General features: G+C 50.0%; 101 protein-coding genes, 1 tRNA gene, 1 rRNA gene and 4 riboswitches (1 of these 107 running past the window's edge). Of the genes, 31 read left to right on the forward strand and 72 right to left on the reverse strand.

Going from position 1 to position 100,008, the window contains the following annotated elements; genetic code table 11:
* Window positions 1-138, forward strand: partial view of an SNIPE associated domain-containing protein gene (locus DP119_RS10975; protein WP_205853874.1) — the 3' portion only. Its footprint begins 1,356 nt before the window's first position; 138 of the gene's 1,494 nt are visible here — the last part of the coding sequence; the start codon falls outside the window, past its left edge; the stop codon is at window positions 136-138.
* Between the two features lie 124 nt (window positions 139-262).
* Here the strand turns inward: DP119_RS10975 and DP119_RS15860 are convergent, their stop codons facing one another.
* The gene (locus tag DP119_RS15860) at window positions 263-415 is read right to left on the reverse strand and encodes a hypothetical protein (protein ID WP_167399221.1); all 153 of its coding nucleotides are present in this window, start codon (window positions 413-415) and stop codon (window positions 263-265) included.
* 214 nt (window positions 416-629) lie between these two features.
* Between DP119_RS15860 and DP119_RS10980 the strand changes: the two genes are divergently transcribed.
* A complete protein-coding gene (locus tag DP119_RS10980; protein WP_112233215.1) occupies window positions 630-896 on the forward strand; it encodes a hypothetical protein in 267 nt (88 codons plus the stop codon).
* A gap of 21 nt (window positions 897-917) precedes the next feature.
* On the opposite strand, the gene DP119_RS10985 is transcribed toward DP119_RS10980, so the two are convergent.
* The 3 genes from DP119_RS10985 to DP119_RS10995 are packed head-to-tail and all read right to left on the reverse strand — an operon-like array spanning window position 918 to window position 1,578.
* Window positions 918-1,145, reverse strand: a complete 228-nt coding sequence (locus DP119_RS10985) for a SoxR reducing system RseC family protein (protein WP_146747871.1) — start codon at window positions 1,143-1,145, stop codon at window positions 918-920.
* 11 nt (window positions 1,146-1,156) lie between these two features.
* Window positions 1,157-1,363 (reverse strand): hypothetical protein, encoded by a 207-nt coding sequence (locus DP119_RS10990; protein ID WP_112233217.1) that lies wholly within the window; start codon window positions 1,361-1,363, stop codon window positions 1,157-1,159.
* A gap of 5 nt (window positions 1,364-1,368) precedes the next feature.
* Entirely contained in the window at window positions 1,369-1,578 is a 210-nt protein-coding gene (locus DP119_RS10995; RefSeq protein ID WP_146747872.1) for a hypothetical protein, read from the reverse strand.
* A 177-nt stretch (window positions 1,579-1,755) separates the two neighbouring features.
* Between DP119_RS10995 and DP119_RS11000 the strand changes: the two genes are divergently transcribed.
* The gene (locus DP119_RS11000) at window positions 1,756-2,046 is read left to right on the forward strand and encodes a hypothetical protein (RefSeq protein ID WP_112233219.1); all 291 of its coding nucleotides are present in this window, start codon (window positions 1,756-1,758) and stop codon (window positions 2,044-2,046) included.
* A gap of 75 nt (window positions 2,047-2,121) precedes the next feature.
* Here DP119_RS11000 and DP119_RS11005 read toward each other — a convergent pair whose 3' ends face one another.
* From DP119_RS11005 to DP119_RS11045, 9 genes are all read right to left on the reverse strand, one after another.
* Window positions 2,122-2,301: a hypothetical protein gene (locus DP119_RS11005; RefSeq protein WP_146747873.1), complete on the reverse strand. Its 180-nt coding sequence runs from the start codon at window positions 2,299-2,301 to the stop codon at window positions 2,122-2,124.
* Window positions 2,302-2,323: 22 nt separating this feature from the next.
* Window positions 2,324-3,037, reverse strand: coding sequence for a flavodoxin family protein (locus DP119_RS11010; protein WP_112233221.1), 714 nt, complete (start codon window positions 3,035-3,037; stop codon window positions 2,324-2,326).
* A 15-nt stretch (window positions 3,038-3,052) separates the two neighbouring features.
* Entirely contained in the window at window positions 3,053-3,772 is a 720-nt protein-coding gene (locus DP119_RS11015) for a hypothetical protein (RefSeq protein WP_112233222.1), read from the reverse strand.
* The gene (locus tag DP119_RS11020) at window positions 3,769-4,596 is read right to left on the reverse strand and encodes an ABC transporter ATP-binding protein (RefSeq protein WP_167399222.1); all 828 of its coding nucleotides are present in this window, start codon (window positions 4,594-4,596) and stop codon (window positions 3,769-3,771) included. Before DP119_RS11020 ends, DP119_RS11015 begins: the two co-directional genes overlap by 4 nt.
* Window positions 4,597-4,625: 29 nt before the next feature.
* Window positions 4,626-7,436, reverse strand: a complete 2,811-nt coding sequence (lanM, locus tag DP119_RS11025) for a type 2 lanthipeptide synthetase LanM (protein WP_167399223.1) — start codon at window positions 7,434-7,436, stop codon at window positions 4,626-4,628.
* Window positions 7,437-7,513: 77 nt separating this feature from the next.
* Window positions 7,514-7,693, reverse strand: coding sequence for a class II lanthipeptide, LchA2/BrtA2 family (locus DP119_RS11030; protein WP_112233225.1), 180 nt, complete (start codon window positions 7,691-7,693; stop codon window positions 7,514-7,516).
* Window positions 7,694-7,715: 22 nt separating this feature from the next.
* Window positions 7,716-10,682, reverse strand: a complete 2,967-nt coding sequence (gene lanM, locus DP119_RS11035) for a type 2 lanthipeptide synthetase LanM (RefSeq protein WP_167399224.1) — start codon at window positions 10,680-10,682, stop codon at window positions 7,716-7,718.
* Between the two features lie 4 nt (window positions 10,683-10,686).
* Window positions 10,687-12,819, reverse strand: coding sequence for a peptidase domain-containing ABC transporter (locus tag DP119_RS11040; RefSeq protein ID WP_112233227.1), 2,133 nt, complete (start codon window positions 12,817-12,819; stop codon window positions 10,687-10,689).
* Window positions 12,820-12,911: 92 nt separating this feature from the next.
* Entirely contained in the window at window positions 12,912-13,088 is a 177-nt protein-coding gene (locus tag DP119_RS11045) for a plantaricin C family lantibiotic (protein WP_112233228.1), read from the reverse strand.
* A gap of 393 nt (window positions 13,089-13,481) precedes the next feature.
* Between DP119_RS11045 and DP119_RS11050 the strand changes: the two genes are divergently transcribed.
* The 4 genes from DP119_RS11050 to DP119_RS11065 are packed head-to-tail and all read left to right on the forward strand — an operon-like array spanning window position 13,482 to window position 16,280.
* Entirely contained in the window at window positions 13,482-14,045 is a 564-nt protein-coding gene (locus DP119_RS11050; RefSeq protein ID WP_112233229.1) for an accessory gene regulator ArgB-like protein, read from the forward strand.
* Window positions 14,042-14,206, forward strand: a complete 165-nt coding sequence (locus DP119_RS11055; RefSeq protein ID WP_112233230.1) for a cyclic lactone autoinducer peptide — start codon at window positions 14,042-14,044, stop codon at window positions 14,204-14,206. The genes DP119_RS11050 and DP119_RS11055 overlap by 4 nt, the downstream gene beginning before the upstream one ends.
* Window positions 14,203-15,525, forward strand: coding sequence for a sensor histidine kinase (locus tag DP119_RS11060; RefSeq protein ID WP_112233231.1), 1,323 nt, complete (start codon window positions 14,203-14,205; stop codon window positions 15,523-15,525). The genes DP119_RS11055 and DP119_RS11060 overlap by 4 nt, the downstream gene beginning before the upstream one ends.
* A complete protein-coding gene (locus DP119_RS11065) occupies window positions 15,522-16,280 on the forward strand; it encodes a LytR/AlgR family response regulator transcription factor (RefSeq protein WP_112233232.1) in 759 nt (252 codons plus the stop codon). Before DP119_RS11060 ends, DP119_RS11065 begins: the two co-directional genes overlap by 4 nt.
* Window positions 16,281-16,326: 46 nt before the next feature.
* On the opposite strand, the gene DP119_RS11070 is transcribed toward DP119_RS11065, so the two are convergent.
* Both DP119_RS11070 and DP119_RS11075 read right to left on the reverse strand, forming a co-directional pair.
* The gene (locus DP119_RS11070; RefSeq protein ID WP_112233233.1) at window positions 16,327-18,912 is read right to left on the reverse strand and encodes an ABC transporter permease; all 2,586 of its coding nucleotides are present in this window, start codon (window positions 18,910-18,912) and stop codon (window positions 16,327-16,329) included.
* Entirely contained in the window at window positions 18,909-19,592 is a 684-nt protein-coding gene (locus DP119_RS11075; protein WP_112233234.1) for an ABC transporter ATP-binding protein, read from the reverse strand. The genes DP119_RS11070 and DP119_RS11075 overlap by 4 nt, the downstream gene beginning before the upstream one ends.
* 686 nt (window positions 19,593-20,278) lie before the next feature.
* Here DP119_RS11075 and DP119_RS11080 point away from each other — a divergent pair.
* Window positions 20,279-20,509 (forward strand): hypothetical protein, encoded by a 231-nt coding sequence (locus tag DP119_RS11080; RefSeq protein WP_112233235.1) that lies wholly within the window; start codon window positions 20,279-20,281, stop codon window positions 20,507-20,509.
* Between the two features lie 83 nt (window positions 20,510-20,592).
* Here the strand turns inward: DP119_RS11080 and DP119_RS11085 are convergent, their stop codons facing one another.
* The 3 genes from DP119_RS11085 to DP119_RS15865 form a co-directional block, all read right to left on the reverse strand.
* Window positions 20,593-21,597, reverse strand: coding sequence for a sensor histidine kinase (locus tag DP119_RS11085; protein WP_112233236.1), 1,005 nt, complete (start codon window positions 21,595-21,597; stop codon window positions 20,593-20,595).
* 2 nt (window positions 21,598-21,599) lie between these two features.
* Complete coding sequence (locus DP119_RS11090) at window positions 21,600-22,283, reverse strand: response regulator transcription factor (RefSeq protein ID WP_112233237.1); 684 nt, start codon at window positions 22,281-22,283, stop codon at window positions 21,600-21,602.
* Between the two features lie 117 nt (window positions 22,284-22,400).
* A complete protein-coding gene (locus tag DP119_RS15865) occupies window positions 22,401-22,568 on the reverse strand; it encodes a hypothetical protein (protein WP_157101615.1) in 168 nt (55 codons plus the stop codon).
* A 148-nt stretch (window positions 22,569-22,716) separates the two neighbouring features.
* Window positions 22,717-22,816: riboswitch (purine riboswitch) on the forward strand.
* 288 nt (window positions 22,817-23,104) lie between these two features.
* Between DP119_RS15865 and DP119_RS11095 the strand changes: the two genes are divergently transcribed.
* Window positions 23,105-24,289: an MFS transporter gene (locus DP119_RS11095; protein ID WP_112233238.1), complete on the forward strand. Its 1,185-nt coding sequence runs from the start codon at window positions 23,105-23,107 to the stop codon at window positions 24,287-24,289.
* A 240-nt stretch (window positions 24,290-24,529) separates the two neighbouring features.
* Here the strand turns inward: DP119_RS11095 and DP119_RS11100 are convergent, their stop codons facing one another.
* Both DP119_RS11100 and DP119_RS11105 read right to left on the reverse strand, forming a co-directional pair.
* Window positions 24,530-25,474, reverse strand: a complete 945-nt coding sequence (locus tag DP119_RS11100) for an Abi family protein (RefSeq protein WP_112233239.1) — start codon at window positions 25,472-25,474, stop codon at window positions 24,530-24,532.
* A gap of 16 nt (window positions 25,475-25,490) precedes the next feature.
* On the reverse strand, window positions 25,491-27,479 hold the full coding sequence (locus DP119_RS11105) for a penicillin-binding transpeptidase domain-containing protein (protein WP_112233240.1): 1,989 nt from the start codon (window positions 27,477-27,479) through the stop codon (window positions 25,491-25,493).
* Window positions 27,480-27,725: 246 nt separating this feature from the next.
* On the opposite strand from DP119_RS11105, the gene DP119_RS11110 reads away from it, so the two are divergent.
* The 4 genes from DP119_RS11110 (at window position 27,726) to DP119_RS11125 (ending at window position 30,496) form a co-directional block, all read left to right on the forward strand.
* Entirely contained in the window at window positions 27,726-28,580 is an 855-nt protein-coding gene (locus DP119_RS11110; protein ID WP_112233241.1) for a CPBP family intramembrane glutamic endopeptidase, read from the forward strand.
* A 138-nt stretch (window positions 28,581-28,718) separates the two neighbouring features.
* Complete coding sequence (locus tag DP119_RS11115) at window positions 28,719-29,141, forward strand: hypothetical protein (RefSeq protein WP_112233242.1); 423 nt, start codon at window positions 28,719-28,721, stop codon at window positions 29,139-29,141.
* A 98-nt stretch (window positions 29,142-29,239) separates the two neighbouring features.
* Complete coding sequence (locus DP119_RS11120) at window positions 29,240-29,797, forward strand: hypothetical protein (RefSeq protein ID WP_112233243.1); 558 nt, start codon at window positions 29,240-29,242, stop codon at window positions 29,795-29,797.
* Between the two features lie 144 nt (window positions 29,798-29,941).
* Window positions 29,942-30,496: a DUF6609 family protein gene (locus DP119_RS11125; RefSeq protein ID WP_101805318.1), complete on the forward strand. Its 555-nt coding sequence runs from the start codon at window positions 29,942-29,944 to the stop codon at window positions 30,494-30,496.
* Between the two features lie 33 nt (window positions 30,497-30,529).
* Here the strand turns inward: DP119_RS11125 and DP119_RS11130 are convergent, their stop codons facing one another.
* Both DP119_RS11130 and DP119_RS11135 read right to left on the reverse strand, forming a co-directional pair.
* The gene (locus DP119_RS11130; protein WP_112233244.1) at window positions 30,530-31,270 is read right to left on the reverse strand and encodes a nucleotidyltransferase domain-containing protein; all 741 of its coding nucleotides are present in this window, start codon (window positions 31,268-31,270) and stop codon (window positions 30,530-30,532) included.
* Window positions 31,271-31,366: 96 nt separating this feature from the next.
* Window positions 31,367-32,251, reverse strand: a complete 885-nt coding sequence (locus DP119_RS11135) for a TIGR01777 family oxidoreductase (RefSeq protein WP_112233245.1) — start codon at window positions 32,249-32,251, stop codon at window positions 31,367-31,369.
* A 170-nt stretch (window positions 32,252-32,421) separates the two neighbouring features.
* Between DP119_RS11135 and DP119_RS11140 the strand changes: the two genes are divergently transcribed.
* Window positions 32,422-33,690, forward strand: a complete 1,269-nt coding sequence (locus DP119_RS11140; RefSeq protein WP_240616425.1) for a dicarboxylate/amino acid:cation symporter — start codon at window positions 32,422-32,424, stop codon at window positions 33,688-33,690.
* Window positions 33,691-34,603: 913 nt separating this feature from the next.
* On the opposite strand, the gene DP119_RS11150 is transcribed toward DP119_RS11140, so the two are convergent.
* The 8 genes from DP119_RS11150 to DP119_RS11185 all read right to left on the reverse strand — a co-directional run bounded on the left by DP119_RS11150 (window position 34,604) and on the right by DP119_RS11185 (window position 42,314).
* Window positions 34,604-35,368, reverse strand: coding sequence for an SDR family NAD(P)-dependent oxidoreductase (locus tag DP119_RS11150; protein WP_112233246.1), 765 nt, complete (start codon window positions 35,366-35,368; stop codon window positions 34,604-34,606).
* A gap of 1 nt (window position 35,369) precedes the next feature.
* Entirely contained in the window at window positions 35,370-36,308 is a 939-nt protein-coding gene (locus DP119_RS11155; protein WP_112233247.1) for a 3-hydroxyacyl-CoA dehydrogenase family protein, read from the reverse strand.
* 82 nt (window positions 36,309-36,390) lie between these two features.
* Complete coding sequence (locus DP119_RS11160; RefSeq protein WP_112233248.1) at window positions 36,391-37,707, reverse strand: GntP family permease; 1,317 nt, start codon at window positions 37,705-37,707, stop codon at window positions 36,391-36,393.
* 31 nt (window positions 37,708-37,738) lie between these two features.
* On the reverse strand, window positions 37,739-39,019 hold the full coding sequence (hisD, locus tag DP119_RS11165; RefSeq protein ID WP_112233249.1) for a histidinol dehydrogenase: 1,281 nt from the start codon (window positions 39,017-39,019) through the stop codon (window positions 37,739-37,741).
* Between the two features lie 129 nt (window positions 39,020-39,148).
* Window positions 39,149-40,138, reverse strand: coding sequence for a LacI family DNA-binding transcriptional regulator (locus tag DP119_RS11170; RefSeq protein ID WP_112233250.1), 990 nt, complete (start codon window positions 40,136-40,138; stop codon window positions 39,149-39,151).
* 548 nt (window positions 40,139-40,686) lie between these two features.
* Window positions 40,687-41,046 carry a hypothetical protein gene (locus DP119_RS11175; protein WP_112233251.1) on the reverse strand — a complete coding sequence of 120 codons (360 nt, stop codon included), beginning with the start codon at window positions 41,044-41,046 and terminating at the stop codon, window positions 40,687-40,689.
* Window positions 41,047-41,116: 70 nt separating this feature from the next.
* Entirely contained in the window at window positions 41,117-41,563 is a 447-nt protein-coding gene (locus DP119_RS11180; protein ID WP_112233252.1) for a DUF4385 domain-containing protein, read from the reverse strand.
* 85 nt (window positions 41,564-41,648) lie between these two features.
* Complete coding sequence (locus DP119_RS11185; RefSeq protein WP_112233253.1) at window positions 41,649-42,314, reverse strand: alpha/beta family hydrolase; 666 nt, start codon at window positions 42,312-42,314, stop codon at window positions 41,649-41,651.
* 138 nt (window positions 42,315-42,452) lie between these two features.
* Between DP119_RS11185 and DP119_RS11190 the strand changes: the two genes are divergently transcribed.
* The 3 genes from DP119_RS11190 (at window position 42,453) to DP119_RS11205 (ending at window position 44,050) form a co-directional block, all read left to right on the forward strand.
* Window positions 42,453-42,707 (forward strand): hypothetical protein, encoded by a 255-nt coding sequence (locus DP119_RS11190; RefSeq protein WP_112233254.1) that lies wholly within the window; start codon window positions 42,453-42,455, stop codon window positions 42,705-42,707.
* 24 nt (window positions 42,708-42,731) lie between these two features.
* The gene (locus DP119_RS11195) at window positions 42,732-43,286 is read left to right on the forward strand and encodes a maltose acetyltransferase domain-containing protein (RefSeq protein ID WP_112233255.1); all 555 of its coding nucleotides are present in this window, start codon (window positions 42,732-42,734) and stop codon (window positions 43,284-43,286) included.
* Between the two features lie 203 nt (window positions 43,287-43,489).
* Window positions 43,490-44,050: a biotin transporter BioY gene (locus DP119_RS11205; protein ID WP_112233257.1), complete on the forward strand. Its 561-nt coding sequence runs from the start codon at window positions 43,490-43,492 to the stop codon at window positions 44,048-44,050.
* 116 nt (window positions 44,051-44,166) lie between these two features.
* Here the strand turns inward: DP119_RS11205 and DP119_RS11210 are convergent, their stop codons facing one another.
* A complete protein-coding gene (locus tag DP119_RS11210) occupies window positions 44,167-44,400 on the reverse strand; it encodes a hexameric tyrosine-coordinated heme protein (protein ID WP_112233258.1) in 234 nt (77 codons plus the stop codon).
* A gap of 304 nt (window positions 44,401-44,704) precedes the next feature.
* On the opposite strand from DP119_RS11210, the gene DP119_RS11215 reads away from it, so the two are divergent.
* A complete protein-coding gene (locus tag DP119_RS11215) occupies window positions 44,705-45,514 on the forward strand; it encodes an MBL fold metallo-hydrolase (protein ID WP_420812303.1) in 810 nt (269 codons plus the stop codon).
* An 88-nt stretch (window positions 45,515-45,602) separates the two neighbouring features.
* Here the strand turns inward: DP119_RS11215 and DP119_RS11220 are convergent, their stop codons facing one another.
* From DP119_RS11220 to DP119_RS11230, 4 genes are all read right to left on the reverse strand, one after another.
* On the reverse strand, window positions 45,603-46,286 hold the full coding sequence (locus tag DP119_RS11220) for a c-type cytochrome (RefSeq protein WP_240616426.1): 684 nt from the start codon (window positions 46,284-46,286) through the stop codon (window positions 45,603-45,605).
* Window positions 46,287-46,301: 15 nt separating this feature from the next.
* Entirely contained in the window at window positions 46,302-46,586 is a 285-nt protein-coding gene (locus DP119_RS16000) for a hypothetical protein (RefSeq protein ID WP_240616427.1), read from the reverse strand.
* Window positions 46,587-46,732: 146 nt separating this feature from the next.
* A complete protein-coding gene (locus tag DP119_RS11225; protein ID WP_112233260.1) occupies window positions 46,733-47,716 on the reverse strand; it encodes an ornithine cyclodeaminase family protein in 984 nt (327 codons plus the stop codon).
* Between the two features lie 25 nt (window positions 47,717-47,741).
* Window positions 47,742-49,052: an MFS transporter gene (locus tag DP119_RS11230; protein ID WP_112233261.1), complete on the reverse strand. Its 1,311-nt coding sequence runs from the start codon at window positions 49,050-49,052 to the stop codon at window positions 47,742-47,744.
* Window positions 49,053-49,234: 182 nt separating this feature from the next.
* Between DP119_RS11230 and DP119_RS11235 the strand changes: the two genes are divergently transcribed.
* Genes DP119_RS11235 through DP119_RS11245 form a run of 3 tightly spaced genes read left to right on the forward strand, consistent with a single transcriptional unit; the run spans window position 49,235 to window position 50,743 of the window.
* Window positions 49,235-49,750, forward strand: coding sequence for a helix-turn-helix domain-containing protein (locus DP119_RS11235; RefSeq protein ID WP_112233262.1), 516 nt, complete (start codon window positions 49,235-49,237; stop codon window positions 49,748-49,750).
* A gap of 18 nt (window positions 49,751-49,768) precedes the next feature.
* Complete coding sequence (locus DP119_RS11240; RefSeq protein ID WP_112233263.1) at window positions 49,769-50,308, forward strand: DUF4064 domain-containing protein; 540 nt, start codon at window positions 49,769-49,771, stop codon at window positions 50,306-50,308.
* Between the two features lie 15 nt (window positions 50,309-50,323).
* Complete coding sequence (locus DP119_RS11245) at window positions 50,324-50,743, forward strand: hypothetical protein (protein ID WP_112233264.1); 420 nt, start codon at window positions 50,324-50,326, stop codon at window positions 50,741-50,743.
* 81 nt (window positions 50,744-50,824) lie between these two features.
* Here DP119_RS11245 and DP119_RS11250 read toward each other — a convergent pair whose 3' ends face one another.
* From DP119_RS11250 to DP119_RS11270, 5 genes are all read right to left on the reverse strand, one after another.
* Window positions 50,825-51,322, reverse strand: coding sequence for a spore germination protein GerW family protein (locus tag DP119_RS11250; RefSeq protein WP_112233265.1), 498 nt, complete (start codon window positions 51,320-51,322; stop codon window positions 50,825-50,827).
* 486 nt (window positions 51,323-51,808) lie between these two features.
* On the reverse strand, window positions 51,809-52,747 hold the full coding sequence (locus DP119_RS11255) for a magnesium transporter CorA family protein (RefSeq protein WP_112233266.1): 939 nt from the start codon (window positions 52,745-52,747) through the stop codon (window positions 51,809-51,811).
* 255 nt (window positions 52,748-53,002) lie between these two features.
* A complete protein-coding gene (locus DP119_RS11260; protein ID WP_112233267.1) occupies window positions 53,003-53,761 on the reverse strand; it encodes a class I SAM-dependent methyltransferase in 759 nt (252 codons plus the stop codon).
* A gap of 18 nt (window positions 53,762-53,779) precedes the next feature.
* The gene (locus DP119_RS11265; RefSeq protein WP_112233268.1) at window positions 53,780-54,070 is read right to left on the reverse strand and encodes a DUF5316 family protein; all 291 of its coding nucleotides are present in this window, start codon (window positions 54,068-54,070) and stop codon (window positions 53,780-53,782) included.
* Window positions 54,071-54,173: 103 nt separating this feature from the next.
* Window positions 54,174-54,728: a GNAT family N-acetyltransferase gene (locus tag DP119_RS11270; RefSeq protein WP_112233269.1), complete on the reverse strand. Its 555-nt coding sequence runs from the start codon at window positions 54,726-54,728 to the stop codon at window positions 54,174-54,176.
* 142 nt (window positions 54,729-54,870) lie between these two features.
* On the opposite strand from DP119_RS11270, the gene DP119_RS11275 reads away from it, so the two are divergent.
* The 3 genes from DP119_RS11275 (at window position 54,871) to DP119_RS11285 (ending at window position 57,051) form a co-directional block, all read left to right on the forward strand.
* On the forward strand, window positions 54,871-55,092 hold the full coding sequence (locus DP119_RS11275; protein WP_112233270.1) for an SHOCT domain-containing protein: 222 nt from the start codon (window positions 54,871-54,873) through the stop codon (window positions 55,090-55,092).
* 88 nt (window positions 55,093-55,180) lie between these two features.
* A complete protein-coding gene (locus DP119_RS11280; protein WP_112233271.1) occupies window positions 55,181-55,510 on the forward strand; it encodes a four-helix bundle copper-binding protein in 330 nt (109 codons plus the stop codon).
* Between the two features lie 59 nt (window positions 55,511-55,569).
* Window positions 55,570-57,051, forward strand: a complete 1,482-nt coding sequence (locus tag DP119_RS11285) for a phytoene desaturase family protein (RefSeq protein WP_112233272.1) — start codon at window positions 55,570-55,572, stop codon at window positions 57,049-57,051.
* Window positions 57,052-57,137: 86 nt separating this feature from the next.
* Here the strand turns inward: DP119_RS11285 and DP119_RS11290 are convergent, their stop codons facing one another.
* Complete coding sequence (locus tag DP119_RS11290) at window positions 57,138-58,121, reverse strand: F510_1955 family glycosylhydrolase (protein WP_112233273.1); 984 nt, start codon at window positions 58,119-58,121, stop codon at window positions 57,138-57,140.
* A gap of 163 nt (window positions 58,122-58,284) precedes the next feature.
* Here DP119_RS11290 and DP119_RS11295 point away from each other — a divergent pair, with 163 nt between their 5' ends.
* Window positions 58,285-58,911 (forward strand): YdhK family protein, encoded by a 627-nt coding sequence (locus DP119_RS11295; protein ID WP_112233274.1) that lies wholly within the window; start codon window positions 58,285-58,287, stop codon window positions 58,909-58,911.
* 34 nt (window positions 58,912-58,945) lie between these two features.
* On the opposite strand, the gene nagA is transcribed toward DP119_RS11295, so the two are convergent.
* Entirely contained in the window at window positions 58,946-60,088 is a 1,143-nt protein-coding gene (nagA, locus tag DP119_RS11300; RefSeq protein ID WP_112233275.1) for an N-acetylglucosamine-6-phosphate deacetylase, read from the reverse strand.
* A 207-nt stretch (window positions 60,089-60,295) separates the two neighbouring features.
* Here nagA and DP119_RS11305 point away from each other — a divergent pair, with 207 nt between their 5' ends.
* Window positions 60,296-61,261 carry a cation diffusion facilitator family transporter gene (locus tag DP119_RS11305; protein ID WP_112233276.1) on the forward strand — a complete coding sequence of 322 codons (966 nt, stop codon included), beginning with the start codon at window positions 60,296-60,298 and terminating at the stop codon, window positions 61,259-61,261.
* Window positions 61,262-61,348: 87 nt separating this feature from the next.
* Here DP119_RS11305 and DP119_RS11310 read toward each other — a convergent pair whose 3' ends face one another.
* The 12 genes from DP119_RS11310 to DP119_RS11365 all read right to left on the reverse strand — a co-directional run bounded on the left by DP119_RS11310 (window position 61,349) and on the right by DP119_RS11365 (window position 78,774).
* Window positions 61,349-63,403 carry a TRAP transporter permease gene (locus tag DP119_RS11310; RefSeq protein ID WP_420812304.1) on the reverse strand — a complete coding sequence of 685 codons (2,055 nt, stop codon included), beginning with the start codon at window positions 63,401-63,403 and terminating at the stop codon, window positions 61,349-61,351.
* Window positions 63,373-63,798, reverse strand: a complete 426-nt coding sequence (locus DP119_RS11315) for a DUF1850 domain-containing protein (protein ID WP_240616428.1) — start codon at window positions 63,796-63,798, stop codon at window positions 63,373-63,375. Before DP119_RS11315 ends, DP119_RS11310 begins: the two co-directional genes overlap by 31 nt.
* Window positions 63,799-63,829: 31 nt before the next feature.
* A complete protein-coding gene (locus tag DP119_RS11320; RefSeq protein ID WP_112233277.1) occupies window positions 63,830-64,813 on the reverse strand; it encodes a TAXI family TRAP transporter solute-binding subunit in 984 nt (327 codons plus the stop codon).
* 174 nt (window positions 64,814-64,987) lie between these two features.
* Window positions 64,988-65,989 carry an LLM class flavin-dependent oxidoreductase gene (locus tag DP119_RS11325; protein ID WP_112233278.1) on the reverse strand — a complete coding sequence of 334 codons (1,002 nt, stop codon included), beginning with the start codon at window positions 65,987-65,989 and terminating at the stop codon, window positions 64,988-64,990.
* A gap of 327 nt (window positions 65,990-66,316) precedes the next feature.
* Complete coding sequence (metH, locus tag DP119_RS11330) at window positions 66,317-69,754, reverse strand: methionine synthase (protein WP_112233279.1); 3,438 nt, start codon at window positions 69,752-69,754, stop codon at window positions 66,317-66,319.
* On the reverse strand, window positions 69,747-71,591 hold the full coding sequence (locus DP119_RS11335) for a bifunctional homocysteine S-methyltransferase/methylenetetrahydrofolate reductase (protein ID WP_112233280.1): 1,845 nt from the start codon (window positions 71,589-71,591) through the stop codon (window positions 69,747-69,749). Before DP119_RS11335 ends, metH begins: the two co-directional genes overlap by 8 nt.
* 106 nt (window positions 71,592-71,697) lie before the next feature.
* Window positions 71,698-71,800: riboswitch (SAM riboswitch) on the reverse strand.
* A gap of 104 nt (window positions 71,801-71,904) precedes the next feature.
* Complete coding sequence (locus tag DP119_RS11340; RefSeq protein WP_112233281.1) at window positions 71,905-72,738, reverse strand: DUF6920 family protein; 834 nt, start codon at window positions 72,736-72,738, stop codon at window positions 71,905-71,907.
* 264 nt (window positions 72,739-73,002) lie between these two features.
* Entirely contained in the window at window positions 73,003-74,064 is a 1,062-nt protein-coding gene (locus DP119_RS11345; protein WP_112233282.1) for a copper resistance D family protein, read from the reverse strand.
* Window positions 74,061-74,636, reverse strand: coding sequence for a copper resistance CopC family protein (locus DP119_RS11350; protein ID WP_112233283.1), 576 nt, complete (start codon window positions 74,634-74,636; stop codon window positions 74,061-74,063). The genes DP119_RS11345 and DP119_RS11350 overlap by 4 nt, the downstream gene beginning before the upstream one ends.
* Window positions 74,637-75,043: 407 nt before the next feature.
* Window positions 75,044-76,558, reverse strand: coding sequence for a sodium:solute symporter family protein (locus DP119_RS11355; RefSeq protein WP_112233284.1), 1,515 nt, complete (start codon window positions 76,556-76,558; stop codon window positions 75,044-75,046).
* Between the two features lie 116 nt (window positions 76,559-76,674).
* The gene (locus tag DP119_RS11360; protein ID WP_112233285.1) at window positions 76,675-78,066 is read right to left on the reverse strand and encodes an LLM class flavin-dependent oxidoreductase; all 1,392 of its coding nucleotides are present in this window, start codon (window positions 78,064-78,066) and stop codon (window positions 76,675-76,677) included.
* Between the two features lie 113 nt (window positions 78,067-78,179).
* Window positions 78,180-78,288: riboswitch (SAM riboswitch) on the reverse strand.
* A 102-nt stretch (window positions 78,289-78,390) separates the two neighbouring features.
* Window positions 78,391-78,774, reverse strand: a complete 384-nt coding sequence (locus tag DP119_RS11365) for an MFS transporter permease (protein WP_068872125.1) — start codon at window positions 78,772-78,774, stop codon at window positions 78,391-78,393.
* A gap of 127 nt (window positions 78,775-78,901) precedes the next feature.
* On the opposite strand from DP119_RS11365, the gene DP119_RS11370 reads away from it, so the two are divergent.
* Window positions 78,902-79,489: a TetR/AcrR family transcriptional regulator gene (locus DP119_RS11370; protein ID WP_167399225.1), complete on the forward strand. Its 588-nt coding sequence runs from the start codon at window positions 78,902-78,904 to the stop codon at window positions 79,487-79,489.
* Window positions 79,490-79,541: 52 nt separating this feature from the next.
* On the opposite strand, the gene DP119_RS11375 is transcribed toward DP119_RS11370, so the two are convergent.
* On the reverse strand, window positions 79,542-79,763 hold the full coding sequence (locus DP119_RS11375; protein ID WP_058381746.1) for a hypothetical protein: 222 nt from the start codon (window positions 79,761-79,763) through the stop codon (window positions 79,542-79,544).
* A 249-nt stretch (window positions 79,764-80,012) separates the two neighbouring features.
* Here DP119_RS11375 and DP119_RS11380 point away from each other — a divergent pair, with 249 nt between their 5' ends.
* Complete coding sequence (locus DP119_RS11380; protein WP_112233288.1) at window positions 80,013-80,807, forward strand: hypothetical protein; 795 nt, start codon at window positions 80,013-80,015, stop codon at window positions 80,805-80,807.
* A gap of 41 nt (window positions 80,808-80,848) precedes the next feature.
* On the opposite strand, the gene DP119_RS11385 is transcribed toward DP119_RS11380, so the two are convergent.
* The 6 genes from DP119_RS11385 to DP119_RS11410 all read right to left on the reverse strand — a co-directional run bounded on the left by DP119_RS11385 (window position 80,849) and on the right by DP119_RS11410 (window position 87,711).
* Window positions 80,849-81,841, reverse strand: coding sequence for a tRNA dihydrouridine synthase (locus tag DP119_RS11385; protein WP_112233289.1), 993 nt, complete (start codon window positions 81,839-81,841; stop codon window positions 80,849-80,851).
* Window positions 81,842-82,079: 238 nt separating this feature from the next.
* Window positions 82,080-83,180 (reverse strand): threonine aldolase family protein, encoded by a 1,101-nt coding sequence (locus DP119_RS11390; protein WP_112233290.1) that lies wholly within the window; start codon window positions 83,178-83,180, stop codon window positions 82,080-82,082.
* A gap of 12 nt (window positions 83,181-83,192) precedes the next feature.
* Window positions 83,193-84,155: a sensor domain-containing diguanylate cyclase gene (locus DP119_RS11395; protein WP_112233291.1), complete on the reverse strand. Its 963-nt coding sequence runs from the start codon at window positions 84,153-84,155 to the stop codon at window positions 83,193-83,195.
* A gap of 217 nt (window positions 84,156-84,372) precedes the next feature.
* Window positions 84,373-85,218, reverse strand: a complete 846-nt coding sequence (locus DP119_RS11400; protein WP_058381751.1) for a DegV family protein — start codon at window positions 85,216-85,218, stop codon at window positions 84,373-84,375.
* A 468-nt stretch (window positions 85,219-85,686) separates the two neighbouring features.
* Window positions 85,687-86,859, reverse strand: coding sequence for an acyl-CoA dehydrogenase family protein (locus tag DP119_RS11405; protein ID WP_112233316.1), 1,173 nt, complete (start codon window positions 86,857-86,859; stop codon window positions 85,687-85,689).
* A 21-nt stretch (window positions 86,860-86,880) separates the two neighbouring features.
* Entirely contained in the window at window positions 86,881-87,711 is an 831-nt protein-coding gene (locus DP119_RS11410; protein ID WP_112233292.1) for a MetQ/NlpA family ABC transporter substrate-binding protein, read from the reverse strand.
* A gap of 108 nt (window positions 87,712-87,819) precedes the next feature.
* A riboswitch (SAM riboswitch) is annotated at window positions 87,820-87,938 on the reverse strand.
* 623 nt (window positions 87,939-88,561) lie between these two features.
* Between DP119_RS11410 and DP119_RS11415 the strand changes: the two genes are divergently transcribed.
* Window positions 88,562-89,317 (forward strand): SDR family NAD(P)-dependent oxidoreductase, encoded by a 756-nt coding sequence (locus DP119_RS11415; RefSeq protein WP_112233293.1) that lies wholly within the window; start codon window positions 88,562-88,564, stop codon window positions 89,315-89,317.
* A gap of 78 nt (window positions 89,318-89,395) precedes the next feature.
* Here DP119_RS11415 and groL read toward each other — a convergent pair whose 3' ends face one another.
* Both groL and groES read right to left on the reverse strand, forming a co-directional pair.
* Window positions 89,396-91,030 carry a chaperonin GroEL gene (gene groL / locus DP119_RS11420; protein ID WP_112233294.1) on the reverse strand — a complete coding sequence of 545 codons (1,635 nt, stop codon included), beginning with the start codon at window positions 91,028-91,030 and terminating at the stop codon, window positions 89,396-89,398.
* A gap of 37 nt (window positions 91,031-91,067) precedes the next feature.
* On the reverse strand, window positions 91,068-91,352 hold the full coding sequence (gene groES / locus DP119_RS11425; RefSeq protein ID WP_058381756.1) for a co-chaperone GroES: 285 nt from the start codon (window positions 91,350-91,352) through the stop codon (window positions 91,068-91,070).
* Between the two features lie 196 nt (window positions 91,353-91,548).
* Between groES and DP119_RS11430 the strand changes: the two genes are divergently transcribed.
* Window positions 91,549-92,319, forward strand: a complete 771-nt coding sequence (locus tag DP119_RS11430) for a CPBP family intramembrane glutamic endopeptidase (RefSeq protein ID WP_205853876.1) — start codon at window positions 91,549-91,551, stop codon at window positions 92,317-92,319.
* Window positions 92,320-92,799: 480 nt separating this feature from the next.
* Here DP119_RS11430 and tatC read toward each other — a convergent pair whose 3' ends face one another.
* From tatC to DP119_RS11445, 3 genes are all read right to left on the reverse strand, one after another.
* A complete protein-coding gene (gene tatC / locus DP119_RS11435; protein ID WP_112233295.1) occupies window positions 92,800-93,573 on the reverse strand; it encodes a twin-arginine translocase subunit TatC in 774 nt (257 codons plus the stop codon).
* Window positions 93,574-93,593: 20 nt separating this feature from the next.
* Window positions 93,594-93,806, reverse strand: a complete 213-nt coding sequence (locus DP119_RS11440) for a twin-arginine translocase TatA/TatE family subunit (protein ID WP_112233296.1) — start codon at window positions 93,804-93,806, stop codon at window positions 93,594-93,596.
* 90 nt (window positions 93,807-93,896) lie between these two features.
* Window positions 93,897-94,529 (reverse strand): redox-sensing transcriptional repressor Rex, encoded by a 633-nt coding sequence (locus tag DP119_RS11445; protein ID WP_112233297.1) that lies wholly within the window; start codon window positions 94,527-94,529, stop codon window positions 93,897-93,899.
* Window positions 94,530-94,659: 130 nt separating this feature from the next.
* On the opposite strand from DP119_RS11445, the gene DP119_RS11450 reads away from it, so the two are divergent.
* Window positions 94,660-96,603 (forward strand): ABC-F family ATP-binding cassette domain-containing protein, encoded by a 1,944-nt coding sequence (locus DP119_RS11450; RefSeq protein ID WP_112233298.1) that lies wholly within the window; start codon window positions 94,660-94,662, stop codon window positions 96,601-96,603.
* A gap of 363 nt (window positions 96,604-96,966) precedes the next feature.
* Here the strand turns inward: DP119_RS11450 and tsaD are convergent, their stop codons facing one another.
* The 6 genes from tsaD to rrf all read right to left on the reverse strand — a co-directional run bounded on the left by tsaD (window position 96,967) and on the right by rrf (window position 99,889).
* Window positions 96,967-97,986: a tRNA (adenosine(37)-N6)-threonylcarbamoyltransferase complex transferase subunit TsaD gene (tsaD, locus tag DP119_RS11455; RefSeq protein WP_112233299.1), complete on the reverse strand. Its 1,020-nt coding sequence runs from the start codon at window positions 97,984-97,986 to the stop codon at window positions 96,967-96,969.
* Window positions 97,979-98,434 carry a ribosomal protein S18-alanine N-acetyltransferase gene (gene rimI / locus DP119_RS11460; RefSeq protein ID WP_112233300.1) on the reverse strand — a complete coding sequence of 152 codons (456 nt, stop codon included), beginning with the start codon at window positions 98,432-98,434 and terminating at the stop codon, window positions 97,979-97,981. Before rimI ends, tsaD begins: the two co-directional genes overlap by 8 nt.
* Window positions 98,431-99,123, reverse strand: a complete 693-nt coding sequence (gene tsaB, locus DP119_RS11465; protein ID WP_112233301.1) for a tRNA (adenosine(37)-N6)-threonylcarbamoyltransferase complex dimerization subunit type 1 TsaB — start codon at window positions 99,121-99,123, stop codon at window positions 98,431-98,433. Before tsaB ends, rimI begins: the two co-directional genes overlap by 4 nt.
* Window positions 99,120-99,572: a tRNA (adenosine(37)-N6)-threonylcarbamoyltransferase complex ATPase subunit type 1 TsaE gene (gene tsaE, locus DP119_RS11470; RefSeq protein ID WP_112233302.1), complete on the reverse strand. Its 453-nt coding sequence runs from the start codon at window positions 99,570-99,572 to the stop codon at window positions 99,120-99,122. The genes tsaB and tsaE overlap by 4 nt, the downstream gene beginning before the upstream one ends.
* Before the next feature lie 119 nt (window positions 99,573-99,691).
* Window positions 99,692-99,764, reverse strand: a tRNA-Asp gene (locus DP119_RS11475).
* Between the two features lie 9 nt (window positions 99,765-99,773).
* Window positions 99,774-99,889 (reverse strand): 5S ribosomal RNA (rrf, locus tag DP119_RS11480).
* Window positions 99,890-100,008 lie beyond the last annotated feature (119 nt).

The raw sequence follows: 100,008 nt of genomic DNA on the forward strand, positions 1-100,008 counted from the left end.
CGCGTAACTCTCGATGAAATCGCTGACGTAGTGACCAACAATCACAATAAAGTGGTTGAGTTCACGAAACTTGCAGAAGCTGAGCATTACCGGGAGACACTTATGCTTGAAAAGAATTTAGAAAAAGTGGCGAATTGATCTTAACAAGAAAAAGGCCTGCGCAATTGCAGGCCTTTTTCTTATACTTCATCTACTTCATCCAATACATCGGAATATGTGGTCTTACTGGACGATTTTGGATTGAAGATCTAGTTAACACTGATTAATCTTCTTCCTCTTCACCATCATCCGTATCCGTCATCGTATCATCGGCGCCGTCGTTTTCTTCGAGTGGTTCTGTTTCCGGTTCGCTGTCGCCTGAACATGCGGACAATGCCAATCCGCTTGCGAAGATAATTGCTGCGAATTTTTTCATTTCAACCATTCCTCTCTAGTAAGGATTTTGAGGTTTATTCCTCCGTGCTAACTATCCGGGCCATTTGCGGTCATTCACCAAGCTGTTGCTAGTTGCCAAATAAATGGGTGTTACTCCCTGCCTACCCGCCTATCGCAAGCACATAACATATTCAGCCGAAATTCCAGTAACTTTTGTTGGCTCAATTCCGTCTATCTGCCAAAGGGGTGAAGCCATGAAGCGCTTGAGTCTGCTCGTATTGTTCTTAAGCTCTCTATTATTCGGCTGCATGCAAGAACCGCAGATTAGTGAATCCGAAGCCATCGCAATTATTGAAGAGCTTCACACCAATTCATTTGGAACAGCCGAAGTGATTTCCATCGACTATGGCTGGGGGCGCTATGAAGTGGAGTGGGAAAACGAAGGGAATTGCGAATGGGGCATCGATCATGTCGACGGTGAGGACGGCCAGGTGGAAATGAAACAAGCGTCGATCTGTTAGCGATCGGCGCTTGTGGGTGGATCATTCTTTGTCTTTCGCCCTCCGCTTCTTCAGCCAAACAATCAGCAAAAAGTACAAAGCGAAAGCGATGATGGCGACTGGAACCATCCACAGCAAGTATTCAAAATAGGAGATGCCGCTTCTTCGATAGACCGCTGTCCCGATCCAGGTGGCGAGAAAGACTAAAGGGAAAAATATCAGCGGGTCTTTCTCCTTTGAAATGATTGGTTCTGTAAGATGTTTCTTCATCTCCAGCCAACTCATATGCGTTCACCTGCCCGCTGCTGTTTCTTGCGGCGCTTGTTCTGAACGATTGGGCGCAGCACACCAGCTATAATGAATCCGGCAATCAAGGAGCCGAAAAAGAAGACCCATCCCGGTTCGCCACCGAATATGTAACTCGTCAAAAACGCGATGGCCGCGTATGCCACTGCCCATGAAATGGCCTTTACTGCATAGTTAGTCATTTCAGTTATCCTCCAAGCTGTTTTGTGTCTTCTGCTTTTCTAGCCGCTTCTTCTCCATACGCGGTAAAATGAATACAACAAGAAGAAATCCAGCAATGATGGAACTGATGACCAGATTCCAAACAGGTTTTCCTTCTATGATGTAACCCATAATAAAGGCGACTACGCCATAAGTAGGTATCACCAATAAAGCATTTTTTCAATCGGTTATTCATTTTTTCTCCTCCTAGCTCTACTCCCCTGTTACCCTAAGGGAATACCTGGAAACCTTTCTCATAGAGCTAGAGGGATTTCCAATCAAGACTTTAAGAATTGGGAATTTGTGTTAAAATGAGGCCAACTAAACAGAATCTCACCTTAGATTGGCATCCACTAAAAGGAGGCTATCCGACATGGAATTCGCCGCAGCCAGTGGCATTTTGCTCGTCTCGCTGCTTCTCGCTTTTCAGCTCGGTAAAGATTATTCCCGCAAAGGAAAATACATCATTTGGGGCATCACGACGATTTTCGTCATTTGCCCATTGTTTTCCTGGCTCGTCAGCATGGGCTATGCTTGGTATGAACAAAATGGTTGGGCTGCAGTGGCGATGCTCGCAATCCTGTACCCCAGCACGTTTATCATTGGCTTGGTATTATTGCTGATTGGGATTTTCAGCAAGAAAGACGCCGTTCGCAGAATTTGATTCTCTACACAAAAAAACACGCTCAGCCAACCGGCGGAGCGTGTTTTTTCATGTTTTATCCAATCCCCTTATTTGTCATGAGTGATTGGACGACTTTTTTCCTTTCTTCTTCTCGTTGCCCAAAGTCAGAAAAGTGATGCCGATACAGAAAAAGGCAATCGCCAGGGCTGGCGGCTCTTCCAATGTTCCGTTTGAAAAATTATTCATTAAGTAAATGGCTGCGAGTATACTAAAAGCAATTCCGATGATTTTCATAAGCTCATTCCTTTCTTTGCTTTTATAACGCATCGAGCGGCTGCTTTTTCCGGAAATGATCTTCCAATGTGTTGTCCTGGAACATCCCCTGTTCTTTCCAGTACTTGTATTCGTAATGATCGGCCGGGTACTGGCGGATAATTTCTTTCAGGCTTTGAAACAAAGCCTCTTGCACCGAATTTGGCCCGTATAAGAGCGGTTTTTCTAAAACGTAGCTTATTTTCTGATGGAGCTCTTCCATCTTCTCGGCCGCCCGCTCGGGTTCGGTCAATAGAAACACGTCTTCGTGCAGGATGGTTGCGCCCATTGCGGTAAAAACTTTCTCCAGATAACTCATTACGAACGGCGCTCCGTTGCTTTCGGCTGTGACGAGAAGAAAGACAGGCGTTACGGCGAGGGCAAAAAGATGGGTCCAGTTGGATATCCGGTCAATCAGATTTTTCAAATCTCCAGGGATGTTATGGGAATACACAGGACTGACAACCACAATCAATTCGCTCGTCAACAAATGGTGCCGAATCGCTGGCATATCATCTTTTAGGCGTGCGTCTTCTTCCACCATCCCCCTGCTGAAAATATCCTTTTGCCCGGAAGGCGGCGCGACCCGGAAGTTCTCGGGAGTTATGCACACCGTCTCATAACGCTCTAAGTCTTCCCGGTGCAGCATCTCCCTGGTGATATCCATGACCCTGGATTGTTCATTCCGGGATGCCGCTATAATCGTTATTTTTTTCATGCCGTCCCTCCTTAATCAATAATCGACTTTCGGGAACTTAAAAACGATAAACAAGCAAACCGCCAGGACAAAACCGACCGAAATCAGCCCTTGCATTAAGCTCATATCCACTGTCGGCACATACATCGGCACCGAATAAAACGGGATCAGCTCCAATGTTTTGTAAACCCATCCCGGCAAGTTCGGAATTTGCATCATAGCCCCGAACATGCTCGGAACAATCAAGTACAGCACCAAAAAGACAATGGCAAGGTTCATGACGTTCTGATAAAACAAAGTGATCAAAAAGAAAACGCTCGTAAAGAAAACAGCGAAGAGCAGGTATTCCCCAATCAATAGCGCAGCGTCTACTGCACCGAATGCCAAGCCGTTCAACGACCAATTGATGGCGAGCAGCCCCACTCCCCCAAGAGCAAAAAGAATGCCCATCGTTCCATTAATGATCAGCCGTGCCAGGAAATAATCGATTCGCCGGCGCGCTGAAGTGAAATAGAAATAATGCGTTTTATAATGCAGGTCGACCAAAATATTTTTCATGCTGATGACGACCAAAAACAGTAACGACAAGGTCGCATACACGCCGATTAAATTTCCGTTGTCGAACGGGCCGCTGTAAAGCGTGATCGACACGATGATCCCGCTTCCAAATATCATGGCTACAATAAGTGAGAGATAAGTGAAAATGCTTTTGAATGTTTTTCCTAATTCAAGCGATAACAAACTACTAAACGTCATGTGCGAACCTCTCCCATCATATTGAAGTAAATGTCTTCCAGGTCCGTCTCTTCAGAAACCACTTGTGAAGCGGAAATGCCGTATTCTTTCAATAATTGATGCAGACGCTTGGATTCTCCTTTGTGGACAGTGAGCAGATTGCCTTCCAGTGCGGCGCTTGGAACGTGTTCAAGCAAAGCCCGTACTTTTTCCACGTCACCTGTCTGCAGGGACCACTTGGCAAGCGGTTGATATTCTTTCTGAATCTCGCCCGATTTAATCAAATACACCCTATCGCACAAAGTTTCCACGTCAGTCAAAATATGGCTCGAGATCAAGATGCCGATATTGTTTTCGACGGCCAGCGCCTTTAAATACTTCAACACCTCATAAACACCGCTCGGGTCCATCCCGTTGGTCGGTTCATCTAAGATAAGATATGCAGGTTCCCCGGTAAGTGCAAGAGCGATTCCGAGCCTCTGCTTCATCCCCATGGAATACTCTTTCACTTTTTTCTTTTGATAGCTCTCCATATTCAATTGCTTCAGCAATTTCTCAATGTTTTCATGAGAGCCGAAAAGTTCGTTAAAGTATTTTAAATTGTAGCGGCCGGATTTGGCCTCGAAATATTTGGGGCTTTCAATCAAAGCGCCGACCGCTTCGTCCCTGACTAAATTTCCGTCATAGTTGACGATCAGGCCGTTGACGATCTTCATTAACGTCGTCTTGCCGGAGCCATTCGGACCGACAAGCCCAACGATTTCCCCTCTTTTGATGGTTAAATCTACGTTTCGAAGCGCAATCTGATCTCCGAAGTTTTTGCTGATTCCTTGAAGTGCGAGCATGGTCATACTCCTCTCTTGGTGGATGTCGTTTACCATCTTAAATTCAATACAGAAGGAAGATCTGGCTGGTGCATTCGCATCAATACATGGTCGATGCCGTAAGTACCCAGCATAAAGTTGTGAATCGGCAAATGGCTGGCAGCTCCTGAACGGTAATGGCCCGCTGCCAAATCGCTGAGGATTCCTTTAGACTGGCGATGGATAAATTGTTCTATATCTTGACTTTTCAGCACACGATTGATTTCGATGAGGATATCCAAATTTCCGTATCGCCCGTGGCATAAGCTATCTCCAAGTTCGGGATCGAAGCCGTCTTTCATTATTTTCTTTACAGCACCCATTAAATCACTTTCAACTGCTGTTGCAAATTCAGTTTCATCGCTGTTTTTTAACGCTGTTAGAATGGACAACCGTGCCAAGGCGATGCCGGGAGCTCCGTGGCACCAATACACAGTATCCTGCAAATAGTGTTCTGTCCGCAAATCTTTCCAGTTCGATGTCGCTTCAACAAAATGTTGATTTTCTTTTAGAATGCACTTCTTTGCTTGATTCAAATATTGCTCTTGGCCAGTCATTTTGTGTAATGCCATGAAAGCCATGGCCACACCTGACAGGCCATGGGCCAATCCGCATAGCTGAGTGGGGTTCTGTTCTTGTCCGGCTTTTAATTTGGCTCCAAACCGAATGGCTGCTTCCCGGAAAACAGGATACTGGTGCTTTTCATAAAGTTGAGCAAACAAATACACAAGTCCGGATAAGCCACTTGTAAAATCGGCTTCTTCAAGCTGATGTTCTGATTTTTTCAATGCTTTGCTCAGCTCAATTAATCTATCGAAGTACACAGTGTCCCCAGTAGCGTTATAGAAGCATTCGAGCACATATAAATATCCGCCCGCTCCGTTGAACACAGATAAGGTTCCATTATCGATCAATGACTGATATGGATATATAGAAAGAACTCCTTCAAGTCCTTTTTTTGCGTAGTCGAGATACTTTTTTTCTTGTGTCATTCGATGGTACATAAGGAAATTTACAAGGAGGCCGAGACTGTCATACAAAGAATAGGAAATCGGAGAAAGCTTTACTTTATTCTCTCCATCCACTTCATGGCACATCCAGGTGCACGGTTCCGCCTTTTGAATCGTTAATTTGAATTGCGAGTCCAGTCGATTCCGGACTATTTCCTTGGCATCATTCACATAAACAGAAGAAAAAACCTGGGAAGAGGTTTGGCTTCTTCTCGGCAATGTCAGCATGGATAAATCGATATAGGCTAGTTGTTTTGCCAAATCCTGCTCAGAAAGGTTCGCCAAGCGTTCGCTGACAATAGAACGCAGGCTTTTTTGAAAATAATTCGGAATTTCAGTATTAACATCGATCACTAAGGAACGGCTATTCCACGGTTGAGTGAAATAAGGAACATCATGCTGTTGTAGAGCTTCAATTTCGACAGTGATTTTTTTCTTTTCTTCTTTTGAAATCGCATGTTTTGGTATTAGTTTATTAAAGATCCGCTTCACTTCCTGGTTGTCTTTCATGTAATGAGGGTGGGTGACGGCATCCAATAATTTGGCATAAAGGCTTGTGGCACGCAGCACTTGCCGCGATGAAATCCTTTTATATAAAGGATTGTCGAGCAACATTTCCAATTTTTCTTGATGTCGCCAAAGAAATTGATAACAAGTTTGAAATCCTGTTTTTAAGCTTTCAAGATAATCATAAGGATTGACTAGTTCTCCTTGAATCATGGCACTCGTCTGCTTTTTTTCGATATAGGAAGGTTTCCGGACCAATTGCATTGTATCTGACTTCGGGTTTTCTATAATAAATGATTTCCAGTGCACCGATACTTCTGTTTCATTATTGATGGCAGATAAATCAATATCAAATGGCGAAAATTTGTAATTTGCCGGCAAGATAAATACTCCCATTACCGACTCATTGATTTCATTACAAAACTCCAAAAAGAGCGTATCAGCCTCTTCTTGTTCTGCATCTTTTTTATTGGCAACAATTGTTTCCAGATCCAAAATGAACGGGGTTTCCCGGTTCATCATAATATTTTCATAGTGGATATCATCTGTTTTCAATAAATAAAAGATTGCCAGCTGAATCCCTAAATTGCGGTAATACTGTTCCGCTTCTTGCGTATTCCGATAGCTTTCGGGCTTTATCTGTTCCTGCCAGCCATGCGTATCACGGGAAATGGTCTGGATTGTTTTCATGCTGACACCCATTTCGCTGCAGATAAATTCCAATAAATCTTTTAAGAACAAATCGTTGAATAGATGATGCGGCTTATAGACCAGTATGCCTCCATCCGTTTCCACCAGAGCCACATTTTTTCCTTTATTATGAGAATCCCCCAAGCTAAAGTGAATATCCTTGACGAAAGAAATTCTTGGAGTGAATTCATTTGCGATTTCTTCAAGGTCCTCAGCAAAATGCTGTAAAAGTTCCTGTATATTGATCAGATAGAATTGAATGCGCTGATTCAATATTGTTAAGAGATGCGGATATTCTGTTTCCATCTCCACCATAAATAGGGGGGATTTGCACAGCTCTGAAAATTGGGCATAGTAATAATCAGCCGTCTCGGAAATTTGTGGTTTGTCCTGTTTGAAAAGATGGAATTTTGTCAGCAAGGTGCGAAAAGCAATTTTATTTAAATCAGCACAAATGGCCTGCTGCATTTTCAACCGAATTTTCTCCGGATTCTGGAGTACCGCGTGATGTTCTGAAAGAATTTCTTCGAACTTGGATTGATGTTCGTTCAACAAAGCTTCATAGAAGCCATTGAAATTTACTGTTTCGACTTCGGATGTCATCGCTTGAACCAATGATTTCATCTCCCCGCTAAAATTGGAAAGAGGAGGTGTAGATTCTCCCCTCCCCCTTTTTTATAAACAGTTCCGGATTAACAAGATTTCGAGCAAGCTGATGTCGGGCACGGGCTTGTGACCGTTACCGCTGTTACAGCGCTGATTGCAGAAATGATAGCTGGAGTGCCTCCGCCGTTGATGGCTGCCATATCTTGATCCAATTCTTCTTCAGAAATAAGACCAGTTACTTTTTCAAGCTCCTTCATTTTTTCCATTTTTTCACCTCCTTTCAATGTATTAAGTGAACATCAAAACTTCTGTGGGTTTACTGTCGTGAGCAACCCGGTTCAATAGGAACAAGCCGGCTCCCGAAATTCCTGCCATCACTCCTAATACATAAGAATGGGCTAACTTGCTGTTTAGGACGTTGGATAATTGAGTGTCATACAATGTCTGTACAGTGGCGTCCACTTGCCGTTCAAGTGCCTTATCCCCAAAACTTTCAGCGTAGGCATACATGATTTCGAGATTTCCGATATCGCCATGACAATACGTGAGTGTATTGCCGAAGCTATTATTCTTTATATGCTCAACGGACTGTTTGAGCCATTGCTCCGGTACGGGGAAGCCCACTTCTTTGCAGATTGTGTAAGCCATCAATATTCCAGGCGTTCCATGACAGAAGCCGTAACTAACATCTTGCTGCTCAAGCGAGTTGAACCAGGCACCCTTTTCAGTCGATTTGAATTTCTTCATTGTTTCGAAACACTTATAAACAGCTTTTTCATATGCTGGATCTTGGAACTGCTGAGACAGCAACGCGAAACTGGACATAAGACTGGCTAAACCGTGCGCAAATCCTGAAAGCGGCATATCCTCCGGTTCGTTTTTCAGTAGCTGATTACCCAGTAAGTCCAAAACATCCATCAGCGATGAACGCTGTTCTCCTGAAAATTCCCTCGCTAGTTGGAAAAGCATGTGGATCGTGCCAGTCAAACCATAAATATAATCGGGATCGGTTATATCTTCTGCTATCACTTTTTCCTTCAGCCAGCTTAGTTTTTCAAATCCTAAAAGAACCCAGTCATCTTTTTTCAAGTATTCCCCGCACTTGAAAACTCCGTAGAGATACGCGCTAAAACCGACAAAAGCGCCTACGCCAAGAGGCTTCGTATCCACCTCTTCTATTTTTTCCAAATACTCGACAATTACCAGCATGGATTTTTCTGCTGCTTGACGATATTTCTCTTCTCCCGTCACGGAGTAAAGATAGGCAAGGAAAATGCCGATTCCGCTGCTGCCGTTATAGACATCCGTTTCAATAAGTCCCGGAACCCAAGCTTCTTCTTTTTGCTTTAAGTTGATGGTCGGCCCTATCCAATAACCATGCGCATCTTCGGCAACCATTTTTCGAACCAGAAAATCCCCGATTTCTTTTGCCGTTTTTAAATATGCATGATCACTTTGCACAGCCCCTCCCTCGCCTATTGCGAATGTCAGGCCTGTCCGGTCTTGACTGCTTTTCCGTTTATTCATGAACGTGATATCAACGAGTCTTTTCTGTTCCATTAAATCTTCGTCGGATAATTTTATGATTTTGTCGAGGCTCGCTTGTATCGGCGGTGCTTCAAGCACATTGGAAATCATTTGCCCATTTGAATTCATAATATGGACAGATGACGTATTCGCTTGAAAATACGGAACATCCATCCGATGCAGATCCGCATATTCAGAATTCAGAAAAGCTCTATCCTGCGGCGTGTGATGAATGCCCACTCGATGAAACAATAGATCCTTCAAGTATTTGTCGTTCATAAATAGAGGATATGTATGCATAGTTAGTAATTTGGAATAAAACATGGTAGACCTGTGAATATATCGAATGGTCTGGCCAGAAAAGAATTTTTCCACTACCTTGCTTATTTCATCTTTATGTACCATGAAATGTCGGTAGAGAGACTCAAACCCTTCCCAAATCAGCTCTCTATAATTTACGGATTCAACCACTTTTCCGTCCATGAATGGATTATTTTGTTTTTCATCAACTTTTGGATATACAAGCTGATAACTCATTTGGTCTGTAAATGCATCTTTTATTTTGGCCGAACGATATGAAGCAGTCTGGCCATTATTTTTGGCAATGCCTCCGATATCCATCAGCTGCCGGCTGCCGATTTCTGTAGAAAGCAAGGAAATGCCTTGCACCGAAGCTTCCAATTGGCGATACAGTGTTCTCAAACTTGCATCTAAATTGTTGTATTTTCCTGCGAGCTGAGGCGCAAATAGGGATTCAAGGTCAATAAAGACCGGTTCAGCCCCGTTAGCAATCACGTTTTCAAAGTGCATATCGTTCCCATTTAAAAGGTAAAAATTAGCTAAGTGATAGCCCACCTTGCGATAAAAGCCATCCAGTTCTTCTTCTTTCTCACAAGGTTTATGTTCAATAAATTCCATAAATCCGAAGTCCTGAAAAGTAACGATTTCCACTTCCTTGAAATCCAGGCCTACTTCCTTATTCAAATAAGCAAGAAATTCCTGATAGCTGGCATCGATTGCTAGACTTCTTGGTTTATAAACGAGTGTCAGCTCTTCGAAATAAAGTAAACTGACTGTTTTCCCATTCTGGTGAGTATCTCCTTTGCCTACAGAGATTTTCTGCAGCGTTAAAGTTTTTTTCGAAAAGCGGGATTTCAGAATGCCTAAATTCTCATGGCAATGATCCAAAACCAAGCGGATATAAGCGATGCTCCGTTCCATTTCTTTTTGAAGCGACTCTGCAAACACTGGATGATTCATCAAGTACTCATTAACGAACTTTTCATCACTCAATAAAACCTCGTTAAAATAATGGAACCGCTCCTTTTCATCGCGCCCTTGCAACGAAGTGGATTTCATCAATTGGATCAGCGATCTGTAAGATAAACTCCAAAGCTTTTCGATCACTTGACTGAATACTTCTTCGGCAAACTCGACTTTGTTTTCAATAAAGGGATAACGCTCAAGAAGCATATGGAATTCTTTGAATGCTTCTGACACCAGGAAACGATAGAAATTTGCAAAAGGCATGCTTGGATTCAGTCTAATAGAGGCAATGCTGTCTGCAGTAAAATGATAAAAGGCAACTGTTGTCTGCTGTTCTTCTTTGTTTTCTGCCAAAAGCTCTTCTGCCCGCTTGCCCGACACTGCTTTTACAAGTTCTGCGAAACGGGAATCGTCATTCTTCAGTTCAGGAAAAAACATATCTGCCATCTCGTTCGTTTTCATGACCTCATCCTTTCGCATAATAAAGCTCCTGGTACACTCTGTTTTCGGCAATCAACTCATCATGCGTTCCCATTCCAGCTATTTGGCCTTGATTCATTACGATGATTTGATCTGCGTCTATTATCGTCTGTAACCGGTGGGCGACAACGACAGTTGTGCATTTCATTTCTTTTAGATATGCAGAAATGATTCGTTCATTATGGTTATCAAGTGAACTGGTCGCTTCGTCTAGAATCAAAAATTCAGGATTGCGGACTAATGCCCTCGCAAGCATGATCCGCTGGCGCTGGCCGCCTGAGATGTTCAACCCCATATCACTGACAACGGTTTCGTAGCCCATTGGCATGTTTAATATTTCGTCATGAATATTCGCCATCCGAGCGGCTTTTTCTACATCCTTCACCGTAAAATCATCTAAACCCATGGTGATGTTCTGCAAGATGGATTTATTGAAAAGTAAAATATCTTGTGGAACAATTCCGATTTTTTGTTGGATGGACCGATTGTTTATTTTCATATCTGTTCTTCCGTTAATTAGGATTTCTCCCGAGGTGTTTGTATAGAGCCCAGTCAGCAGTTTAGCCAGGGTGCTTTTTCCAGATCCCGATTTTCCCACTACACCAATTTTTTCGCCTTTTTGGATAGTGAAAGAAGCCTTCATGAGACTTGGTTCACTATAGTCTGAATAGCGAAATGCGACATCACGAAACTCAATTGATTCGATTGAATCGATTTGACTTAACCCTTCATCTTCTCTGATTTCAGTTTTTGCAAGTGTGATATCTAGTATCCTTTTCAAATAGGAATCCGCCATAATCAATTGCGTGTAAGAAGAGAAGAGCGAATTGACTTGGGAAAACAATGTTGCAGAAATCGTCTGGATGGCGATTACTTCCCCCAATGTCAGCTCGCCTTCTATAAAAAGATAGAACCCGTAGGCCATGATTATTAACGGTGAGGCCATTTGGAAGGACGATGATATGGAGGTAATGACATTTTGTATAGTGGAGCGTCGATAAAATGAATCTACCGCTTTATCGAATGCGGATTCCCATTGGTTGAAAAAAAGCTTTTCCAAACTGCTCATCTTCACAAAAATCATGGAGTATAAAGTTTCAGTCATAACGGATTGCGTTTTACTTTGCTGAAGAAGTTCATTGTCCACTGCATCGGTTACTTTATTTTTTGTTGCAAACAGGAAAAAGCAATTTAATACAGTCAGGCATACTACCAATAATCCCATTGTCAACGAATTGTAAAACAAGTAAATCGCGATGGATAAAGCGGTTCCTGCAGTGACAATACCTGGAATGATGCTGTTAGAAATCAATTCCCTAACGGCTAAAATACTGTTCAGGCGATAAAGCAAATCGCCGGGCGAACGTACGTCAAAAAATTCATAAGACAAATCCAGCATATGAGAGAAAACACTTTTGGTCATGGATCTGCTCAAAAAAACATTCAATAGATTCAGCAGCATTCCCCTAAACAAATTAATAATAAGAAACCCACTACTGATAGCCAAAGCTGCAATTAAAAATAATAGAATACCGTTTTCCCGACCGCCCAAGGTAAAACTATCGATGAACCGTTGAGTCAAAATCGGTACCATCAATTGAAGAAGCATGGCTAGAAAAGTAAATAGAATAATGCCTATGCACAATGCTGTTTTGTTTTTTAAATTCCCAAGCAATTGAATCCACGGGTTCTTATGAGCACTTTCAACTTCTGTAAAGTCATCAGTTGGTTTAGCATCCAACACATAACCTGAGAAGCTGCCGAAGAATTCATCTTTCTTCAGTTTTTTACGCCCAAGTCCCGGATCCAGCACTTCAAAGGAATTTTTATATACACGGTCAACTACTACAAAATGATTATGGTTCCACAATGCAATAAATGGTGTCGTCAAGTAAGGGATGCCTTCTTGGCTTGCTTTATAGATTTTTGCATCCATCTTTTCCTTTTGAAGAAACTTCTTTAAATTGGATAGGCTTAATCCGTCTCTTCCGATCGTAAATTCATTGCGCAATTCATAAATGGTTTTCTTATGGTTATAGCTGTTCAAGACCATCGCAGCACAACATAAGCCGCATTCTGCTTGTTGCACTTGCATGATCAACGGTGTTTTCGTCTTCATACTATCCCCTCAGCCTTTACTCCCTGTCTTTTAAAATAAATGGAAAGAAGTAAGACAGGCCTATCTTACTTCTTTATAAATAGGACTGTTGATCAACGGCAATTATTGACGCACTCAACTGTGTACGTGCAAAGCTTGCCGTCATTTCCGATAAAATGGCTCACTGCGATGCAAGTGCTTGTAGAGATCGTGTTCCATGTATTGAATCCTGCCATTTCCTGATGTTCTTCAATCTCCACCAAGATATTTTTCATATCGTTGTTCTTCATCTATTCTCACCCCACTTTCTTGTTTTGCAACACACGCCAATTATTTGTTTCGGGGCTGTGTATGCAATTTCAATTTTATTGTAATCGTATTTTTTCTAAAAATTTCATTTTTGTCGTAAGCTCTATCATTTTCGTCATGAACGTATAAAATCAATCTAAATTTCTATTTACTGGAACAAAAGAGGGGAATTTCATCGATTCAATGTTCCATTCTCTCAGTTTCTTAGCATGTTAAGTCCCTACGCTTACTATCACCACCAATGCGTTGAATGAAAATCTACCGAAAAACACTTCAAAAAAATACGTTTATGAAGCATTTGATGACGTTTAAGACAATTAAGGAATAAAGTTACATATAATTGGTAATATGGATGTGAAAGGAGGCGCTTCTAATTGCATTTAATTGAATCCGTATTAATCAAATCCTTAGTCCGTCCGGATCATAGCGAAGTAGATAAAATAAAAATTCGCTTCGGAGTTCAAACGATTTTATCGAATGGAATGAAATTGTTAATGGTGTATGCAACAGCCATCCTGTTAGGATGTTTGATTCCTACTTTGATCACTCATGCCGGATTTTTCATTCTCCGACAAGTTTCATTGGGGTATCATTTCAAAACAGAATGGAGTTGCATTTTATGGAGTATTTTTGCTTTTCCGGTTTTGGCTCTAGTACTTGAAAGAATTTCTCTTCCTTCAGAGTCTATTTGGGCCGCCGCTTTTGCTGCACTTCTTTTTATAGCACTTGCAGGTCCAGCAGGGACAAAAAAGAATCCTATCCAAAACAAGTATCATTACCAGTATCTTCAAAAGAAGTTATTGATTCGTTTATTGATTGTTGTAGGAGCGCTGGTACTTTCTTCCAACGATATAAGGCAGTTTCTTGTACTTGGAATTGTCGTCCAAGGTGTGGCTTTAGGAATACAATTATTGAAAAGAGAGGAAGGATTCAGATGAAATGGATGTTGAATATTAAAGAGGGCTTATTGAACAAAATCGCAAGTTCCGTCATACTTGTTGCTACATACGCTTCCATTGGCAGCTGTTCATTTCTGTTTTATGAAGTGGAAGTTCCTCGTGAACTCCAGGTAAAACAGCCGTTCATGCGTGATGAGTGACGGAAAGAGAGGTTTTTCTGATTGATAATTCACTCCTATTAGCAATCATTGAATTCTGCGCCATTTTCTTTGCTTTGTTTTACACATTGAATATTTCTTTATCTGTCAGGAAAATCTTGGCCAGCTTTCTGCTGGTAGCTTTCCCGACAGTCTTTTTGTATTTCTTTGCCGATGAGTGGGTTGGCCTGGTATCACTGGGAATTTTAACCGCTGCGCTGTTTTACTGGTTTTCCAAAACGCTGCGGGTGGTGCTAGATTTGTGCATTGTGGTACTGGCGGGCATTTTGTCCGATCATATCAGCCAATTAACTGAATCCGTCCTTTATCTCAGGAACCCTTTGGTGCAAGAACTTTTTCATACCGGGATGTTCATCCTCTTGTTCGCTTTGTTTATTCTGGGCTATCAGCGATTGATTATGCGCTTCGCTGAAAGTTTTCATTTTAATGTGCTCAGTCAACTAATCGTCCTGGCTATCACAAGCTTGACGGTACTTGCTTTTTACTTAAATTTGTTTTTCCCTGCCAATTTAGAAGATAATGAATTGGTGAAGATGAACCTTCTGATTCAATCGAGTTACTTTATCCTCATGCTCATGTTGTTTTTGTTTTTGCTTCGGGGCGTACGTAAGGAAAACCGCGTCAAGCGCAGAGTGATTGAACAAGAACAATTCTCGCAGTATATGCAGGCGCTTGAGCAAATCAACAACGATATGCAGAAATTCCGCCATGATTACACTAATATTCTGCTGACGATGCGCGGCTATTTAAACCAGGATGACCTCGATGGTTTGAAAACATATTTTGATAAGCATATCGTAAAAACCGAACGGAACACTCTCGAGAAAACGAGTGTGTTCAACCAGCTCGAAAATATCCAGCTGATCGAACTAAAAGGTTTGCTCGCCACCAAAGTCCTTGTCGCCTATGAGCAGAATATTCCATTGACCGTGGAAGCGCCCGAAAAAATCCACGATATCAAAATGGACATCATTATGCTCACGCGTGTGGTCGGGATCCTGATGGATAATGCTATTGAAGCTTCTCTGTCTGTACAAAATCCGCGCATCAATCTGGCGCTGCTGAAAAAAGACGATGGTTCTATTTTGTTTATCCTGGAAAATCGGATCGAAGCAGAGTACGTGAACATTAAAAGATTATTTGATGCAGATTATTCCACTAAAGGCGAAGGCCGTGGAACGGGTCTTTCCACTGTCCGAACATTGATCAACCGGCATCCGCACATCAAAATGAATACCGTGATTGAAAATCATTTTTTCACCCATCACCTCGAAATCGGTTCACAAGGAGGCCCTTCATGAAAGTCATCATCTGTGAAGACGAACAGAACCAGCGCCATTTTCTCCAGACCACCATTATGAACTATGCGGCTTTTTATGAAACGAGCATCGAAATCGTGCTGTCGGCTTCCCAGCCTGAGGAAGTGGTGACGTATTTGTCGAATCATCGGGCAGACTGCTATTTCCTAGATATTGAATTCGGCACTACGATGAACGGTATAGATTTAGCCAGCCATATCCGCCAGCAGGATCCGCTGGCGACTATCATTTTCATCACGACCCATGCCGACAAACTGAAGCTAACCTTCACCTATAAGCTTGCGGCTTTAGATTTCATTATCAAAGACGTGCCCGGCGAGCTAACAGAGCAAGTCCGAAATGCGTTAAAAGCTGCATTCGCCAAGTACAGGCAATTGGGCCAAACCGATGCGACCAAATACTTTCAGGTCCATATCGGGGAACGCATCAAAAATATCAAGCTTGACGATATTTACTATTTAGAGACTTCTCCGCAGCCCCATAAAATCGAACTACACGAGAAAAATGGCTATTATGAATTTTACGGCAAGATGAAAGACTTCGAAAAACTGGGCGAAGATTTTTTCCGTTGCCATAAAAGCTACATCGTCAATCTTCGTCATGTAAAAGATATCAATAAAAAAGAACGCACACTGACCATCGCAAACGATGCGGTCTGCCCTGTCTCTTTCCGCATGATGCGGGAACTTCAAATCCGCATCGCAAAGCTTGCCCAGCTGAGCCAGGGCTCTTCATGAAATACATAGAAAAACGCGCTCCGCCAAAAGGCAGAGCGCGTTTTCGTTATGCATTTTCCTGTTTCAAGCTTTCAATGATGTTGTCGTTCTTGATTTTCGCGATTGAGTACAGCATCGCTGCACCGACAATCAGGAAAATGACGACGATGACAAAGGCGATACTGCCCCACGGCACGATGAATCCGTAATCGAAGGTCTGGCCGAGTGCGAAATGCATCGCAAACATCGCGGCGAAACTGATCGGCAAGCCGTATGCGAGGGCTTTGACGCCGTAGAACAGGCTTTCGTAGCGAATCATTTTATTGAAGCCTTTCGGGGTCATGCCGACCGAGCGCAGCATGGCGAATTCCCGTTTTCTAAGTTGAACACTCGTCGAGATGGTGTTGAAGATGTTCGCGATGGAAATGAGCGAGATCAAGGTGATGAATCCGTACGTGAACACTTGCATGAGTAAGACGAGTTGTTCTTGCTGCTGGCGCCGCTGGAAGACGTTCGAGATGTCGATGCCCGCTTCGTTGATTTCCAGAATCTCGGCTTCTGTTTTCATCGGGTCGCTCGATGCAAGCGTGATGGACGGATAGGTGTCGCCAGCGATAAAGCCGAGTTCATCAAGAGCATCCATTGGCACGATCAAATCCAAATTACCTAGATAGGAAGCGGACACACCCGCTGGCGTTTCGTCTGTCAGCGCGGCGATTTCGACATTGGCGAGCACTTCCGGTTCGATTTCCTCACCCATTTCATCGATGGAACTGCCAAGAAGTTCTAAACTCTCGCCTTGCTCCACTTTGACAGTCTCCGTTTCTTTCAACGTGCCGGACATGCCGTCTTGGTAGACTACTTTGTCGATAAGGATGGCACGCGGCGTTTCCTGTCCGAAATCGGCTGGATCGACGCCGATTTGTTCTGCGTATTGCTCGAAGTTTTCACTGTCCATGGCATAGACCGACACGTAATATCGGTAGCGGTCGTCGACGAGCTCCGTTTCGCCCCGTTCAATTTCTTCAAGCAAGGCTTCCGGCAATCGGTCTTGCGAGATATGCGCTTCGCCTCCTGCCTGGCGCATCAAGCCGGCCTCCGTGACATCCGGAAGGTTTGCGTATTGTGCGAGGCTGTCTTCGTTCAGTTCACCGCCATACAATTGGATATCGTATCGCAGCTCGCTTTGCGTCATTTCAAGCGATGTTTTCAAGTTATTGGTGAAATACGTCACCGACAAGAACAAGACAATCGAAATGACCAGTGAGAACACCGTAGCCAAATAACGTTTGCGGTTGCGCTTCAAGTTTTTCAAGCCGATTTCCGCTTCCAAGCCAAACAGCTTGCGCACCCATTTCGAGGTCTTCACGGCTTTCCCCGTCAGTTTGATGTCTTGCGTTTGGCGGATGGCGTCGATCGCCGAGATCTTCGACGCTTTTTGCGCCGGAATGTACGTTGAAATCAAAATCGTCAGTGCCGAGACGCCGATTGCGACGACAAGCATCATCGGCGTGACAACGACTTCGAGCTCTTGCTCGACATTGAGCGCGCCTTGCAAGAAGGTGTTTACGAACTGGAAGGTCACCCAAATGCCGCCAAGCCCCGCAAGTATGCCAAACGGAATGCTGATGGCGCCGATGATGGCCCCTTCGAAAAATACCGAGTTGCGTTTCTGGCGTTTCGTCGCCCCGACGCTTGCGAGCATGCCGAGATGGCGTGCGCGTTCGGAGACGCTGATGGCGAACGCGTTGTAGATAAGGGCCACGGAGCCGATGACAACGATGCCCATCATGATGCCGGCGAGCGAGAACAAGGTCGACCGCAAATTATCGTTTTGCGTCGCGCCGTATAAGCGCAGAAGATCCGAGTTGAAGTCAACCGACGGAATGCCTTGTGCTTCGGCAAACGCTTTGGCATCATCGAATAAATCATTGTTGATTTTTGAAGCGACAACGTAACCGTCAAACGTGTCATCCACTGCGGCCGTGTTGGTGTCAGTAAATCCGACGACGCTCACGACCGGCAGCCAAGACACTTCCCAGCCCGGCTGCTCGATGATGCCGACGATGTCGAAGGTTTGCTCTTCTACATTAACCAGTTCTTCATTAAACGTATCGCCTTCACCGAATTGCATGGCATCGAACTCTGACAGCTTGCGGTTTTCCAAGCTGTGCATGCGTTCGCCTATGCCAGCGGTCAAAGTGTCGCCGACTTGGTACGTTTCGTCGGAATTAGTGTTTAAAGTTTCCGAGATAACGACTTCATTGGCGTTTTCAGGCAAGCGCCCTTCTGTGAGCGCAAGCGGGAAATGATCCATGCCTTGTGCTTCGAAGTTGCGAAAATAAAGATAACGTTTGTTTTCCGTTTTGGCGCTGTCGAATGCGGCAAAGCCATCGCTCGTGACAATAAGCTGTTCGGTGTTGTCGTCTTTAGCAACCGCTTCGAGCTGTTCGACATTTGCGTCTTGATACTGCACATGCCATTCGCCGTTTTCTTCGATGTCCCCGCGAATCAACAGATCGAGAAACGACACGCCGAGCGTTGCGACGGCGGTGATCATGGCGACGGAAATGATGGCGCCGATAATGGTTACAAGCGAGCGCCGTTTGTTTTCCTTCAAGTGGCGGACGGTGACTTTATTGACGATGTTCATGAGCGGATGACCTCGTCTTTGGCGATCTTGCCGTCTTCGATCGAAATGACGCGGTCGGCTTGCAAAGCGATGCGCTCATCGTGCGTGATGACAATCAAAGTCTGCTTGAAGGTTTTATTGAACATCTTCAGGAGCTCCATAATTTCTTCGCTGTTTTTGCTATCCAAGTTTCCGGTCGGTTCGTCCGCGAGCATGATCGCCGGGTTGCTGACGAGCGCGCGGCCGATTGACACGCGCTGCTGCTGGCCGCCGGATAATTGGTTCGGTAGATGGTTAAGGCGTTGGTCGAGCCCGAGCGACTCGGAGATCTTGCGGAATTGGTGTTTGTCGACGCGCTGTTCGTCGAGCAGCATCGGCAAGGTGATGTTTTCTTCGACCGTCAAGATTGGGATTAAGTTGTAGAATTGATAGATCAAGCCGATTTGGCGGCGGCGGAAAATCGCGAGCTGCGTTTCGTCGAGTTGATAGATGTCCGTGCCGTCGATTGAGACCTTGCCGCTAGACGGTCGGTCGACGCCGCCGAGCAGGTGAAGCAAAGTCGATTTGCCGGAACCCGATGGCCCGATGATGCAGATGAATTCGCCTTTGTTGACGCTAAACGACACATCGTCGAGTGCGGTGACTGCCATTTCATCCTTGCCGTATACTTTTGATAAGTTTTTTACTTCCATGATTGTCATGAGTGTACCCTCCGTTTGGTTACTGTTTATTAATTAAGTTGGATTTTCACCACATTCGCAAAACTACTCCAAAACCCTGTGCTCTACTCTCCCCATGGTCGAGCATCGCAGAAAACCGCTTGCTCCCACATTTACTGCGTAAATGCGTCGCAAATGAATTAGCTCAGCTCCCCTTCGCTAATTCATTTCCTGCGGGCGAGCGCCAAGCCGCTTCGTCGCTGCGCTGAAAACCACCTGCTCAACTCTCACTTTGTTCGAGCTTCGCAAACGAATGTGTTCAGCGTTGCTTCGCACATTCGCTTGCAGGGTCTCGGCTGTCTCGTCGCTTAAAAGAGCACTGCTCCCTTGGGAGTCTCCGCAGTTTTGCTTCATTCTTTATCGACTTAAAAAGAAAAATAATACAACTCACCAAAACTTAATGAGATAGTCTGTGAGGATTTCAACTCTTTATCGTCTTACATAACCTTAGTATAGAGAGGGTTAATGACTGCCCGGTGACTTTCAAGTGACAGTTTAGTCACTTAAGGAAATGGAATGGAGATTTGTTCTGCTTCTCCTAAAAGTGGAAGGCAATTTCCAGGTATTGATTTCATGTTACAATTTAATTATCAAAACTCCTATTTAGCTCAGTTTGTTTGCACAGGTGTAGAGTGAAACAAATCACCAAAACAGAGGAGGAATAAAACGTGGATTTCTTATTGTGGTTCATGGTCGGTTTCATCCTTATCGGATTGCTTGTATTCCTTTTGATGAAAAAACGAATGGAGACGAAACTCGCGCATGTTAAAGCACACCCGGACAGCGAGGAAGCTTCAAGAGATACCAAGCACATGGTTTGGTGGGTATGGAGCGTTACTGCTTGGGGCGTTGTCAGTTTGGCACTGGTCGTCTGGTGGTTTAATAGCACCTCCGGATGACTATTAATTTTAATTAAAAAGTTGAGCAGAAATTCCACGGATGCGGAGTTTCTGTTTTTTCATTCCACGAAAAAAAGCAGGCGCTAGATCACCTGCTTGTAGAATTTGATATGGAAACGGGTGCCTTCGCCCGGCGTGCTCGCGACTTCGATGTCGCCGCTTTGGCTCGTGATGATGCTATAGGCCATGGCGAGGCCGATGCCGACCGAGTCGTCGCCAGCGTTTTCGCCTTTATAGAAGCGCTTGAAGATATAGGGTAAGTCTTTTCTGGAAATGCCGCTGCCGTTGTCTTCGATGCGGATATCGGTGTACAGCGCGTTTTCGCTATAGCGAATTGTCACCTTTCCGCCTTCCCCGGTATGTTCGACACAGTTCTTCAAAATATTGATGAGTGCTTCTGTCGTCCAGTTGAGGTCGCCTGTAAACGCTGCGTCCTGATCGCCTTCGATGTGAAGTTCCTGCATTTTAATGTCCATCGGGATGTGCAGCGGTTCGACCGCTTTTTCGATGAGCTTGGATACCAGGATGCGGTCTTGTTTAAAATGAATCGTGCCGGCATCGATCTTCGATAGTTTCAACAGCGATGACACAAGCCAGTCCATGCGCTCGAGCTGAACGTGGAGATTGCGGATGAATTCGGTGCGTTTTGCGTCATCCAACTCGCTGTCGCGTAAGAGATCCGCCATGACCATCATTGAGGTGAGCGGCGTTTTTAATTGGTGGGAGATGTCCGAAATGGCGTTTGTCAGTTTGCCTTTGTCTTCACTAAGCAGAGCGCCGTGTTCCGACAGCATTTTCGTCACTTTGTAGATTTGTGTTTTGAGTAAGCTCAGCTCGCCTTCGCGGTTGTCGCGCACGTCGAGTTGGAAATCGCCACCGCTGATTTGCTGCAGGAAACCGGATAAGCGTTCGATTTCCCGGTAGCGCCACCAGGTGAAGATGATCGCCGTTGCACTCAGCAATAACGCAACGCCGAGCACGAACCACGCGGCCGTAGAGGAAACGAAAATAGCGGCGAGGATCGTGCCAAGGGCAGTGATCGTGGTGAGTATGACCAGCAGCCAGCGGATTTCAATATTGCGCAGCATCCTTACTCACCCGCCTTATAGCCCATGCCGCGGACCGTTTTGATGAGTTCGGGGCGTGCGGGATCATCTTCCAGCTTTTCGCGCAGCCGTTTAATGTAGACCGTCAGCGTATTATCGTTGACGAAATCGCCGCCGACGTCCCAGATGCGGTCGAGCAATTGCGCCCGCGTCAGCACTTGGCCGAGGTGGTTCGCGAAAATGAGCAGCAAGCGATATTCGAGTGCAGTGAGGAGAACTTCATTGCCCGCTTTATGGACTTTGCCGTCCGATGTGTTAATGTGCACGTCGCCGAGTTCGACGACCGTTTTCGGCTGCGCATGGCGCTGATAGCGGCGTAGCACGGAATTGATGCGCGACAACAGTTCACGCACGCGGAACGGCTTGGTGATATAGTCGTCCGCACCCATATCGAGCCCCATGACGACATTCACTTCATCATCGAACGCCGTCAGGAAAATGACCGGGATATCGCTTTTCTTTTTCACGAGCGCGCATAAGTCATAGCCGCTGCCGTCCGGCAAGGACAGATCGAAGAGGCATAAATCGATTGTTGGGAGCTGCTCTTCGATCGCCGCAGTGGCGTCCTTTGCCGTGTGGCATAACACCGTGGTGAAGCCTTCCTGTTCGAGCGAATATGTCAGGCCGGAAGCGATCGTCCGGTCGTCTTCGACTACGAGTATGTTCATTGATATTCCCCTATTCCTGTTAAAATGAAAAAAGCCTGTACCGGTAGATTTGTTATCATCTACGATACAGGCTTTCGCTCCGAGTGACTAGCGGGATCCGCCAATCCCCAGAAAATCTTAAGAATTGCCTTTTGGCTTTTTCGCCTTTTTATCGGCGTTTTCAGAGCTGTAGATAATCCCGAGTGCCAGGAACGCGATGCCGAGCGCCGGCGACATATCGCCCGTGAAACTCAAAATCAAAAAGATGAACCCGAGCATGAGAAAGACGTGCCCTGTCGATTTCATCGTCTCCACCCTTTCTTATTTTGCCGTGTTTTCCATTGTAATGAATTATACGGCCAGTCCTTGAAAAAGTTTCGGTTCCCCAAGAGGTCGGACGTCTATTGTATATTCTCTTGCATAAACCTTGTCGTTGTAGTAAGCTGTTCAAAGTGAATAACCCCATCAATCTATCTGTATAACCTTAAGGATACGGCTTAAGGGTCTCTACCAGGAACCGAAAAATCCTGATTACAGAAAGCGATCTTTTCGTTTTCTGTAATCAGGATTTTTTTATTTTCTGATAATACTTCTGCAAGTTGGACTTACGAAGCCTTGAAAAGATGAGACCACTCAGCTGATACGCAAAAGATATGGAGCAAAACAGCGCAGACTCCTGGGGGTTCAGCGAAGTGCTGAAATCCATTCGGGCGTATAGCCCGAATTAGTTCAGCTCGAGCCCCCCGGAAAGCCAGCTGTTTTGCGGAATATCTGGTGAAACACTCCAGCCATTAAAAGGCGCAAATCCGTAAAACTTGTATATATGAAAGGAAGCGTATGTTATGAATTTGAAAGTTTATATTTTAGCCCTCGCCACAGTGGCGGTCGGGCTTGTGGAATTGATCATCGGCGGCATCTTGCCGACCATCGCCGAAGAGTTCGATGTGTCCGTGAGCGCTGCCGGCCAGTTGATCACCTTGTTCGCCTTGATTTATGCCGTGGCCGGCCCGGTGCTGCTCATTGCGACGAGCCGCTTTGAGCGCAAGAAAGTGTATTTGGTTTCCATGTTCATCTTTTTCCTCGGGAACATCATGACCTTCTTCAGCCCCGACTTCACATGGATGATGATCGCGCGCGTCATTACCGCGGCGAGTACGGCGCTCATCGTCGTATTGGCCTTGACGATCGCCGCAAAAATCGTCGAGCCGCCTTACCGCGCGAAAGCGATCGGCTTGATCTTCATGGGAATCAGCTCGTCGCTCGTGCTCGGCGTCCCGCTCGGCATCCTGATCGCCGATGCGTTCGGCTGGCGCGTCATTTTCCTTGCGATCGCCGCACTTTCGCTCGGTTCGATGGCCTTGATCGCGCTTTACATCCAGCCCATTCCTGGAGGCACGGCGATTCCGCTTAAGCAGCAATTAAAAGCGGTCGCGAGTGCAAAGATCGGCACCGCCCACCTCGCGACGCTGTTCATGCTTGCCGGGCATTACACGGTTTATGCATACTTCACGCCGTTTTTGGAAACGACCATGCAGCTCAGCCCTTTCTGGGTCAGTGCCTGTTATTTGATCTTCGGGATTGCGGCAGTGAGTGGCGGCGCAATCGGCGGCACCATGTCCGATTCGATCGGATCGAAAAAGAGCATCCTTATCGTCATCTCGGCGTTTGCCGTCAGCTTGTTCGTGCTTCCGTTCACGACATTCTCGCTTGTCATCTTCTTGCCGGTGATGGTCATTTGGGCCGCGCTCAGCTGGGCACTTGCCCCGCCGCAGCAAAGCTATTTGATCGAAACCGATCCCGAAACGTCCGATATCCAGCAGAGCTTCAATAACTCGGCACTGCAAGTCGGCATCGCGCTCGGTTCCGCAGTCGGCGGTCTTACTTTGACGCAAACCGGCTCGGTCACCAGCACTGCTTGGGTCGGCGCCGTGATCGTACTCGTTGCGCTTGGCTGTGCGGTGTTCTCGATTACACGTCCAGTAATCGAACGTAGCATACGCAGCTACCAAAAATCACAGAGTCTTTAATATGAAAAAGGCCTGGTCCGCGGACCAGGCCTTTTTTCTATTCGCGGAATCCTGCTTCTTTTATAATCCACTCAGTTGCTGGAAATGTAAGCGGCGACTCCGGGAGGATTAGCGAGACAATTGAGACCCTACAGGAGCGCTAGCGACGAAGCGGCTCAATGCGAGCCCTCCGGAAAGCGTCCGCTGGAATGTACAGCAACCAAGCTCTATAAATATCAAAAGACTGTCTCCAAGTCTTTTTTATTCGCGGAATCCTGCTTCTTTCATGATCCAAACATACGGCCGCTCCGGCAAAGCTTCTTCCAACTCGCGGATCAATTCCAACAGCTCCCGAGTGAAAACTTCATACTCATCTGGCGGCGACACCACTTTCAACAATTTGATCAATGAAGCGGTCGTCCCGCGTGTGATATATCCTTTTTCCTGATGCAATTTCGCTTCTAGACGCGTGAGTTCAAGGGGCGACCTGAGCCGGAACGAATACAGCACTTCTTCGTGAGCTGCCTTGTTGCGGAACGGAAACGCGATTGACAGAATCTCGTCGAGTTCCGCTGCACTCAGTTCGATGCCGTGTTCGCCCGCATCGTCTGCGAAATCCTGGGCGATGCGCGTGCGCAAGTCCTGGTCGATGACCGTGTAGAAATTGGTGATCTGGCCGAGCGACAGGAAATTGACGAGCACCCATAGCGGCAAGTTCTTATGTTTTTCGTAGAACTCGCGGAGCTCCGGATAGCGCACGCGGTGGCGCTTCCGATGGCTTTCGATCAAATTGTTGAGCGTCGCCGTGATGCGGTCGCGTTCGTGAAAATGGATGTTGTCCGGGCTGTAATTCGCGCTGTCGAGAAAGCTGTCGACTTCCGGGAAGCGTTCGGAAAACCGGTAGGCGAGCTTCGATTTGATGCTGCGCTCGAACTTCAAGAGTTCGCTGAGCAACAACAAACGCAGCTTGCGGTCGAATTGATACAGCGCGAGGATATGATTGAACGCCGTCCCAGCTTCGTACATTTCCTCGCCGTACGGGTTTTTCGTTTCATCGCGCTCGAGAAACGGCTCTTTATAGCCATCGATCAGCGCATAATAATTATCGCGCGACAGCACGCGTCTTGCGGCCGCTTCGTCTTCAATAACGAGCCCGCGGCTTTTCAAGATCGCGAGCTGTTCGTCGTGCGTCGCAAAGCTTTTCATGGCCACCTCTCCCTGTTTAGTCATCGCTGAACAATGCGCCGGCAATGGCCGCTGCGTCTTCCTCATCTTCCATCATGACCGCCGCGCTCAAATTGCCGACTTTCGGGTCGTAACCGGCGAACCAGCCCATGTCGCCGTCATCGGTTTTGATGACGGCCGTCTTGCCGGCAAAATCATGGCCGTCTTCTTCACCGGCTTGGACGAGTGCCGTGCGGACCAATTCCGCTTGTTCGGCGCTCAGAAGCTCTTGCTTCAAGTTTTCTTCTTCAGCGTCCCCGAACAGGACCGGCTTTTTCATGTCGCCGTCCGCTAAAAACGTGCCGTACATGAGTGCCGCGTGGAGGATGTTGACGCGCACTTGGCTTTCGCCGGATGCGGAACTCGCGAGCTGGCCTTCCGAGCCGAACGTGCCGCTTTCCGAAATTTGCGAAGCCGCTAGCGGCACCGGATAATCGAATGCCTGGCCGAAGCCAAATTCATTCAAGCCTTCTAAAAAGCTATCGTCCGGCATATTGCTCGCCTGGATCGCAAAGTAGATGCTGTCGGAATGGACGAGCGCTTTTTGCATGTCGATCGGATTCGAAACACCCGGATTCGGGCGGGTGATGCGGAAATCGTTCCAGGACGGGAATTTCTGCCACGTCTCCCCGTCGATCTCGATGCCTTCCGCAGGATCCAGCGTCCCTTGCTTCATGGCCACGGCCGCAGTGATTGGCTGCATCACATAAGACGGTGGATACGCCGCCGCTGCCCGGTTGAAGAAGGGCTGGTCCGGATCGTTGGCCAGCTGGCGGAAACGGCTTTCCTTGATTCCCGGAATGAAGTCGTTCGGGTCGTAGGCCGGCGAACTGACCAACACATGCGTCTCGCCCGTGTACGGGTCGACCGCCGCGGCAGTGCCCGGTTTCTTGCCCATCTCTTTATAGATTTCCTGCTGCAAATCGGCATCGATCGTCAGTTCGATCGTCTCGCCGGCTGCCGAGGAGTTGTCGACGGCGGTGATCGTTTCGTTCTGTGCGGTCTTTTCGATCAAGATCTTGCCGCCGCGTTTTCCGCGCAGCTCGGTTTCAAAGATCTCTTCCAAGCCTTCCCGCCCGACGATATCGCCTTGGCCGTATCCCTGGCCGCTGCGCTCTTCCAGCTGTTCAGCGGTGATCGGCGCGATGTAGCCGGTCAAATGCGCCATCGATTCGCCGTACGGGTAATGGCGCATCGTCACTTTCGTGCGCTTGGTCCCGGGAATCGCAAACAGCCGGTTCAATTTTTCGCGGTCCGGCCGGACGGTTCCGAGCGGCACGTAATGATGCGGCTCGACCCACGGCTTTTCGAGTTCTGCGTCAATGTCTTCGACGGACAAATCCAAAAGCCCCGCGAGCCGCTCCGTGTAATCGTCGCGGTCGAAATTCCCCGGCACGACGCCGATCTCATAGGCATCCGTATTGCCGGCGATGACCTTGCCGTTGCGGTCGACGATCTCACCGCGTTCGGTATCGCTGATCTGCACGGAGACATTATCGCCTTCCGACAGGTTCGGCAGGATGAAGGAAGGATCCCATTCCGCGAACCATTCGCCTTCTGCGTTTTCTTCCGCCTCCTCATAGACAAAGCTCAGCGTCTTATCGAATTCGATCTCGCCGATGACGCTGTCCATCGAAATCGCCAGCGGGATATCCGCCGGCTCGTTTTTCAGCCACGGTTCTTCGCCCAATTCCCAATCGATCTCGCGCTCTGTCAGCGATAATTGCTCTTCGAGTTCCACTTGCCATTCAATGAAGGTCTCTTCCCCGAATGCCTCTTTGGCACGCTCCGTCAAAAATTCCTCGTACAGCGTTTCGTATTCGCCCGCCTGCCACAATTCCATGAACTGCTCTGCGCGGGGTGCCGGCGATGCGACCGTCTCCGGTTCCGCTTCTTCCGGCACCGGCGCTTCCGTTTCCTCGTCCGAACACGCCGCAAGCGCAAGTGCCGCGCCAAGCCCGATCATCCACAGCTTCCCTTTCCCCATTGCTACCCCTCCGTCTCCATAGCCTTTTCTACCATCTTACCCTTAAAACGCCCGCTTCAATACGGAAATTTTTGGATATGGGATTTGGAAGTTCGAAATCGACTCCTTCATCGTCCAGCATTCCCGGGATACAGCGCTATTCGCAGCAGTTTTGCGGAATACTAACATTTAAAACGAAGAATCTCGTTCATTATGAAACAAACCGCCCCATGTTCCGTATAATTAAGGAAGAAAAGGAGGCCCTTTATGTTCGCTGAAATGAAATCGCGTTATTTGATCCTCTTCACCATTCTCGGCGTCTTCGCGACTTTGGTCATCTTCATGCTGATCGGCGCGGATCCCGTCACGACCGAAATCGCGGTGCAGCTTGCCTTTTATATTGTTGTCCCGTACTTTTTCTTTCATTATTATTGGAGCAAGAACCCCGATTGGTCACTAAGTGAAGTGCTATCCACCAAAGGCATCAAGCCGTGGCTTCCCGGGATCGCGGGCATGGTGCTCGTGTCGATTGCCTTTTCGCTGACGATGTTCTGGCTGCAGCTCGCGATTGTTTCCCCCGCCTTCCCTTGGCTTGCGGAATTAATGCTGGAGCCGGTCGAGATGCCGGGCGGTGTCGGGTATGAGTATTTCATGCTGCTGACGCTCGTCATCTTGGCGCCGATCGTGGAAGAGTTCGTCTTCCGCGGCGTGTTCTTGACCCGTTTCGCGGCAAAAACTTCGATGTGGGGCGGCATCTTGATTTCGAGCTTGATGTTCGGGGTGCTGCATCTCGATTTTGTCGGCTCGTTCTTATTCGGCATCATCGCATCACTCCTGTATTTGCGCACCGGCAATTTATTGCTGCCGATCCTGTTCCACATGCTCAATAATGCGCTGGCGGCGTTGTCGATGTATGTGCCGATCGATGAGTTTTTCGCGATCGATTGGTTTATCGTGACGACAATGGCTGACATCGAAGCGAAAGCGTTCGCGAATATCATCATCATGATTATCAGCACGCTGCTCACCGCCTGGATCATCTACCGCCTCGCCAAAGGCTTGAAGGATCGAACGGAGAAGCACGAAATCACTGAACCCTTGACGGAAAGCGAAGTGCAGTAAGGAAAATTGTCGATGATCTGTCACGCCCCGTTCATATAGCGTTTATATTCGTGCGGTATGATACAGTCATACGAATTCAGGGACTTTCTAGCGGCCGCCTTTCCTGCCGCTGTGCCCAAAAGCTATAGGAGGATTTTCATGAACAACACAGCTACACCGCGCAACAACACTTTAGAAAAAAAATGGAGCTTGCGCTTGATCCAGTTCTCGGCCATCTTCGGACTGATCGGAACATATCTTGGCTCGCATATGGCCGGCCAGATGGATTACGCGCTGCGCCCGATCCACGCCCACATCCTGCTCGTCGGCTGGCTCTCGGTTTTTGCCTGGGGCGTCTTCTACCGCCTATATACCGTGAAGTACAAAAAGCTGGTCACCATCCACGGATTCCTCGCGATGATCGGGGCAGTCGGACTGACCGCCGGCATGTGGTTCTATAATTTGAATCCGTTCAATATGAACGATACCTTCGTCTTGATCTTCTTCATCGTCGGCGGCACGCTGTTGCTGTTCGCCTTCGCCTTGTTTGCAGTCATCACGTTCTTGACGGAAAAAGAGTGATTAAAACGCCCGGGCTCATCCGGGCGTTTTTTCATTTCCCCCTATTCGGCGAAATACCGTATAATGGAAGCATCGCAAAACGGAAGGGGAAATTATGGATGACCCTGAATAATTTGATCCAAAAACGCATGCTTGTGCTGATCGGCCTGGTACTTGCCGCGGCGCTCATCATTGCGCTCGTGTGGAGTTCGGATACGGTCGATACGGCGGAACAGGCGGTGCGCGATGGCGACGATGACCTCGTGTTGACGCCTGTCTATGAACTGAACGGCCGTGCGTTATTTTTTTTCATCCGCGGCGATGATAATTTCGGTGCGGCGACGGCGACAGAATCCTGGTTCGGCTGGCAACTCGACACCCGAAGCGAAGCGACCATCCCCTCACTCGACGACCCGGACCGCATCGACAGCTATATGAGCAGCGACGGCTTGGTCTACGGACTGTTTGACCCGGCTGACGGGCGCCACGTGCAGATTGGCGAGGTTCCAACTGACCAACTATTGCTTGGCGAGCGCTTCCCGGGCGAATTAATGGAAGAAACCGGTCTCGCCGGAAAAGCGGTCTGGTTTATCGAAAACGCACCAGAAGAACGCCCGATCCCGCTCCAATTGCTCGATGCAGACGGACAGGAATTGCAGCGGTTGGAAATGTATTAATTTAAAATAGCCTCCACCGTGCAGCTCTCTCATGCACGGCGAAGGCTATTTTTGTGTGTTGCATAATTTCAAGGAAACTTTTACAGACTTGATTCGTATTTCCATTGAGCATCAGCTACTATTTTGCAGCGGGAGGAACAGCTTTTGACAATTAAATCAGATGACCCAATTAAATACCCCACTCAACGCACAAGTGGAGTTTGGCTTCTCTATATCGGAATGATTATTATCGCTGCGGCACTTGCCGGCGGGCCATTGCTCGTCCAGCCTGTGTTGCTTGGGGCCGGTTACGCGATCGGCTTCGTGTTGATCTTGGCATTGCCATTTGTGAACCGCAAACTGGCATACGGCAAAAACTCCAAGTTCCAAGATCGCTTTGAAAACATCGCGATTTTTCTAAATATCGCCTTATGCACAGCATGCGGACTTATCGTCGGCTTTTCGGACCTGAGGGTATTTTGGCTGAGCCTGTTTATCGCCGTCGGAATCCATTTCGTCCTCTTTTATTTCTCTCAAGGCAGTTGGATGGTAGTGCTCGCCATTTTAACAATCGGCAATGGCGTTCTTGGCTTGCTGCTTGTGGATGTCCCTTTTCTTGTGTTCGCGATAATCGATGGCGGCTTGAAAATGGCCATCGGAATAAAGCTGCTTTTGCAAAAGCATCCTTCATTTAAAGCCACTAAACAGATTTCCGCCTAATATTCAAGATTCTCGGGAAGCTGAAATTTATGCTTAGTGTTTTTCTTTTGTCCTCTCAGCTTCTGCTTTCCCGATTGAAAATCCGTCAAATAAGCGGCCGCCGTAAGGCTCGAGGACACTTTCAACAAATTCGATAATATGTTCCGTTTCGTCAGTCCGGTAAAAATGCTCGAACGCCTCGACAAAGCGGACCGCAAGTTCATGGTCATGCGCTTCAAGTGACCGAATGACCCACTTGGATGAGCCGATCCATTTTTGTTCCGTGCGCAAAATGAATTCGCTCACCAAATCCGAAAGCGTGTTGACACAAAACAGCCGTTCTTTCCGGTCGTCGCTGCCCCGCAAATCGTCCAGCACATCGGTAATGAAATAGCGTTTTGTGCGGATCGTATCCGTGCTCCACGCTTCCGGGCCTGCTTCAAGCAAGGCTTTTGCTTCTTGCTGTATGCTTTCCATGATGCCGGTATCTTTCAGGATGATGCCTTCACTGACCATGCGCGGCATGCTCGGCTTGGCGGCTTTGCGATCTTTCTCGAAAAATACCTTATATGATGTGAGGTTATAGACAAATACTTCAATCGGCCAGCCGAAAGCGACCAAGGATTCGCGGTACGAGTTCATCAAGGTTTCATCGAACACGACGATATCGAGGTCCGAAGTCGCCGTCTCCTGCCCGCGCACGACGCTTCCCGCAAGCAGCGCGCCACGGCAATGGCGGAAATTCGTTTCGACAAATACTTTTGCTGCATGGATCGGATCCAAACGTTCTTTCATGGCTATTTCCCCCAAAGTCTGTTTGTCTTTAGCATACCCTACCTGGTGCAGAATTGCGCATAAAAATACAGACATTCTGTTGAATGCCTGCGTTTCTTAATTATTCAAGTCAGCCAGCGCGCTCCTGAGGCCCGGATAGCGGAAGCGGAAACCTTCCCGCACGAGCCGCTCCGGCACGGCCCAGCGGCTTTTCAGGATCAATTCCGTTTCGGTCCGGAGTGCGGCTGCGCCTGTTTCAAGCATCCATTTCGATGCAGGGAGCCCACCCCGGCGGTTCATCGATTGCCGCAGCATTTTCATCCATTCCTGGTTCGTGACCGGATTCGGTGCGGAGGCGTTGAAGACGCCCGACAGTTCATCGCGGTGCTGCATGAAACGCACGGTGCGGTACAAGTCTTCGATATGGATCCAGCTGAACATCTGCCGGCCACTTCCTTGTTTGCCGCCGAGCCCGTATTTCACGAGCTTGCGGTACGGCTCCATGACGCCGCCGTCACCGAGGACAATGGCGATGCGCAATGCCACTTGGCGCGTGTCCGGCAAGTGGAATGAAAAGAAGCTGTCTTCCCAGGCTTTCGCGACAGCTACGGAAAATCCGCGCCCGATTTCCCCATTCCGCTCCGTCATGGGGCGGTCTTCGGCATGGCGGTAAATCGTGGCCGTGCTGGCATTGACCCATAATTCGGGAGCGGTGCTGCATGCTTCGATCATTCGGCCAAGCGTCTCGGTCGTTTCGGTGCGGGAATTAAAAATCTCGCGTTTATTCGCTTCGGTATAGCGGCAATTGACGGATTTCCCGGCGAGGTTGATCACCAGTTTGGCCCCGTCAAGCGCATCTTTCATGGCGCATGCGTCGTCCCATTGGATATGTCCTGACTGTCTGGAAATGATGTGAACGCGGTAGCCGAGACGCTCGTATTTTTCTTTCAAGTACATTCCGATGAACCCCGTGCCGCCTGCGATGACTGCTTTCTTAACCATATTTTTACCTCTTTTCGCCGTAATTCTATCATGATAGACGACAGATCTATAAGAATAGTTGCAGTTTTTTAGGGAATCCCTTCCCAAGCAGAGAGGTCTGTTGAAACTGTTGATTTTGTTCCGCTTCGGTTACACTTGTTTTTATGCGTTTCCTTAAATGAAGAAAGTTGGTGGATGAATTGAAGAAAAAGAAAGGCTTAACTTTTAAAGTCATCAGTGCCTTGATCTTAGGTGCGATCACAGGACTGCTTTTAAATCTTTTTGCGCCCGAAGTTTTCGCAATACTCAATCCTTACGTCTTCGTGCCGGTCGGGCAGATTTTCCTCGCCCTCATCAGCATGCTCGTCGTGCCGCTCGTGTTCTTGTCGATCGTCCTCGGGACCGCCGGGCTTGGCGATCCTGCGAAACTCGGCCGCATCGGCATCAAGACCATTTCGTATTTCCTCGTGACGACGACCATCGCCATTGCGATCGGCCTCGGCCTCGCAGCCGTCGTCCAGCCGGGTGCAGCAGGTGATTTCGATATCGACGCGGCGACTTACAGCCCGGACGATGCCCCATCGATCGCCGATACGCTGCTCAACATCATCCCGAAAAACCCGCTTGAAGCGATGACCGAAGGCAATATGCTCCAGATCATCGTCTTCGCGGTCTTTGTCGGCTTGGCGCTTACCGCGCTTGGCGATAAGACAAAAGGCATCTTGAATCTCGTCGAACAAGGCAATGAAGTGATGATGTACCTCGTCGGAATCGTCATGCGCTTTGCCCCTTACGGCACATTCGGCTTGATTGCCACGGCGATCGGTTCACAAGGCCTTGCCGCGATCCAGGCGATGGGCTCCTATATGCTCGTCGTCATCGGCGCGCTTTTGATCCACGCCATCTTGACCTATGGCGGCACCGTGTGGCTGATGGCGAAAAAGAGCCCGGTCTGGTTTTTCAAAACTTTCATGCCTGCCATGACCGTCGCTTTCAGTACATCCAGCAGCACGGGCACGCTGCCGGTTTCGATGGAAGTCGCGCAGCGTGATTTGAAGATCCCGAAGTCGGTCAGTTCGTTCGTCCAGCCGCTCGGCGCGACGATCAATATGGACGGGACGGCGATCATGCAAGGTGCCGCGACGATGTTCATCGCACAGGCCTTCATGGTCGATTTGACATTCGGCCAATTATTGACGGTCGTATTGACCGCAGTGCTTGCGAGTATCGGAACGGCCGGCGTCCCTGGTGTCGGGCTGATCATGCTCGCGATGGTCTTGTCGAGTGTCGGCCTGCCGGTTGAAGGCATCGGCCTTGTGCTCGGGATCGACCGCTTGCTTGATATGTCACGCACAGCAATCAATATTTCCGGTGACGCGGCTTGTGCATTGATGGTCGCAGAAACCGAGAAAAAGCACGGCTTGACAGAAGAAACAGCTATGGACACTCAAGAAGCATAATTGTATAAAGCCTCCCGGCAATGTCGGGAGGCTTTTTTCGATGGCAGGACTCAATCATGCTGATATAACGATAAATGTGAAATGAAAAGAAGTGATAGGAAAAGCTTCCGCTTTTCGACTGCGTTGCAGGGGGCTGCTTGCCGTGGGGCGGGTGTTGAGCCAACGTGCCGCAAAGAACGCAGCACGTTTGTCTCGCCAGCCCGCGCGGTCCCACAGGCGTCAGCCCCCTTCCACTCCGTCTCTAGTTTTAGAGGGGAAGGAATTTTCTTCTGTTCGCTCGATAGAAAATGTGAAAATGCGTCAGGTTTTGTAGCTCACGTCAACTTTGCTGTGAATGGAAGTTAATTAGTTCCGATCCATCAACCAAATTTCTGGTTCAAGCACCAACGTGCCAGGCGCCGCGTACTTAGAAGCGATTCCCCCACTAGCCGGCAACTGTGTAATGAAGCAAATCTGCTTAAACGCACCCGAATCAATGAAATCTCTCAGCCGACCAGCGTAAAGGGGTGAGCCGACGCAGTAAGACAAGTGTTCTTCTTGGCTTATTGCAAGAGGCCATCCCAAAGCATGGCGGCGACTGCCAAGACGATGCTCAACCAGAAAACCGAAACGTTTCCACAAGCAAACCCTCGCTATCTTACTTTAACTATCACCCGGGGAAGCGATTCCCCCGCTAGACGGCAACTAATTACAGAAGCAAATCCATTTAAACAATCTAGATGCAATGAAATCTCTCAGCTGCCGAGCCTCCAGGGTGAAGCGAAGCCGTAAGACAAGTGTTCTTCTTGACTTACGGCGGGAGCTCAACCCAAAGCAAGGCAGCGGCTATATTGCTGAAGCATTAATAGAATCCAAAAACACTTCCACACCCAAACCCTCGCTATCTTCATCTGAATGCCACACATCACTCTTCTTATATCGCGGTCCAGCCGCCGTCGACTTTGATCGTTTCGCCGGTGACAAAATTCGATAGATTGGACGCTAAATACAATACCGCGCCGGATGTGTCTTTCGGCTGCGACAGGCCGTCGAGCAGGATGCGGCTGTTGACGTCGTCTTTGAACGCCTGGTCCTCGAACATCTTCTCCGTAAACTCCGTCTCAACGAATGTCGGCGCAACGGCGTTGACGCGAATCCCTTGCTTCGCCCACTCGACCGCGAGCGCTTTGGTCATCTGCACCATGCCGCCCTTGCTCGAGCAATAAGCGGCGCGCTTGATGTAGCCGACAAATGCCATTTGCGATGCGATGTTGATGATGCGGCCGCTTTTTTGCGCGAGCATGTATTTCGCTGCTGCTTGGCTCGCGAAAAACGCCGACTTTAAATTCAAGTCAAGCACCGTATCCCAATCTGCTTCCGTTACGTCCATCGCCGGTTTCGCGATATTGACGCCGGCGTTGTTGACGAGGACATCAATTGTGCCGAACTGAGTGGCGGCAGTGTTGATCAACTTTTTCACTTCATTAATATCACTCAAATCCCCGGCGACCGCGATGCACTTCGGGTTATGGGCGCGCAGTTCCTCAAGCGCGGCTGCGAGCGCTTCCTCGTTTCTTCCGGAAATCGCAACGTTTGCGCCGAGTTCGGCGAACGTCAGCGCAATGTCTTTTCCGAGGCCTTTGCTGCCGCCGGTGACGACGACCGTTTGCCCTTTGAGTTCAGCGAAATAATTTGTCATCTTAGCCCTCCTGTTCCAAATCGTTTTTCAAAAACTGGATTAAGGTCTGTTCGCGTTTGCGGTTGATTTTTTCGGACACGTCGGGCGCCCACTCGTAGAAACCTTGTCCTGTTTTATCGCCGAGCTTGTGCTGGTCGACTAACTGCGACAAGATTTTGCCGGAGCGCTGATCGTCCGCTAAGTCTTCGAATAAATAATTCGAGATGGCCGAGAACACATCGAGCCCGCCCATATCCGCCGTCATCAACGGCCCCGTTACCGGAAGGCGCCGCCCGATGCTGTAAGTGACCGCGGCATCGATGTCTTCCTTGCTCGCAGCGCCCGCATCCAACAGCGCTTGCGCTTCCCGGAACAATGCGTATTGCAGGCGGTTGCCGATGAAGCCCGGCAATTCCTTGTTCAGCAGGATCGGTTTTTTATTCATCGCCTTCAATAAGGCCATCGTGCGTGCGGTCGCTTCTTCTTGGGTCCGTTCCCCGTTAACGACTTCGACAAGCGGGATCAAATGTCCTGGGTTCCAGAAATGGGCGACGATGAAGCGTTCCGGATGGTTCATTCCTTCAGCGAGCAGCGAAGGCTTGAAACCTGATGTGTTGCTTGCGATGATGACCGAAGGATCGATGAGGCTTTCCAATTGCTTATACAAGTCTCGTTTCAATTGCAGCTTTTCCGGGACGACTTCGAGAATGAATGTCGCCTCTCCTACCGCTTCTTCAAGCGATGTCGTAAATAGGATTCTCCCGCGGATTGCCTGCGCTTCATTCTCATCAAACAAGCCATTGTCTGCCATGACGGCCAGTTTTTGCGCCAAGCCTTTGTCCGCATTCGTGACGTCCTGTTCGTTGATGCCGTAGACGGTCGGCGTGTGGCCGGACCAGGCCGCGGACAGGGCGATCGAATGCCCCATCGTTCCCGCTCCGAGTATTGTCAATTTCTCCATATGAGTTCACCTCTTTTTTAGGATGGATGATACAAGGAAACCCAACAACTTCCGAATCGGATAGCTGTTGGGCATGTGAATCTTATAGGCCGATTGAGAATAAAATCACAGCGAGTACCGCACCGAGAAGCGGCACGACAACGGACAATGCACCGAATGCCGGATAGGCGTCGCGGTGGGTTTCTCCTGCGATCGAGCGGATCGTCGTGACGACGTAACCGCCTTGCGGCAAGGAATCAAGCGAGCCGGACGAAATGGCGACGGTCCGGTGCAAGGCTTCCGGGTCCACGCCCATATCGAGATAATGGGGCGCAAGCAGCGGAAGCGCAATCGCCTGGCCGCCCGAAGACGATCCGGTGAGCCCGGCGATGACCGCGACAGCGAGTGCCCCGCCGATCAACGGGCTGCCCGGGATGCCGGTCATGACATCGACGGCTGCTTCAAAAGATGGCGTCGCTTTGACGACTCCGCCGAAGCCGACGACTGCGGCGGTGTTGGCGATCGCGATGACCGCTCCCATTGCGCCGTCGCCGAGCGCTTTGCTCAAGTTGCGGATGAATTTGATGTTGATCAGGCAAGTCGAGACGATCCCGCCAGTCAAGGCGATGATCAACGCGGAAGTGCCGAGCGAATCATGGAAGATGTACGAGAACCCAAGGACGACAAGAAGCGGCACCATGCTGAGGAGCGGGTTCGGCAATTCTTTGCGCGATTCATTGTCCGGGTCGGTTGGGCGTGATTCGAACTCTTCGCCTTTCGCTTTCGCTTTGTTGATCATTTTCGTCAGCCACCAATAACCGAAGACCATCATGAACACTGCGACGATCGCGCTGACTTCCCAGCCGGCATACGGCGAAGTGCCGAGAAATTCAATCGGGATCCAGTTCTGGATCTCCGGTGATCCGGCAGACGTCATCGTGAATGTCGTCGAACCGAAAGCGAGTGCCGCCGGAATGAAGCGGCGCGGCAAATTCGCCTGTTTAAACAGGCTGAGTGCCATCGGGTACACCGAGAATGCGACGACGAACAAGCTGACGCCGCCGTATGTAAGGACCGCACAGGCGAGCACGACCGCAAGCGCTGCTCGTTTCATGCCCATCTTGCCAACGATCCAGCGCGATACGCTATCGGCAGCGCCCGTGTCTTCCATCACTTTCCCGAAAATCGCCCCGGTCAGGAACATCAAATACCAGGACGCGATAAATCCGGTGAAGCCGTCCATGTAATTCGTCAAATAATTGGCCGCCCCTTCTCCCGCCAGTTGCGGGAACAGAGGCAAACCGTTCAGTACTGCCACAAACAAAGCCGTCAGCGGCGCTGCGATGAGCAAGTTCATGCCGCGCATCGTCAGGACAATGAGTAAAATCAATCCACCAAACATGCCGATTAAACCGAGCATCTATTATTCCTCCCATACCACCTAAATGAAATTAGTTCTTGCCGTATCTTCTGACGCGGAGGAGTGCCTGCTCGGCATGCCCTGCGAAATTCTCCAATTGGCACAAGCGCGCTGCATATTCCCCGATATAGGCGCTCGCTTCGGGTGTTGTCACTTTCTGGTACGTGACGGTCTTGATGAACTTCCCGACCCACAGCCCGCCGGTGTAGCGTGCTGCGCCTTTTGTCGGCAAGGTATGGTTCGTGCCGATGACTTTGTCGCCATACGCGACGTTCGTTTCCGGCCCAAGGAATAAGCACCCATAATTGGTCATGTGTTCCAGGAAGTAATCCGGATCTTCCGTCAGGATCTCGACGTGTTCAAATGCCAAACGGTCCGCTTCGATGCGCGCTTCTTCGATTGAATCGACAAGCAGGATCTGCCCGTAATCTTCCCAGGATACACGCGCGACGTCCGCTGTCGGCAAGGTCTCCAATTGGCGTTCGATTTCTTTCACGGTTTCGTTCGCGAGCTGCTCTGAAGTGGTGATCAACGCTCCCGGTGAAGTCGGCCCATGTTCGCCTTGCCCGAGAATATCGGTGGCGACCATTTCCGCATCAGCCGTATGATCAGCAACGACCAAAGTTTCGGTCGGCCCGGCGAACAAGTCGATGCCGACGCGGCCGTAAAGCTGGCGCTTCGCTTCTGCGACAAACGCATTGCCCGGCCCGACGATCATGTCGACCGCTTCGATCGTTTCCGTGCCGATCGCCATCGCTCCCATTGCCTGGATGCCGCCGAGCAAGTAGATCTCATCCGCTCCGGCAAGGGACATCGCCGCAATCGTCGCGTGCGGGATTTCGCCGTTGATCGGCGGTGTGCATGCGATGACGCGTTTAACGCCAGCGACTTTCGCTGTCAAAACGCTCATATGGGCGGAAGCGACCATCGGGTAGCGGCCTCCTGGGATGTAGCAGCCGACGCTGTTGACGGGGATGTTTTTATGCCCCAGAACCACACCCGGGATCTGTTCCACTTCGACATCATTCAAGGAATCGAGCTGCGCTTCGGCGAACGCCTTGATGTTCTTTTGTGCGAACTTGATGTCTTCGATGACGCTGTCTGGAACTTTGGAAACGATTTCATTTATTTCCGCATCAGACAAGCGGAACGATTCAGGCGCCCATTTATCGAATTTCTCGGAAAGTTCACGGACCGCCGCATCGCCGCGTGTTTCCACGTCCTTCAATGCCTCTGCAACGATCTGCGATACTTTCGAGTCGTTTGCGCTCACTTCTTCCTGTGATTTCCCTGCTTTCAATACTTTGACCATTATGAAAACCTCCATTACTGATTTTTTGCATACGTATTCAAATTAAGATATAAACTCTCTTTGAATACGTATGCAAAACTGTTGTTAAGAACAAGAATATTTTAATTATTTCAGAAAGTCAACCACGGATTATGTGGTTTTTCTTTCCACAAAGCTTCCTTCCACTTCGACAGCCCGCGCCCGGCCCGTGTATTCGCTGATTTCCGACAGCAAATAATTTACCGTTTCATCGACCATTTTTTCGATCGGCTGTTCCCACGTCGTCAGTTCGTACGCCGGCCAGGAAGCCATGTCGATATTGTCGAAGCCGATCACTTTCACCTGTTCCGGGATCTGCACTCCCTGCTTGCGGAAAGCATCCATGACACCGAGTGCCATGATGTCGTTCGCCGCAAAAACGGCAGATGGGATCTTGCCTGCCGACAGGATTTTCTGCGCGGTTTCGTAACCTCCGTTATAGCTGAAATCCGAGGTGTATTTTTTATAGGCGATGCCCCGCTGCTTCAATACTTCCGCAAATCCCTGTTCGCGCTCACGGCTCGTCGAGGTGTCTTCGTTTCCGGAAATATACACCATCTCCCCCGTTTCAAGTGCCGCCAGGTATTCAGCGATTTTACGGCTGGCGTTCAAGTTATTGCAGCACACCGAATGGAATTGGCTGCTTGTCAGTTTGCGATTGAAAAAGACGAGCGGAATGCGGTTGGCCTGAAACGCTTCTGCGACGTTCATCGACATCGACGCATCCGTGATGATCACTCCCGCCACGTTGTAATTGAGCAAGGTGTCGATGTCGTCGCTTTGGATTTCGTCATTGTTCGTATGGACGAACAAGACGCTATAGCCGTGCTTTTTGAACGAAGTGGTGAATTGCTTGAGGACCTGCGGATAGAAGGGGTTCTGGACGCCTTTCATGACCAGGCCGATGATTTTTGAACTGTTGGTGATCAGGCTTCTGGCGTATTCGTTCGGGCGATAGCCGAGCTCTTTCGCTGCGGCCAGCACTTTTTGGCGGGTTTTTTCCGTGACTTTCGCTCCGTCGAAAAACACGCGGGATACAGAAGACTGCGAGACCCCCGCGAGCTTTGCGACATCCTTGGCATTGACTGTCGGTTTCATCATACATTCATCCTTTTCCGTTGATCTGCTTGGCTTTCAGATTACACCATCCCCTATTATTTTGCATCTGTTTGTCTGGAAATGAATGTGTGTGGGATTGAAAAGAAGCGAGAGGAGAAGATTGCGCTTTTCGGCTGCGTTCCAGGAGGCTGCTTGGGGCTCGCAGTGGCGGGTCATGCAGCTGATTCGGCAGGACACCGCGCTTTCAGCTGCCCGGGGCGGGTGCCCAAATTTCATTGTGTTCGGGCATTCTGCTACGCAAATGAATGGAAGTTAATTAGTTCTGATCCACCAATCAAATTTCTGGTCCAAGCACTAACGTTCCTGACGCCGCGTGCCGGCAAGCGATTTTTCCCTATCTTTATCTACACACCACCAATAAAAAGCAGGGGCAGCGAATACTCAATCGATAAAATATCGCATCATCTTCATTCCGCAAACAAACCGCTTCGTTCCGCAAACAACCTCTTCGTTCCGCAAACAAATCACTTCGTTCCACAAACAACCGCTTCATTCCACAAAAAAACCGCACCCGATTGGATGCAGCTGCACTATTCTTGCTCCGCACTTTTCCTGAACACGTCCCAGCTGCCGTCATGCCGTTTGGCGAGGAGCACGTCGGGATCTTCGTTGCTTGTGTAAATCTCGGCGCCTTCAGCGAGGAAGTTGGAAGAAAAATCGGCACTCGGCATGACTTCGGGTGCCGTCGACTGGGTGATGGCGCCGAGCCTTGCCGACTCGCTGTATTCGCTGCCTTCCAGTTCGCCTTCCCATACATATTCTTCGCCTTCGACGATTAAAATGCCGGCATAGGAACCGGACTCTTCTCCATTGCTGAAAGTCTGTTCGCCGCATGCCCCGAGAAACAGGAGTGCGGCGATTAACGCAATGGCTTTCCAAAATCGGTTCATTGGCGTACTCCCCTTTCCTATCGTCTATTCGACGTTCTTTTCAGCGGCTGCGTTTCACGCTTATGCAGGTTCAGCCATGTTTTTTCTGGTGTTCTTTCTTGCGGCGCAAATAATCTTCGTCTTCGCGGATCTCGTCCCATCTTTTTTTGAAGATGGCGGCGGATTCGGCTTTGACCTCATCGATCTGGCGTTCCTTGATCGAGCCGTCTTCGTTGTATTTGCGGCCGCCTTTGTAATTCGTGTAGCGCCGCGCACGGGTATAGCCCATCTGGATGAATTTGCGGGCCATGTCCATGCCGACGAAATCATCCTGCTTGCGGTATTCCTCGAACATCTCGGAAATCTTGTCGCACGATTCCTGGGCGATTTCCGGTGTCTTGAAGCGCCAATGGGGCAGGATCTCGCTTTTATACGGCTCGACGAGGAGCACTCCCTGCTCGCCTTTTCCGACGCGGTACAGTTCGGGATTTTTCCGCAAGTCCAAATTTTTATAGTCCAGATCGTAATCGAATGCCATGCTGCACCCTCCTTTTGCTGGAACTATACCCCTTCGCGCCGGTTGAAAAACGGCATGGAAAAACCGCCTCGAAGGCGGCAGTCCATTAAGCGTGTTCGATGCTCTTTTTCGAGAAGGCTTGGATGTCCGTGATGACGTCTTTCAGGATGTCGATCGATTTCAGCGGGTCGCCGATGAAATCCATGCCATGGTTGACGTCTTTTAACACATGCGAATCCAGGCGGCTGTTGGCCTGGAGTTCCTCCATCCGGCTGCGGTCGAAGTAATGGTCCTTATCGCCGATAAAGCCCAGCGCAGGATTCGGGCACTCTTTCATTGCCAAGAAGACATCCTCGTGCTTGATGAGAGGCGTCAGCCAGACGGTTTTCGCGCCTTTGAATTTCTTGCGCCCGAGTTCGCTTGCGAGCGCGATCGTGCCGAGCGACTTCGCGACGAGGAAGAATTTTTCATAGAGGCTGCCTTTCAATACTTGGTCAATCACTTGCTTGACGTCGTGTTTCACCGCTTCGTCGATTTCCGCCATCGTGTACTCGTCGTATAAAGGATTCGTGTAGTCGTAATTAATGCGCAGGATATCGTACTCCTGTTCCACGAGCAGCCGCTCCGTATAATGGAATAACGGGCTTTTCGCCGTATAGCCGATGCCCGGCAGGAAAATCGCGAGTTTTCTCGTCTGGTCCTGGTTCAGGACAAGGCTGTAGTTGATCGCCTGGCCCTTATTCAATTGAATCGTTCGGTTTATTGTTTTCATGTGTTCCACCCCTTTCCTCCATTATAAAGTTTTTCCCGTTAATTGCGTGTAAATTTTCCTAAGAATTTGAAAACTTCATTACGGGCGGTTTTTCTTCTCTGTTATAATATCCATATCATGAATATTGGAGGCAGTTCTATGTGGAAAGGCATTCGCTGGACTGCGTTTTCGGTCCTGATGGCCATCAGCATCCTATTTGCCGTCAAAGGCGTCCAAGTGTGGCTGATGCGCCATGCCACGGAACCGGTCGCGATCCAGTTCTATTTCTTTGAAATCGGCGAAGCGGTGCTGCCGGGCAACCTCGTGTCCTATGCCGTGGCATTTTTCGTCGCGGCATTCATCACCGCGGTCGCGGCATTCGCCTTTATCGCGAGGCGGCTATTTGGATTTTAACTTAATCGGGAAAGAGGGATTTGGATGAATACGGAAAAAGACAAAATGTTGGCGGGCGCGCTTTACCGGGCGGACGATCCGGTATTGGTGCGCGAACGCGTGAATGCCAAGCGGCTATTGCGGTTGTTCAATAAATCGATGGAGACCGACGGCCAGGAACGCAAGCGTTTCATGAGCCAATTGCTCGGCTCGAGCGGCGACCATCTGTATATCGAGCCGAATTTCCGCTGTGACTACGGCTACAATATCCACGTCGGGCATAATTTCTTCGCCAATTTCGACTGTGTGTTCCTCGACGTCTGCGATATCCGCATCGGCGACAATTGCCTGGTGGGGCCTGGTGTCCATATCTATACGGCGACCCACCCGCTCGATATCGAACAGCGGCTGAGCGGCGTCGAATACGGCAAAGGGGTGCGCATCGGCGATAATGTCTGGATCGGCGGGCGGGCGGTCATCAACCCGGGGGTCACGATCGGCGATAATGCCGTCATCGCCTCCGGTGCGGTCGTCGTCAAAGACGTTCCGGCAAACACCGTCGTCGGCGGCAATCCGGCAGAAGTCATCAAAACGCTCTAAAGCCGGCTTGCCCGGCTGAAATTCCCCGCGCTACGCTGACTAAGCCATCTTCTCATAAACCGCCTCCTGGGGCGGTTTTTATCTGCCTTCCTATCTTTTGGATCTTTTCAAAAAGCTTATTGACACCTTCTCGAACGTTCATATATTATTGAGTTAACTTATTTAATAAATTTGTTAACCAAAAAAGAAGGGGCGTTTTTTCCATGAATCACTCAAACAAAAAACTGCGGATGATGATCGTGACGGCTTTGTTCGCGGCCATTATCGGCATACTCGCTCAAGTCACCATTCCCTTGCCGCTCGTGCCGATTACCGGCCAGACCTTGGCGATCGGGCTTGCCGCCACGATTTTGGGCGCGCGCTATGGCACACTGTCCATCTTGGTGTATCTGGCAATCGGCGCCGCCGGAATTCCGGTATTCGCGCAAATGTCAGGTGGCTTGGGCAGTCTGTTCGGGCCGACGGGCGGCTATTTGTTCGGGTTCATCCCGACCGCATTCGTCATCGGCTATTACCTCGAGAAGGTGGGCTTTACGGTCATGAACGCCGTCATCGCCAATATCCTCGGCATGTTCGTGGCGCTGGGATTCGGGACGGTTTGGCTGAAGATCTTCGCTGAACTTTCCTGGACCGGCGCCTTCATGGGCGGTTTCGCGCCATTCGTTCTCGTCGGCGTCATCAAAGCCGTGCTTGCTGCGTGGATCGGCATCTCGGTGAGGAATCGCCTGGAATCGGCGAAGCTCCTACACGGTTTGGAGGCGTAATATCCTGGTTCGCCATTGGAAACATGAAGGCCACACAAAAGAGACGAAACCCATCCCTTGGGTTCCGTCTCTTTTGATTTGGCATGAATTAACTTATTTTCAGGAGCTGTATGGAATTAATTATTCCAGTAATTATTGGCAGCTGCCACCGTTTGGAAATGAATGGCCACCACTTGGGACGCAAACGTTAAACTGTCTGCGTTATTGGCGTATACCGGACGCAGTTTTTTCCGTACACTCTCATCCGGCTGGGTCATCCCGACAGCTTTACGCGCCAGTTTCACTGCTAATTTGTAGCCTTCTTCGGGTGTTTCCGTTTTTAGTGTAGGAAGCCACGATTCCTCGGTCATTTGAATTCCTCCTTTGATTTACTTGGTTTATCCATCGCTCTCTTTGCAAAGAATTGAATGGCCGCCCTGAATCACGCCTCCTTTTCTTGCAAACTTATAATCGCCATCAGCCATCTCTTATGTACCCATCATAACATGAATTCAGAATTTTAAGATAATATTTCATTGATTGATTTATAAATCACCCAGCAGCAATTTTTCGGCTGCGCTTGTTTTACTGAATACCCATTCATTTATTCCGGTTTTTCTAGTAAGATGGCTATATAGACAGCAGATGGATAATCAGTGAATGGAGGGCTTCAAAATGTTAAAGAAGCGGGCGGAAGCCGGTGAAAAGAATAAGGTTTCCTATCTCAACGGCACCATCCAATTCCGGGGGATTTCCTTGAATGTTTACAGCTATTTGGCGGATGGCGTCCTGATCGACACGGGCGCCCGTTCCTTGCGCAAGTATTTCGAACCGTTTATCGACCGCGCCGATTTCGACCAGGTCGTGCTTACCCATTACCACGAAGATCATTCAGGGAATGCCGCCCATATTGAAAGAACCCGCAACACCCCGATTTACCTGAGCGGCAAGACCATCGATGCCTGCGCACAGGCGGCGGATTATCCGCTGTACAGGAAGCTGTTCTGGGGCAAGCGGAAACCGTTCCATGCCAACGCGCTGCCTGATAGCTTCACTTCCCGCAACGCCACCTGGGACGTCATCGCTACGCCAGGCCATGCGCATGACCATCAAGCATTCTTCAACCGGGACACCGGGCAAATGTTTACCGGGGATTTATTCGTCAATGAACGCACGAAAGTCGTGTTGGCTGAAGAGAACATTCCCCAACTCATCACTTCGCTCGAACGGGTGTTGCGCTATGATTTCGGAGATGTCTTCTGCAGCCATGCGGGCTTTGTGGAAGGCGGGCGCCAGGCGCTCGAACGGAAACGGGATTATTTGCTGGGCATCCAGCAAGACGCATTCGCCCTCCGGCAGCAGGGCTACGGGGCAAAAGAGATCCGCGACCGGTTACTGCCGAAAACCTACCCCATCACCACATTATCAAGAGGCGAATGGGATTCGCTTCATCTCATCACTTCACTCCTGGAAGACAGCCGCTGAGATTCCTGCTCTTTTCATCGCATAAAAAAAGAAGGCCCCAATCGGAATCCTTCTTTTTGCCGTCCGGCTGACTTTCCAGCCTGCCAGCTTATTCGCTGATTCCTTTCGTATTGCCCAACACTTCATCCCAGTTGATGGTGCCGTCTTTTACCGCATCCCGGCGCTCTTTCGTCATGGCGTCGCTCGGTCGCCCTCCGCCTGGCCAGTCACTGTCATGCTTGTCGAATTCCGGGCGGTCCTGTGACAGGACGAAAGCTGCCAAGTCGGCGGCTTCCTGATCGCTCAGGGATTTCTCGTTGCCTTTAGGCATATTGTTCTGGATATAGCCAGCCATATTGGACATGCGCGCAAGGCCGGCGCCGTCATTGAATGAACCATCTCCCCATAGGGCCGGTCCAGTATTCGACCCGGTGCCTGAACCATCCTGCGCATGGCAAGCTATGCAGCTTTGCTGGAATAATTCTTCGCCATTGGCTACATCCGGCGTCGGCACATCTTCCATCGTGTTGATCTTGCGCCACTCCAAGTCCGCATTGACCGGGATGCCTTCCGAGATATACGTCAAGTAGGCAACCATGGCATCCAGATCTTCATCATCTTCAGCGAACGGTTCCCCGTTCATGCTGCGGACCATGCAGCCATTGATCCGCTCTTCCATGGTGACCATTTCGTCTGACCGGCTGATATACTCCGGATAGATAGCTGTCACCCCGACGAGCGGTGAAGAATCTTTTTCAAGCCCGGCCCCTGCATGGCAGCTGCTGCAAGACAATTCATTGACCGCAGCCTAGCCATCTTCGACTGAAGCCGCTTCCGAACGCAGCACTTCCGAAGTATTATTGAGCAATTCATGGCCCCGCAGGATGGCTTCTTTGTCGGGCCCGTCCGGCACATCTTCAATGGATGGCGGATTGAACTCGACCCCGGCCGTTTCCTGGCTCGTCGTTTGCTCGGCCGGCGCCGGTTTGGCCTGCTTCTGCTGTTCTTTCGATAATTCGCTGGACAATACAGCGATCGCTATGATTGCTAAAACCAATAGAAATACACTTGCCGACATCAAGATTTTCTTCATTGCTTTCTCCTCCTCTTCTATATAGATATATCTCTATAATGGCGATGGGAAACCTATACGACGGGAGGTATTTTTTATTTTTCAACAGAATAGATAAAAACCGCCCAGGAATGCTGTCACCGGGCGGTTTTTATCTGTTTGGGAAATTATAGTTCGACAGCGGTTCCGAGTCCCGCTTCCTGCGCTTTCCGGTAGACGCCTTTTGCGACGGCTAAATCGAAATACGCAGCGCCGACACATTTGAAGAACGTGATTTCTTCACTCGACTCGCGCCCGGCACGCCGGCCCGAAGCAAGTTCCGTCAGTTCTGCATGGATCTGCTCGAATGACCAATTACCCGAATTTGCGGCATGGATCAGTTCCCCTGCCTCGTCCTGGACGCCCGCAAGATCGTCCGCGACAATTTTGCCCGCACGCGCAATGGTCGTTTCGTCCATCTCGCGCATATGCGGCAAATAAGAGCCGACGCCGTTGATATGCGTGCCCGGTTTCAAGTCATTGCCATCGAATACCGGTTCTGTCGAGCGCGTCGCACAAGCAACGATGTCCGCGGATTCGACGGCTTGTTTGGCGCTCGCTGCGACTTCGATTTGCGGCTGGACGCCGAACGCTTCCAGTTGTTCTTTAAAGCGCACGGCTTTTTCCCCTGTCCGGTTGAACAATAGAATCGTTTCGATGTCCCGGACTTCCAGCACGCCAAGCACTTGCTCGAACGCCATGGCACCGGTTCCGATGACCGCGAGCACACGGCTGTTTTCCCGTGCAAGATGATCGGTCGCGATGGCACTGAGCGCGCCCGTCCGCAGCCGCGTCAAATACGAGGCCGTCATCATCGCGACGTGTTCGCCATTTGTCGCATCGGATAATAAAATCACTCCTTGTGTCGTCGGCTTGCCTTGTTTCGGATTGTCCGGAAAAATGGTCACCACTTTGACGCCGGCGAGTTCTTCCTGTTTATCGGCACTCGGCATGTACAAGGCAGATGCCTGGCGTTCGGGAAAATCGATGACAGTGCGGTGCGGGTTGTCGATCTTTCCTTGCTGCTTGGCGTGAAGCAAGGCGGTGACGTCCCCGATCGCGTCGCTCATTTTGTAACTTTGCTGGATTTGCTGTTCGTTGATGATTTTCATAAAGGCCTCCTAAAAAAAGAGCCGCTTATGCGCGGCTCTCTTTTGCTATGGTGGCGGCTGGATGCGCCGCTTGTTGTTGTTTCAGGTCTTTGACTGCCCAAATCGAAACGAGCGAAATCAAAGCGGTGAAGATGATGTAGACCGCTACCGGCACATACGAGTTGTCGAAGCGCGCAAGAAGCGCCGTCGCGACTAGCGGTGCCGTACCGCCTGCAAGCGCGGCACCGATTTGGTAGCCGAGCGTGACACCCGTATAGCGCACTTTAGCATCGAAGATTTCAGAGAACATCGTGCCGAGGACGGCGGTGATCGGTGCCCAAATGACGCCGAGGCCGATGATCGTCGCAAGGACCAGCATAAAGACCGAGCCTTGGTGGATCATCCAGAAATAAGGGAACGCGAATAGAGCCATCGCTGTCGCTCCCATGATATACAATTTTTTACGGCCGACACGGTCAGATAGCGAGCCCATCACCGGGATCAGGATCGTCGTGATGATGGTTGCGACCATGACTGCACCGAGCGTCGCCGTGCGGGAAAAGCCGAGATTGGTCGTTGCATAGGAAACGATGAACGTCCCGAAAATGTAGAATGGTGCCGTTTCGACCACTTTCGCCCCGATGGCGATCAATACTTCACGCCAGTGGTATTTCAAGGTTTCGACGATCGGCACTTTCGGGATGTCACCCGATTCCTGGACCGCCTTGAATTCCGGCGTTTCGTCGACGCCTTTGCGGATCCATAGGCCGAACACGACGAGCAATGCGCTCAAGATGAACGGCACGCGCCATCCCCAAGTCATGAAGGCATCGTTCGGAAGCAAGGTCATGATCCATAAAGCAAGCGTTCCGAGGACGAGCCCGATGGTAACGCCCATCTGCGGGATGCTTCCGAACAAGCCGCGTTTTTCAGGCGGGGCATACTCGGTCGCAAGCAACAGCGCACCGCCCCATTCACCGCCGATGCCAAGCCCCTGGACGAGGCGCAGCGTGATCAACAGGATCGGTGCCCAGATGCCGATTGCCTGGTATGTCGGCAACAAGCCCATGCCGAACGTAGCGATTCCCATCAAGCTGAGCGTGATGACCAAGGTTTTCTTGCGGCCGATGCGGTCGCCGATATGGCTGAAGATGATGCCGCCGAACGGGCGGATGAAGAAGGCCAGCGCAAATGAAGCATACGCCAGCATCAAGCCGACGGTCGGATCTTCATTGACGAAAAATAATTGGTTAAAGACCAGTGCAGCCATTGTCCCGTACAGGAAATAATCGAACCATTCGATCGAGCTCCCCACAAGACTCGCCGTCAGGACGCGGCGTGTTGTTTTCTTATCCAAACTGATTTCCCCCTTTGAGTTATAAAATTGAAGTGACACTTTAATTTCTCCCTGGGAATAGTTTAGATAACTATCAATTTTCTGTCAATATGATAATGAAATTAATTTTGGCATAGTTTGCCCCTGTTCCGCAGCCTGCTGTATGATTAAAGGAGCATGTAGAAAAAAGTGAGGAATCCGTTATGGCTGATCCATCCATCGGCACGACTTTAAAAAAGCTGCGCAAAGAGCGCAAGCTGACATTGAAACAATTGGCGCAAGAAACAGGCGTCTCCATCAGTTTCCTGTCCCAAGTGGAACGCGGCAAATCGAGCGTCACCTTGGAATCGCTCCGGAAAATCGCCGATGCGCTCCATGTCGACCCAAGCGTCTTTTTTACGGAACAAGAAGATAGTGATTGGACAGCGCGGCTGGAGCGCTTTTATTACAAGGACCTGACGCAAGGCGTGCAAGAAGCGAATTTCGTCCCGGTGCTCGTCACTTTGCACCCTGGCGACAGCGAAGGCAATCCCTTCGCCCATAGTGGATACGAATTCCTGTTTGTGGTCGAGGGCGAATTGACCGTCGAAGTTGCAGGCGAACGCTCGACGCTCGGCCCCGGCGATTCGACGATGTTCGAGGCCAGCCAAAAGCATTATTGGTTCAACTTGACCGACCAGGCAGTGAAATTTTTGCTGGTGTCCTCAAAAACGGTTTGATAAAGCAACCAAAAGCTCATGGAGTTTTTGGTTGTTTTTTTCGGGTTAATTGGAAGGATTTCCTATAAATACCACGAACTAATCAAATATCGATTGTTTAAAGGAGGGCTACTCATTTCAATCACAAAATCATTTACTCCTGCCAAACTGGGAGTTACGTCTCTGCTGCTACTGCTGATAGGTTCAGGAATAGTGGGTTTTTTAATCTTGTCGCTCGATGATAGCCGGTTTGTCCAAAACCAATTGACCGAGTTGTTCCAGAACGATCCAAAAGTACAACGTGAAATGACGCGCCCAGAAGCGCAGACTAACTCACAAGTGTTTGCTACAGATGTAGTAGAAGTTGCAACACAGCTGCTCTTTTATCCTTTCTATTTGCTCATCGCAGCTTCTCTATTAAGTGCCGGCGGTTTATTGACGATTAAGATGAACCGCTTTGTCCCTGCCATGCTGTTTTCATTGGCTGGCGTATTGTCACTATTTACACTACTACCCCCGGCCCTTTTGTTTTTCGCTTCAAGTCGGCTATTCGCGACTTTCCCTACGCTGAAAGTGTAACGAAAGGAGGAGATAATGAAAGATTCAGGGTTGCTGTCACGAAAAGATTACTTTATAGCCTTTGAGAGTTTTGCAGAAACGAGACTGCCAGGAACAGCATTGCGTATTTCTATACGCGGCAGCAAGAATGAAACAGACTTGCTCTTGAACCTTCCCGGCACAGTGGATAGATGGCATATTGATTTCCGTTCATATGCCACGTATTCCGTAACTTCCGAAGATTTCACAAGAATGTCTGACTCTGACACAGCACATGCTTTTCGTATTTATCAACAGTCTGATCTTCTCACTTATTTGGAGAACCGGACGAATTTGAAGCAACGGGAAAGACAAGAAGAAATCAGCTACCAGCATTTCTCTTTCGCCTGTATGGAACATCAATTGGATATAATTTCTTCCGAATCGCCGATTATTCAATTACTTGGCACGAATTAGAAGACTGCATTAGCTCAAAAAAAAACCACCTGGAGATCAATCCCCAGGTGGTTTTCGCAATACTCAACATCTCGTTTCACTTCAGCCGCTATGCCCCATGCCTTTCATTTTCTTGCCTTTCCCTTTTTTCTCGCAGCGTTTCCCGGCTTGCATGCGCTTCTTGTGCTTGCCGCCTTTGCTTTTGTTCTGGCTCGATGCCATCAAAAACCCAAGGCCGGTCATCATAAGCGGCAGCATCACGATGAGCTCAATCGGGACAATGGGCCGGTAGACGGTTTTTTCCGCCGTCACGTCGTAGATGCCGATGGGTTTGACTGAGAACGATCCGCCTGCCCCTTCCCCGTGGCCGCCTTCGAACTCTTCGAAGCCTGCCGATTCCACGTCTTTGTCTTCCCGCTCATAGCCGCCGCCAGCACCCGCCCCGACGCTATACCGGATTCGCGCGACTGGAATGATGGTCCTGCCTTGCATCTCGATTGGGTCGCCGTAGACGAGCGACACATCGCGCGCAGTCGAAAACTTCTCGAAAATCGGGCGTACCGGGGACGATTGGAACGGAATCACTTCTTTTTCCTCCATGTTCTACACTCCTTTTTTGACGATGAATTCTCATGGCCAAGGCAGCAGCAATAGCAAGCGGCATACATCCGCACTGTCGATTGTTAGTATATACATTCGCCCCGCCCGCCACTAACCCTCTAATTTTCATTGCTGAATCCCTGTTAAAAAGCATATAAAAAAACGCCTGGATTTATCTCCAGGCGTTTTTTAGCGTGTTGAAGAGGTCCATGATCCGCTATGAATCGAAAAGGGAATCACCTTTTTGGCAATCAAAAACCAATGAACTATCTCAGCATTTGGAGAAGCGTTCGCTCGACTCCTGCGGGAGCAGCGAAGCGAAGGGTTTGAGAGACCCCGCAGGCAATGAATGAGCGAAGCTTCGCTAAGCACATTCATTTGCGATGCTTGAATGTAGTGAGAGTTGAGCAACGTTTTTAGTGACGAGGAGGCTCGATTCCCGCCCGCGGAAAGCGAGCGATAAGCTTCGGAAAATACTATATGAAATCAGAATATTCTTCTTTTCCATAGAGAAACCGCGATCACAAGCATCAAAATGGCGGACAGGACCAGTGTCGTAATCCACGAACCAGGCTGCTCCCCGGAAATCGGCAAGGCGACATTCATGCCGAAAAAGCTGAAGATCAAGGTCGGAAGAGTCAGGAATACCGTGAAAAGGGTCAAGGTTTTCATCGTATTGTTCAATTCATTCGATATGAGCGAAGAATACGATCCCGTGATGCTGTCCAGGATCCTTGTATATAACTCGGTCGTTTCAATTCCCTGGGTGTTTTCAATTTTCACATCTTCCAACAAATCCTTGTCCTCTTCATACAATTTCACGGAAGGGGTGCGGAATAGCTTCGTGATGACATCCCCATTCGCTTTCAAGGACGTCAGGAAGTAGACCAAGCTTTTCTCGATCTCCATGATCTTATAGAGTTGCTTGTTCGTTAAGGAATCCTTCAAATTGCTTTCGACCTTGAGGCGCTGCCTGTTCAGTTTCTTCAGATTCAGTATGTATTGGGTGGAAATCGACAATAGCACTTCGAGCGCAAAACGGTTTTTCATCGAGGTGTTCACGTTTTTCCTGATGACGTTTTCTATGGAGTTCGTCGCCTGGCTGCAAATGGTGACGATAAAGTCTCCCCCTAAAATGATGCCGATGGGGATCGTAAGATAAGAGTCGAGCTGCGGGCTGTTGTCATCGACAATCGGAAGGTCGTTAATGATCAATGTGCAATTTGTCTCTTCGTCATATTCAATCCGTGCGCTTTCTTCTAAATCCAATGGATCATCCAAAAATTCAATCGGGATATTGCAGCGTTCCGCTATTTCCCTGATTTCCTCTTTTGAAGGTGCCACCATATTGATCCAGCAATTCTTTTCGAAGGCATCAATTGTTTGCAGGGCCCCGCCAACAGAGGATTTATATATTGTAATCATGCTCTATCCTCCTTTTATTTCCGCCTGGAAGCTTCGCTTTTATAGATGTTTCCAGTGATCGTCCCTATTATGGCGATATGTCTTGCAGGCCTTTACGAGTTTACCCGAAACAGCCCCGAATCTAACCACCGCTTGAAACTAAAGTTTCGTTCCGGATTCTCTCATGAGTGGAATGAAACGCCATCAGCCAGTCAGATATGAATTTTCGGGCATGCAAAAAGCTGTCCGGATTTTTCCCCGAACAGCTTTTGATCTTCAAATATGTGCGATTGCTTCAAAGGTGACGGCATGCTGAGCGTCTTTCGGGTATTGCCCGTATTCGTAATTGGACGAGACGATGATGTCCTCGAAGCCTTGGCTGCCGAGCAGAAGCTTGAATTCCTCGACGCCGTACCAGCGCATCGGGAAGCGTTCGAGTTCGGTCTGGATCAGCTTGCCGCCTTGCCATTTCTCATAGCGGTTATGCGACACGGAACATTGCTTGATCCAATCGACTTCGACGGTCTTGCTCTCGAGCGTGATCACTTCGCCGGCTTTCGTCTGCCAGGTGCGTGTTCTCGGCCGGTCGATCTCGAAGCCTTGCGGGACGTACAAATCGACTAGCAATCGGCCGCCCGGTGCCAGATGTTTGCGGAAATTCTTCAAGGCTTTAATCGCCTGTTCACGTCCTGCCAGCAGCTGGAAGGTCCCTGCCGGCAAGATGATGGCATCGTATTCGACATCGATGCGGAAGGTTTCCATATCCGCTTCGAATAATTTCGGATGCAAACCGCGTTCTTTGCAATGGGCGCGGCAAATATCAAGCATTTCGGACGAACTGTCGAAGCCCTCGATGTGAAGGCCGTCCTCTAAGAGCGGCACGAGCAACCGGCCGGTCCCTGTAGCGGGTTCTAAAATACGCCCTTCATTCCCGGCGAGCCGCTCTCTGTAGAACTCCACATCGCCGAACGATTTGCCGATCGGTTTATCGAGATCGTACACTTCCGCGGATAACGAACTATAGTAGCTGAGCATGACATCCCCCTCTTTCCTTTAAGAAAGTATGAACAATCCGACGAGCGCCAAGACCAGGTTCGGCAAGGCGAACAGCACGAGGTTTTTCACTTTGGCGTTGCGCGCCTGCTGTGCCCGGCGGCGTTCCGAGCTCGTGTTGAATGAAGATTTCACTTGCTTGCCTGCTGTCACGGACGAGATGACTGCCCAGACTAGCGCGATGACGGCGACTGCGCCCGCAATCGGGAACAATAGTGACCAGTCATCCGCCAGGAAAGCGATGAGCGCGATAAGGCCCGATACGAGAAGGCCGAGTAGAAAATGCTTCATAATAGTATTCCTCCTGTATTTCTAGTTTCCTTCTTATTTTACTAAAAGAGGCAGGCTGTGGGGAAACATTGCGTAAAAAAACTGTTTTGGCCGCTCACCAAGTTCACTGGCTTTTCACAGAACCCCATTCCGATTTCAGCATGCCGTAGACAGCGTGGTCAACGAAATGGTCATAGAGCCATTCCGCATGTCGGATTACGCCTTCTTCCGTAAACCCGAGGCGGCTCGGGATGTTGCGGCTTTTCCGGTTGCCGACCGCTGCGCGGATTTCAACTTTATTGAGTCCGCGCTCCAATAAGGCATAATCCGTCAGTGCCTTTGCGACACGCGTCATGATGCCTTTTCCCTGGTATTGCGTATCCAGCCAATAGCCGATATAGGCGGTCTGCTTCGCTTCATTGATTTCGTTGAAGCCGGCGATTCCTGCCAGTTCGCCGCGGTAGATGATTGCGCAATTAAGGCTTTTGCCAAGCGCGAAATTTTCGGCGCCAGACTGGATGAAGCTTTTCGTATCCTCGACAGTTTTCGTATGATCCAGCCACGGCAGCCATTCCTTCAATGCATCCCTCGAACGGTCGGTCAGTTCAAAAATCCGTTCCGCATCCCGCATCTCCACTAATTTCAATGATAAATCCTTATCTATACCATGGACAAACATCCTGCTCCCCCCTTTCCTGAAATATCCATAAGCGTAGCATATCCTGCATCTTTCAAGAAGTTAATTTTACGGCTAAAATAGACGCAATTTTCAGTCTAATGGAGTAAACTAGAAGAAAGTAAAGCGAACGGAGTGAACGCTTATGTTCAGGCTCTTTATTGTCCTCGTCGCTTTGATGGTCGTGCTCATCATCCTGTGCCTCGTGCTGTTTTTCATTCGCCATAAACCGCATCAATTGCCGCCTCCCCACCACGAAGCGCAATTATTGAAGGAACGCTTTTCGCGCGGGGAGCTGTCGGAAGAAGAATTCCGCAAACGCATGAAAGAACTCGAACAAAAGCCGGGACTGCGCAAAACCGTATAGAATCCACTCGCCATTGTTTATTTTCCTGTCAGGCGGGAAATCCAAGGAATAAGCGAATGACCATAATTCTTATAGGAGGTTTTACGGAATGGTAGAACATGCACAACACGCAGAACTGTCCAAGACGCTCCATGAATGCATGGTGGCGTGCAACCATTGTTTCGATGCTTGCCTGAAGGAAGAGGATGTGAAAATGATGGCCGAGTGCATCCGGCTCGACCGCGAATGCGCAGACATGTGTGCCTATTTGGCACAAGCCATTGAACGCAACTCGCCGTTTGTCTCACAACTCGCGAAAGTATGTGCGGAGATTTGCGAAGCATGCGGAAACGAATGCAAAAAACATGACCATGACCATTGCCAGAAATGCGCGGAAGCTTGCATGAAATGCGCAGAAGCTTGCAGACAAGTGGCATAAGCAAGATGCGTCCGGCTGATCTGCCGGGCGTTTTTTCATGGGAGAAATGAGGGGAAATGATGACAAAACGCATATTGGTCGTCGGCGCCGGCATCGGCGGATTGACGGCCGGCTCCTTGCTGGCAAAAGAAGGCTATGAAGTGACCGTGCTCGAAGCCGCAGTTGAACTCGGCGGCTGCGCCGGAAAATATAAGCGCCACCCGTACCTATTCCCGGTCGGCGCCACCCTCGGCATGGGACTCGAACCCGGCGGCATCCATGAACGCGTATTCCGCCATCTCGGAAAGCAAATGGAACTCGAACCGCTCGAGCGGGTGATGGAAATGGTCCACCCTACAGGAACTTTCGTTTTCCATAAAGACCGCAGGACACATGTGCGGGAACTTGCTAATCATTTTCCAGAGCATAAAACCGCCATCCTATCGTTCTATGCGGAACTATACCGCACGGCGCGCATCACCCGCACATTAATGGGGCCGCTGCCTGCGCTGCCGCCAGCCAATGCGCGGGAATGGGCGGCGCTCGTGAAAGCTTTACGCCCGGTTCACTTGCGCCTGCTGCCGAAATTCTACCTGACGCTCGGCGACGTGTTGAAAAAGCACGGCCTCGACGAACTCGATGCGTTCCGCCATGTGCTCGATGGGCTGTTGATCGACAGCATGCAGACGACAACGGAAGATGTCTCGTATCTGCTCGCGGCAGTGGCGCTCGACATTTACCATGAAGGCGCTTATTACGTCCCGGGCGGCTTGTACCGTTTTGCGGAATTGATGGCGGACAGCATCAAGGAAAACGGCGGCAAAGTGAAAAAGCCGCGCACCGTCCAGACGCTCGAGTATCAAGAAGGCGTCTGGCATGCCAGCGACCATCGCGGCAATTCCTACGAAGCGGACGCCGTCGTCTTCAATGCGCCGATCCAGTTATTGACCGAGCTATTGCCGGTCGATCATCACCGCCGACTGAAGCGCCCGCTGCGAGAAGGCATCGGCACCGAAACCTGGACGACCTTGACTTTGTATTTGGCGATCGACGCAGAGAAACTGGCAGAACCCCTTCCCGAGTTCCGCCAGCTTTCGAGCGGTGCGGCTATGGACGAAGGGCATCATTTCTTCATGTCGGCCTCGCGGATGGATGACCGGTTGCGCGCTCCCAAAGGCTTCCAGACGGTGACCATTTCGACGCACTCGAAGCCGGGCTATTGGCAGTCGCAGGAAGATTACGAAGCGATGCGCACAGAACTGTCGGAACGCATGCTGCACTTGATCGAGCAGCATATCCCAGGATTCCGTTCGGCGATCGTCCATGTCGAAAGCGGCGCCCCGCTCGCCTGGCAGCATTATACCGGACGTCCGAACGGCTATGTGGGCGGCTTCGCGCAGACTTTGGATGCGGCATTGTTCAAGTCCATTTCGCATCATAGCGGGTTGCCCGGGCTGTATTTAACTGGCGACCATATCTTCCCGGGCGGCGGCACGATCGGCGTCGCCGCAAGTGGCATCCATTGCGCACGCTCAATTTCCGGAAAAGCTTTGCTGACGTAAAAAACACCCGCCCTCAGATTTGAGGGCGGGTGTTGATCGTTTGTCATGCTAGGCTTCCACTAGATAAGGTATTCACTCATTACTGCTTACTGCACTTGCCCCGCATTCAAGATTTGTGTCCAGTTTTCACCGGCATCCTGTGTTTGCCACGCATGGCCCTTGACGGTGTAAATCGCCAACTGCTCCGGATTTTCCGGATGCTGCGCAACATAGACAACTCCGTCTTCCGTCATCTCCGGCAAGGAAATCTCCTGCTCCTCGCCTGACAAGTCGCGTTTCACCAGTTTTGCCTGTTCACTGTACGTGCCATAATAAAGCGCGTCTTCACTGAAGAATGCGGCCGTTCCGAGTTCACCTTCCGTGATGCGCGTGAAGCTCTCGCCGCCATCTTCAGACAAGAAGATTCCCTGGTTCGACGCTGCTGCGATCATCATCGAATCGTCGGGATGCATCGCAAGATAGGTCACTTTCCCGTCAAGCCCTTCTGCTGCTGTCTGCTGCCAGGTCTCTCCGGCATCGTCGCTGCGGTGGAAGCCGGTTTCCATTTCGGAATTCGCCTGCGGATTGAAGACGAATAAATTATTCGTATTGTAGCCGACTGCCATTTCATGAAAATCCGTTTCTCCTTCAAATCCGAGGTCTTCGAAAGTTTCTCCCCCATCATCGCTGCGTTTGATGCCGAGCGGATTTTGCATGCCGGATTGCATATCAGGATGCCCTGATGACACAAAACCGGTTGCTGTCGCATTAAAGCCCATGAAATCATGGTATTGATCTTCGATTTCCGTCCACTTTCCGTCGCGGTGCACTTTCAATCCATGATGCGAAGCGAAATACAATCCGCCGTTTTCTTCGATATAACCCATGCCATGGACATGGTCCATCACGCCGTCAAACGGGACTTCAAGCTCCATGGCTGCACTATCCACAGCCGAAGCGGTTTCGGTTTCTTCAGCGGATTCAGTTGCCGTGTCGGTTGGATCTTCTGTTTCCTGTTGAGCCGTTTCTGCGCTGCAAGCTGAAATGAACAGCCCGGCTGCCATGACCGGCCATAACCAGTTCTTTTTCATCGCTCGATCTTCCTCTCTGTTGTGCTATTTCTATAGTTTCATGGTCCGCATAAAAGGTCAACTAATTGCGCAAAATGATGCATCTTTGTCACAAAATACATACTCCGCCACGTATCGGGTATGTGGCAAGTAGAACAAGATTTTCAGGAAATGAGGGAATTGCATGATTAGGAAAAAACTCATGATGGGCAGCGCATCACTCGCAGCAGCCCTGACACTTGCCGCGTGCGGAGGCGAGGAAGCTGATAATTCATCCGCTCCCGAAGAACAAGCCGAAACGACCAACGAAGCAGGTGAAGTGCTCGAAGAGATCGATGACCCAGAAGAGCGCGAAGAAAGCGATGGCCATGAAGGCATGGACCACTCGAGCGATGGCGAAGTGCCAGACGAGTTGATGGAAGCCGATAATCCAACCTATGCCGTTGGGGATACGGCGACCATTCAAGCAGACCATATGCCGGGAATGGATGGTGCCACAGCGACCATCGCCGGTGCATACGACACGACTGCCTACAGCGTCAGCTACACGCCGACAGACGGAGGGGCACCTGTCGAAAACCATAAATGGGTGATTCATGAAGAACTTGAAGATGCGCAAGATGCCCCTTACACTGAAGGCGATGCCGTGACGCTCGCGGCTGACCATATGGAAGGCATGGAAGGCGCAAGTGCAGCAGTCGACAGTGCTGAAGAAACGACCGTCTATATGGTCGATTTCGAAAATACCGAAACCGGAGAGTCAGTCAGCAACCATAAATGGGTTACAGAAAGCGAATTAACCGCTCAGTAACCAAAAGAATGCCTGGATTGTTCATCCAGGCATTTTAATTTGCCGAAAAAGCGATCTCCCCACGGCATACAGTCAATTCCACTTCCAGCGCTTCCGTCATCAGCACGAGGTCGGCATCCATTCCGCGCGCAATCTTCCCTTTACCGTGAAGCCCGAGTGCCGCTGCGGCATTTCCGGAACTCATCTGTGCGAGTTCCGGCAAACTGCATTGCGCCAAATCGCGGACATTCCTGAGAGCCCGATCCATCGTCAATACACTTCCGGCGAGCCTCCCCGTCTGGATTCTTGCCCCCGTTTCATCGACCACCACGGTCTGGCCGCCGAGATCATAATTGCCATAGCCAAGGCCTTTGGCGCGCATCGCATCGGTAATCAGGATCAACCGCCCCGCACCGATCTGTTGATACGCCAGTTTCACCGCCGCTGGATGGCTATGGATCAAATCCGCGATCAACTCGACGCGGAAACGTGAATCCAGCATCGCTGCCCCCACCACGCCCGGTTCGCGGTGATGGAACGCCGTCATTTGATTGAATAGATGCGTCACATGCTGCGCGTTCGAGGCGACCGCTTGTTCATAAGTCGCCGCCGAATGCCCGATGGAGGCGATCACCCCCGACGCTTCGAGTCCCGCGATAAATTTATCCGCCCCTTCGAGCTCGGGCGCCAAGGTGACGATGCGGATATGGCCGCCGCCCAGCACTTGCCAATGGTTGAATAAATCAAGCTCAGGTTTCAGGAAATGTTCGGGATTTTGTGCACCCGCCTGTTCCGGAGACAGAAACGGCCCTTCGAGATGGATCCCGAGCAATTCCGCTTCGCCGTCCGCGCTTCTATACTTCCCTGCCGTTTCGACAGCATGTGCGATGCGTCCTTCGGTTTGCGTCATCGTTGTCGCAACAAACGCCGTCACCCCTTCTTTCGGCAAAGCTTGCGCGATGCCCGACAGCGCCGCAGCGTCCGCATCCATCACATCGAACCCGTTCGCCCCGTGCACATGGATATCGATGAACCCCGGCATCAGGATTTTGCCGCGCCCATCAAAGGCTTGCGCATCCTTAGCCACGAGCCCATGCCCCATTTTTTCGATACGCCCATCTGCGGTCAGCACATCTATCCGCTCTACACCATCCTCATCCACTACCAAAACATTTGAAAACAGAAGGCTTTTCCCCATATCCGTCCTCCTTGCTGCTTGATCAGCTATTGAATTGATTCCTGTCGCCCAAATAATGGACACATTCGAAAAATATGCTTTTTTAGCTCCATTATACACAGGAAGGGTAAAATTCGCCCGGCCCTGCTTTCTTTCAAAGTTTTGCGACTGAAATTAAGGGAAACAAATTACATATACTTATCAATTTTCTGGAAAGAAGGAAAAGTTATGAAAGAATTTATCAGCTTGTTGAAATTCGGGACCAAATTCGCTCTTTGGGCAGCTATTGTGAATACGATTGTCGCAATCATTAAAACTGCTGCTTACCTCATCACCGGCAATGTTGCGATGTTTGCAGAAATGATGCATAGCTTCGGCGATGCCGCTAACCAGTTTTTCGTCTTTATCGGCTCTGCCCTCAGCAAGAAGCAGCCGACCGAACGTTTTCCTGGCGGATTCGGGCGTTTAGTGAACTTGGTGCTACTGGGCGCAGTCCTTGTAGTCGGGGTGCTCGCTTACGAAACGATCGTGGAAGGAATCCACCACATTTCAAATGCCGCCCATTCCGAGGACTGGTTCTGGCTTAATGTTGGTGTCTTGGGAGCGGCAGCGATACTCGAAGCCATTGTTCTTTATAAAGCCATGAAAGAAATCACCGCCCACTTGCCGAAAGAGGAAGTGAGCGGCTTTAAGATCATTCCCGCGAGCTACCGCCATGCCAAAGAGGCGAATCCGGCCACCAAGCTGGTCTTTTTGGAAGATAATGTAGCAGTCGGTGGTGCCCTATTGGCCTTGTTGGCCATTGTGGTCTCCACCTATACGCCTTTCCATAGCGCGACCGGCTATGCTTCCATCCTGATCGGGATCGCACTCATTGTCGTCGTCGGCCGTATTTTCTTGGACAATGCGGCCGGCGTACTGGGTGTAGCGGATCTTGGTTTGCAAGCACGAATCGGCGCAAGGATCATGGAACATCCACAAATTAGGGACATCCAGGATCTGTATGCCATTAAAGAAGGGGATAGCCTGCATATTGAAATCAGGGTCGAAGTCGATCCGTCGATGACGATTGAAGAAGCAGACGAAATCCGGGATTATATCGAAGAGAAACTGAAAGAGAACATCAAGAATGTCACGGATGTCATCATTGAATTTGATGAAGATGACGGAACTGCAACTTGGTCAAACCTTTAAAATGAAGGCATCCATTTTCATTGTATTTGGATTCCGGATAAAAAAATGAAACCGCCAGGAAATTTCCTGGCGGTTTCATTTCATTCTTCAGGCCGCATTTGGCGACTGGTTTTTCTTGCGTGCATTCATGTAATTCAAAGCGAAGATGCCGAGCACGATGATTAGGCCGATCGTGTCCGTCAAAGTTTCGGGAACAATTGTCATCAATGCCCCGGCACCAAGCAGGATTCGCGTCACGACATTCATGCGTGTCTGGAAATAGCCTTCCACCGCAGCACTGAGTGCGATGATTCCGATAATCGCCGTCACCGTGATCATGACGATCTCAATTATCGGCGGCAAGGCGAATTCTGTCGCGTTGACCGCCACATCCGTCGTATCGATCATCAGCATCGCTGGATTATAGACAAACAGGTACGGAATGATGAACCCGGCGATGGCAAGCTTCAAGGCATTGAAGCCGGTTCGCATCGGATCCCCTCCCGCCACACCAGCCCCCGCAAAGGCGGCCAGTGCAACAGGAGGCGTGATGTTTGCGAAAATCCCGAAGTAGAACACGAACAAATGCGCGACGAGAACCGGGATGCCGAACTCGGCAAGTGCCGGTGCTGTCATGGTCGCTGTGATGATGTATGCCGGAATGGACGGCAAGCCCATGCCAAGCACAATCGATGCAAGCATCGTCAGGAACAAAGTCCAGAACAGCGATCCTGCACCGAATGCCGTAATGGCAGACGTCATGACCGTTCCGAAGCTTGTCAGGCTGACGACGCCGATGATGATCCCAACGACCGCACAGGCGATCATGACGGAAAGTGATTGGCGCGCGCCGTTTTCAAGCGCTTCGAGGATATCGCGAACGCCCATGCGCGTCGATTTGCGGAACGCCGCGACGACGACTGTCAGGACGATTGTGTAGAAAGCGGCATAAGCGATCGGCATGCCGGTGTAGAGCATGAACACAAGCCCTACGATCGGCAATAGCAAATGCCCTTTTTCTTTCAATACTTCTTTCGTGCGCGGCAAGTCAGCTTTCGGAATACCGCGTAGGCTATCTTTGCCGGCGCGGAAATGGACTTGCATGATGACGCCGAGGAAATACAGGACCGCTGGCAACAGTGCAGCGAGCGCAATCGTGCCATAAGCGATGCCTGTCGTTTCTGCCATGATAAAGGCACTGGCGCCCATGATCGGCGGCAGGATTTGCCCGCCGACCGAAGCACTCGCTTCGACGGCACCTGCAAAGTTCCGGTGGTAGCCGATTTTTTTCATTAAGGGAATCGTGAACGCACCGGTTCCGACAACGTTTGCGATCGCGGAGCCATTGATGCTGCCCATAAAGCCAGACGAGATGACCGCGACTTTCGCCGGGCCGCCCTGCTTGGATCCGGCAAGTGCCATCGCCAAGTCGTTAAACAATTGGCCCATTCCCGATTTCGCAAGGAAGGCGCCAAACAAGATGAACAGGAAGATGAATTGCAAGGAGGCGGAAATCGCCGTCGAATACAAACCTTCCGTCTTCAAATACAGCTGGCCGAAAATATCGCCGAGGTCAAACGGCCGTGTCATGAGCATATCCGGCATCCACAAATTATGGCTGATGAACGGATAGACGAGGAACACGAGCGCGAGAATCGGCAAGATGATGCCGGTGACACGGCGTGCCGCTTCGAGAACCAGGACGACGGTCGCGATGGCCATGATAATGTCGAGCGTGTTCGGAATCCCGCCGCGCGTCGTCATGATCGCTTCGTATTCGTAGATCAAATACCCGGCAGTGGCCAAACTGAATAAGAACAATATCCAGTCATAGAACGGGATGCGTGTCTTGTCCTGCTTCTTGAATGCCGGATAGACGAGGAACACAAGCCCCATCCCGACCGCTACGTGAATCGAGCGCGCCTGAAGCGCAGGCAGCGGATTGAATGTCACCCAAAGGTGATAAAGGGAATAAGCGATGGCGATGGCCGCGATGGCGAAAACGATATTGCGGCTGCGCAGTTTACGGACTTTCGCATCCACATCGTATTTCTCCAGCACTTCCTGGTTGACGTTTTTATCTTCGGGATGTGCCGATACGCTCTCGACATCCAAATCCCGGTTATCTTTGGTCATAATGTCTTCCCTCCTACATAATTCCATAAATGAATGTACTCGACCGAAATGCGGAACGTGCCGTAATCTTCAGCTAAGCTGTATAGCGGCATTTCCCGCCCGCCGGCACGGATCATGGTCTGGGCGTTTTCCGATACCGTTAAATTCAGTTCCTCGAATTCCCGGTCGATCCGCATATGGACAAATCCGTCATCCGACGGCAAAATCGTGCCATCTGACGGAACCCCTGCCCCGAATGTCCTGAAATGGGTTTCCGTCAGCCGAAGCATCTGCCCATCCCGTTCGTAGTATTCGCGCCATTCCTCTTTTTCGACCGAATGGATCCACGATAATTCGAATGCCTCTTCCTTCAAATAAAACCGCTCGCCATCTGTTTCAAAGGCAATGACCGGCAGTTTTATCAGCAGGAAAAAAAGGAGCACCGCAATGAATGCTCCTCCCCCCAAAAGCTTTTTATTGTTCACTATAGTAGCGTTCAGCGCCTGGGTGCAATGGCGCCACTAGGCCTTCCTGCGCTTTTTCAAGCGTGATGTCGGTTGCTGCCTGGTGGGAATTCCCGAGTGTTTCCAGGTTGTCGAAGAACGTCTGTGTCAATTTGTAGACATCGTCCTCGCTCATATCGGAACGGACGACCAAAGCATTCATGATCGCTGCAGTCGGAACCGCTTCTTCATTTCCATACGTGTCTGCTGGGATATCAAGCGCGACGAAATAGCTCTTGTCCTGTGCAATTTCCTCCACATCGGCAGGGTCGATTGACACCATGCGGATATCGAGTGTTTCGGAAAGCTCCAGAAGTGAAGCGTTCGGCAAGCCGCTCGTCAAGAACGCCGCGTCCAATTGCCCGGCACGCAAGCCGTCTGCCGCTTCTGCGTAGCCAAGGTAATCGACTTGGATGTCGTCATATGTGATGCCATGCCCTTCAAGAAGTGTGCGGGCATTGACTTCGACTCCGGAGTTCTGGTCGCCGACTGCAATGCGTTTGCCGACAAGGTCATCGAAAGTTTCGATGCCGGAATCCTCCGTCGTCACGATTTGCACATAGTTCGGGTATAATGCCGCGATCTGGTTGATTTTGTCTGTCGGTTCCGTGAAACTTTCTTCCCCGTTGACGGCCTGGCTGACAACGTCGCTCATCGTGAAGGCCATTTCGATTTTGTCTTCCTTCATCAAGTTAACGTTTTCAACGGATGCGCCGGTTGTCTGTGTGCGGGAGTTGACGCCGTATTCATTGCTGTAGACATCGGCAAGCGTTGAGCCGATGATGTTATAAGGGCCGGATGCCCCGCCCGTTGCGATTGTCACGATATTCGATTCAAGGCCTTCTCCGCCGCCCTCACCGCCGCCGGATCCTGCTTCTTCTCCGCCGCCGCAAGCTGCAAGCGTCATCGCGCCAGCTACCACAGCCGTGAAAGCGCTTAATTTATATTTATTCATCTGTTCCCCTCCTAATAGGTTTTTTACTATTATAAAGGACAATTTCCTTAAATAAAAGGCAATATTGCATATTCTCAGTTTTTATGAAGTTTTCCGAATACTTATTCACCTAAACTATCCCATTATCAGGAAAATACTAAGAAATCCTTACTTTTATTGGGTTTCTTACTAGTTTCACTGCATGTTAAATACATCTGCCAATAAACGTAAGGTCTCTATACGTGCCTGATGGCCGGCGATATTCGGGATGAGGGTGATTTCGTCGGCTGTGAACTGTTCGGCGACGGCTTCGATCTGCCGTTTGACTTGTTCGGGTGTTCCGACAAGCATGCGGCTCCGGTTGCGTTCGACGCGTTCTTGCTCCGCTGCGCTAAGCCGCCGCTTTTCAGCCGTTTCGACCGACGGGTAATACGGCGGCTGGAAATCCGATTCGACGAACAACAGCCACAAATCGAATGCTTTGGCGAGTTGTTCGGCTCGCTCTTCCGTCTCGCCGACAATGGCGAAAACGGCGATGGCGACATGCGGCTTTTCCCGCAAGCCCGACGGAATGAAGGCCTTACGGTAGCGTTTGACCACATCGATGCCTGCTGCTTCGGGGCGCGCGAAATGCGCATAGGCATAAGCCATGCCGCGTTCAGCTGCAAGTTTCGCCGAGCCTTCGCCCGTACCGAGCAGCCACAGTTCAGGCGCTGTTTCACTGATCGGTGTCGCTTTCAATTTCTGGAACCGGTGTTCACTGTCCACATCATCGGTGAAATATTTCTCCAAGTCGATAAGCTGCTGAGCGTAGGGCACGCGCTTGCCTTTGGATTCATTGAGCGCCTGGTTGACGAGCCGGAAGCTCGGCGAGCGCCCGACTCCGAGATCGATCCGGTTCGGGTGCAATGCTTCAAGCAACCGGAAATTCTCCGCCACTTTATAGGCGCTGTAATGCGGGAGCATGACGCCCCCAGAACCGATGCGCAGGCGTTCGGTGAGTGTCGCGAGGTGCATCATGAGCATTTCCGGGGAACTGCCCGCAACCGAAAACACTTGATGATGCTCCGCGACCCAATAGCGTTTATAGCCCAAACGATCCGCAAGCTGTGCCAGTTCCACTGTCGAACGAAGCGCGGAAGCTGCCGTTTCGCCTTCATCGATCGGCGAGTAATCCAAAATATTCAAGACGGTCATACGTCCGCACCTCCTTTAACTCTCTATTCTTCATCATACCACTTGAACACAAAGAAAAAACTGATAACCCTAGTGAAGTGGAAGCCGGCGACTCCAGCGGGAGCAGTGACTGAGCGACGCGAGCCGAAGACCCTGCAAGCGAAGGAGCGAAGTCATTCGTTTGCGAAGCCAGAACTTTGTGAGAGTTGAGCAGGAGGTTTTTAGCGTTAGCGACGAATCGGCTGAGGCCGTGCCCGCGGAAAGCATCCGGCTGGAACGGAACGTGAATAAGCTGATGAAGTTTCTTGATAAATGTAAAACGGACCAGGCTTCCCTGGTCCGCTTCCTTTATTCTACATTGAAATAACGCGCATCCGGGTGGGCGAAGACGATCGCCGATACCGATGCTTCCGGGTCCATCATGAATTCTTCCGTCAAATGGACGCCGATGTCTTCCGGTTTGATGAGATTGAACAATTTCGCCTGGTCCTCCAGGTTCGGGCAGGCCGGGTAGCCGAACGAGAAGCGCTGGCCTTGGTATTTTGCCGCGAACCGGTCGCGCATCGAGAAATCCGTCGCGTCCGGGAATCCCCATTGGTCGCGGATTTCCTGGTGGATGCGTTCTGCGAAACCTTCCGCGAGTTCCAAAGCGGTCGCTTGCAGCGCATGGCTCTCGAGGAAACGGCCCGCCTCTTTCAAACGCGTTGCTTCCGCACGGACGCCGTGCCCTGCCGTCACTTGCATGAACGCGACGTAATCCATCTCGCCGCTTGCAGTTGATTTCAGGTAATCGGCAAGGCACAGGAATGGCGCTTTGGCTTGGCGCGGGAACGTGAAGCGTTCGATTTCCGTCTTGGCATCTTTCGGGTCATAGATGATGACATCGTCGCCGTCCGATTGTGCCGGGAAGAATTGATACATCCCCGCAGGCTTCAGTAGCCCTGACTGGAGAAACTTCGACGCGAGTTCGTGCAGTTCGACCGCCCGTGTGTCGCCTTGCTGCAAGAGTTTGTCGCTATAGCCGCGGAGCCCCAGGTGATGGCCGATCAATGTGCGCATATTGACGTACGGATACAGATGCGACACCGAATAATCTTTCAAGACATGGCGGCGCAAATCGTTCGGGACATAGATGGGCGCATCTTCACGCACCGTCTTGACCGGTTTTTCGGCAACCGCCACGGCTCCTTTTTCAGCACGCGCCGCTTCCTGCGCCTGGCGTTTTTCCTGCTGGGCGCCGAGCTCATCGAGCAAGACCGCTTTTCCGGCGCCGCTTTGCAGGCGGTTCGCGAGGTCCAGCCCTTGCATCGCGTCTTTTGCGTAAATGACCGGGCCGTCGTATTCGGCAGCGATTTTCGTTTCGGTGAAGCGGCGGGACAAGGCCGCACCGCCAACCAGGATCGGCACATCGATTCCCGCTTCGCGGAAATCCTGCGCCGTCAGCACCATTTGCTTGGCGGATTTCACGAGCAGCCCCGACAAGCCGACGATATCCGGCTGTTCTTTGCGGATCACTTCGATCAATTCCGCCGGCGCCACTTTGATGCCGATGTCGATGACCTTGAACCCGTTGTTCGACAGGATGATGTCGACGAGGTTCTTGCCGATGTCGTGAACATCGCCTTTGACTGTCGCAAGCACGACTTTGCCTTTCCCGCTATCGTCTTGTTTTTTCTCCATGAAGCCTTCGAGATACGACACCGCCGCTTTCATGACGCCGGCTGATTGCAGCACTTCCGCGACAATCAGCTGGTTGTCGTTGAATAAGCGCCCGACTTCGGCCATCCCTTCCATGAGCGGCCCGTTGATGATCTCGAGCGGATCATCGTACAGCTCGCGCGCTTTTTCAAGATCGGGAATAAGCCCTTCTTTCGTGCCTTCGAGAATATAGTAAGCAAGCCGCTCCGGCACGGTGTCCGGAATATCGTCTTCCGTTTTTTCCTTTTTCTTATCGCGGTAGAAATCCGTGAAGTCCGCCAGGTTTTTGTCGGTCGTCTCGAACAATAGCTCTTCCGCCATCTTCACTTCTTCTTTCGGGATCGACGCGAAGCGCTCGAGCTTCTCGGTGTTGACGATCGCGTAATCAAGGCCGGCTTGCGTGCAGTGATACAAATAGACCGCATTCAGTACTTCGCGGCCGACCGGCGGCAAGCCGAACGACACGTTCGACACGCCGAGGATCGTCAAGGCGCGCGGCAGCTTTTCCTTGATGAGGCGGATGCCTTCTACCGTTTCGACAGCAGAACCGATATATTGCTCGTCACCTGTCCCGACTGGGAACACAAGCGGGTCGAAAATGATGTCTTCCGGGGCGAGCCCCCATTTTTCAGTCAGCAATTCGTAAGAACGTTCCGCGATCTCGAGTTTGCGTTCGCGCGTCACCGCCATGCCGATCTCGTCGATCGTGCCGACGACGACCGAGGCGCCATATTTTTTGACGAGCGGCATGACCGCATCGAAGCGTTCTTCCCCGTCTTCCAAGTTGATCGAGTTGATGATCGCCTTGCCTTGCGAGAATTTAAGCGATGCTTCGATGACGTCCTCGTCCGTGGAATCGATGACGAGCGGCACTTTCACTTTCTTGACGACTTCCTGCATGAATGCCGCCATGTCCTCGAGTTCGTCGCGGTCCGGGTTCGCCAGGCAAATATCGATGACATGAGCGCCATTCTTCACTTGGGCGCGTGCGATTTCCGCCGCTTCCTCGAACTTTCCTTCAATAATCAGCCGCTTGAATTTGCGCGAACCGATGACGTTCGTGCGTTCGCCGACAAACAGCGGGCGCATCGACTCGTCGTATTCGAGCACTTCGATGCCTGACACCGCATGTCCATGGCTCGTTTCATTGCGCTCGCGCGGGGCCAGCCCGTCGACCGCTTCACGCACCGCTGCGATATGTGCAGGCGTCGTACCGCAACAGCCGCCGACGACATTGAGCCAGCCTTTTTCAGCAAAGCCGCGCAATTTTTTCGACAGGGATTCCGGCGTCTCGTGGTAATGCCCTTCTTCATCCGGCAGACCGGCATTCGGGTAACAGCTGACATAGCCGGAGGACAGTTCAGACAGCGAACGCAAATGATCGGTCATGAATTCCGGCCCTGTTGCACAGTTCAAGCCGACCGAAAGCGGCTTAATATGTTCAATCGATACATAAAATGCTTCAATTGTCTGTCCGGCAAGCGTTGTCCCCATCGGCTCGATCGTCCCTGAAATCATCACCGGCAATTCCACACCGGTTTCTTCAAAGGCATCGCGTATCGCGATTGTCGCCGCTTTGACATTGAGCATATCCTGGCTCGTTTCCAGCAGCAGCAAATCCGCGCCGCCTTCGATCAAGGCTTTCGCCTGTACCTGGAAATCGGTTTTCAGTTCATCGAATGTAATGCCGCCTGTTACCGACAAAGTTTTCGTCGTCGGGCCGAGTGCGCCCGCAACGAAGCGTGGCCATTCCGGCGTCGAATATTTCGCTTGGCTGATTTTGGCGATTTCCACCGCTTTTTGATTGATTTCCGCTGCACGATGGCCGAGCCCGTATTCATCCAAAACGACCGGTGTGCCGCCGAATGTGTTCGTGCAGATGATGTCAGCGCCCGCTTCCAAATAAGCGTCGTGCACCCCTTCAAGCACATCGGGTCGGACAATATTCAAGTATTCATTGCAGCCGTCGTATTCCTCGCCGCCGAAATCCTCGGCAGACAAATCTGCATTTTGGATCATCGTCCCCATTGCACCATCGATGATGAGGATGCGTTTTTCGAGCTGCTGTTCAATTAAATGTTTAGGCATAGGCACGATCGCTCGCTTTCTTTAAATCTAGTTGTCGGATGTGGCGGATCAATTCCACCGTCATGTCGTAGCGCACAAATGGTGTGATCAAATAAATGCCGTTGAACAGTTCCGCTGCCGTGTCAATCAATTCTTTCGCGATCTGGATACCTTCCGCGGTCGCTTTGTCCTTGTCTTCACCACAAGCCCTCATGCGGTCAAGTGCCTCTTCGGACAGTTTGATGCCCGGCACTTCATTATGCAGGAAGTCGGCGCTGCGTATGCTCGTCAGCGGCATGACCCCAAGGAAAATCGGCGTGTCCAGATGCTTCGTCGCCTCGTGGATCTCGATGATTTTCTCTTTCGTATAGACCGGTTGTGAAATGAAATAATCCGCCCCGGCTTCGATTTTCTTCTCGAGCCTTTGAACAGCTCGCTCTACCACGCGGACGTTCGGGTTGAACGCGGCAGCGACCGAGAAATTCGCTTTTTTCCGGAGCGGTTTCCCGGAGAATGAAATGCCTTCGTTGAGCTTTTTGATGAGCTGGATCAATTCTAGGCTCGAGACATCATAGACGCTTGTCGCACCCGGAAAATCGCCGACTTTTGTCGGATCGCCCGTAACGGCGAGTATGTCGTGGATACCAAGTGCGTTCAGCCCCATGATATGTGATTGCAGGCCGATCAAATTGCGGTCTCTACAGGTAATATGCGCAAGAGGTCTGACATCCTGCTTATGTTTGAGGATCGAGCCCATCGCCATATTGCTGATGCGCGGCGAGGCCAGTGAATTGTCGGCCATCGTGATGGCATCGATGCCTTCTGCGTCCAATGCTTTTGAACCTTCAAGGAACTTCTCGACATCCAAATGGCGCGGCGTATCGAGTTCGACGATGATGGTCCGCTCGGTTTTCGCTTTTTCGTGCAAAGGCTTGTCTTTCAGCGCTTCCGCTTCGCGGATGACGATCGGCTTTTTCTCCTCGACTTTCTTCTCGGTGATCGGCTGCAGATGGCCGATGCGTTTTTTCACCGCTTCGATATGCTTCGGCGTCGTGCCGCAGCAGCCGCCGATGAGGCGGACGCCTTCTTCGCGCAAAAGCAATGCCGCACGGCCGAAATAATCGGCTTCCGATTCATAGACGATGCGCCCGTCTTCAATGTCGAGGAGCGAAGCGTTCGGGTAAGCCGACAAAAAGGCTTTTTCCGGAAGTTCGACGCCTTCGAACGCCTGGATCGTATGGTGCGGGCCAAGACGGCAATTAACGCCGACAATTTCTGCGCCGAGCGCATCGAGCCGTTTCAATCCTTCGTTCAAGCTCATGCCGTTTTGGAGGATACCGGGTTCGTGCATCGATAATTGCGCGATGAGCGGGGCGTCGGTCAGTTTTTTCAAATGGCTGACGGTCGCCGCGAGTTCCTCGAAATCATAATAGGTTTCCAGCAATAAACCGTCCGGGTCGCCCGACAGCAGATGCTGTGCCTGCTGGTCGACCATGGCGACGATTTCATCAAGTGTCGCATCGCTTTTGCGGATGCCCCGGATGCCGCCGATTGTGCCGACGACAAACTGCCCGCCGTCTTTTGCGGCTTTATTGGCGATGGCGATGGCCGCTTTATTGATCGCTTCGGTCTGTTCTTCGAGCCCGTAGCGCGCCAGTTTATGGGCATTCGCACCGTATGTGTTCGTTTGGATGATATCCGCCCCGGCTGCGATATAATCGCGGTGGATCTTCTCGATCACTTCCGGGCGCTGGATATTCAATTCCTCGTTGCAGTATTCGATGCCGTAGGAGTACAACAGCGTTCCCATGGCGCCGTCCGCCGTCAGCATCCTTTTTTTCAGTTCATCTAATAACATGGTTCGTCCTCCTCTGTCTGATTTGCCGTGCAGCTGCGGACGCATCGATATGAAACAAAAAAAGCCTTCCATGAAAAAGAAGGCTTTACGATATCGGACTCGTTCCTTTTCATCTGCCAGGCGTGTGCCTGCTGGAATTAGCACCTGACCGCAAGCGGCTGGTTGCTGAAGCGTCATCGGGCCAGTCCCTCGACTTCTCTAGATAAGAATTCACTATGCAGTTTTCAGTATTCCCACATGATACCCCCTGCGGTGATTGGGGTCAAGATGATTTATCAAAAAACAACGAACTTTCTGTTACATTTCTGACCGCTCACCAGGAATCCGGAACACGCGGATTGAACTTCGCTTCTTCAACGGTGAACTTATACCAGGTGAACTCCTGCCCGTCGATGATCCAGGTGATGTCGATGCGACGCGGGATGTCGATGCCTTCGATTTTTTGCCATTCATGCACTTCCGCGATGCACGGCAAGCGCTTGGCGTCTTCCCCGATATCCTTATAGCGCATCGCCCGCGCACGTTTCATGCGCCCTTTTTCATCGAACTCGAAAGTCACATTGGCGGTCGACCCGTTATAGGTCATTTCCGCTTCCACAGAGCGTTCGTTGCTGTTCAAAAAGCGCACGTACGGGCTGAACACGAGCCCGGGCAGCCAGGCCATCTCCATTAAAAAGCGCTGCAAAGCCGATTCATCGAGCTTGCCGTCGGGCATCGCCCGGTTGATCGGTACGAGCCCCGCGAAGCGGATGCGCATGCCTGCGCGGCCGTCACGGAAACTGTCGGACCCTGTCACGAACAGCCCATCGACTTTCATGCGCGCTTTCCAATAGAAAGATGGCGGTTCGACAAAGCTGTATTGCTCGGCGGTCGATTCGGTCCACTCTTCCTGTTCGGGCTTCGTTTTCATCCAGCCCACTTGCTTTACATAAACGCCCATTACTTGCTCTTTGCCGACCGCGCCGATTGTCTCCAGCCATCTGGCAATCGGTTTCGGAAGATTCTCCGTCCTTGCCTTCTCCACTTCCCCGGCATGGCGGACTTCCGGCCACGTCGGCTTGACGAGCCGCGTCATGTCCTTGTATTTCCGGTAAGCCCCGTATGCCCCGAGTGATGTCAATGCTAAAACCGGCCATCTGCGTTTCATGCCACATACCCCTCTCCGATTTTGCTGCGCTGTTATCCGTAAACTATTTCCTTTGTAGTTTCTTTCGACGCGGCCGCTGTTTTCCCTCCCTAGTGAAACAATAGAAAACGCCTCCGGAAGTTGGCCTTCCGGAGGCGTTCGGTATTCGTCAGCTCGCTTTTTCAAGAGCCGGTTCAAGATATTTTTTCTCCGCCGGCCCCAAATTTTCGAGTACAGCATCGTCAACTGGTGTCTGGGACTCGCCATTCCAGGGATGGCTTTTCATTAAAATAGAAAACTGAACATTAATCCAATGTAAATCGCTGCGACAAACCCGAGACCGAAGATGAACGACAACCATTCAGGCAGCTGTTTGCGATAGCCAAGCCATTGCAAGCCCAGGAAGATCAGGCCGATCGCCATCATCAAGAAACCGTCGATATTCGGCGTCCATACCGCATGGACCGGAAGATACTGCGGCCCTGCGACCCATTCGACAAACGGCGCGCCGCCTTCCAGACGGAACGTTTCGTTGATATTATGCGGCGGAGCGAGCTTGCTCATGAATGCGGTGATCAATAACACCAACAGCAGAAGCCAGCTCTCCACTTTGAGCCAAGAGCGGTTCGGCTCATCGCTTCGGGACAAGACTGCATTGATGAACGCTGCAAGCAAGAGCGGCACGATACTCAAATGCTTCAGCAACAAGAGCTGTCCGTACGGCAAAATCCACGAGCTCGCGTAATCTTGTGGCGCCACGAAAAACAGCATGAGCCAGATGCCGCTGCCGATCAAAATGATCATCAGGACAACAGAAAATGGCGTAAACCATTTAAGAAACGCGCACCAATTGCGCCCGTCGCGCAAAAACCAGGCGATGTGGATCAATACGCCTGCCCATAATACGAGCGCCAGAAAATGAAGCGCATGCCCGGCAAACCCTTGCCAGTCGGCAATGGACGCAGCGTGGCTCGCATATGCCACATTGAGCACGCTGAGCACGAGCCAAAACGCGCGGAATACCCACGATCCGTCGCGCCGCACCACGATCAACCATGCCACCGCCATCAAGATGCCGAATACATAGCTTTGGCCAGCGCGAAATTCCGTCGTGACATCAACGATTGCTTGCATCAGGCCGAAGCTTTCTGACAGCAGCAAAACCAGCTGGATGACAGGTGGTGCAAGTAACAGCGGAATAAGCGCAAGCGCAAGCAAGAGCAGCTTTTTCGGAACCTCAACAAGCGGCTTTTTCTCCGATTTGACGCAGCGCAAGACGACATCCCCTGCAAGGAACGCCAGCACTACATAAAGAAAAAAATCCGACAGTGCGATCAACCAGCTCATCGTTTTCTACGCATCAGGACAACTGCTGCGATCAATAGGATAATGGCGATGCCCGCGATGATCAAAGTCATGCTGGAACCATTATTTCCTCTCGGAGCTTCCGGGTCGCCCGCTGCCGCTTGCTCCATACCAGTGGCTTCCGTTTGCTCTGTTTCCTCAGCTACGTTCTCATCAGCTTCCGGTTCAGCTGATTCTTCAGCCGGCTCCTCTTGTGCCGCTTCTTCATCGCCTGCCTGTAGCTCAAAAGCAAGTGACCCTTGGATGGGATGGCCATCTTCGCTCAGCACATCGTATTCCACGACATAAGCACCGTCCTCAAGCACCTCAGCCGGCGTACCGATCAATTGGTCATCCATAACGGCCACTTCACTGAAATCCACAGCGGTCCCGTCCATTGTCATCGTCATGGAACTGCCTTCTTCAATACCGGCACTGAAATCAAGTGCAACGGCTACAACCGGTTCGGTTACGAGCTCCCCTTCAGCCGGCGTCGAGGCTTCGAGCACAGAATGCGCTTGTGCTGAAATCGGAAACACCAGCAATGCGCTCAATAAAATCATCATTTTCTTCATCGGAATAACTCCTTCTTTCTCGTTAGGTCAAATCATTTTTGCATCAACTCTTTTCAGCCTATTTCATTTGAACAGAAGAAACAAGAGCGGCGCACTTGGATTTATGAAATTTTCCTGAAGATTGATGGGATGGGAAAGCCCCGAATGATTTCGGGGCTTTCCTAGGGTGTTCAATTGGAGAGCAATCGTCACTTCTACATTTAATATTCAATGTTCTATATAAGTATTTGGAGAAGTTTTCGCTCGACTCCAGTGGATCAGCGAGACGACCGAGACCCCGCAAGGCGCGAAGCGGCTGAGGAGGCTTGGGCGCGAGCCCACGGAAAGCGAGCGATAAGCTTCGGAAAATACGATTTCTTAAACTTGTCGACAGCTGAAAAAGCCCCGAATGATCTCGGGGCTTTTCTTTACAATCCGCGAACTGCTTCCTGCGAAGTCTTTTCGCGCTTTCTCAAGGTTTCAGCAAGCAGGCTCACCGTAATCATCGACGTGAAGCCGAGAATCGAACTGAAAAACATCGCCTGGAAAACGTGTTCGATGACACCGGTGCCCGTCAAGATCATATAGCAGCCGGCGCCGCTGACGACGGAAGCGATGGCGCCGGATTTATTGGCGTGCTTCCAGAAATAACCGAGGCTGATCGGCGCTGCGATGCCGCTGATGATCGCCGAGGTCCCGAAGTTCGTCAGCAAGGCCAGGGATTCCGGGCGGTTGATCGACATATAGAGCGACACCAGGCCGATGAAGAGCAGCGACACTTTCGATGCTTTCAGCACTTTGGCGTCGAGTTCCTGTTCCGTCAAATTCTTGTTTTTATAAAGAACCGGCACTGCCAGCACTTTGAACAAATCGTTGCCGATGCTGTTGGTGATGCCAAGGTACAAACTGTCGGTCGTTGACAGGATCGCGGAGATCAATCCCATGACGAGCAGCGCGACGATGACAACCGGGAAAGCTTCCATGATGTATGCCGGAATAGCACTGTCAGCTGACGAAAGGCCCGGCAAGATGATGCGCGCCGCAAGTCCGGCGAATACCGAGAAGATCGACAGCGTGAATAAAGAGACACCGGCGGATAAAGTGAAGGTTCGCAAGTCTTCCTCCTTTTCGACCGTCAGCACTTTATTCATCAAATGCGGCAGCAATACGAATGAAAACAGCAGCCACTGGATGCTCAAGATGGCAAAGCCGCTATAGAACGGCCCGCCAGTCGACAACGGCGAAACAAGTGCCGGGTCGATTGCGCGAAGTTCCGCTTGCAGCGTGCCGAAGACATTCCATCCGCCGCCGATTGTCCATAATAGCGAGATGAATAATAACAGCGACACGACCGCCATCGTCGCCCCTTGGATGCCATCGCTGACGATTTGCGCGAACGCGCCGCCAAGGCTCACGTAGACGACGGTGATGATGACGCCGATCGCGATACCCCATAAATACGGAATGCCGATGACCGTCTCGAACATTGTGGCTAAGCCGACATTCTGCCCGACAATATAGTAGATATTGAACAACACCAATAAGGCGACGAGTACGCGCAAAGCTTTGCTGTTATAGCGGTTGCCGAGCCATTGGGGAATCGTCAAGCTGCCTCCATTTTTCTGCCCGTAGCGCCAGAAGGTTTTCGTGAACAGCAATAAGCCGAGCCACGTGACCCCAAAGCAGCCGATCGTGTACCACAAAGTCGACAAGCCGTATGTATACGCCCAGCCCGGCACGCCGAGAAACAAATTGGCGCTAGCGTAAGAGGCGCCGAAGCTCATGCCGACAACAGCCGGGTTGACTTTGCCTTTCGCGATGGCAAAGCCTTTCATCGATCCGCTATGGGCTTTGCCTTTTTTGCCGAGCCACGTCGTCAAGGCGAAATAGCCGACGAGCATCACGCCGATCAGCGGCAATAGCCAAGATGTTTCATTACCCATTGCGTTCGCCTCCTTTCGTTTTCGGTTTTGGGTAAAGTTTATTCCATAAGGTCAGCCCGACGATCCAAAAGACGGCGACGGCGATCCAATAAGCTGTCAGCATGCGCATTCCTCCTTTAATTTCTAGCCGGTTCGTGCAAGTGCTTGAACGTTCTTCCCGGATGATTGTCTTTCAATTGCGCTTGGCCTTTGCCGTAGATTTTCTCGCGGTACGTGCCTTCCGTGTATTCTTTCTGTACGAGCCCACGCTCCTGCAAGACCGGAACGACCAGTTCCACAAAGTCCTCGAAGCTGCCAGGCGCGAGCGTGTACGCCAAATTAAAACCGTCAACACCGGTTTCATCTCTCCAGCGCTCGACTTCGTCTGCGACCTGCTCCGGCGTCCCGACCGCGACCGGCCCTCTTCCGCCGATACCGACGAATGTTGCCAGCTCCCCGATTGTCCATTTTCTATCCGGATCAGCGCGTGTGAACACTTCGACCGCCGATTGCATGGCGTTGCTTTGGATGTACTCGAGCGTATCGTCCGGTTCATATCCCGAGAAGTCGATGCCGGTCCAGCCGCTGAGCAGCGCAAGCGCCCCTTCATAGCTGACATGGCTTTTCAAAGTTTCGTATTTCTCTTGCGCTTCTTGTTCGGTCTTGCCGACAATTGCGGTGAAGGTCGTATAGACGAGAACATCTTCCGGGTTTCGGCCGTTCGCCGTGATGCGTTCACGCAAAGCGTCGACGCCCTTTTTCACAACCGGAATCGTCGGCCCTGCCGTAAATACCGATTCGGCGTGTTTCGAGGCGAATTCCCTGCCGCGCGGCGAGGCGCCTGCCTGGAACAATACCGGCGTGCGCTGAGGCGACGGTTCGGATAAATGCGCGCCTGGCACTTTAAAGTACGTGCCTTCGTGGCGGATATCGTGCACTTTTGACGGGTCGGTATAGACTTTCGACTGTTTGTCGCGCACGACCGCGCCATCTTCCCAGCTGCCTTCCCATAATTTATAGCAAACGTCCAAATACTCGGCCGCAAATTCATAGCGTTCGTCGTGGCTCATTTGGTCATCGAGCCCGATATTGACTGCGGCACTTTTCAAATAGGAAGTGACGACGTTCCAGCCGATGCGCCCTTTTGTCAGATGGTCGAGTGTCGACATGCGCCGTGCGAAGGTGTACGGATGTTCGTGACTGACAGATGCCGTGACCCCGAAACTCAAATGCTTTGTCACCGATGACATGAGCGGCACGACCAATAGCGGATCGTTGACCGGCGTCTGCACCGCATTGCGAAGCGCCGCATCGCGCGTCCCGCCGTAGACGTCGTAGGTCCCGAGCACATCGGCTAAGAACACCGCGTCGAACTTCCCTTTTTCCAATAGCTTCGCAAGCTCGATCCAATATTCGCTGTCCTTGTATGTATGCGACCGGTCGTCCTCATGGAGCCATAACCCCGGCGACTGGTGCCCGCCTGCACACACCATCTCAAAAGCGTTCAAATAAATCCGTTTCTTCGTCATCGTCAAATTCCTCCTTTTGAAATCGTAATTTCCGCAGCCCCGAGTGAAAATAAAAATAGCCCTCTTTTCTCAACAAACGAGAAAAGAGGGCTATTTGAATAGTCGGGTCCGCTCTCTTATCTCCCAAGGAATCTCTCCTTGCTGGAAGTAGCACCTTCCTGATTGATATCAGGGGTTGCTGAAGCGTCAACGGGCCAGTCCCTCGGCTTCTCTGGATAAGATTATTAAATTAATCCCTATCTTAATACTAGGAAATAAAGAAGTCAACCGAATTTTCAAAACTATTTTATTTTTCCTTGGAAATAGCTCGCTTAGCACATTTCATCAAGCTAATTGCATGGTCCGAATTTTTGTTTTGGCAAAGCCGTAGAATAGGGTCATGAAAACCATCCCTAATACGAGCATGGCCACACTGCCCGCTAAATAAGCGGAGTCCATTTTGAATAAGATTTCTGTCCGGAACCAGGACTGGAACGGCAATCCGAAACCGAGCAATACCGTAAAGAACAGCACTTTCACTTTCCAATCCTTGCCTTTCATTTTCTTGATCGAGTTATTCACTAACAAACGGAGCAGCGCGAGGACGAGTCCAATTCCGAAAAAGATCAGCAAGAACATTTTGATCTCTTCATTCAATAAAAATGCTTTCCCGAGCATATACAGAGCAACCAGCAGCGCAATCCCCATTACGGCCATTTTTTTCTTCATGTCCATCACCTATCCTGTAATTTCACTCAACACACTGTTGAGTGGTTACTATCTATTTTAAATGCCTGCTATACTGGAAGCAATAAACAGAAAAGACACAGCTGTTAAGCGGTTTGGAGGAGATAGCGTGCCAGCCATTTATGATGACATGAACGAAAAAACGAAAGCAAAAATCCAGGCAAGCTTCCTGCAGCTGCTGGCCAAAAAGAATTTCATCAAGATCTCTGTCCAGGATATTTCCAAAGCATCCGGGATCAACCGGGGAACATTTTACCTGCATTACCTCAACAAATACGATTTGCTGGACCAAATGGAAGAACAGCTGCTCGACGGCCTGGCCCAACAGTTGAAAGAATTGCAGCCCGAAATGCTTTTGGCCGAAGCGGATAAAGGCAATGTGTCCATCCAATCCGTTGAAGTATTCCGCTATATCGAAATGAATGCTGCCGCTTTCCGCGCGTTTTTAAGTGAGCATAACCAAAATGGCTTCCACAAGCGGCTTAAAGGATTTTTCGTCGGCCATTTTATCGGCAATATGCTTAAAAACGAACGATTCTTCCGAAGCGCCAGCGTGCCGGACGATTATCTGTCCACCTTCGCCACTTCCGCATTCCTCGGCCTCATCGAGCAATGGCTGGATAATGATTTGGCGGAGACGCCGGAAGAAATGGCGGAGATGTACATCCAGATCATCCTGTTCATCCGCAAGCTATAATGGTTTAGCCTAAAAAAACGCCAATCCTCTATAAATAGGGATTGGCGTTTTCTTATTGTTCCTGCCCGCGCGGTGCTTTTGGCGGTTGGCACGTATCGCATTTGCGCTGGTTGTTCTTGTTGAACTTAGTGAAAGTCTTCTCGAAGTTATTGCCGCATGCGCATTTGAACAAGAGCTTTTGGGAGAATCCGTGGTATTCCGTCGACAATAACTTGCTGTCGGAATTGTTGTTGACGAATGTCCGGATTTTATCGATCGTCCATCGTTTATTCATTCTGTTACACCTCAATTTAGGATTGGCTGGAAGCTTTCGGGCATCTATTGCCTGGGACAACGCATAGTTGCCTTAAGTCATCTATTATAGCACGCCTCGAGCCATTCTGTAGCATTGTTCATGCCTGACTGGCAAAACACCTTCTGCCAAATACGATCTGTAAAAAATTTGAATCTTTTTGTAGATTTGCTGCGTATAATTTAACTGATAGCAACATACATCCATTTCACGAATGAAAGGCATGATCTCATGGGCATTGTCACATTAGTCATTTTGATTTTCTTACTTCCTTACGTCTGGTTTCTCTGGACTGGCATCAGCAACAAAACAGGCATGATGGAGAGATATCGCTGGAAAAAACCGCTGGCCGCGCTCCTGTTACTGGTCATCCTCAGCGCAGCGCTGAATTATTTTTATTCCAACGCCTACCAGCTGGCATTTTTCCAGAACGGTTTTGAATTGATGGTCGGCCTCATTGTCGCCGGGGCCTTCCTTGTGATTCTGTCGATCATCAATATTATCGTCGGCATCGTTTATAAAAACGCCCCCAAATCGTTCCACAACCCGAAAGTGGCTTGGACAGTTTCAATGTTCCTGTGTGCCACAATCCTGTTTTTCATCGTCTGGGTTTATCCTTTAGCGGAAAAAGCATCGTATATCACACAGCTCGAGTCAGCGATTGCTGCTGCAAATGAACAGCAAGATGGCGAGGAAATCACTGTCGTGTTCATGAGCTCCGAAAAACAATGCGTCCGCCGCAGAACCGAGAACTGCAACTCGAGCGATTACCAAAATACTTTTTTCGTCAAAAATAATTTAGACGACACGAAGCAAGTGCAAGTGCAAATACGTGCGCTCGACTACGAACAAAACGAATTGAAATCTGTGGAGTCCAAGATCATGACGCTTCAAGCAGGCGAACTGAAACTAGTCGAGACGGAAGAAACATCGGACCAGGAAAGCATTTGGAGCCGCTCTTCATTTGAAACCGAAGTCCGGACGGCTTCTTACCAATCCATCTATCGTTACCGCGACGCCAATTAAAAAAATCCCTTTCCGCCTAGTTGCGGGAAGGGATTTTGCTTTTACGATTCAGTGTGCGTGCTGCTTCCTGCAGCGACCAGCTGGAATGCATCCAGCAAAGCGCGCACTTCATCGGTCGTCTCGGTGTGCATCAAATCATTGCGGAGTTCACCTGCACCGCGTACGCCACGCACATAAATCTTGAAGAAACGGCGCAACGGCTTGAAGGCGATCGGCTCGGTTTCCGTCGAGTATTTATCGTGAAGGTCCAAATGCAAGCGCAACAAGTCGAACAATTCCTGCGTGCTGTGTTCACGAGGCACTTCCTCGAATGCAAACGGGTTATGGAAAATCCCGCGCCCGATCATGACGCCGTCGATGCCGTATTTATCTGCCAGCTCCTGGCCGGTCTTGCGGTCCGGGATGTCACCGTTAATGGTGATCAAAGTATCCGGTGCGATCTCGTCGCGCAGCGCTTTGATCTCCGGGATCAATTCCCAATGCGCAGGCACGGCGCTCATTTCCTTTTTCGTGCGCAAATGGATCGACAGGTTGGCGATGTCCTGCTCCAAAATATGCGTTAGCCAGCCTTTCCATTCGTCGACACTTGTATAGCCAAGTCGCGTCTTGACGCTGACAGGCAATCCGCCCATTTTCGCGGCTTGGATGATCTCCGCTGCGTTATCAGGATAATTGATCAAGCCGCTGCCTTTTCCTTTGGCGGCAACGTTCGGTACGGGGCAGCCCATATTGATGTCGACGCCTTTAAAGCCTTGCGCCGCCATGCCGATGCTCATCTCGCGGAAATGTTCCGGCTTGTTGCCCCAGATATGGGCGACGATCGGCTGCTCATCTTCCGTGAACGTCAAACGCCCGCGCACGCTGTGGATGCCTTCCGGATGGCAATAGCTTTCCGTATTCGTAAATTCCGTGAAATACACATCAGGGCTCGCCGCTGCCGCTACGACATGGCGAAATACCACATTCGTCACATCTTCCATCGGCGCTAATACAAAAAATGGCTTCGGCAATTCACGCCAAAAATTCTCTTTCATAACTCAATTCCAATCCTTTCCTTGCGGGATGAAGCAGTCCTTCATCCGAAAATTCACTGTCATCTATAATTGAAATCCGAAACGATCAAACGATTCAATATGTCCTATCTTTTCTTAACCTTATACAGTTTACACGATTCCACGCGCTGTGGAAAGAGAGTCGCTCCTGCTTCCGCTTGAACGCAAAAGCCCTTCCCGCAATCCGAAGATTGCCTGGAAGGGCTGAATAGACCATCTTCTATTCACTAAAGCGTTCTTTCATCTTTTGATCCAATCGCTTGAACGCCTGTTGAACCAAATCTGCTGGTATTTCTGCGTACCGGTCTCCCATCGACATTTCAAAATAACACGACCCGCTGTCGATTTCTTTCAAATAACTGGTGAGGCCGATCCCCGTTTCTTGCTCAAGCTCCACGATGACCGGTTCTATTTCTTCTTTAGGATGCGAGAAATGGACATGGAACATATTCGAAACCGGCACTTCCGGCAAAGTCGCAATGTCCTGGCAGGAATTAAAGAGCGCCGCCACTCGCTTCGCTGCTTCGTAATACTGTCCCATCTTGCCGGAGCGCTCGTCGAAAGAATAATCGGCCGAGATGATATACGGATAGAGGCTGATCAAATCGCCACCATGGCGCCTTTTCCACACTTTCGATTGCTTTGCGAACGCTTCGTCCCCAGCCAGGATGGCGCCGGCAATTCCGCCGATTCCTTTGTATAAGGATAAATAGACGCTATCGAATAAAGCACAAATTTCCGCTGCGGACTTTTCGTAATAAGGAGTGACTTCCAGTAAGCGGGCGCCGTCGAGATGAAGCTTGATCTGATTTTCGCGGCAATAGTGCGAGATTTGTTCCAGCGTCTCGAAGCTTGGCAATTGCCCGCCAATTTCACGCTGCGGCAATTCCAGCAGCACCACTGCCACTTCCTCGTCCAACTCCGCCACATCTTTCAATTCCACGACACGGTCCGGGTCCGTCAAATACACCGATTCGATGCCATGCAATTCTTTCAAACCGTCTTCTTCATGGATTTCCAAATGGCTGAGCGGATGGTAGGCCACTCGTTTCAGCCCTTTATCGTCGCACCAAATCCGCAGCGCAATCTGTTGCGCCATCGTGCCGCTCGGGAAGAAAACTGCCGTCTCTTTTCCTAAAAACGCCGCCATCTTCTCCTGAAATTCTTCAATAACCTGCCCACTTCCATACAAATCACTTTCGACATCATCCGCGATGTCTTCAAAAGCCTGTTTCAACACGCCGGCGTTGCGCGTGCCGTGATTCGCCAATTGATACGTCGATTGCTTAAAGGCCGCTTGCAGTCGATTGAGTTCAGCCAATATCCCCACTCCTCAAAACGCATTATTTTGAACTGAATAGAACGTATAGCGGTTCTTCCCTGCTTTTTTCGACTGATACAATGCTTGGTCTGCTTGTTGAAGAAGTTCTTTCAAATCACAATCCCCACCGGCCGCATATTGGGCAATGCCGATGCTCGCCGACAGCGGGTAATCGGCTTCCCAATCACTCAAGCTGTCAAGCAGACGGTTTGCCCATTCACTTAATTCCGCTGCACTGGCTGGTTCGGTAAAACAGACCAGAAATTCATCTCCGCCAAGGCGGATCGCCAAAGCATCCGGATGGACGGCAGTAAACCGCTGCAGCTTTGAGGCCACTTCTTTTAATACCACATCTCCCGTATCATGGCCGTACAGATCATTGACCTTTTTAAAGCCATCCAAATCGAGAAAGAATACTGCGCCTCCCGCTTTTGAATTTCCTTCAAAGAATCGCGTGAGAAAATGGCGATTGTACAGATCCGTCAGCGAATCCCGGTATGCAAAGCGCTCGAGATCCAAGTAATAAGTGAACATCCGCACAATTCGCTGCAATAAAGTGATGCTTTTTGTATCGAACTGGCTTTTTTCATCGTTCACCGCACATAAAGTGCCGAACCGCTCCCCATTAATGAAGGAAATCGGCAGCCCCAAATACGAGCGCACATTGGCCGCTTCGAGCTTTTCCTCAAATGCTCCCAATGCATGCCCGTCTTTGACATCTTCATAGACCAATGGCTGCTTGTTCTTGAAATCGATGCGGCTGCACAGTGAATCCTCCAAATTCAACATTAAGCCCTCCGCTATGGGGATCGCCGTATCGTTTGGTGAATGCTTCAAAATTATTTGCTGGGCTTCGCTCATGGAGCTCAAGTAAAACAATTGATCCGGCAAAACCTCTTTGGCCAGGCCGATTACATCTTCCGCCAGCTCATCAAAATTCTTATACATTTCCAATTCCCGAAATGTCACCATCATTAAGCACCTCAATTAGTGTCAGATTTCTTGTTCATCTTCTTTTGGTAAATTAATCTAACAGCACTTATAAATAGCCAATATTTAACTATATTTATTAAAGTTTAACATAGAACGGCAGCCCGTGAAGCTTTCTTCAAAGACAGTGAAATAACAAAAACCCCGGATGGCAGCGCATGAATACGCAGTCCATCCAAGGTTTATGGTGATTTTTCCTGATTTAATAACTGACCCAGCTCAAGCCGGTCGTGCCTTCTCCGGCATGGACGCCCACACAGACGCTCAATGGGATGACGTCCACTTTAAGTCCCGAAAATTCCTTCATCAATTCATTTTTCCACGCTTCCGCACCGGCTTCATTATTGCAATGAATGACCGCCACTTCCGGCACCATGCCAGTTTCCATATCCGCGCGCAAGGCCGAATTGACGCTTTCCTTAGCGCGTTTGTTTGAACGGACTTTTTCTTTCATCGTCGTGACACCATCCACAAAGGTGATGACCACTTTGATATTGAGGATATTGCTGAGAAACGCCTGCGTCCCTGACACCCGTCCGCTTTTATGCAATTGGTTCAAACTCGATGGAATGAACGATAGATGCGATTTGGTGGTTAATTGATTGATGGTCTCTACGACTTCTTCGGGTTCTTTGCCGGCTGCGAACAATTCGTTGCCGATTTCGATCATTTTCCCCATCGGGAACGAACCGATTTTCGAGTCGACTGGATACACTTTGAAATCCGCCATCTCGGCAGCTGATTGCGCGCTGTCGAATGTGCCGGACAGGCCGCTCGACAAATGAAGCGCCACAGCAAAATCATAGCCTTCCGCTTGCAGTTTTTCATATAAAGCCATCATTTCGCCGATGGCCGGCTGTGAAGTTTTCGGCGACACTTTCGCCGCACGTAATTTATCGTAAAATTCTCCCTGCGTCAGGTCGATCGACTCTCGGTACGACCCGTCGTCAAACACGACACTAAGGGGCAATACATAGACATTATGCCTTTGGATGAATGCATCATCCAATTGCGCTGCTGTATCCGTGATCCATGCGATTTTTTTCATTCTAAAAATTCCCCTCTAGATGCGAATTCCATATCGGAAGCAGTTGTCTGCTCTTGTTAACTTACAGGAGGCGCAGCCACAGCGGCTAGTGACAGATGTCACATAAGGAAAAATTAATGTAAGCGTCGACATAATTTGCACTTATCTCCGTAATTTCTTTCCAATTATAAAAAGAAAAAAGCCGCAGATCCCTGAAGATCAGCGGCGCAAGTATAACTAACCGTATTTTCCAAAGCTTATTGATCGCTTTCCGCGGGGCGGGAATCGAGCCTCCTCATCCGCTGCGCTACTTGCGGGGTCTCTCAAACCCACTGATCCCGCTGGAGTCGATCAAACGCTTCTCCAAATACTCAGCTAGAACATTGAATTTTGGTTGTAGAAAAAGTAGACTTCTTTTTTATTCACAGTAGATGGTGGACTTGTTTAATACTCTCGACTGTTAATCCTATAAGTATCAGCGGCTCCATCTTATTTAACCGGTTGTTTCGATTTCGCTTTGCCGATCGCAAAATCCGCAAGCGATGGAATGAGCATGTCTTCCATCGGCGGGTTGTGAAGTCCCGCCCGCACATCGCGGTAATAGCGCTGCAAAGGCGATTTTTCCGACAGGCTGTGTGCACCTGCGACGCGCATCGCCAAATCTACGATATCGACAGCTGAATTCGTCACCGCGACTTTCACGGCCCCGAGTTCCGCAGCCATCTGCGAGCGCTGTTCGTCGTCCGATTCGTCCCATTGTTTCGCGACGGAATAAAGAAAGTGCCGCGCCCGCTGCAATTCCAATTCGATTTGGCCGATCTTTTGTTTCACGTTCGGCAGCTCGATGATCGGCCCGTTCAAACTGTTCGGCGAATAATCTTGCGCAAAACGAATCGCGTAATCCTGCGCAGCCTGAGCGATTCCGAGATAACACGCCGGAATATGCAAAAGCCATCCGGCCGGCTGCTTTTTACCGGGCACACTGATCTCGACCAACGCCGATTCCTCGACTCGGACATTCGTCAACACCAAATCATGGCTTCCCGTGCCGGTCATCGCCACACTATCCCATGTTTCGTCGATCGCTATACCGTCAGCCGACCGCGGAATGAGGAAATAGCCCACTTCTCCGGTTTCTTCAATCACAGCGGTCACGTTGAAGTAATCCAATACCGGCGCCATCGACGTGAACGACTTGCGTCCATCAATGACCCACGAACCGCCAACTTTTCTCGCTGTGGTCGATGGCTTGCCGCCTCTTGTCGGGCTGCCGGTCTGCTTTTCGGTCGCACAATTATTGATCAATGCGCCGCGTGCTTTGATATCGTCAAATAAAGCTTCAAGCACTGATTCGTCCCATTTACCGGTCTCGCCCAAATCTTGAACGATGCCCATATGCCAACCGATTGACAAACCGGTCGACCCGTCCGCGCGGCTGATCGCTTCCTGATAGCGCAGCATCTCAGACAAGGAAATGCCCGCTCCGCCGTATTCTTTCGGAATCGTCAACGCGGGGTAATTGATCGCTTTCAGTTCCTCAAAATTCTCAAATGGAAATTTTCGTTCCAAATCATTGTGCGCGGCCCGTTCCGTAAACGGTGCGACGGTTTCATTCAATATGTCCATGCGTTCTTCAAACGTCTTCGCTTTTAGGATATCCATCATTCTTCACCTTTCTCCTAGCTATTGCGCCCATTCCTCCGTCAAAATGAAGCCGTCATACTGCTCATTCGACTCGATATATTCCTGGAACTCCTCGGATTCGTAAGCGTCTTTCAAATCTTTCGCCCACTGAGTATCCGCGTTATCTTCTTCGATCGTCACCACAATCCGATGCTGTTCGGGCGTATTCTCGATTTTCAACGCATCCGTAATCTTGCGGTCCGGCGCATTGGCAATATAATTGCCGTTGACGACGCCAAAATCGATATCCTGCAGCGACACCAGAATTTGCGCTGGGTCCAAGACTTTCAAGTCGAGATCGTAATCCGCATTTTCCACTGCGTTCAAATTAAAATCCGTCACGCCTGCATCGTCTGACACCGTCACCCACCCGAGTTCCTCCAAGATGCGCACTGCGCGTTCCTGGTTGACCGGATCATTCGGCAAGCCGACAGTCGAGCCGTCCTTCACCGCATCCAACGATTGATGATTCACTGAATACAAGCCTTGAGGCGCGCTCGGCACAAAAGCGATGCCGGTCATGTCCATGCCCAATTCCTCGTTGATCCCTTCCATATACGCCGTGCTCTGGAAAATGCTCGCATCGATCGAGCCTTCCTGCATCGCCGGGTTCAATTGCATGTTCTGGGAAAAAGTCGTCGTATCCACTTTATACCCTTTCTCCTCCAAAATAGGCAAGATCCCTTCCTTGAATTGCTGCTCATACGTCCCGACGCCAAAGCCGACGCGCACTTCTTTCTTGTCTTCCCCTGAAGCTTCCCCGCTATCGCCGCATCCAGCTAATAATAGCGCACTCGAAATCCCGATCACTCCAACCCAACGCTTGTTCATCTGCCATCTCTCCTTGGTCTTTTTTATTTTGAATGAAACGCGTAATCCTTGCCGCCCAATAGAAAAAGCCCTCTTCATAAAAAAGAAGAGAGGCTCACCGTCCGGCTCTTCTCATCTCTCAAATGCTCACGCATCTGCTGGATTTGGCACAGTTTCAAATTGGAATTCCAATCTGTTCCGCTGCCGAAGCTTCAAAGGGCCAGTCCCTCCACTTCTCTGGATAAGAAATTATGTACTCAGTGTTAATACCGAGTAATTTAATATGATTAATACAATATCAGAGCTTTGGTTCCATGGCAATAGCTTGTTTGAAGATCAATTCATTAAAAAATTCCTTTTCACAGAGTGGAAAGGAATTTTAGGCTGTAGAGAAAGTTAAGAAGTCGTATTTTCCAAAGCTTATCACTCGCTTTCCGTGGGCTCGCGCCCAAGCCTTCTCAGTCGCTTCGAAACCCCTGTGCTCCCACATCTGCACGGCAGATGCGTCGCAAATGAATGAGCTCTGCTTAGCTTCGCTCATTCATTTCTTGCGGGGTCTCGGTCGTCTCGCTGATCCACAGGGTAGAAAAGGTGATCACCTTTTCGATTCATTGTAGATAACGGACTTCATCCTTCTGTGCATCTAGTCCAGCTTGCGGAGTTTCCATTAAATATATAAGTTTTATAATTCCTTTGCTGGTAGAAAAATAGTGTATAATCTTCATTTAAGAACTCTCATAATTCCAAATAATCTAAGAGATTCTCATTTTATAAAATGCTGTTTCTTCCACTTCAAGAGCCAGCGCAATTTCATGAGGGTTTCATTGTTTCTGTACACTTGCTATCTATTCATTTCAATGGAGGGATTCACATGAAGTACACAGTTATCACAGGCGCGAGCTCAGGAATTGGATATGAAGCGGCATTGGCTTTTGCGATACGCGGCAAAAACCTTGTTCTTGTAGCAAGAAGGGATGCCGAGCTCAATAATCTTAAAGAGAAGATTCAAAGCATGAACTCCGATCTGGACGTCGTCATCAAACCCACCGACCTATCCGAAAGCGAGCAGGTTTATGCACTATACGAAAGCCTTAAAGACTACGATATTGAAACCTTCGTCAACAACGCCGGCTTCGGAAACAGTGCTACCGTTGCTGAGCAGGATGTAACTAAAACGGAAAAGATGCTGCGCGTAAATGTAGAAGCACTCACCACGCTCTCCACTCTTTATGCACGCGACTATGCGGACCAAGAAGGTGCGCAGCTCATCAACGTATCATCTGACTTAGGCTACAGAATCGTGCCAAACGCCGTTACATACGCTGCCACCAAGTTTTACGTGAGCGCATTTACAGAAGGCCTGGCCCAGGAACTGCAAGATAACGGAGCTCAGTTGAAAGTTAAAATACTCGCGCCATCCATGACAGAAACCGAATTCGTGAAAACGGCACGGGAACTTGATGAATTCAGCTATGGCGACAATGTACAGAAGTTCCACACCGCAAAAGAGATGGCACAGTTTATGCTGGAGCTTTACGATAGTGAAAAAGTTCTCGGGAAGGTGAATAGTGAGAGCTATGAGTTCGAGTTGATGGATCCGGTTTTTCAGTACACTTCGAGGAAGTAGAGTTCCCTATCGTTCCGATATCGAAAAAATCCCCTCTCACATCATGTGAGAGGGGATTTTTCTAGATGGGCTGAGGGCTTACATCATGCCGCCCATGCCGCCCATATCAGGCATGCCGCCGCCAGCTGGTGCTGCTGGTTCCGGCAGGTCTGCTACGACTGCTTCTGTAGTCAAGAACATAGCCGCAACGGATGCTGCGTTTTGCAATGCAGAACGCGTCACTTTCGTTGGGTCTACGATGCCTTGGTCAAGCATGTTGACCCATTCGCCTGTTGCTGCGTTGAAGCCAGTTCCGACTTCTTCCGTTTTCAGGCGGTGAACGATGATTGAGCCTTCAAGGCCAGCGTTCGTTGCGATTTGGCGGACCGGTTCTTCAAGTGCACGGAGCACGATGTTGATGCCTGTCGCGACGTCGCCTTCTTGTTGCGTTGCCACTTCCGCCACTTGGTTGTAGACATTGATAAGCGCTGTACCGCCGCCTGCTACGATGCCTTCTTCAACCGCTGCGCGTGTTGCGTTCAATGCGTCTTCGATGCGCAGTTTACGTTCTTTGAGTTCTGTTTCAGTTGCTGCGCCGACTTTGATGACTGCTACGCCGCCAGCAAGTTTCGCTAGGCGCTCCTGCAGTTTTTCGCGGTCGAATTCAGAAGTCGTTTCTTCCAATTGGCTGCGGATTTGCGCCACGCGTGCGATGATTTTCTCGGAGTCGCCATTGCCTTCAACGATCGTCGTGTTGTCTTTAGAGACGACGACTTTCGCTGCGCGTCCAAGTTGTGCGATGTTAGTGGATTTCAGGTCAAGGCCGAGGTCTTCTGTAATCACTTCAGCGCCAGTGAGTGCAGCAATGTCTTCGAGCATCGCTTTTCTGCGGTCGCCGAATCCAGGAGCTTTAACAGCCACTGCGTTGAATGTGCCGCGCAATTTGTTCACGACAAGTGTTGCCAACGCTTCGCCTTCAACATCTTCAGAGATGATGAGGAGCGGTTTGCTTTGCTGGACGACTTGCTCAAGCACTGGAAGGATTTCCTGGATGTTGCCGATTTTCTTGTCAGTGACAAGGATGAACGGGTTTTCAAGAACCGCTTCCATCTTATCGGAATCCGTCACCATGTACGGAGACTGGTAGCCGCGGTCGAATTGCATCCCTTCCACGACGTCGAGTTCTGTCGTGAAGCCACGTGATTCTTCCAATGTGATGACACCGTCGTTGCCGACGCGCTCCATCGCTTCTGCGATCAATTTGCCGACTTCCTCGTCGCCTGAAGAAATGGCCGCTACTTGCGCAATCGACTCTTTGCCTTCGATTTGCTGGGAAATGGATTTTAAGCCTTCAACCGCGTTTTCCACAGCAAGTTCGATGCCGCGGCGGATGCCGACAGGGTTGGCGCCAGCTGTGACGTTCTTCAAGCCTTCACGGATCATCGCTTGTGCAAGAACCGTCGCAGTCGTTGTACCGTCACCTGCGATATCGTTCGTTTTGGAAGCAACTTCCGCCACAAGTTTCGCGCCCATGTTTTCAAAAGCGTTTTCAAGCTCGATTTCTTTGGCGATCGTTACGCCATCGTTTGTAATAAGCGGCGTGCCGAATTTCTTCTCAAGCACGACATTGCGCCCTTTTGGCCCAAGCGTTACTTTGACTGCGTCCGCTAATTTATCTACACCTTGCAGCATCAAGCTGCGTGCATCTTCACTGAACTTAATATCTTTTGCCATGATTCGGTTCCTCCTATTAAATAGAATTTATGCTTATTTAGCCGACAATCGCAAGGATGTCGTTTTCACGTAAGATCAAATATTCTTTGCCTTCGTATTTCAATTCTGTGCCCGCATATTTCGAAAAGACGACGCGGTCTCCTTCAGTTACGTCCAGCTCTGTGCGCTGTCCGTTTTCACGGATAAGTCCATTCCCTACCGCAATCACTTTGCCTTCCTGCGGCTTTTCCTGTGCCGTACCTGGCAAGACGATTCCGCTAGATGTCTTTTCTTCCACTTCGACGAGCTCAATGATGACACGATCTCCTAATGGTCTTAACAATTGAAACACCCTCCTCAAATTAAATAGCTTCTAATCGTTTAGCACTCTCTAGTCTTGAGTGCTAACCCATAGATAAGTTTAATAAAATCTTCAGTTAATTGCAAGCAGAAACCCTAGACCGTTTTGAATTCTTTGCGCCTTTTTCCGTTAAGCCCTACAATAAAAGGAGCATGTGAAAAGAAAGGAATTTGACTACATGACCCCACCAGATAAAACCGCCGCTTCCGCAAAACCGCGGGGGCGCAAGCGTAAAAACATGCGCACGCCGCTCCTGGTACTGCTCGTCTTCGTGGCCGTACAGCTGATGCCGATCCTCTTTATCGGCCCGACGCTCGGCTATTTCCGCGACCAAGGGCTTGACGACGCCACAGCACGCGCTTCAACGTCCGGCTGGCTGATCTTCCTGACGATGGGCATCGGCTTTTTGGTCACGATGATCCTCATCTTGCGCGACCGCAACTTCTTCAATATTTGGAAAGGCAAAAAATCGAGCCTTCCCGCTGCTATCGGCTGGGGCGTCCTCGGCTTTCTGCTGTTGATCATCGGGCAATCGATCGCCGCCATGATCGAAATGGCGATCGGCATCGACCCGGGATCCGCCAATACCCAGACGCTCGTCCGAATCGCTGAAGTCGTGCCGTACGCGATCATCGCGGTCGTCCTGTTCGGCCCGATCCTCGAAGAACTCGTCTTCCGAAGAGTGGTCTTCGGCTCCTTGAACCAGACGATGAACTTCTGGATCGCCACGGCCATCTCGGCACTCGTCTTCGCGCTCGTCCATCTCGAGTTCACGCATCTCTTGCTCTACTTCACGACCGGACTGATCCTGGCAGCCCTCTATCAGCGGACCAAGCGCATCCTCACCCCGATTATCGCGCACATCCTGCTGAACGGCTACGTCATGCTCATTCAGCTCAATATGGACAAGATCGAAACCTTCATCAAGCAAATGGAAAACTTGCAATAACCAAAAAACACCGCTCCCCAGTTGGAGCGGTGTTTTCTTTGAAATGCTGAACAGAATATACACTTTATGTATTTCGTCCATGCACTCGAAACAGACATAGCCGTTTCACCGAGCAGTGAACATATCACCTCACTTTTTCGAAAAATAATAAGTACTAGTGAAAGGACAAAACAAAATAAACGAGCCATACATATCACCATTTGATGTAAGAGAGCGACGAAATCTATTACTGCTACAAACTTAGAGATGAAGCGGATGGCGATGACGCCTGGGTGATTAGCGGGTTTGAGAGACCCCGCAGGCAATGAATAGGCGAAGCTGTGCTGAGCACATTCATTTGCGACGCATCTGCTGTGCAGATGTGGGAGCAACGGTTTTAGTGACGAGGAGGCTCGATTCCCGCCACCCGGCAAGCATCCGCCAGGAGCGCAATCTCCTACCCCCACCCCATTTTCATTCCAAACAAAAAACCTTCCGCCATCATTTCGGGGGAAGGTCTTCTGTCTGTTCTTCAATTGCCTGCTGCTGTTCTGCACGCAGGAACTTGCGATAACCGACGCGCGCAATGACCAAACTGAATTCATACAACAGAATCAGCGGCAATGTCACGATCATATGGGAAATAATATCCGGCGGCGTAATGAACGCGGCAATCGTCACCAGCGCCAAATACGCATATTTCCGGTATTTCGTCATCATCATCGGCGTCAAGATGCCAAGACGCGTCAAAAACAGCATCAATACCGGCAGCTGGAAGATAAAGCCGAACGGCAAGGTAATCTGGAATAAAAACTGGAAATACTCATTGATCCCGATCGTCTCCTGGATGTCCAGGTTCTCCGATATATTGAGCATGAACCCGATGACATACGGGAACAGCACCAAATACGAAAACGCGATGCCGCCGATGAACAGCGACAAGGAAAACGGGATATAGCTGAGCGTCACTTTCCGTTCCCGGTCAGAAAGCCCGGGGCTGATGAAGGCCCAGAATTGGTACATGATCAATGGTGATGTAATGATCAATGCCAAAATCATCATGACCTGCATATATATCTTGATCGGATCGGTGATCTTGAACGCATTGAGCGTCAAATTCCGCGCCTCTTCGCTGAACTGCAAATAGCGGATCAACGGCTCAGCGAGAAAGAAGCCTGCAATGAGCGCGAACAGAAAGAAAACGACTATCAAGGTCAGCCGTTTTCTGAGTTCACCTATATGTTCAACTACCGTCATTTCATTTTGTTGGTTCATCGGACAAACATCCTATCGTGTTACTTGTGCTCGTCTTTCTTGTCTAGATCGTTTTTCTTCGCTGTATCGACTTTCTTGTCATCTTCGTCATCATCCGCCAACCCTTTTGTGGCGTTTTTGAATTCGCGCAGGGAAGAACCGAATGCTTTGCCTAGTTCCGGCAACTTTTTCGGGCCGAAAATCAGCAACGCGACAATCCCGATGATAATTAAGCTAAGTGGACCTGGAGCCATATCAGACACCTCCTGTAGTATGCTTCTAGTGTACATGAAACACGGCCTTTTGGCTATTTCCAAAGGCCGTTCAAATGTGAAGGTTTTATGTTAATCATGCTTGATCTGGTAGATCAAAGTCTGCAGCTCGACCGACAGATCGATCGTCTGGACGCGGATATGTTCAGGCACCGAAATACGCACCGGCGTGAAATTGAGAATGCCTTTGATGTCTGTCTCGGCGAGCCGGTCGGTCACTTCCTGGGCCGACCGCGACGGCACCGTCAAAATGACCACTTCAACGCCGTACTGCTTGATCTTCTCTTCAATCAAATCCGGATGGTACGTATCGATGCCGCTGATCTGCTTCCCTTCATGGGGGCTATTCGTATCGAAGGCGAGGATGATTTTCGTGTTATGGTTACGGTGGAAATTGTATTTTAAGAACGCGCTGCCGAGGCTGCCGACACCGATCAAGGCGACATTCGTCGCTTCATCCTGGTCAAGCGTCTTGCGGAAAAACGCCAAGAGCTCCTGCACATCATAGCCATAGCCTTTTTTGCCGAGTGCGCCAAGATGGGAAAAATCGCGGCGGATGGTCGCTGAATCGATTTTCATCGCTTCGCTCAACTCCTGGGAGGAGATGCGTTTCTGCCCGGCGTTGGCGAAATTCTGGAGAAACCTATAGTACAAGGGCAACCGCTTCGTTGTTGCTTGCGGGATTTTCGCTGATTCGTCAAGCATGTGATCGCTTCCTTCTGAACTGTTGTCAAATCGTATCAATCTTACATGACAGGCCTTGATATGTAAAGGCTTGCGCAATTGCGAAGCACTCGCCCATCAGCTACACTTAAGAAGAATAGAGGTGACCCCAATGATCGTATTGCAAGTCAATCAAATCCATAAATCATTCGGTGCAGAGGAAATCATCTCCGGCGCCAAACTCGAAGTCCAACATCGTGACCGGGTCGCACTCGTCGGCCGCAACGGTGCCGGAAAATCCACATTGCTGAAAATTATCGCCGGGGAAATGTCATACGACAGCGGCGATTTGATCATGCCGAAAGATTTGACGATCGGCTATTTGGAACAACAAACCGACTTGAATTCAGACGCCACCGTGTGGCAGGAAATGATGAAGATCTTCTCCCATTTCCGGGACCAGGAAGCGAAGCTGCGGCAGCTCGAAGCGGCGATGGCCGACCCGGCTGTCTACAGCGACGCAGAACGCAACGCCAAGGTCATGCAGGAATATGACCTCCTCCAGACCCATTTCAAAGACGCAGGCGGCTATCAGTTCGAAGCCGATACGCGCGCTGTCTTGCACGGCATGAAGTTCTATCCGGAGGATTACGAAAAGAAAATCACTTCCCTGTCAGGCGGCCAGAAAACACGGCTCATGCTCGCGAAGCTCCTGCTCGCCAAGCCTCAGCTCTTGATTCTCGATGAGCCGACCAACCACTTGGACATCGAGACCTTGAGCTGGCTCGAAAACTATTTGAAAAATTACCCGGGCGCGATTCTCATCGTCTCCCACGACCGCTATTTCCTCGACCAGGTTGTGACACTTGTCTACGAAGTGTCACGCAAGAAGGTCCGCAAATACACCGGCAACTACAGCCGCTACTTAAGCGAAAAAGCGAAACAATACGAACTCGACCGCAAGCATTACGAAAAAGAGCAAAGCGAGAAAGCCAAGTTAGAAGATTATGTCGCCCGCAACCTGGTCCGCGCCTCGACAACGAAAATGGCGCAGAGCAGGCGCCGTGTGCTCGAGAAAACCGATTGGATGGAAGCTCCGGAAGGCGACGAAAAATCAGCGCGCTTCGGCTTCGATATCCAAAAGCAAAGCGGCAACGATGTCTTGAACATCCAGTCACTGTCCGTCGGCTACGGCGACCGCGCCGTATCGAATAACATCTCCTTGAAACTTTACCGCACTGACAGTCTCGCACTTGTCGGGCCGAACGGTGTCGGCAAATCGACGCTGCTCAAGACCATCATGAAAGAACTGCCCGCGCTTGCCGGCGAAATCCATTACGGCACCGGCATCCAATTCGGCTATTACGACCAGGAGCAGGCAAACTTAAAGGGCAATAAGCTCGTCCTCAACGAATTATGGGACGACTACCCGCATGTGAACGAAAAGGATATCCGCAGCATTCTCGGGCGCTTCCTGTTCACCGGAGACGATGTCCTGAAGCCGGTATCGACGTTATCGGGTGGCGAAAAAGCGCGTGTGGCACTTGCTAAACTCATGATGCAAAAAGCCAATGTCCTGCTGCTTGATGAACCGACCAACCATTTGGACCTCGACAGCAAAGAAGTGCTTGAGAATGCCTTGATCGATTATCCAGGAACGCTATTATTCGTTTCCCACGACCGCTACTTCATGAACCGGATTGCCACGAAAGTGGTGGAACTGTCTCAAGACGGCACAACCGAGTACTTGGGCGATTATGATTATTACGTGGAGAAAAAGCTCGAAACCGAAGAACTCGCGGCCCTGGATGCACTCGAGGCAAAAGCGAAACAGCCGGAAACCCAAACGTCCGCCTCCACCTCGCAGATCGATAAGGAAGCCAAAAAACTCGAACGCCAGTTAGTAAGGAAAAACACCGAAATCGAACAGGCGATGGAATCTCTGGATGAAGAAATCGCAGCGATTGAAGAACAGCTATGCGAACCAGATATTTTCCAGGACCATGAACGCGTCATGCCGTTGCAATCACGTCTCGAAGAGCTGAAGCACTTACATGAAGAAACCATGGCCGAATGGCTCGAACTGCAAGAACAACTTGAAGAACTGAATTCCTGACCGCATACTGGGTATGCGGTTTTTCTTTTTCTATATATAGGTCAATACCATTTGGCGAAATAAATATTTCCACAGATTTGTTCACAATAAAAGAGTTGTAAAATCAACTATCAACAGAGTTACAAACATTATCCACAGGATCCTTTTCTTTTATCCACATAGTTTTCCACCTAAGACTCCACAATATATAGGAAATCCACTGTTTATCGATAGGTTGTTAACAGCTTATTCACAAATTGTGCATAAGTACAAATGTTCTCTATTGACAGAAAACAGATTTCTATGTCCTTGTAAGATTTGGATATTATTCATAAAAAAAGAAGCATTCCCGCAATTCTCAATGAATTGCGGGAATGCTTTCAGTTAAATCCATGAATTTAAAGGCATTCCGGGACGCCCGTTCATGGCCATATCCCCTATTAATCCTTTTTCGAACATCACCGTTCCAGCCGCTGCAATCATCGCTGCATTATCTGTACAAAGCGGCAGAGGCGGAATAAAGAAAGGAATATTTTCTTTTTCAAAAGTCTCTGTAAGCGATCTGCGGAGCCCTTTATTCGCCGCTACACCGCCTGCTGCAATCACTTGCTTCACACAGTATTCTCTTGCTGCCCGCAAAGTCTTCTCTGTTACGACTTCCACGACACTGTTTTGGAATCCTGCGGCAACAGCTTCGGGCACAGGAGTCTCCCCGCGCTGTTTCATGTTATGCATATAGTTCAGCACAGACGATTTCAATCCGCTGAAGCTGAAATCATAGGATCCCTCTTCCAGCCAAATACGGGGAAAATCGACTGCTTCTATGCTCTGATGCGCCAACCGGTCGATATGAGGGCCTCCCGGATACGGCAAGTTCAATGTCCGTGCCACTTTGTCATAGGCTTCCCCGGCAGCATCATCCCTTGTTTCGCCGATGACTTTAAAATCACCATGCTCTTTCATGAGGATCAACTCAGTATGCCCTCCTGAAATGACCAATGACAAAAGCGGAAATTCCATTTCTTGCTCCAGTCGATTGGCATATATATGGCCTGCGATATGATGCACACCCACCAGCGGTAAGCCATGGGCAAAGGCAAAGGCTTTTGCTGCATTGACACCGACCAGCAAAGCCCCGACTAGCCCGGGACCTTCCGTAACCGCCACCGCAGATAACTGAACTGGCGTTAGATCCGCCTGCTGCAGAGCTTCTTCAATAACAATCGTGATTTGCTCGACATGATGCCTCGACGCAATTTCCGGTACGACGCCCCCGAAGCGCTTATGGCTCTCAATTTGCGATGCCACCACATTGGAGATGATTTCTGTCCCGTTTTTTACGACTGAAGCTGCTGTTTCGTCGCAGCTCGTTTCTATTCCCAATACGAAAATGTCTTTATTCATCGAAATTCACCCACATAACTATGGCATCTTCCTGATTATCCGTGTAATAACCTTTTCGGATGCCACCATTTTGAAATCCTAGTTTCCTATATAAATTAAGCGCAGCTACATTACTGACACGTGCTTCCAATGTCATTAGTTTCGCACCTTGTGCTTTCGCTCTTTCCATTGCCTCTCTCATCAAAGCTTCTCCGAACTTCTTGCCCCGTTCTTTGGGTGAGATGGCGATATTAGTGATATGTGCTTCGTCCATGATAAGCCACATGCCACAGTAACCCACGACCCCATCTGCCGTTTCAGCTAAGACATAGTACGCAAATTCATTTTTCAGCATCTCTTGCTCAAAAGCCTCTTTTGTCCAAGCGAGCGTAAACGATTGCTTTTCAATCTCATAAACTGCTTCCACATCATGAATGGTCATTTTCCGGAATTTCACTGATTCGCTCATCGGCTTTGTCCTTCATCCATTTTTGCAAGATTCGCTTCCGCCTCTGTAATCCGGCGATATTCAGGAACCGTATGATGCACTTCTTTCACTTCTTCACCCGCTGCCAAAGCAATTAAATTCGATGCTCTTGGCAGCCTGTTTTGGAACGGCGCAAAATGAGCCAAGTCCCCAAGTATTTCCTCGATCAGCGGGCGGTGAATTTCAAGGTCAATCCCTGTAAATAAAACCGGCCATCCATGTGTATGGACTTGTTCCAAAAACGTCTTGAAATCACTATGCCGATCTGAAATGACCGTTTCCAGATTACGCCCGTCATACAGTGCCGTAAAAGCAGTACCACGCCTTGCATCCATGACAGGGCAAACCATTCCGTTAAATCCCTGTCCGTTCGCTGCAAGAACCTTCAAACTCGATACTGTGGTCAGCGGAATTTTTAACGACCATGCGAGAGTTTTCGCGATCGTCAGGCCAATTCGAACGCCTGTATAAGATCCAGGCCCTTCTGCCGCAACAATGCGTGTCAGATCACCAGGAGCGATTTTCGCTTTTTTCATCAATTCCTCTACTGCCGGCATAGCAGTTAAGGAATGATTGATCTTTAGATTTTGAGTTTCTTCTATTAATACTGTATCGTCTCTCACCAAAGCGATAGCCAGTGGTGAATTCGACGTATCGATTCCTAAAATCATTGCATTAGCTCCCTGCATATTTTTTCATAACGGGCGCCGCGCGGTTGAAACTCCACCTCACGCCCCTCTTCAGACAAGCGTCGAATCACAATATCCAAACGGTCTTCCGGCAAATAATCTTCGATGAACTGAGCCCATTCAATCACCGATACGGCTTCTTCAGCAAATAATTCATCAAAACCGATATCTTCATCACTGTTTTCCAAGCGATATACATCAAAATGATTCAGATTTAATCGGCCTTCATATTGCTTGAGTATAGTGAAAGTGGGGCTATTAACTGTTCGTTCAATACCGAGCCCCTTTGCCAAGCCTTTAGTAAAAGTCGTCTTGCCTGCCCCTAAGTCACCTTCCAGTGTCAGGAGATCCTGGGGCTGTAAAAGAGAAGCCAATCGAATGGCAAGTTTCTCTGTCTGTTCCGGCGATTGCACTGTAATCGTAAAGCTCATGTCTCTTCACCTCGTTTGAGTCTTTTCATAGTTTAGCGGAGATAGCCTTGCAAATCAAAATATATTGTTTCCATAGAAAAAGAGCACAGCGGGTTCGCTGTGCTCACTTTTTGGAATGACGGTCCCGACCGGGATCGAACCGGCGATCTCCTGCGTGACAGGCAGGCATGTTAACCGCTACACCACGGGACCAAAATTATAGACCAGCGACGTCCTACTCTCACAGGGGGAAACCCCCAACTACCATCGGCGCAAAAGAGCTTAACTTCCGTGTTCGGGATGGGAACGGGTGTGGCCTCTTTGCCATCATCACTGGACTCTTGAGCTTGTTCGCTCAAAACTGGATAAATCGACATTGTGGGAAACTTGCGTTTCAGTTTGTTGGTTAAGTCCTCGATCGATTAGTATTCGTCAGCTGCACGTGTCGCCACGCTTC

Origin of the sequence: Planococcus maitriensis, assembly GCF_003289925.1 — a bacterium.
Lineage (GTDB): Bacteria > Bacillota > Bacilli > Bacillales_A > Planococcaceae > Planococcus > Planococcus maitriensis.

What these genes read in the sequence shown, in the direction of transcription:
- DP119_RS15860 (WP_167399221.1), bottom strand. Translation starts at nt 415, where the DNA reads ATGAAAAAATTCGCAGCAATTATCTTCGCAAGCGGATTGGCATTGTCC.
- DP119_RS10980 (WP_112233215.1), top strand. Translation starts at nt 630, where the DNA reads ATGAAGCGCTTGAGTCTGCTCGTATTGTTCTTAAGCTCTCTATTATTC.
- DP119_RS10985 (WP_146747871.1), bottom strand. Translation starts at nt 1,145, where the DNA reads ATGAAGAAACATCTTACAGAACCAATCATTTCAAAGGAGAAAGACCCG.
- DP119_RS10990 (WP_112233217.1), bottom strand. Translation starts at nt 1,363, where the DNA reads ATGACTAACTATGCAGTAAAGGCCATTTCATGGGCAGTGGCATACGCG.
- DP119_RS10995 (WP_146747872.1), bottom strand. Translation starts at nt 1,578, where the DNA reads ATGAATAACCGATTGAAAAAATGCTTTATTGGTGATACCTACTTATGG.
- DP119_RS11000 (WP_112233219.1), top strand. Translation starts at nt 1,756, where the DNA reads ATGGAATTCGCCGCAGCCAGTGGCATTTTGCTCGTCTCGCTGCTTCTC.
- DP119_RS11005 (WP_146747873.1), bottom strand. Translation starts at nt 2,301, where the DNA reads ATGAAAATCATCGGAATTGCTTTTAGTATACTCGCAGCCATTTACTTA.
- DP119_RS11010 (WP_112233221.1), bottom strand. Translation starts at nt 3,037, where the DNA reads ATGAAAAAAATAACGATTATAGCGGCATCCCGGAATGAACAATCCAGG.
- DP119_RS11015 (WP_112233222.1), bottom strand. Translation starts at nt 3,772, where the DNA reads ATGACGTTTAGTAGTTTGTTATCGCTTGAATTAGGAAAAACATTCAAA.
- DP119_RS11020 (WP_167399222.1), bottom strand. Translation starts at nt 4,596, where the DNA reads ATGCTCGCACTTCAAGGAATCAGCAAAAACTTCGGAGATCAGATTGCG.
- DP119_RS11030 (WP_112233225.1), bottom strand. Translation starts at nt 7,693, where the DNA reads ATGGAAAAAATGAAGGAGCTTGAAAAAGTAACTGGTCTTATTTCTGAA.
- lanM (WP_167399224.1), bottom strand. Translation starts at nt 10,682, where the DNA reads ATGAAAACGAACGAGATGGCAGATATGTTTTTTCCTGAACTGAAGAAT.
- DP119_RS11040 (WP_112233227.1), bottom strand. Translation starts at nt 12,819, where the DNA reads ATGAAGACGAAAACACCGTTGATCATGCAAGTGCAACAAGCAGAATGC.
- DP119_RS11045 (WP_112233228.1), bottom strand. Translation starts at nt 13,088, where the DNA reads ATGAAGAACAACGATATGAAAAATATCTTGGTGGAGATTGAAGAACAT.
- DP119_RS11055 (WP_112233230.1), top strand. Translation starts at nt 14,042, where the DNA reads ATGAAATGGATGTTGAATATTAAAGAGGGCTTATTGAACAAAATCGCA.
- DP119_RS11065 (WP_112233232.1), top strand. Translation starts at nt 15,522, where the DNA reads ATGAAAGTCATCATCTGTGAAGACGAACAGAACCAGCGCCATTTTCTC.
- DP119_RS11070 (WP_112233233.1), bottom strand. Translation starts at nt 18,912, where the DNA reads ATGAACATCGTCAATAAAGTCACCGTCCGCCACTTGAAGGAAAACAAA.
- DP119_RS11075 (WP_112233234.1), bottom strand. Translation starts at nt 19,592, where the DNA reads ATGACAATCATGGAAGTAAAAAACTTATCAAAAGTATACGGCAAGGAT.
- DP119_RS11085 (WP_112233236.1), bottom strand. Translation starts at nt 21,597, where the DNA reads ATGCTGCGCAATATTGAAATCCGCTGGCTGCTGGTCATACTCACCACG.
- DP119_RS11090 (WP_112233237.1), bottom strand. Translation starts at nt 22,283, where the DNA reads ATGAACATACTCGTAGTCGAAGACGACCGGACGATCGCTTCCGGCCTG.
- DP119_RS15865 (WP_157101615.1), bottom strand. Translation starts at nt 22,568, where the DNA reads ATGAAATCGACAGGGCACGTCTTTCTCATGCTCGGGTTCATCTTTTTG.
- DP119_RS11095 (WP_112233238.1), top strand. Translation starts at nt 23,105, where the DNA reads ATGAATTTGAAAGTTTATATTTTAGCCCTCGCCACAGTGGCGGTCGGG.
- DP119_RS11100 (WP_112233239.1), bottom strand. Translation starts at nt 25,474, where the DNA reads ATGAAAAGCTTTGCGACGCACGACGAACAGCTCGCGATCTTGAAAAGC.
- DP119_RS11105 (WP_112233240.1), bottom strand. Translation starts at nt 27,479, where the DNA reads ATGGGGAAAGGGAAGCTGTGGATGATCGGGCTTGGCGCGGCACTTGCG.
- DP119_RS11110 (WP_112233241.1), top strand. Translation starts at nt 27,726, where the DNA reads ATGTTCGCTGAAATGAAATCGCGTTATTTGATCCTCTTCACCATTCTC.
- DP119_RS11115 (WP_112233242.1), top strand. Translation starts at nt 28,719, where the DNA reads ATGAACAACACAGCTACACCGCGCAACAACACTTTAGAAAAAAAATGG.
- DP119_RS11120 (WP_112233243.1), top strand. Translation starts at nt 29,240, where the DNA reads ATGACCCTGAATAATTTGATCCAAAAACGCATGCTTGTGCTGATCGGC.
- DP119_RS11130 (WP_112233244.1), bottom strand. Translation starts at nt 31,270, where the DNA reads ATGAAAGAACGTTTGGATCCGATCCATGCAGCAAAAGTATTTGTCGAA.
- DP119_RS11135 (WP_112233245.1), bottom strand. Translation starts at nt 32,251, where the DNA reads ATGGTTAAGAAAGCAGTCATCGCAGGCGGCACGGGGTTCATCGGAATG.
- DP119_RS11150 (WP_112233246.1), bottom strand. Translation starts at nt 35,368, where the DNA reads ATGACAAATTATTTCGCTGAACTCAAAGGGCAAACGGTCGTCGTCACC.
- DP119_RS11155 (WP_112233247.1), bottom strand. Translation starts at nt 36,308, where the DNA reads ATGGAGAAATTGACAATACTCGGAGCGGGAACGATGGGGCATTCGATC.
- DP119_RS11160 (WP_112233248.1), bottom strand. Translation starts at nt 37,707, where the DNA reads ATGCTCGGTTTAATCGGCATGTTTGGTGGATTGATTTTACTCATTGTC.
- hisD (WP_112233249.1), bottom strand. Translation starts at nt 39,019, where the DNA reads ATGGTCAAAGTATTGAAAGCAGGGAAATCACAGGAAGAAGTGAGCGCA.
- DP119_RS11170 (WP_112233250.1), bottom strand. Translation starts at nt 40,138, where the DNA reads ATGATGAAACCGACAGTCAATGCCAAGGATGTCGCAAAGCTCGCGGGG.
- DP119_RS11175 (WP_112233251.1), bottom strand. Translation starts at nt 41,046, where the DNA reads ATGAACCGATTTTGGAAAGCCATTGCGTTAATCGCCGCACTCCTGTTT.
- DP119_RS11180 (WP_112233252.1), bottom strand. Translation starts at nt 41,563, where the DNA reads ATGGCATTCGATTACGATCTGGACTATAAAAATTTGGACTTGCGGAAA.
- DP119_RS11185 (WP_112233253.1), bottom strand. Translation starts at nt 42,314, where the DNA reads ATGAAAACAATAAACCGAACGATTCAATTGAATAAGGGCCAGGCGATC.
- DP119_RS11190 (WP_112233254.1), top strand. Translation starts at nt 42,453, where the DNA reads ATGTGGAAAGGCATTCGCTGGACTGCGTTTTCGGTCCTGATGGCCATC.
- DP119_RS11195 (WP_112233255.1), top strand. Translation starts at nt 42,732, where the DNA reads ATGAATACGGAAAAAGACAAAATGTTGGCGGGCGCGCTTTACCGGGCG.
- DP119_RS11205 (WP_112233257.1), top strand. Translation starts at nt 43,490, where the DNA reads ATGAATCACTCAAACAAAAAACTGCGGATGATGATCGTGACGGCTTTG.
- DP119_RS11210 (WP_112233258.1), bottom strand. Translation starts at nt 44,400, where the DNA reads ATGACCGAGGAATCGTGGCTTCCTACACTAAAAACGGAAACACCCGAA.
- DP119_RS11215 (WP_420812303.1), top strand. Translation starts at nt 44,705, where the DNA reads ATGTTAAAGAAGCGGGCGGAAGCCGGTGAAAAGAATAAGGTTTCCTAT.
- DP119_RS16000 (WP_240616427.1), bottom strand. Translation starts at nt 46,586, where the DNA reads ATGAAGAAAATCTTGATGTCGGCAAGTGTATTTCTATTGGTTTTAGCA.
- DP119_RS11225 (WP_112233260.1), bottom strand. Translation starts at nt 47,716, where the DNA reads ATGAAAATCATCAACGAACAGCAAATCCAGCAAAGTTACAAAATGAGC.
- DP119_RS11235 (WP_112233262.1), top strand. Translation starts at nt 49,235, where the DNA reads ATGGCTGATCCATCCATCGGCACGACTTTAAAAAAGCTGCGCAAAGAG.
- DP119_RS11240 (WP_112233263.1), top strand. Translation starts at nt 49,769, where the DNA reads ATGGAGTTTTTGGTTGTTTTTTTCGGGTTAATTGGAAGGATTTCCTAT.
- DP119_RS11245 (WP_112233264.1), top strand. Translation starts at nt 50,324, where the DNA reads ATGAAAGATTCAGGGTTGCTGTCACGAAAAGATTACTTTATAGCCTTT.
- DP119_RS11250 (WP_112233265.1), bottom strand. Translation starts at nt 51,322, where the DNA reads ATGGAGGAAAAAGAAGTGATTCCGTTCCAATCGTCCCCGGTACGCCCG.
- DP119_RS11255 (WP_112233266.1), bottom strand. Translation starts at nt 52,747, where the DNA reads ATGATTACAATATATAAATCCTCTGTTGGCGGGGCCCTGCAAACAATT.
- DP119_RS11260 (WP_112233267.1), bottom strand. Translation starts at nt 53,761, where the DNA reads ATGCTCAGCTACTATAGTTCGTTATCCGCGGAAGTGTACGATCTCGAT.
- DP119_RS11265 (WP_112233268.1), bottom strand. Translation starts at nt 54,070, where the DNA reads ATGAAGCATTTTCTACTCGGCCTTCTCGTATCGGGCCTTATCGCGCTC.
- DP119_RS11270 (WP_112233269.1), bottom strand. Translation starts at nt 54,728, where the DNA reads ATGTTTGTCCATGGTATAGATAAGGATTTATCATTGAAATTAGTGGAG.
- DP119_RS11275 (WP_112233270.1), top strand. Translation starts at nt 54,871, where the DNA reads ATGTTCAGGCTCTTTATTGTCCTCGTCGCTTTGATGGTCGTGCTCATC.
- DP119_RS11280 (WP_112233271.1), top strand. Translation starts at nt 55,181, where the DNA reads ATGGTAGAACATGCACAACACGCAGAACTGTCCAAGACGCTCCATGAA.
- DP119_RS11285 (WP_112233272.1), top strand. Translation starts at nt 55,570, where the DNA reads ATGACAAAACGCATATTGGTCGTCGGCGCCGGCATCGGCGGATTGACG.
- DP119_RS11290 (WP_112233273.1), bottom strand. Translation starts at nt 58,121, where the DNA reads ATGAAAAAGAACTGGTTATGGCCGGTCATGGCAGCCGGGCTGTTCATT.
- DP119_RS11295 (WP_112233274.1), top strand. Translation starts at nt 58,285, where the DNA reads ATGATTAGGAAAAAACTCATGATGGGCAGCGCATCACTCGCAGCAGCC.
- nagA (WP_112233275.1), bottom strand. Translation starts at nt 60,088, where the DNA reads ATGGGGAAAAGCCTTCTGTTTTCAAATGTTTTGGTAGTGGATGAGGAT.
- DP119_RS11305 (WP_112233276.1), top strand. Translation starts at nt 60,296, where the DNA reads ATGAAAGAATTTATCAGCTTGTTGAAATTCGGGACCAAATTCGCTCTT.
- DP119_RS11310 (WP_420812304.1), bottom strand. Translation starts at nt 63,403, where the DNA reads ATGGAATTATGTAGGAGGGAAGACATTATGACCAAAGATAACCGGGAT.
- DP119_RS11320 (WP_112233277.1), bottom strand. Translation starts at nt 64,813, where the DNA reads ATGAATAAATATAAATTAAGCGCTTTCACGGCTGTGGTAGCTGGCGCG.
- DP119_RS11325 (WP_112233278.1), bottom strand. Translation starts at nt 65,989, where the DNA reads ATGACCGTCTTGAATATTTTGGATTACTCGCCGATCGATGAAGGCGAA.
- metH (WP_112233279.1), bottom strand. Translation starts at nt 69,754, where the DNA reads ATGCCTAAACATTTAATTGAACAGCAGCTCGAAAAACGCATCCTCATC.
- DP119_RS11335 (WP_112233280.1), bottom strand. Translation starts at nt 71,591, where the DNA reads ATGTTATTAGATGAACTGAAAAAAAGGATGCTGACGGCGGACGGCGCC.
- DP119_RS11340 (WP_112233281.1), bottom strand. Translation starts at nt 72,738, where the DNA reads ATGAAACGCAGATGGCCGGTTTTAGCATTGACATCACTCGGGGCATAC.
- DP119_RS11345 (WP_112233282.1), bottom strand. Translation starts at nt 74,064, where the DNA reads ATGAGCTGGTTGATCGCACTGTCGGATTTTTTTCTTTATGTAGTGCTG.
- DP119_RS11350 (WP_112233283.1), bottom strand. Translation starts at nt 74,636, where the DNA reads ATGAAGAAAATGATGATTTTATTGAGCGCATTGCTGGTGTTTCCGATT.
- DP119_RS11355 (WP_112233284.1), bottom strand. Translation starts at nt 76,558, where the DNA reads ATGGGTAATGAAACATCTTGGCTATTGCCGCTGATCGGCGTGATGCTC.
- DP119_RS11360 (WP_112233285.1), bottom strand. Translation starts at nt 78,066, where the DNA reads ATGACGAAGAAACGGATTTATTTGAACGCTTTTGAGATGGTGTGTGCA.
- DP119_RS11365 (WP_068872125.1), bottom strand. Translation starts at nt 78,774, where the DNA reads ATGAAGAAAAAAATGGCCGTAATGGGGATTGCGCTGCTGGTTGCTCTG.
- DP119_RS11375 (WP_058381746.1), bottom strand. Translation starts at nt 79,763, where the DNA reads ATGAATAAACGATGGACGATCGATAAAATCCGGACATTCGTCAACAAC.
- DP119_RS11380 (WP_112233288.1), top strand. Translation starts at nt 80,013, where the DNA reads ATGGGCATTGTCACATTAGTCATTTTGATTTTCTTACTTCCTTACGTC.
- DP119_RS11385 (WP_112233289.1), bottom strand. Translation starts at nt 81,841, where the DNA reads ATGAAAGAGAATTTTTGGCGTGAATTGCCGAAGCCATTTTTTGTATTA.
- DP119_RS11395 (WP_112233291.1), bottom strand. Translation starts at nt 84,155, where the DNA reads ATGATGGTGACATTTCGGGAATTGGAAATGTATAAGAATTTTGATGAG.
- DP119_RS11400 (WP_058381751.1), bottom strand. Translation starts at nt 85,218, where the DNA reads ATGAAAAAAATCGCATGGATCACGGATACAGCAGCGCAATTGGATGAT.
- DP119_RS11405 (WP_112233316.1), bottom strand. Translation starts at nt 86,859, where the DNA reads ATGGATATCCTAAAAGCGAAGACGTTTGAAGAACGCATGGACATATTG.
- DP119_RS11410 (WP_112233292.1), bottom strand. Translation starts at nt 87,711, where the DNA reads ATGAACAAGCGTTGGGTTGGAGTGATCGGGATTTCGAGTGCGCTATTA.
- DP119_RS11415 (WP_112233293.1), top strand. Translation starts at nt 88,562, where the DNA reads ATGAAGTACACAGTTATCACAGGCGCGAGCTCAGGAATTGGATATGAA.
- groL (WP_112233294.1), bottom strand. Translation starts at nt 91,030, where the DNA reads ATGGCAAAAGATATTAAGTTCAGTGAAGATGCACGCAGCTTGATGCTG.
- DP119_RS11430 (WP_205853876.1), top strand. Translation starts at nt 91,549, where the DNA reads ATGACCCCACCAGATAAAACCGCCGCTTCCGCAAAACCGCGGGGGCGC.
- tatC (WP_112233295.1), bottom strand. Translation starts at nt 93,573, where the DNA reads ATGAACCAACAAAATGAAATGACGGTAGTTGAACATATAGGTGAACTC.
- DP119_RS11440 (WP_112233296.1), bottom strand. Translation starts at nt 93,806, where the DNA reads ATGGCTCCAGGTCCACTTAGCTTAATTATCATCGGGATTGTCGCGTTG.
- DP119_RS11445 (WP_112233297.1), bottom strand. Translation starts at nt 94,529, where the DNA reads ATGCTTGACGAATCAGCGAAAATCCCGCAAGCAACAACGAAGCGGTTG.
- DP119_RS11450 (WP_112233298.1), top strand. Translation starts at nt 94,660, where the DNA reads ATGATCGTATTGCAAGTCAATCAAATCCATAAATCATTCGGTGCAGAG.
- tsaD (WP_112233299.1), bottom strand. Translation starts at nt 97,986, where the DNA reads ATGAATAAAGACATTTTCGTATTGGGAATAGAAACGAGCTGCGACGAA.
- rimI (WP_112233300.1), bottom strand. Translation starts at nt 98,434, where the DNA reads ATGAGCGAATCAGTGAAATTCCGGAAAATGACCATTCATGATGTGGAA.
- tsaB (WP_112233301.1), bottom strand. Translation starts at nt 99,123, where the DNA reads ATGATTTTAGGAATCGATACGTCGAATTCACCACTGGCTATCGCTTTG.
- tsaE (WP_112233302.1), bottom strand. Translation starts at nt 99,572, where the DNA reads ATGAGCTTTACGATTACAGTGCAATCGCCGGAACAGACAGAGAAACTT.